Here is a 112,393-nt window from a genome sequence, read left to right on the forward strand (position 1 = left end):
GGTCTACCTGAAGAACGGGGACGTCATCGAGCTGGCCGGCACGCAGATGCAGTTCGTCCAGTCCTGAGCCGCCGCTGGCGGAGGCGTGCGCGCGGCAGGGGCCGTGACGGCCGGGGTTGCGCCAACGTTCCGCCGGGGGTGCCGGCAGCGTCCTTCCGGCCCGAGGAAACCGCGTGAACGTCAAGCAGCACTGGCCACGGTGGATGATCACTGCGGCCCTGCTGCTCCTGCTGCTGTTGCATGCGGCCGGCACGCTGCGGCTGGAATTCGTCGAGCGCCTCGACCATTTCGTCTACGACCACCGGCTGCGGCTCGCCATGCCGCGCACGCTGGACGAGCGCATCGTCATCGTCGACATCGACGAGAAGAGCCTTGCCGAGATCGGCGGCTGGCCCTGGAGCCGTGACCGGCTCGCGCAGCTGGCCGACGAGCTGTTCGAGCGCCAGCAGGTGCGCCTGGTCGGCTTCGACATCGTCTTTCCCGAACCGGACCGCAGCTCGGGCCTGGCCCGGCTGGAGCAGCTGGCCGAGGGCGAACTGCAGCACGTGCCCGCCTTCCGCGAGCGGCTGCGGCAGCTGCGCCCGGCGCTGGACCACGACGCGCGCTTCGCCGACGCGCTGCGCGACCGGCCGGTGGTGCTCGGCTACTACTTCACCAGCGACCGCGGCGGGCTGGCCAGCGGCGTCCTGCCCGCGCCGGTGATGGAGCGCAGCGCGCTGGCCGGCCGGCCGGTGCGCTTCACGCGCTGGGACGGCCATGGCGCCAACCTGCCGGTGCTGGCCGAGGCCGCGCCGCATGCCGGCTTCTTCAACGTGCTGCCCGATGCCGACGGCATCGTGCGCTCGGTGCCGCTGCTGGCCGACTACCAGGGCCGCTACTACGAATCGCTGGCGCTGGCGATGTACCGCGGCCTGCACGGCTGGCCGCCGGTGCAGCCGGGCTTCCCGGCCGAGCGCTGGCTGCCGCGCAGCTACCAGGGGCTGGAGAGCCTGCGCCTGCCGGTGGCCGGGGCGGCGGCCCCGCTGACGATCCCGGTGGACGCGCAGGTCGGCGCGCTGGTGCCCTACCGCGGCCCGGGCGGGCCCGGGGGCGGCTCGTTCCGCTACGTGTCGGCGGCCGACGTGCTGGGCGGGCGGCTCGCGCCGGGCGAGCTGCGCGGGCGCATCGTGCTGGTGGGCACCACGGCGCCGGGCATGTACGACCTGCGCGCCACCCCGGTCGGCGAGGTCTATCCCGGCGTCGAGGCCCATGCCAACCTGCTGGCCGGCCTGCTCGACGCGCGCCTGCCGGTGCGGCCCGACTACGCGCTGGGCTACGAGGTCATGATGCTGCTGCTGGTGGGCCTCTCCCTGACCCTGCTGCTGCCCCGGCTGGGGCCGGTGGCCGCGGTGCTGGCCGCCGCCGGCGCCCTGCTGCTGATCCTGGCGCTGGACACCTGGCTGTACCTGGGCGCGCGGCTGGTCATGCCGGTGGCTTCGCTGCTGCTGCTCGCGGCCGCGCTGCTCGCGGTGCACGTGGCCATCGGCTACTTCTTCGAGAACCGCTCGCGCCGGCAGCTCACGCGCCTGTTCGGCGGCTACGTGCCCCCGGAGCTGCTGGCCGAGATGGCCGACCGGCCCGGCCAGCGCTACGACATGGCCCCCGCCAGCAGGCCGCTGACCGTGATGTGCTGCGACCTGCGCCACTTCACCGCGCTGACGGCCTCGCTGGAGGCGGCGCAGGTGCGCGAGCTGCTGGGCCTGTGCCTTGCGCGCATCACCGAGGTGATCCGCGCGCACCGCGGCACGCTGGACAAGTACGTCGGCGATGCGGTGATCGCCTTCTGGGGGGCACCGCTGGACGAGCCGCGCCACGCCGAGCTGGCCGTGCAGGCCGCGCAGGCGCTGGTGCGCGAGGTGCCGGCGCTCAACGCCGAGCTGAAGGCGCGCGGGCTGCCGGAAGTGAGCCTGGGCATCGGCCTGGCCTCCGGCATGACCTGGGTCGGCGACATGGGCTCCGAACTGCGCCGCAACTACACCGCGATGGGCGAGGCCGTGACGCTCGCCCTGCGCGTGGAGGCGCTGGCGCGCAGCTACGGCCTGGACGTGCTGGCCGCCGAAGGCACGCGCGACGCCGCAAACCACCTGCCGTGGCAGGAGGTCGACCGCGTGCTCGTCAAGGGCCGCGACCGGCCGCTCGCGCTCTACACGCCGTTGCCCGCCTCGCCGGACAGCGACAAGGCGCTGGCCAGCGAGCTCATGGCGTGGCATATGGCACTGAAAGCCTACCGCGCGCAGGATTGGGACCAGGCGGACGTCCAACTGTTGAATTTGCAACGCATGAACCCGGACAAGCGGCTGTACAGTCTGTTTGCCTATCGCGTGGCGCATTTGCGCAAGCACCCGCCGCCTGCAGGCTGGGACGGTGCCTTCGAGGCCCGCTAGATCCGCCATACAGACTCAGAACACAAGCGCGCAGCACATGAAAGTCCGGGTGTTGGGCTGCTCCGGCGCCATCGCGGCGGGGTGCAAGACCACCTCATTCCTGCTCGATGACGACCTGCTCGTCGACGCCGGCACCGGCGTCGGCGACCTGACCCTCGACGAGCTGGCCCGCATCAACCACATCCTCATCACGCACTCGCACCTGGACCACATCGTCTCGATCCCGCTGCTGGTCGACAGCGTGATGAACCGGCGCACTCGGCCCATCGTGGTCCATGCGCTGCCCGAGACGCTCGAGGCGCTGCGCGCACACATCCTCAACTGGGTGATCTGGCCCGACTTCACGCAGCTGCCCTCGCGCGAGCGCCCGGTGCTGAAGATGGAGCCGCTGGCCGCCGGCCAGGTCCTGGACCTGGACGGCAAGCGCATCGAGGTGCTGCCGGCCGAGCACACCGTGCCGGCGGTGGGCTATGCGGTCGAGGGCCGCACCGGCTGGTGGGCCTACACCGGCGACACCGGCCCCAACCCCGCGCTGTGGCCGCTGCTGGCACGCCGGCGCGTCGCGATGCTGGTGATCGAGACCGCCTTCGGCGACGACGAGCGCGAGCTGGCCGCGGCGAGCAAGCATCTGTCGCCCAGCACGCTGGCGCAGGAGCTGCGCAGCCTGGCGCGCGACGTGCCGGTGTTCGTCACCCACGCCAAGCCCGGCGGCATGGGCGCCATCGTGACCCAGGTGCATGCGCTCGATTCCGGTCATCGCATCGAGCACCTCGAGGCGGGCCAGGTGTTCGTGATCTGACGTTTCCTGTCACACCCGCAGGGCAGATGACACGTCCGGTCGCAGAAAAGGTCGACAGCACGTCAGTTTTCCGTGCACTCGGTCACGAACCATGCGGCCTCCAGGGCTGGCACAGCCCCTGCATGAGAGGCAGCGCTTCCTCAAACCCCGAAGGAGAACCCGCATGAAGCAACTTCGTCCCATCCAGCGCGTGCAACAAGGTTTCACGCTGATCGAACTGATGATCGTCGTGGCGATCATCGGTATCCTGGCTGCGATCGCGCTGCCGGCTTACCAGGACTACACCGTCCGCGCCCGCGTGTCGGAAGGCCTGGTGATCGCCTCCGGCGCCAAGGCCACCGTCTCCGAAAACCTGGCTGCCGACACCGATGACGCCTGCGCCGGCGTGAACACAGGTACGATCGGCCGGACCACCCTGAGCTGCAGCGGCGATGGCGTGCTGTCGGTGAGCGTGTCGGCGACCAGCTCCATCGACGTGGACCTGACGCTGACCCCGACCGCCGACAGCTCTGGCGTGACCTGGGCGTGCGCCGTGACGAACCCCGACCAAGCGAAGTACGTTCCTGCCGAGTGCCGTGGTACGGGTGGTGGCTCCACCGGCGGCTGATCGTGATCCAGCCTGGCAGGCCTGAGTTCTGACAGGCCTGGACGCAGAAGCCCTCCATGCGCGAGCATGCAGGGCTTCTTTCATGGGCGAATCACAAACGGATACCGCAAGCGCATGCGCCGCGACCTCAGCTGGACCACGGAATGCCTGTGGTTTGCGCTGTTTGTCCTGCTCTATGAAGCGCCTGTGGGCTGGATGCTGCCCGGCTGGATGCACGGCAATGCAGGTGCGTCGGCCACCGTCCAGGAGGCGCTTGCCACGCCTGCGGTCCAGCGCGAGATCCTGCGCCACCTGCTGGCGCATCTCGCATTGATCGGTGCCTGCTATCTCCCGCTGCGCTCGCTCGCCAACTTTGCCGCCGTGCGGTGGCAGCTCGACGGGCGGCTGGCGCGGCTGGCCTACCTGCTGCTGGGCTGGATGCTGCTGGCCGCCGGCAATGCGGTGTGGTTTCCGCTGTCGAACTATTCCGTGGCGGTCGGGGGGGTCGCCACCCCCTGGGTGCTGGTGGTCGTCGCCGCGCTGCTGGGTGTCACCGCGGCGCTGTGGGCATGGGACAGGGTGCGTGTCCTGACGTTTTCCCGGCGCGCGGCGGCGCCACTGCTCGTGGCGGGCCTGGCGGGGGTGGCGGGCAGCCTGTGGCTCGTGCCGCTGCGCGAGGCGCAGGGCGAGGCGGCCATGGCGGCGCCACGGCGCAACGTCATCCTCATCGGCATCGATTCGCTGTCGGCGGCGCTGCTGGAACGGGAGCAGCATCACCTGCCCCACCTGCAGGCCCTGTTGCGCTCGTCCGTGCGGTACGAGCGGGCCTACACGCCGCTTGCGCGCACCTTCCCGGCCTGGATGAGCGTGCTGTCGGGACAGCCGCCGGCCGTGCATGGCGCGATCTTCAACCTGCGCAACCTGGAACATGTGCAGCGTGAGGGGCTGCTGCCTCACACGTTGAAGGCCCAGGCCTACCGCACGGTGTACGCGATCGACGAGCGCCGCTTCAACCACATTGACGAGGGGTTCGGCTTCGATGCCGTCGTGGGGCCCGAGGCCGGCGTGCTCGATTTCGCGGTGCAGGCGGTCAACGACTCGCCGCTGACCAACCTCCTGCTGCAGACGAGGCTCGCGCACCTGCTGCTGCCCTACTCGCGCGTCAATGTGGCGTCGCATGCCAACTACGACGCGGCCGGCTTCGTCGAGGAGATCGCGGCCGCGACCGCCGGTGCGCCGCGGCTGTTCCTCGCCACGCATTTCCTCGCAGGGCATTTCCCGTTCCAGAGCCGACATGCGCGCATCCGCCACGGCAGCACCAACGGGTTCCTGGCCCGGCATGTCGAGGCGCTGAGCGGCGTCGACGCCCAGGTCGGCCACCTGCTCGCCGAGCTGAGGCGGCAGGGGCACCTCGAGGACGCGCTGGTGGTCGTGTTGTCGGACCACGGGGAACAGCTCGGGGAGCTGGAGGCGCATACCACGCGGGACGGCCACCCCGTGGAGCTGAAGGGCTACGGCCACGGCGTGGACCTGCTCAGCGACCACGCCAACCGCGTCGTGCTGGCCCTGGTGCAGTTTGCCGGCGGGCAGGTGGTGAGCGAACCCGAAGTGCGCCACGAGCAGGTCTCGCTCCTCGACCTGCGCGGTGCCGTCGAACACTACGTGCGCACCGGCGAGGTGGCGCTGCAGCCAGCCCAGGCCTGCATGCCGGTGGAAACCGGCTTGCGCCTCAACGCGATCCGGGACTACCGCAAGCTCAAGGCCGGGGACGTCGTGCGGGAAGCGCAGGGACTGTACGAGATCGACGTGCAGGGTCGGATGCGATTGAAGGAAGAGATGCTGCCGGTTCTGGTGCGCACCAAGGACGTGGGCTGGCGCTGCCCGGACCGGATCACGTACTACCGGGCGGCCCAGGGGCGGTACTACACGTACCGGATCGACGCCGGTCACGGCACGTTGCGGGAAGAGCGCCCCGACCCGCAGGACGTGGCCGCGATCGAGCATTACCGGCGACAGCTCGAGAGGCAGGCGAGCGCGTCGAGGGCTCACTGAAAGTGACGAAAGGGATGGTTCAATGCTGAAGCAGCGGGTGCCGACCGCGCCCCCGATGACGGCGGTCCCGATCCGGACGGTGCTTGCGGGCACCGTGTCCTGCCTCGCCGCGCTCGGCCTGGTGCTGGGGCTGCGGCTGCCAGTGCCGGCAGCGATGGCGCTGCTGATGCTGGCCACGGCGGTCCCCATGTGGTGGCTGGAAGCACGGCGCTGTGCTGCAAATGGGGCCGTGGGACCGGTCGTGCGGGTCTCCAGACGCAAGGCGCTCTGGGTCCGTCGGCTGCGGGTGATTGGCGGGGCCTTGGTGTTTTGCCTCCTCGCAGCGTCCATGCGGATGCAGCTGGAGCTCGGGGGCGCACAGGTCAGTGGTTTGCCCGAGCTGGAAATGGTGATCAACGGCGCCTGCGTGCTCTGGCTGCTGGCCTGGGCACGGTGGCCGGTGCGCTCGCGCCAGCCCGATTCGGTGGCCGCACTGGGCCGGCTGGCCTTGAAGTGTGTGCGGCGACACCGGCCTGCGGCGGCCGAGTGGCAGGGGCTGCTGGGCTGGTGCGTGAAGGTGTTCTTCCTGCCGCTGATGCTGGCCTGGCTGTACAGCTGGTTGTTGCAGATCGACAAGGAGCTGCAGCAAGGGCAGGGCGCGATGGCGTTCTTCGTCGGGGCCATGGCGGCGCTGTATGCCCTGGACACCCTGTTCGGCACCATCGGCTACCTGTCGACCCATCGCGGCATCGATGCGCAGATCCGCTCCACCGATGCCACCTGGCTGGGCTGGGGGGCGGCGCTGGTGTGCTACCCGCCGCTCAATGCGGTGGTGTTGCACCAGTGGCTGAGCTACAGGGACGGGAAGGACTGGTCTGCATGGTTCGGTGATTCGTGGATTGCCTGGCCCTGGGCCGCCGCCATCCTGATCCTCACCGGCATCTACACCAGCGCGACGCTGGTGTTCGGCCCGCGGTTCTCCAACCTGACGCACCGGGGCATCGTCACCGCCGGGCCGTTCCGCTGGACCAAGCACCCGGCCTACATCAGCAAGAACCTCAGCTGGTGGCTGATCGCGGTGCCCTTCCTCTCCGAGCAGGGGCCGCTGGCCGCGGCGGCCAACTGCGCCGGCCTGCTGGGGGTGAACTGCATCTACTGGCTGCGTGCAAAGACCGAGGAGCGCCACCTGATGCGCGACCCGGTGTACCGCGAGTACGCGGCCTGGATCGAGCAGCACGGATGGTTTGCGAAAGTGCGGCGCTTCCTTGCACGGTGGCGCCCGGGGCGCCGGGCGGTGGGCGGCGCATGAGGCCGGGGCTCACGGTCGTGCTGGCGCTGTGCGTGGCCGGGTGCGCCGGCACGGAGGGTCCTTCCGATGCGGATTGCCTGGCAGCGGCCTTGCAGCAGCCGGCCCTACGCAACGGGGCGGTGGCATGGACACGTGCAGATGGCAGCACGGCGGTGACGGCGGCCAACTGGCGTGGCTGGTGGCGGCTGCTTCGCGATCAGGCATACCCCGCAGCGAGCCTGACCAAGCCGCTCGTTGCCCATGCGATCAGGGGCCAGGTCGAGCGCGGGGCCTTGCGACTGGAGGCGAAGGCGGCCGACCTGCTGCCCGGGCTGGCGTGGAGCGGACCCGGCACGCAGGACATCACCCTGCAGCACCTGCTGCAACACACGGCCGGGCTGGGCCGGCGCGATGGACGGGATCCGCTGTGGCATCACGGCGGCACGTCGGACGGGGTGCCCGACTGCGAGGCGGCGGCGCAGTACATCGTGACGCAGCCGACGCTGCGGACCCCGGGCGTGCAGGCCGAGTACAGCAACGTGGGTTACTGCCTGCTCGGCCTGTTGCTGCGACAGCAGGCCGGGGCGGGCGAACTGGAGTTGCCCGCGGCGCTGCTGCAGGCGCTGCACGCTCCTTTGGGTGCGGCAGGGGGCTGGCGCGCGACGCTGCCGGAGATGCACGCGGCGCTGGCGCGCACACTGCCGCTGCGACACCTCGAGGCGCCGCCGCAACCACTGCCCGACGGGTCCTGGTACGCCTGGAGCTGGCGCTACTGGCCGAAGCCGGCAGCGGGTGCTCCCTGGACGCACACCGGCCGGCTGCCCGGTTTTCTGGCCGTGGCGCTCACTGATGGCCGGTCGCGCCTGCTGGTCGCGCATTTCGACGGAGACCCGGCCGACTATCACGCTGCATCCCAACGGTTTGGCCGACAGGCCTGGGGATGCCTGCAGTCCGCCGGGGGAGGCGGATGACGCGAGAGTCCGGCGACGGTGTGCAAACCAGGCCTCGGCCGCCTGTCCCCTTCCAGTAAAGTCAGGCGTCCTGTTCCTGACCCGTCTTCCCGCCCTTGGTGCCCGCACCGCTCCTCGCCGTCCTGCTCGCCGCGCCCTACTGCCTGGCGTACTCGCAGACGCCCGCCACGACGCTGCTCAATTCGCTGCTGGCCTTTGCGGCCTGGGGCGCCTTGCTGGCGTTCGGGCCGTCGGCGTCGTGCGCGACCACCGACCGTGCGGCGGTGCCGCGGCGCTGGGCGGTGCCGGCGCTGGTCGCCGGCGCCTGTGCGTGCCTGGCGCTGCGCACCGGCACGCTGGCCGATGCGCTGGTGCTCGCGGCGGCGGCCGCCTGCGCCTGGGCGGCCGGCGTGGCGCGGGCCCGCATCGTGTGGGCCGGGCTGCTGGTCGCCGGTTGCGCGGGCGTGGCGATCGCGCTGGTGCAGTACTTCGCGCCGTCGCTGGCCGACGGGCGCTGGATCGCGGTGCCGACGGTGCCGGGCCGCGCCTTCGGCAACCTGCGCCAGCCCAACCTGTTCAGCACGCTGCTGCTGCTGGCGCTGTGCGCCGGGGTGTGGCTGCTCGCGCCGATGCGCCTGCCGCGCTGGGTGGTGCCGGCGGTGGTGGCGTGGCTGCTGCTGGGCGTGGCGCTGAGCAGCTCGCGCACCGGGATGGTGGGCACGGGGGTGCTGGTGCTGTGGGGGCTGCTCGACCGCGGCCTGCCGCGCCATGCGCGCGCGAGCCTGCTGGCCTCGGTGGCGATCGTCGCGGCCTGGTGGGCGCTGCTGTGGGCCTGGGGGCACCTGGGCGGCACGACCTTCTACGCCGAGGCGCGCCTGTCCACCGGCAGCGACATCAGCAGCTCGCGCTTCGGCATCTGGCGCAACACCCTGGCGCTGGTCGCCGCCCACCCGTGGACCGGCGTGGGCTGGGGGGACTTCAACTACGCATGGACCTTCAGCGCCTTTCCTGGCCGGCCGGTCGCCTTCTTCGACCACGCGCACAACCTCGTGCTGCAGCTGATGGTCGAGCTGGGCGTGCCCGCGGCGCTGGCGCTGCTGGGGGCGCTCGCGTGGCTGCTGTGGCGCGCGCGCGGCGGGCTGCGGCATCCCGATGCGCAGCGCGCGTCGCTGGCCGCGTGTTGCCTCGCGATGCTGGCGCTGCTCGGCTGGCACAGCCTGCTCGAGTACCCGCTGTGGTACCCGTACTTCCTGTTCCCGGCCGCCTTCGTGCTCGGCACGTACCTTGCGATCGGCGGGGTGTCGCGTGCGGGGGACGCAGCAGCGCGGCCCGCGCGCGAGCCGCGGGCCTGGCGCTTGCGCACCGTCGGGGCGCTGATGGTGGCCGGCGCCGCCTACGCCGCGTGGGACTACCAGTCCGTCGTGCAGATCTTCGCGCCCTACGGCGCGGCCGGCCAGGCGCCCTTGCCGGAGCGCATCGCGACCGGCCAGCGCAGCACCTTCTTCGCGCACCACGCCGACTATGCCGCGGTGACCACCGCCGAGCACCCGTCGCAGGTGTTCGACGCCTTCGAGCGGCCGCTGCATCACCTGGTCGACGCGCGGCTGATGATCGCCTACGCGAAGGCGCTGGAGGAGCTCGGCGAGCGCGACCGCGCGGTGTACGTCGCGCAGCGGCTGCGCGAGTTCCGCCACCCGCTGGGGGAAGCGTTCTTCCAGGCCTGCGACGAGGAGGGGGACGCGCCGCTGCCCTTCCAGTGCGACGAACTGCCGCGCGCCTTCGAGCCGCGCGAGCTGGAGCCGCGCGCGGTGCGGCAGGCGCTGGCGCAGCGGTGAGGGCGCCTCAGCGCGCGACGAACGAGCCGGACTTGCCGCCGTGCTTCTCGAGCAGGCGGATGCCGCCCATGGTCATGCCGCGGTCGATGGCCTTGCACATGTCATAGATGGTCAGCAGCCCGACCTGCACCGCGGTCAGCGCTTCCATCTCGACGCCGGTGCGCCCCAGCGTCTCGACCTGGGCGCGGCAGTGCACGCGCGAGGCCGCTTCATCGGCCTCGAACTCCACCGCGACGCGCGTCAGCGGCAGCGGGTGGCACAGCGGGATCAGGTCGGCGGTGCGCTTGGCGGCCTGGATCGCGGCGATGCGCGCGATGCCCAGCACGTCGCCCTTCTTCGCGGTGCCCGAGAGGATCACCTGCAACGTGCCGGGCTGCATCTCGATGTGGCCGGTCGCGACGGCGACGCGGTGCGTGACGTCCTTGCCGGCGACGTCGACCATGTGCGCCTGGCCCTGGGCGTCGAAATGGGTGAGGCCGGTGCCTGCGGAGGCAAAGTGGTCAGGGGTATTCATGGCTTTGGCATCATAGCGAGCTGCCCTGCCGGGGTGGGCGCTGGCCGCACGGCCCAGTGAACGCCCGGCGCCGAATCGGCTCCAACGGGTCGGCAGGCCGGCTGGCGGCCTGGCACGGATCGACACATTTGAAGACAGTTCACGCCTTTCCCTTTCCGTTCCTGCCCTCGCGCGCACGCCGGCCGGTGTGGCGCGTGCTGGCCTTGAGCCTGGCGCTTGGCCTGCCGGCGGCCCCGGCCTTCGTGCCGCAGGCCGCGGCGCAGAGCCAGCTGCCGGCGCTGGGCGACAGCGTGGCCGGCGAGTTCAGCGTCGCGACCGAACGCCAGCTGGGCGACCGCATCATGGCGCAGATCCGTCGCGACCCGCTGTACCTCGACGACCCGCTGCTGGGCGACTACCTGCAGTCGGTCTGGCAGGCGCTGCTCGGCGCGGCACGCGCGCGCGGCGAGCTGTCGCCGGAGCTGGAGGACCGCTTCGCCTGGCAGGCCTTCCTGGTGCAGGACCGCACGGTCAACGCGTTCGCCCTGCCGGGCGGCTACGTGGGCGTGCACCTGGGGCTGCTGGCGACCACCGCGACGCGCGACGAGTTCGCCTCGGTGCTGGCGCACGAGCTGTCGCACGTCACCCAGCGGCACATCGCGCGCAGCATCGCGCAGAGCAAGCAGCAGTCGATGCTGGCGGTGGCGTCGATGATCATCGGCATGATCGCCGCGAGCCGCAGCCCCGAGGCGGCCAACGCGCTGATGGTCGGCGGCCAGGCCGCCGCGCTGCAGGGGCAGCTGAACTTCTCGCGCGACATGGAGCGCGAGGCCGACCGCATCGGCTACGGGGTGCTCGAGCAGGCGGGTTTCTCGCCGGCCGGCATGGCGAGCATGTTCGAGCGCCTGCAGCAGACCTCGCGCCTGAACGACAGCGGCGCCTACCCCTACCTGCGCACCCACCCGCTGACCAGCGAGCGCATCGGCGAGGCGCGTGCGCGCGCGCAGTCGCGCACCGGCACCGCGCCGCGCCGCGAGCTGGAGCACGTGGTGATGCAGGCGCGCGCGCGCGTGCGCATGGACCTGCGGCCGGACTCGCTGCGCGAATGGCTGCGCACCCCCGAAGCGACGGGCGCCGACCGCGCCGCGCAGCTGCTGGCCGCGGCGACCAGTGCCCAGGCGGCCACCGTCCTGCGCGACTGGCATGCGGCGGAGGCGGCACTGGACCGTGCCGCGCAGCTGGCGCGCGGCGACAGCCGCGCCGAGCGGGCCGTGGCCTTCCTGCGCAGCGAGTCCGCGCTGGCGCGCGGCGATGCGCAGGCGGCCGACGCGGCGCTGGACCCCTGGCGCGGCGACGGCTCGCGCGCCAGCGAGCTGCTGGCGGCACGCATCAGCCTGGCGCTGCCGCCGGCCAGCGGGCGCCTCAAGCGCGCCTCGGAAGACTTGCAGACCTGGCTGGCGATGCACGGCGCGGACGTGCAGGCGTGGGAGCTGCTGGGCCAGGCCTGGGAGAAGCTGGGCCAGCCGCTGCGCGCGGTGCGGGCCCAGGCCGAAGCACGCTACGTGGCCGGCGACCTGCAGGGGGCGCTGGACCGGCTGCGCGCGGCGCAACAGCTGGCGCGCGCGCCGGGGCAGACCGACTTCATCGAGGCCTCGGTGATCGAGGCGCGCGTCAAGCAGGTCGAGGCCGAGTGGCAGCAGCGCGTGCGCGAGGAACTGCGCCGCTGAAGGGCGGCGGCCTCACAGCGAAGGGCCGAACAGGCGATCGAGCGCGGCCTCGATCACGACGCCGCACAGGCTGTACAGCACCGAGCCGATCAGCGCCGCGGTGAAGCCGGGCACGCTCATGCCCTCCAGGATGTTGGCCGCGAAATAGAACAGCAGCGCGTTGATCACGAACAGGAACAGCCCCAGCGTGACCAGCGTGACCGGCAGCGTCAGCACCACCAGGACGGGGCGCACCACGGCGTTGAGCAGGCCCAGCACCAGCGCCGCCACGAGCGCGGCGCCGAAGCCGTGGATCTGGACCGGGGGGTAGACCTGCGTCACCAGCAGCAGCGCCGCGGCGAGCAGGAACCAGCGTGCGAGGATCTTCATGGCGGGCAGGATAGCACCGGGGATGCGGCGTTCAGGCGTCCGCGCTCAGCCACAGGCCGAGTCCGAAGGCCAGCAGCGACGGCAGTTCCCAGTGCACCTCGGGCGTGTCGCCGCCGGGCACGGTCGCCTTGGGCCGGCGCACGTCGATGACCTCGTCGACGGCCAGCTCCTCCAGCACGTCCTTGAGCGGCCCGCGGGCCAGGCGCACCTCGGCGGCGATGCCGTGCGCCGCGAGCCAGGGCTGCATCTGCGCGAAGAGCCGGTTCGCCCACTTGCGCCGCCAGTGTTCGCGCGCGCCGTGCGACAGCCACTTGGAGGCGCGGTGCGTCATGCGCGGCGCGCAGGCGACCAGCACCCACTGCGCGTGGCGGGTATCGTCCAGGCCTGCCGCCAGCCGGGACTGGGCATGGGCGGCGTCGTCGAGCAGTACCGCGATCTTCCTTCCTGTTTGCATCTTCTTCTTCGTACTCGTACGGGACCGATTCGGCGTCCGTCATCCCGCGGGACGACCGGCTCACGCATGCATCAGTCTGCCGCGGGCCCGGCGGGCTGACCAGCGGGGGGATACCCCCGGACTTTGACGGGACTTGTGCGGGCCCTGCACAATGGGCGCCTGTCGAAAGGGGAGTAGCACTCGGTTCCCCGCCGAGGCGGCCACCCGTCAATACGGACGTCCCACGCACGTGGCGGCGCCCGGGTCCCGCACAGGCACGTCGGTGCACGCACCGGCGGCGCTTTCCCCGCAAGACCTTTCGGCGCTTGGGTCAACTCACTGGAGTGTTCATGGACACCATTGCGCCCGATTGGCTGTGGGCTTTCTTCGTCGTTTCCGTACTCGTCGCGCTGTTCGTCGATTTCGTGGTCCTGCGCCAGCAGGGGGCCCATGAAGTCACCGTCAAGGAAGCGCTCAACTGGTCGCTGGTCTGGGTGGCGCTCAGCCTCGCGTTCAACGGGCTGTTCTGGTGGGCGGTGGCGCAGGACCATGGCACCGCGGTGGCCAACACCCGCGCGATGGAGTTCCTCACCGGCTACCTGATCGAGAAGTCGCTGGCGGTCGACAACATCTTCGTGTTCCTGATGATCTTCACCTACTTCGGGGTGCCGGCCGGCTTCCAGAAGCGGGTGCTGATGATCGGCATCATCGGGGCCATCGTGCTGCGCACGGTGATGATCCTGCTGGGCAGCTGGCTGGTCAGCGAGTTCCACTGGCTGTTGTACGTCTTCGGCGCCTTCCTGCTGTTCACCGGGATCAAGATGTGGCGCGCCTCCGGCGAGGAGCCGGACCTGGCCGACAACCCGGCGCTGAAGCTGCTGCGCCGCGTCGTGCCGGTCTCAGGGGGCTTTGCCGGCGAGCGGTTCTTCACCCGCGAGCACGGCCGGCGCGTCGCCACGCCGCTGCTGCTGGTGGTGCTGCTGGTGGGCGTGATCGACGTGATCTTCGCGGTCGACTCGATCCCGGCGATCTTCGCGATCACGACCGACCCGTTCATCGTGCTGACCTCCAACGTCTTCGCGATCCTGGGGCTGCGCGCGATGTACTTCCTGCTGGCGGCGATGGCCACGAAGTTCCACCTGCTGAGCTACGGCCTGGCGGTGATCCTGGGCTTCATCGGCACCAAGATGCTGCTCGTGGACCTGTTCCACGTCCCGGTGCTGGTCTCGCTGGGCGTGGTCGTCGCGATCCTGGCGGTCACGATGGCGCTGAGCCTGAAGACGGCGCCGCGGGTGGCGCCGCGCCCCCGCGCCTGAGCCGGCGTCCGTTCCGCCCGGCCGGATGTCCGTGGTCCTTTTGCGGCGTCCGCGCCACAGGCGGGGCGCTGGCCGCGCGCGGCATCGCCCATTTTTCAGGGCGGGGCTTGGGAATGCAAACAAGAATGGATATCATTTACCGAGTCCCGCCACCGGAGTCCAGCCAGCAGGCGCCTTGCGGCGCTTTCTCTTTTGCCAGCCATGGATCCATGCGGGAGCACGGATTTCTCAAAAGACGCTTTCAGGAGTTCTGACATGGCTCGCAAGAAAACCAAGGCGCGCAGCGCGCGTCCGGTCGTTCCGTCTGCGCCCCGCGTGGCACTGGCCCCGCTGGGCGCGCTGGCTGCCGGCTTCAGCCTGGCCGGCGCCGCGCTGGCCCAGCAGGCCCCGGCCGAGGAGCCCCGCCAGGCCGGCGAACTGCCGGTGATCACGGTCAAGGGGCAGTCCGAGACCGAGGCCAAGGAAACCTACCGTGCCACCCGCAGCGGCATCGGCAAGGGCAACCAGGCGCTGCGCGACATCCCGCAGTCGATGACGGTGCACACCGAGCGCCTGATGGACGACCGCAACCTGGACGACTTCCGCGACGTGCTGCGCACCACCTCGGGCGTGACCTTCCAGGCCGGCGAGACCGGCGAGGAGGACGTGCGCCTGCGCGGCTTCTCGCTGTTCCAGGCCGGTGACATCTACGTGGACGGCATCCGCGACGCCGCGCTGCAGGAGCGCGACACCTTCAACATGGACCGCATCGAGGTGCTGAAGGGCTCGGCCTCCATGCTGTTCGGACGCGGCTCCACCGGCGGCGTCGTCAACCAGGTGACGAAGCAGCCGTTCCTGATGGACCAGCACGAGGTCGAGGCGACCGTCGGCTCGGGCAAGGAGTACCGCCTCACCGGCGACTTCAACCTGAAGACCGGCGACGAGGCCGCGCTGCGCATCAACGCGATGTACCACGACGCCGACAAGTGGGGCGCGCGCGAGCACAAGAAGGGCATCGCGCCGACCTACCGCTTCGGCATCGGCACCCAGAACGAGTTCTCGATCGGCCTGTACCACATGGAGTTCGACAACCGGCCGCTCTACAACCACCCCTGGGTGCTGGACAACGGCAAGCTGAAGGAAACGCTGCCGGCCAAGAACTTCTACGGCCTGGCCAACGACCACAACCGCGGCAAGGCCACCTACGGCACGCTGAGCCACATCTTCCGCTTCGAGGAAGGCGGCGAGCTCAAGACCACGCTGCGCCACGGCCACTACGAGCGCGACCTGCTGGCCAGCGTGATCCGTGGCGGCGGGCAGAACCTGACGCTGGACGACTACCGCAATCCCGACCAGGTGCTCACCCGCACCCGCAAGGGCCGCATCGGCGAGACCGACGTGACCTACCTGGGTTCGGTCTACAGCCGCGACGGCATCGAGTGGCTGGGCCTCACGCACAACGTGATCGCCGGCGTCGAGTGGCTGCACGAGGATGCCAAGCGCAACAACAACACCTTCACGGGCCAGCAGCTCACGCTGCCGACGACCACCGTGGGCACGCCGAACGACGGGGCGACTTACCCGAACACTGGCTCCAGGGAGATGAACGAGTTCGATGCCCGCACGATCAGCGTCTTCGGCCAGGACCTCGTCGAGCTGACCCCGACCGTCAAGCTGCTGGCCGGCCTGCGCTACGACCACTTCAAGTACGACTACAAGGCCGTGACCGGCAACTCGCCGGGCGACTTCGGCCGCACCGATGCGCTGTGGAGCCACCGCATCGGCCTGCTGTACCAGCCGAACGACTGGTCGTCGTACCACGTCTCGTACGGCACCTCGTTCAACACCTCGGGCGACACCTACGCCCTGAGCGCCGCGAACGAGCACATCAAGCCGGAGGAAAGCCGCAACTTCGAGGTCGGCGGCAAGTTCGACCTGTTCGACAACCGCCTGTTCGTCGGCGCGTCGCTCTTCTACACGGAGAAGCACCGCGAGCGCAACACCGACCCGGACACCGCCGAGGTGCTGCTGTCGGGCAAGCGTCACGCCGCGGGCCTCGACGTGGACATCGCCGGCCGCATCACGCCGCAGTGGGAAGCGTTCTTCTCGTACACCTGGATCCCGGAAGCCAGGATCGACAAGAACGCCAACGGCAAGGCCCAGCCCGGCCAGACCGGCGCGCAGGTCGAGGGTGACCGCCCGGGCCTGACGCCCAAGCACATGGCCAGCCTGTGGACGACCTACCGCGTCATGCCGCAGCTGCGCCTGGGCGCGGGCCTGAACTACCGCGGCAAGCAGAACCCCGAAGGGGCTCGCCACGTGACCGCCGACGCGTTCACGACGCTGGACCTGATGGCCGAGTACACGATCAACGAGAACCTGTCGCTGAAGTTCAACGTCAACAACGCGACCGACGAGCTGTACGCCGACACGCTGTACCGCGGCTTCTACGCCCCGGGTGCGCCGCGCACCTACCAGCTCTCGCTCAAGGCCACGTTCTGACGGGCGAGGCCGCTGCCGCGACGGCCTGCCGCACCCGCCCCGGGGCCGGCAGGCCGTTTTCGTTGGCGAGGCCGGCTTGATGCGGCGCATGCCTTGCCGGCCTCGCGTCGATACACTGACCGCTCCGGTCCGGACCTCTGCCACCTTGCCCTGACGCCATGCTGCTGCACCTCCAGAACGTCCTCACCCCTGAAGAAGTGCGTGCCGCCCGCGCCCTGCTCGCCACCGCCCCGTGGATCGACGGGCGCGCCACCGCCGGGCAGCAGGCGCTGCATGCGAAGAACAACCAGCAGGTCAGGCAGGACAGCGAGGCCTCGCGCCAGCTGCAGGCGCTGGTGCTGCAGGCGCTGAACCGCCACGCGCTGTTCTTCTCGGCCGCGCTGCCCAAGAAGATCTTCAACCCGCTGTTCAACCGCTACACGGGCGGCACCAACTACTACGGCAAGCACGTGGACGGCGCGGTGATGCATTCGCGTGCCGACGGCCAGCGGGTGCGTTCGGACGTCAGCTGCACGCTGTTCCTGTCCGGGCCCGACGAGTACGACGGCGGCGAGCTGGTGATCGACGACACCTACGGCAGCCAGCGCATCAAGCTGCCGGCCGGCGACATGGTGCTGTACCCGAGCACCAGCGTGCACGCGGTGGCGCCGGTGACGCGCGGCGAGCGGCTGGCCAGCTTCTTCTGGGTCGAGAGCATGGTGCGCAGCGACGAGCAGCGCCGCCTGCTGTTCGACCTGGACATGAACATCCTCAAGCTGCGCGAGCGCGACGGCGAGTCGTCGGAGCTGGCGCTGGCCTTCAGCGGCACCTACCACAACCTGCTGCGCATGTGGGCGTCGACCTGACGCCAGGCGGGCCGTCCCGTCGGGTCGGCGCACGCGCCGCATCGGCGTGCCGGTACGATGCCGTGCATTCGCAGCCCGATCCATCGCGCCGACCATGAGCCGACCCTCCGCCCCCGCGAACCCGCGCATCCCGCCCGGCGTCGTGGCACCGACCGACTACGAGGCACTGGCGCGCGAGCGCCTCGACCCGGCTGCCTGGGCCTACTTCAGCGGCGGGGCCGCGGACGAGCTCACCCTGCGGCGCAACCGTGCCGCCTGGGAGGCCTGGAGCCTGCAACCGCGCGTGCTGCGCCAGCTCGCCGGCGGCCACACCCGGGTCGAGCTGCTCGGCCGCACCCTCGCGCATCCGCTGCTGCTCGCGCCGATCGCCTACCAGCGCCTGGCCCATGCCGACGGCGAGATCGGCAGCGCCTGCGCCGCCGCGGCGCAGGAGGCCGGCATCGTGCTGAGCGTGCAGGCCAGCACCCGGATGGAGGACGTCGCGCGCGCGGTGCAGCCGGAAGCCGGGCGCGGCCCGTTGTGGCTGCAGCTGTACCTGCAACCCGACCGCGGCCACACGCTGGAGCTGCTGCGGCGCGCCGAGGCGGCCGGCTACGAGGCCATCGTGCTGACGGTCGATGCCCCGACCAGCGGGGCGCGCGACCGCGAACGGCGCGCGGGCTACCGCCTGCCGCCGGGCATCGCCGCGGTCAACCTGGCGGGGATGCCGCAGCCCGCGGCGGTGGCCTCCGTGCCGGGCGGCAGCGCGTTGTTCGACGGCCTGCTGCATGCCGCGCCGACCTGGGACGACGTCGCCTGGCTGCGCAGCCAGACGGCGCTGCCGCTGCTGCTCAAGGGCGTGCTGCACCCGGACGACGCGCGCCAGGCCGCCGCGCTCGGCGTCGCGGGGCTGGTGGTGTCCAACCACGGCGGACGCACGCTGGACACCGCGGTGAGCACCGCCTGGGCGTTGCCGCGCATCCGCGAGGCGGTGGGCGACGCGCTGCCGCTGCTGGTGGACGGCGGCATCCGCCGCGGCACCGACGTGCTGAAGGCGATCGCGCTCGGCGCGCGCGCGGTGCTGGTGGGGCGTCCCTACATCCACGCGCTGGCGGTGGCCGGCGCGCTGGGGGTGGCGCACGTGCTGCGCCTGCTGCGCGACGAGCTGGAGATCGCGATGGCGCTGACCGGCTGCGCGACGCTGGCCGAGGTCACGCCCGAACTGCTGGTGCGCGAGATGCCCGGCGCCTGAGCCTTTTCAGTGCGCGACCGGCTCGGGGCTGGCCCAGCTCTCGGGCAGGCGCTCGAGCACGCGCCGGGCGTCGAGCGAGCGGATCGGCACGGACAGGTCGGTGGGGATGCGGTCGTGCGCCTGCAGGGCCATGTAGCGCAGCGCGCTCACGCGCAGGAAGGAGGCGAAGTTGCCGACCTCGCCGCGCGCCTGCACCAGCTCGTCGTAGAGCCGCTCCAGCAGCTGCGGGACGGTCATCCCGTCGCGCGCGCCGATCTCTTCCAGGATCTCCCAGAACAGGTTCTCGAGCCGGATGCTGGTGACCACGCCGTGCAGCCGCACGGAGCGCGTCCGGGATTCGTAGGACGCCGGGTTGGCGCGGATGAAGATCTCGCACATCGCAGATGCCTCCCTGCGGCGCGTGCCGCTTCCGGCGGGAAGCGACGGCCGCAGGAAGCAAAGATAACGGTTCGGCACGACCGCGCAAGGCGCGCTGTCCCGAAGCCGCGGTGGTGGCTCAGGCCTCGATGCGCGTGCCCAGCACCTTCAGGAACTGCGCGAGCCACGCCGGGTGCGCCGGCCACGCGGGCGCGGTGACCAGCTTGCCGTCGGTGACGGCCTGGTCGACCCCGATCTGCGCATAGCTCGCGCCGGCCAGCTCGACTTCGGCCGCGCAGGCCGGATAGGCCGAGACGCGCTTGCCGCGGATCACGCCGGCGGCGGCCAGCAGCTGGGCGCCGTGGCAGATCGCGGCGATGGGCTTGTCGGCCTGCGCGAAGTGCTGCACGCAGGCGATCACCTTCGGGTTCATGCGCAGGTACTCGGGCGCGCGTCCGCCCGGCACCACCAGCGCGTCGTAGTCCTGCGGCTGCACCTCGTCGAAGGTGGCGTTGAGCGTGAAGCGGTGGCCGGGCTTCTCGGAGTAGGTCTGGTAGCCGTCGAAGTCGTGGATCGCGGTCATCACCCAGTCGCCGGCCTTCTTCTCGGGACACACCGCGTGCACCGTGTGGCCGACCATCGTGAGGGCCTGGAACGGCACCATGGTCTCGTAGTCCTCGCCGAAGTCGCCGACGAGCATGAGGATCTTGCTGGCCATGTCTGTCTCCTGGATCGAAGTGGAATGAGAGGCGGGTGCGGGGTGCACGGCCGCCCCGCAACGGGGCGCCGCACCCCTGGGTGGCATTCTGGGAAGCCTGCCGCCAGTGCGGGTAGTAGCGGGCTACTGCACGGCGCGCTGCAGGCGTTCGCCCGCTGCCGGGAGGCCATGCGCCGGTCCGTGGCCGCGGCAGGACACCGGTGCCGCATGCGCAAGTGATGCCGACGTGCGACAAAACCGCATGAACACTGGGCCGAACGCTTGATTTCCCCTCTGAAACTGCTTCTCAATGCAACACGCTCGCAGTACCATTCGCCTCGCAGGTGTTGGCAGGAACGAGTGCTCATGCGGCCTTCGCCCCGACCCGGCACATCAACCAACCACTTGATGGAGAAATTCGACATGGCAACTGCGAAGAAGGCTCCCGCGAAGAAGGCGGCAGCCAAGAAGGCCCCGGCCGCGAAGAAGGCAGCACCGGCCAAGAAGGCCCCGGCCGCCAAGAAGGCAGCGCCCGCGAAGAAGGCCGCGCCGGCCAAGAAGGTGGCAGTGAAGAAGGCCCCCGCGAAGAAGGCGGCCGCCAAGCCCAAGGTGAAGCGCACGCCCAACGCGGCCTTCATGAAGGCGATGACCCCCAGCCCGGTGCTGGCAGCGGTGGTCGGCGACAAGCCCCTGCCCCGGACCGAAGTGACCAAGCGGGTCTGGGACTACATCAAGAAGAACAAGCTGCAGGACGCGGTCAACAAGCGCATGATCAACGCCGACGCCAAGCTGAAGGAAATCTTCAAGAAGGCCCAGGTGTCGATGTTCGAGATGACCAAGCTGATCAGCAGCCACCTGAAGTAATCGGTCTGGCCCGTCTCGAAAGCCCGGCAGGTCGTCACCGCCGGGCTTTTTCGTTTCCGTTCCCTCGTCGTTCCCTCCCCTGCCTGCCATGCTGCGCTACCGCACCGTCCCCGTCACCCCCTTCCAGCAGAACTGCTCCATCGTCTGGTGCGACGAGACGATGTGCGCCGCGATCGTCGACCCGGGCGGCGAGCTGCCGCGCCTGCTCGACGAGGTGCAGCGCCTGGGCGTGAGGCTGGAGCAGATCTGGGTGACGCACGCGCACATCGACCACGCCGGCGCGGTGGGACAGCTGGCGCGCGAACGGCAGCTGCCGGTCATCGGCCCGCACGAGGGCGACCGCTTCTGGATCGAGGGGCTGCCGCAGCAGGGCGCCATGTTCGGCTTCCCGCCCGCCGAGCCCTTCACCCCGACGCGCTGGCTGCACGACGGCGACACCATCACCCTCGGCCACTGCACCGTGCAGGTGCGGCACTGCCCGGGGCACACGCCGGGGCACGTGGTGTTCCACTCGCCCGAGGCGAAGCGCGCCTTCGTCGGTGACGTGCTGTTCGCCGGCTCGATCGGGCGCACGGACTTTCCCGGCGGCGACTACCAGACGCTGGTCGACTCGATCACGCAGCGCCTGTGGCCGCTGGGCGACGACGTGGTGTTCATCCCCGGCCACGGTCCGGAGAGCAGCTTCGGGCAGGAGCGCCGCAGCAACCCCTTCGTCGGCGGCACCTGAGCCGCCGCGGCGCACGGCCTTCAGCGGTCGAAGCGCCGGTCGGGCTTGGGCGCCCGCTGGTACAGCGGCATGACCTTGGGCATGTTCTTCTGCAGGTCGCGGATGCGGGTGTCGCCCGCCGGGTGGGTGGACAGGAACTGCGGCGGCGCGTTCTTGTTGACCGCCATCATCTTCTGCCACAGCGTCACGCCGGCCTGGGGGTCGTAGCCGGCGCGCGCGGCCAGCTCCATGCCGATCAGGTCGCTCTCGGTCTCGTCCTCGCGCGAGAAGCGCAGCGTCAGCAGCTGGCTGCCCATGTTCAGCAGGGTGTCGCCGGTGCTGCCCAGGCCCAGCAGGCTGGACAGCAGGCCCGCGCCGATGCGGGTCGCGGCCGTCTTGCCCATGCGCGCGCGGGCGTGCTCGCGCAGCGCGTGCGCGATCTCGTGGCCCATGATCTGCGCGACCTCGTCGTCGTCGAGCTTCAGCTGCTCGAGGATGCCGGTGTAGAAGGCGATCTTGCCGCCCGGCATGCAGAACGCGTTGAGCTGCTTGGAGCCGATCAGGTTGACCTCCCACTTCCAGTCCTTGGCGCGCGGGTTCCACGGCAGCGCGAGCGGGATCAGGCGGTTGGCGATGTAGCGCAGGCGGATCACCTGCGGGTGGTTGGCGCCGGCCAGCGCGTTCTGCGCCTTGGCCTGCTGCAGCAGCTGGGCGTACTGCTGGGTGGCGGCGGCCTCGACCTGGTCGGCCGGCACCAGCTTCGCGAACGTGGACTGCTTGCCGACATCGATGCCCTCGCGCGCCCAGGCGGGCAGGGCCGCGGTGGCGCCGGCGGCCAGCAGCGCGCCGGTGAACAGGCGGCGGCCGGCGTGTGGCGTCGTCACGTTGCCCGGGCGGTCATCCGGCGCGGCCCGTCCCGCGCACAGGGCACAGTGGTGGAAGGCGTGGCGTCTCATGGAGGTTCAGATCGGGTTGCGGTCCTGATGTTCCAGCATGCGGCGCACCCGAGGCAACAGCAGGTAGGCCGGGAACGACAGCCAGAAGGTCAGGAAGAAGTAGCCGGCATAGCCCATCTCCTGCGCGCCGATGCCGCCGGCCCAGCCGGCCACGGCGCGCGAGAACGCGAAGATGGACGACAGGATGGCGTACTCGGTGGTCGCCTTGGCGCGGTGCGTGATGGCCATCAGGAAGGCCAGGAACGCGCCGGTGCCCAGGCCGCCGGTGAAGCTCTCCAGGGCGCTGGCGGCGTAGACCGCGGCCTGGTGGTGCAGCGCGACGTCGACCGGGTGCACGATGCCGTCGGCGCCGGGCAGCACGCGCGGCACGTACCAGGCCGCAAGCGCGTAGCCGAGGTTGGACAGCGCCTGCCACAGGCCCAGCACCCACAGCCCCTTGAAGATGCCGGCGCGGTCCACGTACCAGCCGCCCACCAGGCCGCCGGCGATCGACAGCGCGAGGCCGACGTTGACGCTGACCAGGCCGATCTTCTCGCTGGAGAAGCCCGAGTCGACCCAGAACGGCTTGACCATGAAGCCCATCGCCGCGTCGCCGAGCTTGAACAGCAGGATGAACAGCAGCACCGACAGCATGCCGCGGCGCGACAGCAGCTCGACCCAGGCGCCGAACACCGGGCCTTCGCGCATCAGCTCGGCACGCGGCCCGCGCGCGGCCTGCACCATCAGCCCGGCGCCGGCGAACATCAGCCCCACCGGCAGCGCGCCGCGGAACCACCAGGTGCCGGCCACCGCGTTCAGCCCGTCCCAGCCGGCCGCGCGCGCGACCGGAGGCAGCACCGGCCACAGCAGCCCGAGCAGCACCAGCGCGAGCGCCCCGACCCACAGCGGCTGGTCGCGCAGCAGCCGGAACTCGCGCGCCGCGCCGCCTGGCGCCACCCTGGCGCGCGGCTGCTCGCGCGGCGCCAGCAGCACCACGCCCCCGTTGAGCAGGAACACCGCGGCCCCCAGCAGGTAGGCCAGCGTCCAGCCGAACCAGCCCGACAGCATCAGCACCGCGCCGGCGGTCAGCATGCCCACGCGGTAGAAGCCGATGCGGAAGCCGTTGGCCATGCCGTACTCGCGCTTGTCGAGCAGCTCGATCGTGTAGCCGTCGGTGGCGATGTCGTTGGTGGCCGACAGCATCGTGAACGCGCCGATCGCCACCCACACCCACGGCCCCAGTCCCGGCGAGCCGGCGAACAGCGCCATCACCGCGGCCATGCCGAAGTTGGCGCCGGCGATCCACCAGCGGTGGTGGCGGGCCCAGTCGATCGCCGGGGCCCACAGGAACTTCACGGTCCAGGCCAGGCCGAGCAGGCTGAGCAGGCCGATGTCGGCCAGGTTCACTCCCTGCTGGCGGAAGTAGACCGGGAAGATGTCGTAGAAGACGCCGAGCGGCAGGCCTTCGGAGAAATAGAGCAGCGCGACCCAGAAGAGCTTGCGTCGGTACGCGGGAAGCGGCGGTGCCGCAGGGCGGGATGTCATGCGCCGCATTCTAGGGACGGCGCCGGTCGCAGCGCCGCCCGCGCGTCAACGCGGCGTCACGGGCATCGCACGGTCTCGCCGCCCCGGAAGCGCGCCGGCAGGCCGGGGTTGCGCTGCGGCGCGCGCAGCCCGATCCCGCCCCGGGCGGTGCGTTCCCCATGGCCAGGGGCGCCGCGCCCCGGGGGCGGGTCAGCCTTGCTTGCGGTTGACCAGCCAGATGCCGGCGGCCACGCAGGCCAGCGCGACCAGCAGCTGCGGGGTGATGGTCTCGCCGAGGATCACCCAGCCCATCATCAGCCCGAGCAGCGGGGTGAGGAAGGTGAACGAGGCCAGGCGCGTGGCCGGGTAGTGGCGGATCAGCCAGAACCACACCAGGTAGCTGATGAACGCGACGATCACCGACTGGAAGAACATCGAGCCCCACAGCCCCGCGGTCCACTGCGCTGGCCAGCTCTCGCCCCACAGCAGCGAGACCGGGCCGAGCACCAGGGCCGAGATGGCCAGCTGGTAGAACAGCGTCTTCTCCGGCGCGGCGGTGCTCAGGCGCGTGGCGCGGATGGCCAGCGTGGTGGCGCCCCACAGCACCGCGGCCGAGACCGCGAGCGCGTCGCCGATCCAGCGCCGCGGGTCGCTGCCGTTGGCCGACAGCCCCTCGCTGAACGCGATCGCCACGCCGACGAAGCCGAGCACCAGCCCGCCCACCTGCAGCGCGGCGAGCCGCTCGCTGCGCGCGATGAACGGCATGCCGGCGGCGACGACGAAGGGCGAGAGGTACAGCAGCACCACCAGGCGCGAGGCGGCGGTGTAGCCCAGCCCCACGTAGATGCAGATGAACTCGAGCGCGAACAGCACGCCGGCGATGACGCCGCCGGGCAGCGTGCCGTCGCGCTGGAACATCGGGATGCCGCGCGCGGCGGCCCAGGCCCACACCAGCAGTGCGGCGACGGCGGAGCGCAGCGCCGCCTGCATCACGGGCGGCATCAGCGGCAGGGTGGCCTTGGCGACGATCTGCTGCAGGCCCCAGAGCAGGCAGCAGCCGACGAGCAGCGCAACGGCGAGGGAATCGAGATGCGGGCGGCGGTGGTCGGTCATCCGATGAATTTTGCCTGCGCGCCGCGGCGCGTGCAGCGGGGCCGACCCTCGGTGCCGGGACGTCAGCGCAGCCGCCGCGTGGTCTCGCGCACCACCAGCGACAGCTCGGGCAGCTCGTCCAGCGTCGCCGGCTCGCCCTCGACCATCCTCAGCAGCGCCTGCGCGGCGAGCCGGCCGACGTCGAACATCGGCTGGCGCACCGTGGTCAGCGGCGGCGTGGTGTAGAGCGAGCTGGGCAGGTCGTCGAAGCCGATCAGCGAGATGTCGTCGGGCACGCGGATGCCGCGGCGGTACAGCGCCAGGTGCGCGCCATAGGCGGTCTGGTCGTTGGCCGCGAAGATGGCGGTGAACGGCACCCCCGCGTCGAGCAGGCGGTTCGCCGCCATCACGCCGCCGGGTTCCTTGAAGTTGCCCTGCACCACCAGGCGCTCGTCGTACGGCACGCCCGCTTCGGCCAGCGCGCGCCGGTAGCCGGCCAGGCGGTCGACCGCGTCGGCGTGCGCGAGGTCGCCGGTGATGTGGGCGATGTCGCGGTGGCCGAGGTCGAGCAGGTGGCGCGTGGCCATGTAGCCGCCCAGCTCGTTGTCCAGCCGGAACGCCAGCGCGCGGGGGCTGCGCAGCTCGTGCCCGGTGGCCACCACCGGCACGTGCAGCGCGAAGCGTTGCAGTTCGTCGTTGGACAGCTTGCCGAACAGCACGATCAGGCCGTCGACCTGGCGCGCCAGCAGGCGGCGCAGGCGGTCGGCTTCCTCCTGGGGATTCCAGTGCCCGCTGGCGATCAGCGGTTCATAGCCGGTGCCGGCCAGCGCCGCCTCGATGCCCAGCAGCGTCTCGGCGAAGAAGGGACTGTCCACGCTCTGCGTCAGCACGCCGAAGGTCAGCGAGCGGCCGCGCTTGAGGCTTTGCGCCAGCGCGTTGGGCTTGAAGTTGAGCGCGGCGATCGCGGCCTCGACCGCGGCCCGCTTGGCTTCCGAGACGCGCGCGCCGCCGTTGAGGATGCGCGAGACCGTGGCGGCCGAGACGCCGGCGGCCCGCGCCACTTCGAGCAGGGTGGCCGAGCCCCCGGCGTCGCGGGCGGGTTTGCTTTTCGTTTTCACACTCTCTCCAAGGCCGGACGATGGGGTGGAACGGCATTGTAACCAGCGCCTGCTGCGCTCCATTCAGAGGGAAACGGAGGGGAAACAACCTAGGGTCAACCATGAGTTGACAGCCTTTCCGCACCCCGCTCAAATCACGCCCGTTGTGAAAACGATTTCAAACGGCGCCGGGCGCCCTCCCGACGGCCGGCGGGGCGTGCCGGCGGGAGCCCGGCACCGCCTTCTTCCGCGGCCGGCGCGCCGCGGTGGCTGAACTGCACACGAGGAGACGCACAGTGTCGATGCAACGTTCGGATGGCTCATCCGGGCTGGTCCACCTGCGGCCGGACTCGCCGGTCCGGCGCAAGGGATTCCTGATGGGGGTGGCCACCGCCGCGTTCCAGATCGAGGGCGCGAGCGACGCGGACGGCCGCCTGCCGTCGATCTGGGACACGTTCTGCCGCACGCCGGGCAAGGTGCTCAACGGCGACACCGGCGACGTGGCCTGCCGCCATTACGAGAAGTGGGCCGAGGACGTGGACCTGATCGCGGACCTGGGCGTCGACGCCTATCGCCTGTCGATCGCCTGGCCGCGCGTCATGCAGCGCGACGGCAGCCGCAACGAGAAGGGGCTGGACTTCTACAAGCGCCTGCTCGACCGCCTGCGCGAGCGCGGCGTGCAGACCTACGTGACGCTGTACCACTGGGACCTGCCGCAGCACCTGGAGGACCGCGGCGGCTGGCTCAACCGCGAGACCAGCTACCGCTTCGCCGACTATGCCGACCTGGTCAGCCGCGAGCTGGCCGGCCGCGTCACCGCCTGGGCCACGCTGAACGAGCCGTGGTGCTCGGCCTACCTGGGCTACGGCAACGGGCACCATGCCCCGGGCCGCACCGACCGGCGCTACGCGACCCAGGCGCTGCACCACCTGCTGCTCGGGCACGGCCTGGCGCTGCCGGCGCTGCAGGCCAACGACCCGCAGGCGCCGCGCGGCATCGTCGCGAACGTGGGGGCCGCCGCGCCGGCCCGCCCGACGCCGGAGGACCATGACGCGGCGCACCTGTACGAGGTCCAGCACAACGCCTGGATCCTCGATGCGCTGTTGCGGCAGCGCTACCCCGACGACCTGTTCCGCCTGTGGCCGCGCACCGAGCCGCTGGTGCTGCCCGGGGACATGGAGGTCATTGGCCGGCCGATCGACTACCTGGGCATCAACTACTACTACCGCAGCCACGTGCGGAGCGACGGCGCCAACGGTTTCGTCGAGGTGCGCGTCGACGGGCTGGAGCGCACCCAGATGGACTGGGAGGTGCACCCGGACAGCCTGCGCCGACTGCTGACCGGCTTCCGCCAAGCCTACCCCAACCTGCCGCCGATCTACATCACCGAGAACGGCTGTGCCTGCGACGACCGCGTCGAGGACGGCCGGGTGCACGATCCCGAACGCCTGAGCTACATCGACCGCCACCTGGCCGCGGTGGACGAGGCGATCCGCGAAGGCGTGGACGTGCGCGGCTACTTCATCTGGTCGTTGCTGGACAACTTCGAGTGGGCCTTCGGCTATTCGCGCCGCTTCGGGATCGTCCACGTCGACTACCAGACCCAGGCCCGCACGCTGAAGGACAGCGCGCTGGCGATCCGCGATTTCCTGGCCTCGCGCCAGCCCTGAGCCGCATGGTCGTACCCGCCTTTCGCAACTGAAGACCGAGCACGTAAGCTCGCCACGCCCGAGGAGACAGACATGAGGTTTTCGATCCGACAAGTCGCCGCCGCCGCGGCCCTGGTCACGGCCGCCGTCACCGTCCAGGCGCAAGGCCTGAAGGCCGAAGTCATCCACTGGTGGACCTCCGGCGGGGAGTCCGCCGCGATGCGCGAGTTCGCCGAGGCCTTCAAGGCCGCCGGCGGCACCTGGATCGACAACGCGATCGCCGGCAGCGAGGCCGCACGCGCCACGGTGGTCAACCGCATCGTCGGCGGCAACCCCTCGACCGCGGCGCAGTTCAACATCTCCAAGCAGTTCCACGACCTGATCGAGGAAGGGCTGCTGAGCGACCTGGACGAGGTGGCCCGCAAGGAAGGCTGGGACCGCATGCTGCCCGCGCCCATCATCAGCAGCGTCAAGGTCAAGGGCCACTACTACGCGGTGCCGGTCAACATCCACATGATCGGCTGGTTCTGGTACTCCAAGGAGGCGTTCCAGAAGGCCGGCATCCAGCGCGAGCCGCAGGACATCGACGAGTTCTTCGCCGCGCTCGACAAGCTCAAGGCCGCCGGCTACGTGCCGCTCGCGCTGGGCGGCCAGCCCTGGCAGGAGAAGATCACCTTCGACACGCTGCTGGCCAACGTCGGCGGCAAGGACCTGTTCCTCAAGGTCTACCGCGACGCCGACGCCAAGGCGGTGAACTCGCCCGAGTTCAAGCGGGTGCTTTCGCTGTTCAAGCGCATGCGCGACTACGTCGATGCCGGCTCGGCCGGACGCAACTGGAACGACGCGACCGCGATGGTGATCTCCGGCAAGGCGGGCGTGCAGATCATGGGCGACTGGGCCAAGGGCGAGTTCGCCGGCGCCCGGCTGACGCCGGGCAAGGAGTACGGCTGCTTCCCGGGCCTGGGCGAGAAGTCGCCCTACATCATCACCGGCGACGTGTTCGTGTTTCCCAAGAGCAAGGACCCGAACGTCGTGAAGGCGCAGCAGACCCTGGCGACGCTGATGACCTCGCCGGCCACCCAGGTGGCGTTCAACAACAAGAAGGGGTCGATCCCGATTCGCACCGACGTCGATTCGAGCACGATGGACGTCTGCGCGCAGGCCGGCATCCGCATCATGAAGGATCCGTCGCGCCACCTGCCCAATGCCGAGATGCTCGTGACGCCCGACGTCAACGGTGCGCTGCAGGACGTCATCACCAAGTACTGGAACACCAACCAGTCGGTGGATGACGCCGCCAGGGCTTTCGCAGCGGCGCTGCAGGGCTGAGCGGGCACCGGGCGGCCGGTGCGCCGGCCGCCGTCCCGACGATGGAGACGCCATGAGAGCCAGGCTTCCCACCTTGCTGCGCCGATGGACGGTCTACACCGCGCTGCTGCCGCTGGCGGCCACCGTGCTGCTGGCCTACATCGGCACGGTGGGCTGGTCGGTGTGGATCTCGCTGACCAGCTCGCGCACGCTGCCCACCGGCGCCTTCGTCGGCCTGGCGCAGTACGTCCGGCTGTTCGACACCGAGCGCTGGATCATCTCGCTGCACAACGTCGCCATCTTCGGGGTGCTGTTCATCCTCGCCTGCCTTGTCCTCGGCTTCCTGCTGGCGGTGTTCATCGACCAGCAGGTCATGGGCGAGGGCGTGCTGCGCACCGTGTTCCTGTATCCGTACGCGATGTCCTTCGTCGCCACCGGCCTGGCTTGGCAGTGGATCATGAACCCGGAGCTCGGGCTGCAGGCGACGCTGCGCGGCTTCGGCTGGGAGGCCTTCACCTTCGACTGGATCGTCAGCCAGGACAAGGTCATCTACGCGGTCGTGATCGCCGCGGTCTGGCAGGCCTCGGGCCTGGTGATGGCGCTGCTGCTGGCCGGGCTGCGCGGCATCGACGAGAGCCTGTGGAAGGCTGCGCGCATCGACGGCATCCCGCGCTGGCGCTACTACGTCAGCATCGTGCTGCCGATGCTGTGGCCGGCGTTCGCCACCGCCATCGTGCTGCTCGCGGTGGCGGTCGTGAAGGTCTACGACGTGGTCGTCGCGATGACCCAGGGCGGACCGGGCACCGCCAGCGAAGTGCCCGCCAAGTTCATCATGGACAACCTGTTCACCCGGGCCAACATCGGGCTGGCCTCGGCCGCCTCCACCGTCATGCTGCTGACCGTGCTGGCGCTGGCGGCCCCCTACCTGTATGCGCGCAGCCGCGCCGCGGCGCGGCGGGAGGCGGCCCGATGAGCGCCGCGCCTCCCACGGTCATGCGCCCCGCCACCGAGGCCCCTGCGTCCCGCACCGCGGTGCGGCCGGCGGTGCGCCGGCGCACGCGCTGGACCGCCGGGCGTGTCGGGCTGTACGTCTTCCTGCTGTCGGCGGCGGCGTTCTTCCTGCTGCCGCTGTACGTGATGCTGGTCACCTCGTTCAAGCCGATGGACGAGATCAGGCTCGGCAACATCTTCGCGTTGCCGACGCAGCCGACGGTCGAGCCGTGGATCACCGCGTGGTCGGCGGCCTGCACCGGGCTGCAGTGCGAAGGCATCCGCACCGGGTTCTGGAACTCGGTGGCGATCGTCGTGCCGAGCACGGTGCTGTCGATCCTGGCCGGTGCCGTCAACGGCTATGCGCTGTCGTTCTGGCGCCCGCGCGGCGGCGCGTGGCTGTTCGGCGTGCTGATGCTGGGCGCCTTCGTGCCCTACCAGGTGCTGATGTACCCGCTGGTGCGCGCCTTCGCCGGGCTGTCGCTGTACGGCACGCTGCCGGGCATCGTGCTCATCCACGTGATCTTCGGCATGCCGGTGATGACGCTGCTGTTCCGCAACTACTACGCCAGCCTGCCGATGGAGCTGTTCCACGCGGCGCGCGTGGACGGCGGCGGCTTCTGGCGCATCTTCTTCCAGCTGATGCTGCCGATGTCGGTGCCGATCGTCGTCGTGGCCGTGATCATGCAGGTCACCGGCATCTGGAACGACTTCATCCTCGGGCTGGTGTTCGCCGGCCGCGAGAACCTGCCGATGACGGTGCAGCTGAACAACATCATCAACACCACCACCGGCGAGCGCCTCTACAACGTGAACATGGCCGCCACCATCCTCACGTCGCTGGTGCCGCTGGCGGTGTACCTCTTCTCCGGGCGCTGGTTCGTGCGCGGCATCGCGGCCGGGGCGGTCAAGGGTTGAATCCAGCAGTCGGGAACGAAACGTACATGGCCAGCGTCTGCATCGAAGATCTCCAGGTCCGCATGGGCCCCGTGTCCATCCTCGAGAACCTGAACCTCAAGGTCGAGGAAGGCGAGTTCCTGGTGCTGCTCGGGCCCTCGGGCTGCGGCAAGTCCACCCTGCTGCACTCGATCGCGGGGCTGCTGGACGTGCACGCCGGGCGCATCGAGATCGCCGGCGAGGACGTCACCTGGGCCGATCCCAAGGACCGCTCGATCGGCATGGTGTTCCAGTCGTACGCGCTCTATCCGACCATGAGCGTGGAACGCAACATGTCGTTCGGGCTGCGCATCGCGGGCGTGCCCAAGGACGAGATCGCGCGGCGCGTGAAGCGCGCGGCCGAGATGCTGCACCTGGGCGACCTGCTGCACCGCAAGCCTTCGCAGCTGTCGGGCGGCCAGCGCCAGCGCGTGGCGATCGGCCGGGCACTGGTGCGCGAGGCCGCGGTGTTCCTGTTCGACGAGCCGCTGTCCAACCTCGATGCCAAGCTGCGCGCCGAGCTGCGCCGCGAGCTCAAGCAGCTGCACAAGGAGCTGCGCTCGACCATGATCTACGTCACCCACGACCAGGTCGAGGCGATGACGCTGGCCAGCCGCATCGCGGTGATGAAGGATGGCCGCATCCAGCAGATCGGCTCGCCGGCCGACGTCTACCACCAGCCGGCCAACATGTTCGTGGCCGGCTTCCTCGGTGCGCCGGGCATGAACTTCGTCGAAGGGCGGCTGGGCTTCGAAGGCGGGCGCGCCCGCTTCACGTCCGCCTGCGTGGAGGTGGACCTGGGCAGCTACCCGTTCCAGGCCGCGCCCCCTCACGGCGCGCAGGTCGTGCTCGGCATCCGGCCGGAGCACGTGATGCTGAAACCGGTCAACGGTGCGCAGACCGGCACCGCGCGGGTCGCGCTGGTCGAGCCGATGGGCGCGCACCTGGTGACCTGGCTCGATGCCCGTGGCCAGTCGATCGCGGTGCAGTCGGCGGCCGACCTGGACGTGCGGCCCGACCAGGTGGTCGGCTTCGAGATCGACGTGAGCAAGGTGTCCGTGTTCGACGCCGCGACGCAGCGGCGCCTGTAAGACGCAAGGAGGGAGTGCCGTCGGCACGGCAGTGACCGCAAGGGCGGCATCGATCGCCCGGCACGAGGCTGTGCCCGATGTGTAAACGTTTTCATCCGGACCGCCGGATTCGTGGGTGCCGCCTGCCCGGCGGCGCAGTTCTGTAGGAGGAGACCAAAGTGAGACTGTCTGACCTGATGCAGGCGCGCATGCGCGCCCCGAAGCGACGCCTGGTCGCAGGCGCTGCGCTGGCCCTGGCCGCTGCCGGAGCCGCCGCGCAGAACAACGTGTCGATCGAGTTCTCGGGCTATGCCCGCGCCGCCACCGGCGTCAACGCGCGCGGCGGCACCATGGTGTGCTTCCAGCTGCCCGGGGCCGACACCAAGTACCGTCTCGGCAACGAGTGCGACTACGTGATCGAGCCCAGCTTCGCCGCCAAGGTGGCGGAGATCGAGGGCGGCGGGCGCTGGTACGTGCACTTCATGCCCTCGGTCTACCGCGCCTGGGGCGACGAGGAAGCGGGCACCAGCGAGCTGACCGCGCGCTTCGGCCAGGCCTACGCCTACGGCCTGGGCATCCCGCAGCTGTCCAACGGCAAGGTCTGGGCCGGCCGGCGCTTCTACGACCGCGTGCAGCTGGGCATCAACGACCAGTTCCTCGAGAACCACGACGGCGACGGCGCCGGCATCGAGGACATGGAGCTGGGCATCGGCAAGTTCAGCTACGCCTTCCTGATGAACCCGCGCGCGCCGTCGGCGGTGGAGAACCGCTACGAGCACGCGTTCCGCTACACCGGCATCCCGACGCTGGCCAACAGCGAGCTGGCGGTGTACTTTGGCTACGCCAACACCACGTCCAGCAAGGACCAGTCGACCAACCCGCCCACGCCCAAGGCCGAGAAGAACGCCCACACCCGCCTGGGCCTGTACCACGTGACGCAGGGCACGCTGGGCGGCAGCACCTTCGTCGGCGCGAAGATCGAGCGGGCGGACGACTTCCGCCAGTGGCGCGCCGTGCTGCAGCAGACCGGCATGCTCGAGGGCATCCGCACTGGGTGGGACCTGATCGCCGAGTACCGCCTCAAGCGCGTCAACGGCGAGGACGAGAAGTGGTATTCGCTGGGCGGGCGCACCGACACCCACATCAGCGGGCCGTTCCGCGCACTGGTCGAGCTGGGCCATGACGTGATCAAGCCCGAAGGCGGCCCGACCCGCAACCTGACCAAGCTGACGCTGGCCGGGGCGATCTCGGCGGGCAACCTGCCCAGCTCGCGCCCGACGATCCGCCTGTTCTACACCTACGCGCGCTGGAACGACGCGGCGCAGGACGCGATCAACGCCGACACCGGCCTGGGCAGCTCGCGCCTGAGCCAGGTCTATGGCGACCGCAAGAGCGGCTCGTCGATCGGCGTGCAGTTCGAATCCTGGTGGTGAGGCCCCCCGGGGGGGTAGCGGTCAACACGACGGCAACCCGCGCGCGGGCTCCGGCAGGGCGCCGGCAGGGGAGGAGGAGGTGTCAGCGCCCTGGCTGGAGCCAGCGTACGAGGTCGCGGGCCGACATCGCACCGGTGCGGCGGTCGGTTTCCCGGCCGCCGCGCAACAGCAGCACGGTGGGGATGCTGCGGATGCGATGGCGGACCGCGGTCCGCGGGTTGTCGTCGCTGTTGAGCCTGGCGAACAGGGCCTGGCCCTTCAGCTCGCGCGCGGCCTGCTCGAACTGGGGCGCCATCATGCGGCAGGGCCCGCACCAGGGGGCCCACACGTCGACCACCACCGGCAGCTCGGTGGCGCCCACCACCGCGTCGAAGCTGGCGTCGTCGAGGTCGACCGGGTGGTCGGGCAGCAGCGCCTGCTTGCAGCGCCCGCAGACCGGGTCGTCCGCCAGGCGCGCATCGGGCACGCGGTTGACGGTGTGGCAACGGGCGCAGGCAATCAGCATCGGCGGTCCTTCCTGGCAGCACGGCCCCGCACAGCGTGGCCTGGTGCACATGTGCGTGCGCCGGTGGCGGGTTTCAAGGGCCGCGCGTTCAGTGCGCGTCGTCCTGCGCGGACAGCTGCTGCGCCACCGCCTCGCCCACGTGCTGCATGAAGTCGCGGATGCGTGCGGTGCGCCGCAGGTCGGGATGCGTCAGCAGCCACATCGGCGTGGCCAGGCCGGCGAGGTCGTTCGAGACCGCCACCAGCTCGGGTTCCTGCGCGCCGACGAAGGTCGGCAGCGCGCCCACGCCCAGCCCGGTGCGCAGCATCGCAGCCATCGAGTGGAACAGGTCCACGCGCAGGCGCACCCGTTCGGGCGGCACGTGGCCGCGCATCCAGCGCTGGTAGAAGGTGCCCGAGGCGTCGCGCTCGTAGCCGATCCACGGCAGCCCGTCGACCAGGTCCGCCAGCGGCAGCGGCTGCCGGGGCAGGCCGGGGGCACCCCGGCGCGCGTAGACGCGGAAGCGCACCGTGCCGAGCTGGCGTCCGACCAGGTGCTGCGGCACCTGCGTGCTGATGCGCAGCGCCACGTCGGCATCGCGCCGCGACAGGTCCACCAGCGCCATCGCCTCGGCCACCTCGACCTCGATGCCCGGGTGCGCCCGCGCGAAGGCCGCCAGCGGCTCCGGCAGCAGGTAGAGCATCGCGATGTACGAGGTGTTGAGCCGCACCGTGCCGGTCAGCTGCAGGTCGCGCCCGGCGATGCGCCGGGTCATCTCGTCGATCTGCGGCTGCATGCGCCGCGCCTGCGCGGCCAGCAGTTCGCCGGCCTCGGTGGGGGCGTAGCCCTGCCGGTGGCGGTCGAACAGCCGCGCCCCGAGCCGTCGCTCCAGGGCGTCGAGGCGGCGCAGCACGGTCGAGTGCTGCACGCCGAGCCGGCGCGCCGCCCCCGTCAGCGAGCCGGCCTCGGCGATCGCCAGTGCGTAGCGCAGGTCGTCCCAGTTCAGTGCGGAGGCGGGCGGCATTGTGCGTTCCTGCAGACCCGGTATGCCGATGTTCGCCTTGTTCGTGCATCCGCGCAAACCTACAGTGGGATCACCACGACACGGGAGCCTGCAATGCCCTTCGCCCACCTGCGCTACAGCGCCGACCCCGAACGGTCGGTCGCGCCCCACGAACTGGCCGACTGCGTCACCACGCTGACGGCTGCCCTGCTCGGCAAGCAGCCCGAGGTCACCGCGGTGCATCTGGAGCCGGTGCCGCCGGCACAGTGGTTCATCGGACGGCGCGCGCTGGACGCCCAGGCGCGGGCGAGCTACCAGCTGCGCATCTCGGTCACCGAAGGCACCAACACCAAGGACGAGAAGGCGCGCTACGTCGCGGCGGTACACGAGGCGATGCAGGGGCTGCTCGGCCCGCTGCATCCGGCGAGCTACGTGCTGGTCGACGAGGTGCGGGGCGACGCCTACGGCTACGGCGGGCTCACCCAGGAGCGCCGCTACGTCGAGGCGCAGCTCACAGCGGCAGCTCGGTGAAGTAGCGCCCGCCGTGGAACAGCAGCGGCGCCGCGTCCGGGCGGTGCGAGCAGCGCTCGACCTCGCCGACGAAGATGACGTGGTCGCCCTCCTCGTACTGGCTGCGGTTGAAGCACTCGAACACCGCGGCCGCGCCGTCGATGACCGGCACGCCGCAGGCGTTCTCCCGGTAGGCGACGCCGGCGAAGCGGTCGACGTGCTTGCTCGCGAAGCGCTCCGCGAGCGGCATCTGCTCGGCGGCCAGCACGTGGATCGCGTAGTGCGAGCCGCGCGCGAAGGCAGGCATGGAGCCGGCGCGGCGCGCCAGGCTCCACAGCACCAGCGGCGGCTCCAGCGACACCGAGTTGAAGGAATTGGCGGTCAGGCCGACGAGCCGGCCGTCGACGTCGCGCCCGGTCACGATGGTGACGCCGGTGGCGAACATGCCCAGGGCACGGCGGAACTCGAGGGAGGAAAAACTGGGGGCACTGGCCCGGCGCGGCGGATTCACGATCCGCATTATTCCGCGGACGCGATCGGCGTGCCGGCAGCCGGGTCTATGCGCGTGGCCGCCGGCGTGACGGATCAGGCAGGCCGGCCCAGCAGCGCGCCGAAGCGCCCGGCCGGCAGCGGCACGCCAAACAGGAAGCCCTGCGCCTCGTCGCAGCCGCGCTGCTTGAGGAAGTCCACCTGCTCGGGCGTCTCCACCCCTTCGGCGACCACGCGCAGCTGCAGGCTGCGCGCCAGCCCGATGATGGCGCTGACGATGATCGCGTCGTCGTCGTCGGTGCACAGGTCGTGCACGAAGGAGCGGTCGATCTTGAGCATGTCGACCGGGAAGCGCTTCAGGTAGGCCAGGCTCGAGTAGCCGGTGCCGAAGTCGTCGACCGAGATCCGGATGCCCAGCGCGTGCAGCTGGCCGAGGATGGACAGCGTCTCGCCGGTGTTGTGCATCAGCGTGGTCTCGGTGATCTCCAGCTCGAGCAGGTGCGGGGCCACGCCGGTCTCGTCCAGCACCGCGTGGACCATGGACAGCAGCTCCTGGTGGCGGAACTGGCGCGCCGAGAGGTTGACCGACACCGGCCGCACGTCCAGCCCCTGCGCCTGCCAGCGCTGCAGCTGCCGGCAGGCCTCGCGCAGCACCCAGGCGCCGATCGGCGCGATCAGCCCGCTTTCCTCGGCCAGCGGCACGAACTCGGTCGGGCTGACCTCGCCGCGCTGCGGGTGCTGCCAGCGCAGCAGCGCCTCGCAGGCGCACAGCGCGCCGGTGGCCAGCTCGTAGCGCGGCTGGTAGTGCAGCACGAGCTCGCCGCGCTCGATCGCGCGGTGCAGGTCGTTCTCCAGGCGCAGGCGCTGCGACGAGGAGGCGTCGGTGCGACCGCTGAAGAACTGGTAGCCGCGCCGGCCCTCGGCGCGCGCCTGGTACATCGCTGCGGCGGCCTGGGCGAGCAGCAGCTCGGGGGTGTCGCCGTGGTCGGGGTAGAGGCTGATGCCCAGCGTCGGTGTCACGCGCAGCTCCTGCGCGTCGACCTCGTAGGGGCGCGCCACCTCGTCGGCCACCCGCGCGGCCACCGGCGCGACGTCCTCGGCGCCGGCGATGTCCGGCAGCACCAGGACGAACTCGTCGCCGCCCAGGCGGGCCACCGTGTCGCGTGCCGGCACGCACTGGCGGATGCGCCGGGCGACCTGCTGCAGCAGCCGGTCGCCGGCGACGTGGCCGAGCGAGTCGTTGATGGTCTTGAAGCGCTCCAGGTTCATGAACACGACCGCGACCCCGCGCCCGCGTGCGGCCGCCTCGCGCAGCGCCTCGGCCAGGCGCAGCTCCAGCTGCCGCCGGTTGGGCAGCCCGGTCAGCGGGTCGTGCTCGGCCAGGTGCCGGACCTGGCTTTCGGCGCTTTCCCGCTCCTCGATCTCGCGGCGCAGCTGGGCGTAGGCCAGCGACAGCGCCTCGGTGCGCTCCTGCACCCGCTGCTCCAGCTCGCGCTGGGCCCGCTGCAGGGCGTCCAGGGCCTGCCGGTAGGCGCTGATGTCCTCGATGATCCAGACGGTGGGGCCGTCCCTGGGGTGCGCGGGGTCGATCGGCATCGCGCGCACCCGGGCCCAGAAGGTGCTGCCGTCGCGGCGGCGCATCGGGCGCTCGACCTCGAACGGCTGGCCGCGCGCCAGCGTGCGGGCGGCCAGGCGGCCGATCTCGGCGTAGTCCTCGGGGGTGGTCCAGACGGACTCGCCGGTGCGGTCGGTCAGCGCGCCGCGCGGCCAGCCGAACATCTGCTCGAAACGGCGGTTGGCGCGCTGGATGCGGCGGCCGCGGGTCACCGCGACCCCGACCGGAGCGTGGTCGAAGATCGCCTGGTACTCCAGCAGGGTCTGCTGCAAGGCAGCACCGCCCTGCGCCTCGGCAGGCGGGAAGGACTGCGGGAGACGGGGCGGGTCGGTGCTCATCGGCCAGCAGGACTGAGCGCGATTGTGCAACAGCCTCCGCGCCTGCGGCATGCCGGAAACCGGGGGGTGGCAGCGGTCCCGCAGGCCCGGCTCAGAGGATGCGCTGCGGGTGCGACAGGGCCTCGTGCGCGGCGTGCAGCCGGCGCACCAGCACCCCGATGAAGGCCTCGTTGAAGCGGCCACGGCAGGCCAGGCTCAGCTGGCCCAGCGTCTCCGGGGTGAACGAGATGGTCGTGATCGGCTCGATCGCGACCACGTCGGCGGTGCGCAGCCGGGTGTCCTTGCTCGGCGCGAGGTAGGCCATTTCCCCGACCAGCATGCCGGCCTTGAGCGTCTCGACCTTCTTGCCGTCGCGGTACACCTCGATCGCGCCCTGGGCGATGATGTGGAAGTCGCGCCCGCGCTCGCCGCGCTTCATCAGCTTGTGGCCGACCGGGAAGCGCTGCCAGCGCGCCTGGTGCACCACCTCCCACAGCTCGACGTCGTCGAAGTTGCGGAAGAAGTCCAGCTTGCGCAGCAGGTTGAAGCGCTCGGAATCGAGCACCACCTGCATGTTGCCGCGCGGCACGTGGCGGTTGGTGACCAGCGAGGCCAGCGCGTTGGCGAACTCCTCCCAGCTCTCGTAGCGGTGCTCGGGGCGCTTGTTGAGCGCGCGCATGATGACCTCGTCCACCGCCGGGTGCATGCTGTGGCGGCGCTCGCTGGGCGGCACCACCGGCGCGTGCAGGATGCGCTGGATCATCGCCGCCTGGGAGTCGGCCTCGACCGGCGGGTGGCCGGTGATCAGGTGGTACAGCACCGCGCCCAGCGCGTACATGTCCGACTGGGCGTTGAGTTGGCCGCCGTCGAGCTGCTCGGGCGACATGTAGGTCAGCGAGCCGACCCGGTGCACCTGGGTCACGTCGGCGCCCAGGTTCAGCACGCTGCCGAAGTCGCTGACCTTGACATCGGTCACGTGGCCGTTGACCTCCACGGTCAGCAGGTTGGCCGGCTTGATGTCGCGGTGGATCAGCCCCTGGCGGAACACGTAGTCCAGCGCCATCGCGCACTTGAAGCCGAGTTCGACGATCAGCTCCAGCGGCAGCAGCTGGTCGGCGCGGCAGTAGTTGCGCAGCGTGCTGCCGGGCACGTATTCCATCACCAGGTACTGCTCCTCCGGCTTGTCGGAGGCGTCGAAGATCTGCACCACGTGCGGGTGCTGCAGCCGGCCGACCAGGGCTGCCTCGGCGGCGAAGAAGCGCGAGTAGTAGCGCCCGTCGACCGGATCGCGCACCGCCGCATCGCGCACGCGCTTGACCGCGACGTCGCGGGCGCGGAACTCGTCGCGGCAGAGGAAGACCTCGCTGGTGGCGCCTTCGCCCAGCTTGCGCAGCACCCGGTAGTCACCGATGTGCGTGAAGGGGGCGACGGAGGCGTCGGGGGCAGTCATGCAGGAACACGGGGTGCGGGCGAAGCGCCCATCATTTCACCCCTGCCGGATGTCGGCAAGCCAACTAGGACGCGAAAAGTAGAATCGTCGCATGATTCGTGCCAAACAAGAACTCCTGCAGGCGCTCGCCGACGAGCTGGCCGCGCTCGCGCCCGGCCAGGCCCCCGTGGCCGCCTTCGAGAATCCCAAGCAGGCCGCCCACGGCGACCTGGCCTGCACCTCGGCGATGCAGCTCGCCAAGCCGCTGAAGAAGAACCCGCGCGAACTGGCGCAGACGCTGGTCGAGCGGCTCGGCCAGCGCGAGGCCTTCCAGCGCTGGGTCGAGAGCATGGAGATCGCCGGGCCCGGGTTCATCAACCTGCGCCTCAAGCCGGCCGCCAAGCAGCAGGTCGTCGCCGAGGTGCTCGCCGCCGGCGACGGCTTCGGCCGCCAGCCGTCCAACGGCCGGCGCGTGATGGTGGAATTCGTCTCGGCCAACCCGACCGGCCCGCTGCACGTGGGCCACGGCCGCCAGGCGGCGCTGGGGGATGCGATCTGCAACCTGTTCGAGGCGCAGGGCTGGGACGTCACCCGCGAGTTCTACTACAACGACGCGGGCGTGCAGATCGGCAACCTGGCGCTGTCGGTGCAGGCGCGCCTGAAGGGCCTCAAGCCCGGCGACCCCGGCTGGCCCGAGGCGGCCTACAACGGCGAGTACATCGCCGACATCGCCGCCGACTTCGCCGCGAAGAAGACCGTCAAGGCCGACGACCGCGAGTTCACCGCCTCCGGCGACCCGGAGGACCTGGACGGCATCCGCCAGTTCGCCGTCGCCTACCTGCGCCACGAGCAGGACCTGGACCTGCAGGCCTTCGGCGTGAAGTTCGACAACTACTTCCTCGAATCGAGCCTGTACACCAGCGGCCGGGTCGAGCAGACCGTGCAGCGCCTGGTCGACGCCGGCAAGACCTACGAGCAGGACGGCGCGCTGTGGCTGCGCACCACCGAGTACGGCGACGACAAGGACCGCGTGATGCGCAAGTCCGACGGCACCTACACCTACTTCGTGCCGGACGTGGCCTACCACATCAACAAGTGGGAACGCGGCTTCACCAAGGTGGTGAACATCCAGGGCTCCGACCACCACGGCACGATCGCGCGGGTGCGCGCCGGCCTGCAGGCCGCGGGCGTCGGCATCCCGGCCGGGTACCCCGACTACGTGCTGCACAAGATGGTCACCGTGATGAAGGGCGGCCAGGAGGTCAAGATCTCCAAGCGTGCCGGCTCCTACGTCACGCTGCGCGACCTGATCGAGTGGACCAGCCGCGATGCGGTGCGCTTCTTCCTGATCAGCCGCAAGGCCGACACCGAGTTCGTGTTCGACGTCGACCTGGCGCTGGAACAGGACAACGCCAACCCGGTCTATTACGTGCAGTACGCGCACGCGCGCATCTGCTCGGTGATCCGCAACTGGCAGAGCGACCACGGCGGCGATCCGGCGACGCTGGCCTCGGCCGACCTGTCGCACCTGGTGCAGCCGGCCGAGGCGGCGCTGATGCTCAAGCTGGCCGAGTTCCCGGCCGTGCTCAAGAGCGCTGCCGACAGCCTGGCGCCGCACGACGTCGCGTTCTACCTGCGCGAGGTCGCCAGCGCCTACCACACCTACTACGCGGAAGTGCGCTTCCTGGTGGAGGACGCCGAGCTGACGCGCGCGCGCATGGCGCTGCTGACGGCCACCAAGCAGGTGCTGCGCAACGGGCTGGCGATCCTCGGGGTCGGTGCGCCCGAGAAAATGTGAGCACAATCGCGACTCGTGTCATGCGGCCCGTGGCCCGTGAGGCGGCTTCGTTCACAGGAAAGAGCAGATGAAACAGCAACGCGGCGGCTTCTTCCTCGGCATGATCGTCGGCCTGCTCGTCGGGCTGGCGCTGGCGCTGGGGGTTGCGCTTTACGTCACCAAGGTGCCGGTGCCTTTCGTCAACAAGGTGCCCTCGCGCACCGCGGAGCAGGACGCGGCCGAAGCCGAGCGCAACCGCAACTGGGATCCGAACGCCTCCCTGCAGGGCCGTGCCGCCAGCCGGCCCGCCGCCACGCCGCCGGCGCAGCCCGCGCTGCCGGCGGCCTCGGCCGCCCTGCCCCCGGGCCTGCGCTCGGTGCGTCCGGCCGAGCCGCCCGTGGCGACGGCGCCTTCCTCGACGCGCGACCCGGAGGCCATCCTCTCCGGCCGCGCCGACCCGGCGCTGGCCTTCTTCGTGCAGGCCGGCGCCTATGCCCGCATGGAAGAGGCCGAGCAGCAGCGCGCCCGCCTGGCGATGCTGGGGTTCGGCGCGCGCATCACCGAGCGCGAGCAGGGCGGGCGCGTGGTCTACCGCGTGCGCCTGGGCCCGTACAACACCCAGGCCGAGGCCGACGCCGCGCGCGAGAAGCTGACCGACAGCGGCATCGAGGCCGCGCTGGTGCGCGTGCAGCGCTGAGCGCCCGCCGCAGCCCCCGCGTGCCACACTGTGCCGCCTGGCGACATTTCTGCTGAGCGAGGACCGTCCATGAAACGTCGTGAATTCACCGCCGGTCTCGGAGCCTGCCTGGGTGCGCTGCTGGCCGCACCGTCCGTGCGGGCGCAGGTGCCGCAGCCCGGGCGCGAGTACATGGTGCTGAACCCGCCGCTGCGCACGCTGGGCGCCGGGCGGATCGACGTGGTCGAGTTCTTCTGGTACGGCTGCCCGCACTGCAACCGCTTCGAGCCGCTGGTCGACCGGTGGAAGCGGCAGCTGCCCGACGACGTCAGCTTCCGCCGCGTGCCGGTGGCCCTGCGCGACGCCTACGTCGTGCACCAGCGCCTGTACTACGCGCTGGAGGCGCTGGGCCGGGTCGACGACCTGCACCGCAAGGTGTTCGACGCGATCCACCGCGACCGCCGGCCGCTCAACACCGAGGCCGAGCAGGCCGCCTTCGCGGCCGAGCACGGCATCGAGCGCGAGCAGTACGTCGAGGCCTACCGCTCCGACGACGTCGAGACCCGCGCGCGCCATGCCCGCGAACTGTGGTCCCGCTACCGGATCGACGGCGTGCCGGCGATCGGCGTGGCCGGCCGCTACTGGACCTCGGGCGGCCTGACCAACTCGCCCGAGCGCACGCTCGAGGTGGCCGACCACCTGATCGGGCTGGCGCGCCAGCAGCAGTGAAAGGGGCGCAGCGGTGCGGAAGTTGGCACCGCGCGGCCCCATCCCCTTCCTCCTCGCGTTCCACCGGCAGGCCGGCCGGGTAGAATGGGACGCGAACTGCAAGTTTCATGCCTCATGATCCACCTGTTTGAGCGCCCCGGCGCCTCTGTCCTCCGTTGCCTGCCGCAGCCCCGCGCGGCGGCCCTGGGCCTGGCCCTGGGGCTCGCGCTGGCGGTGCCGCAGGCGCTGGCGGAGCGGGCGGATCGCGACATGCCGCTGAACTTCTCCGCCGACGCGCTGCGCTACGACGATGCCCGGCAGATCAACGTGCTGACCGGCAACGTCGAGATCACCAAGGGCACGATGACCATGCGCGCCGCGCGCGTCGAGGTGCGGCAGACGCCCGAGGGGCACCAGTGGGCCGTGGCGATCGGCGCGGCCGGCAAGCCGGCGCACTACCGGCAGAAGCGCGACCGGGTCGACGAATACATCGAGGGCGAGGCCGAGCGCATCGAGTACGACGGCCGCACCGACACGCTCAGGCTGGTCGGTGCCGCGGTGGTGCGCCGCTACGTGGGCACCACGCTGAGCGACGAGATCCGGGGGCAGACCATCACCTACGACAACGTCGCCGAGGTGTTCTCGGTGGCCGGCGGCAGCAGCGCCGACGGGGGCGGGCGCGTCAGCGGCACGCTGTCGCCGCGCGGCTCGGCCGGCACCCCCGCGCCGGCGGCTTCCGACGCGCAGGAGCAGCCATGAGCGCCGTCGTGTCCGAGTCCGGCCCCAGCCGGCTCGAAGCCCGGGGCCTGCAGAAGACCTACGGCGCCCGCAAGGTGGTCAAGAACGTGCACCTGTCGGTGCGCAGCGGCGAGGTCGTCGGGCTGCTCGGTCCCAACGGCGCGGGCAAGACCACCAGCTTCTACATGATCGTCGGCCTGGTGCGCGCCGATGCCGGCGAGATCACGCTGGACGGGCGCAACGTCGAGCGCCTGCCGATCCACGAGCGCTCGCGCCTGGGCCTGAGCTACCTGCCGCAGGAAGCCTCGATCTTCCGCAAGCTGACGGTGGCCGAGAACATCCGCGCGGTGCTGGAGCTGCAGCACGGCCCCGACGGCCGGCCGCTGTCGCGCGAGGCGATCGAGCAGCGCCTCAACGGCCTGCTGCACGACCTGAGCATCGAGAAGCTGCGCCACACGCCCGCCCCGGCGCTGTCCGGCGGCGAGCGCCGGCGCGTCGAGATCGCGCGGGCGCTGGCGACCCAGCCGCGCTTCATCCTGCTCGACGAGCCGTTCGCCGGCGTCGACCCGATCGCGGTCATCGAGATCCAGCGCATCATCAATTTCCTGAAGGCGCGCGGCATCGGCGTGCTGATCACCGACCACAACGTGCGCGAGACGCTGGGCATCTGCGACCACGCCTACATCATCAGCGAGGGCCAGGTGCTGGCCGAAGGCACGCCGGCGGACATCGTCGAGAACCCTGACGTGCGCAAGGTCTACCTCGGCGAGCACTTCCGCATGTAAGGCCGCGTGATGAACACACCATGAGCGGCATGAAACCCTCCCTGCAGGTCCGTCTTTCGCAGCATCTGGCGCTGACGCCGCAGCTGCAGCAGTCGATCCGGCTGCTGCAGCTGTCCACGCTCGAACTCCACCAGGAGGTCGAGCAGATGCTCGAACAGAACCCGTTCCTCGAACCCGACGAGGACTACGCCGCCGAACCCGCGCTGGCCGCGCCCGAGCGTCCGCTGACGCGCGAGGAGCGCGCCGCGGCCGATGCCGAACAGGCCGGCGCCGACAGCTTCGATGCGGCCGAGGCCGCGCCCACGCTGGACACGGTCGAGCTGGGCGCCACCGAGCGCGACGACTGGGAGAACGGCACCGAGCGCGACGACTTCGACGGCATCCGCGAGACGCCCAGCACGCGCAACGGGGCGGTCGACGACGACGACCTCGACCCGATCGACCGCGCCTCGCCCGGCATCACGCTGCAGGACCACCTGCGCCAGCAGCTGCTCGGCATGCGCCTGGCGCCCGAGGACGCCGCGGCGGTGATGGTGCTGATCGAGTCCCTCGACGAGGACGGCTACCTCGCCGACCCGCTGGAGGAGATCGCCGAGCGCCTGCTGGACGGCAACGACGATCCGGAGGCGCGCGAGGACCTGCTCGAGCGCCTGCGCTGCGCGCTCAAGTGGCTGCAGAACATGGAGCCCACCGGCGTGGGCGCGCGCAGCCTGTCCGAGTGCCTGTGCCTGCAGCTGCGCGCGATGGAGCGCAGCGAGGCGCAGATCATCGCGCTGATGATCTGCAAGGACCACCTCGAGGCGCTGGCGCGGCGCGACGTCAAGAAGCTGATGGCCGCCACCGGCGCCGACGAGGAGCTGCTGCGCCAGGCGCAGGCGCTGATCGTCTCGCTGGAACCCAAGCCGGGCCGGCCGTTCACGCGCGCCGAGGCCAACGTGATCGTGCCGGACGTGATCGTGCAGAAGTCCGGGCGCGGCTGGAAGGTGGTGCTCAACCCGGACGTGATGCCTAAGCTGCGCATCAACGACCTGTACGCGCAGGCGCTCAAGCAGCAGCGCAGCAGCGACAGCGGCCAGGCCCTGAGCGCGCGGCTGCAGGAGGCGCGCTGGTTCATGAAGAACATCCAGCAGCGCTTCGAGACCATCCAGCGCGTCTCGCAGGCCATCGTCGAGCGGCAGAAGAACTTCTTCAGCCACGGCGAGATCGCGATGAAGCCGCTGGTGCTGCGCGAGATCGCCGACGAGCTGGGCCTGCACGAATCGACCATCTCGCGCGTGACCACCGCCAAGTACATGGCCACGCCGTTCGGCACCTTCGAGCTGAAGTACTTCTTCGGCTCCTCGCTCAACACCGACGCGGGCGGCAACGCGTCGAGCACCGCGGTGCGCGCGCTGATCAAGCAGCTGGTCAGCGCCGAGGACCCGAAGAAGCCACTGTCGGACAGCCAGATCAGCCAGCTGCTCGAGGAGCAGGGCATCCAGGTGGCGCGCCGCACGGTGGCCAAGTACCGCGAGGCCCTGAAGATCGCGCCGGCCAATCTCCGCAAGAGCATCTGATGGCCCACCCCGTACGGCCCTTCGGTCGCCGCCGGGCCGGCGCAAGCCGCCTGCATCCAGCGCGCCGGCCCGGCAGCCAGGGGGCATGTGCGCCAGGTGCCGCACGGGCAACGATCCCGCGAGTCGGTGACCGGCGCCAGGACATGACGGTTCTTCTGCATGCACGTACCACTCTTTGACTTGTTCCTGCCCTGCGCGGGAGGCGTCGAGGCGCTGCTCGCCGACGAGGCGATGGCCATCCTCGGGCCCGGGACTAGCGGCACGCTGGAGCGCGGCGGCATCGCCCTGCGGGGCGATGCGCGCGCGGTGATGGCGCTCAACCTGGAAAGCCGGCTCGCGCAGCGCGTGCTGGTGCGGGTGGCCCACGGGCGCTACCGCAGCGAGGACGACCTCTACGCGCTGGCGCGCCAGGTGCCGTGGCAGGCCTGGATCAGCCCCCGGGACACCTTCAAGGTCGACGTGACCGCGCAGCGCTCGCCGCTGCGCAGCCTGAACTTCGCGGCGCTGCGCATCAAGGACGCGCTGTGCGACGTGATGCGCGAGGAGGCGGGCGAGCGCCCCGACGTGGACACGCGCCGCCCGCTGCTGCGCGTGATGCTGCACCTGACCGAGGACCACGCGACGCTGTACGCCGACACCTCGGGCGAGCGGCTGTTCAAGCGCGGCTGGCGCGAGGACAAGGGCGAGGCGCCGCTGAAGGAGACGCTGGCCGCCGCGATGCTGGCCGCGGCCGGCTGGAAAGGCCGGCCCGACCAGGGCGGCGCGCTGCTGGACCCCTGCTGCGGCTCCGGCACCATCGCGATCGAGGCGGCGCAGATCGCCTGCGGCATTGCGCCGGGGCTGCGGCGCGCCTTCGCGTTCGAGCGGCTGGCGCCGTTCGCCGGGCCGCAGGTGCGCGCCCAGTGGGCCGAGCTGAAGCGGCAGGCGCGCGAGCGCGTGCATGCCCCCGCGGTGCCGGTGTACGCCAGCGACGTGGCGTTCCGCATGGTCGACTTCGCGCGCCGCAACGCCGAGCGCGCGGGCGTGGCGCACGCGATCGAGCTGCACGGCGGCGACGTGCTGCAGCGGCCGGCGCCCGCGCTGCCGCCGGGCCTGCACGGCACGCTGGTGATGAACCCGCCCTACGGCGAGCGCATCGCCGTGCGCGGCAGCGTGGCGCGCAGCGTCGACGAGACGGGCATGGCCGACGACTTCTTCCCCCGGCTGGCGGCGCACTGGAAGCGCCACTTCGGCGGCTGGACCGCCTGGGTGCTCAGCCCCGACATGAAGCTGCCCTCGCGCATGCGCCTGAAGGAAAGCCGGCGCGTGCCGCTGTGGAACGGGCCGATCGAGTGCCGGCTGTTCCGCTTCGACATCGTCGCCGGCCGCATGCGCGACGACTGAGCGCTCAGCCGCGCAGGTAGCGGCGCACGATGGCCACGCTGTAGCGGCTCGCGATCTCGCGGATGAAGGCGTTGAAGTCCAGGTGCGCGCTGTCGTCGGCGCGGTCCGAGATGGTGCGCATCACCGCGCAGGGCACGCCGAGGTCGTGGCAGACCTGGGCCACCGCGGCGCCTTCCATCTCCACCGCCAGCGCATCGGGCAGCGCCGCGCGCAGCGCGCCGCTTTCCGCCGCGGTGCTGACGAAGCGGTCGCCGCTGATGATCAGCCCGCGGTGCACCGCGGGCGACGCGATGCCGAACCCGGCCAGCGCCTGCGCGCCCAGGTGCGTGTCCGCGTGCGCCAGCACGTCGGCGGCGGCCGCGCGCAGCCGCTCGCTCATCGCGGCGTCGGCCTCGAAGCGCGAGCGGCCGTACAGCGGCACCTCCCAGCGCGGGAAGATCGGCGAGGCGTCCATGTCGTGCTGCAGCAGGGCATCAGCGACCACCACGTCGCCCACGCGTACGCCCGCGCCCAGGCCGCCGGCCACGCCGGTGAACAGCAGCGCGTCCACGCCGTAGCGCTCGACCAGCAGCGTGGCGGTGGTCGCGGCGGCGACCTTGCCGATGCGCGACAGCACCGCGACCACCTCGCGGCCTTCCAGATGCCCGACCCAGAACTCGCGCCCGGCGACGGTGTCCTTCTGCTCGTCCGGCATCGACGCCAGCAGCGCGGCCAGTTCCTCGTGCATGGCCGCCATGATCGCGATGCGACCCATCGGATTCCTTTCCTTTTTCGTGCCTGCCAATGGAAACGGCCCGATGTTGCCATCGGGCCGTGCCGCGCGGTAGGGGGCCGCGCTCAGCCGTTGCGCAGCTCGCGCCGCAGCACCTTGCCCACCGGCGTCTTGGGCAGCTCGGTGCGGAACTCGATGATGCGCGGGCGCTTGTAGCCGGTCAGGTTCTGCTCGCAGAAGGCGCGCACCTCGGCTTCGGTCAGCGCCGGGTTGCTGCGCACGATGACCAGCTTGACCGCCTCGCCGGAGCGCTCGTCGGGCACGCCGATGGCGGCGCACTCCAGCACGCCGGGCATCTGCGTGACCACGTCCTCGACCTCGTTCGGGTACACGTTGAAGCCCGAGACGACGATCATGTCCTTCTTGCGGTCCACCAGCTTGAAGTAGCCGCGCTCGTCCACCGTGCCGACGTCGCCGGTGCGCAGGAAGCCGTCCGGCGTCATGACCTTGGCGGTCTCGTCCGGGCGCTGCCAGTAGCCGGCCATCACCTGCGGCCCGCGGATGCAGATCTCGCCGGGCATGCCGGGCTGCACCTCGTTGCCCTGGTCGTCGAGCAGCTTGAACTCGGTGGACGGCAGCGGCAGGCCGATGGTGCCGGTGTACTCGGTGCTGTTGGTCGGGTTGCAGCTGGCGACCGGCGAGGTCTCCGACAGGCCGTAGCCCTCGACGATCGGGCAGCCGGTCTTCTCCAGCCACAGCCTGGCGGTGACCTGCTGCACGGCGGTGGCGCCGCCCACGCTCAGCAGCAACCCGCTCCAGTCGACGGTGTGGAAGTCGGGATGGCGGGCGATCGCGTTGAACAGCGTGTTGACCGCCGGGAAGCTGTGGAAGCGCTGGCGCGCCAGGTCCTTCAGCACCGAGGGGATGTCGCGCGGGTTCGGGATCAGGATGTTGCTGCCGCCCGTGCGCATCGACAGCATCATGTTCACCGTGAAGCCGAAGATGTGATACAGCGGCAGCGCGCAGACGGTGACGATCTGCTCGCCGGCCGGGATCTTGCGCAGCGCCGGCTGGTACCACGCCTCGCACTGCAGCACGTTGGCGATGATGTTGCGATGCAGGAGCACCGCGCCCTTGCTGACGCCGGTGGTGCCGCCGGTGTACTGCAGCACCGCGATGTCGTCGGGCCGCAGCTCGGGCGTGCGCAGGCTGGCGTTGCGGCCGGCGGCCAGGGCGTCCTTGAAGCGCACCGCGCCGGACAGCTGGAACGGCGGCACCATCTTGCGCACGTGGCGCACGACGAAGTTGACGATCATGCCCTTCAGGCCGATCGACTCGCCCATCGAGGTGACGATGACGTGCTTGGTCGGCGTGTGGGCCTGGCATTCCTGCAGCGTGCGGGCGAAGTTCTCGATGATGACGATGGCCTTCGCGCCGGCGTCCTTGAGCTGGTGCTCCAGTTCGCGCGGCGTGTACAGCGGGTTGACGTTGACCAGCACCATGCCGGCGCGCAGGATGCCGGCCACCGCGATCGGGTACTGTGGCACGTTGGGCATCATCACCGCGACGCGGTCGCCCTTTTCCAGCCCGAGGCTCTGCAGGTAGGCGGCAAAGGCGCGCGACTGGTCGTCGACCTGGCGGAACGTGATGGCCTTGCCCAGGAACCGGTAGGCGACGCGGTCACCGTGCTTGCGGAAGCTTTCTTCGAGCAGTTCGACCAGCGAGCCGTACTGACCGGGATCGATCTCGTGGGGCACGCCCTCCGGGTAATGCTTGAGCCAGACCTTGTTCATCCAGTGGTTCTCCGCGTAAGAGCCGCGATTCTGACGGATGGCTGACGCCACCTCATCAGGTGTTTCGATAGCGTTGACCGCGTGGTGCCATGCGCAGCACGCGGGCCGGGCGCTGCATGCACGGACCGTCCCCGGCAGGGGCGGCGGATGCGTGACCGGACGGGGCGCCGGCCTGTCGGGCCGTGCCGCGTCCTCCTGCGTACCAGGTGCAGCCCCACGGGTCGCGGCAGGCGACGGGGCGATGCGAGGTGCCGGGCCACCGAGGATTGTCGGTCAAGTTACGGCACCTCCCGCGTTACGGATTTCGCGTCCGGAAAGCCCCTGCGGCGCACGACCTTCCGTCCTTGCAGAAGGAACGCGGCGCGCAGGCGCTGCCTGCGCCCGATGGACACGACCGACCCGGGAGACGGACGTGCATCGCCCGACCCGGACGACGCGCCACTGGATCCTCGCCGCCACCGCCGTGGCCGCCTTCGGCGCGAGCAGCGCACGGGCGCCGGCCGGCGCCCGCGTCCTGCCGACCGATCGCAAAGCGGGCGCGATCCGGATCGAAGGCGAGACGGCAGCGGGCAACCCGACCCGGTGAGGCGCTCCCGCCGCCGGCGGATTGATCCGCGCCAGCGTCCGGTCCATACCGGACCGGCACCGCCGGTGCGCTTTGCGTTCCCTCAAGGACGCGCGCCGCAGGCTCACTAGATTCTCAGGTGCAGCCCGACGACTGGACTGACTCACGAAAGGAGCTTTCCATGAGTGCACTGACCCGTTTCGATCCGCGCGACGACCTGATGCGCTTCGACAACTTCAACGACCTGTTCCGTCGCTTCCTGCGCCTGCCCGACTGGCCGGCCGCACGCGTGCCGGGCGAGATCCGCCTGGACATCGTGGAAGACGACAAGGCCTTCCAGGTGAAGGCCGAGCTGCCGGGGGTCAAGCGCGAGGACATCCGTATCTCGGTCGACGGCAACTACGTCTCGATCTCCGCCGAGTCGCGCAGCGAAAGCCGGGAAACGAAGAAGGACGGTGAACGCACGCTGCTGCGCGAGATGTACTACGGCAGCTGGTCGCGCGGCTTCACGCTGCCGTGCGACGTCGACGACGGCGCGGCCACCGCGACCTTCGACAACGGCGTGCTCTCGCTGACGCTGCCCAAGCGCAGCCCGGCGCGCGCGAAGACCATCGAGGTCAAGTGATCCGGCGGCCATGAAGAAAGGGGCGTCCCGCCTGGCGGCGACGCCCCTTTTCCGTTGCCGGCCTCACCCGCCAGGGTGACGCGCCGCGGCTTACTCGATGGCCTTGACCATGTCCTCGACGACCTTCTTCGCGTCGCCGAACACCATCATGGTCTTGTCCATGTAGAACAGCTCGTTGTCCAGGCCCGCGTACCCCGCGGCCATCGAGCGCTTGTTCACGATCACCGTGCGGGCCTTGTAGGCTTCCAGGATCGGCATGCCGTAGATCGGGCTGCCCTTGACCTGCGCGGCCGGGTTCACCACGTCGTTGGCGCCCAGGATGATGGCCACGTCGGTCTGGCCGAACTCGGCGTTGATGTCCTCCATCTCGAACACCTGGTCGTACGGCACCTCGGCCTCGGCCAGCAGCACGTTCATGTGCCCGGGCATGCGGCCGGCCACCGGGTGGATGGCGTAGCGCACGTTGACGCCCTTCTCGGTCAGCTTCTGCGCCAGTTCCTTGACCGCGTGCTGCGCGCGCGCCACCGCCAGGCCATAGCCCGGCACGATGATCACGCTCTCGGCGTTGGACAGGATGAAGGCCGCATCGTCCGCGCTGCCGCTCTTGACGCTGCGCTGCTGCTGCGCGCCGGCACCGCCCGCCGCGGCGTCACCGCCGAAGCCGCCCAGGATCACGTTGAAGAACGAGCGGTTCATCGCCTTGCACATGATGTAGCTCAGGATCGCGCCCGAGGAGCCCACCAGCGAGCCGGCGATGATCAGCATCGAGTTGTTCAGCGAGAAGCCGATGCCGGCGGCCGCCCAGCCCGAATAGCTGTTGAGCATCGACACCACCACCGGCATGTCCGCGCCGCCGATCGGGATGATGATCAGCACGCCCAGCACGAAGGACAGCGCCAGCAGGATGACGAAGTCGACCTTCGCCTCGCTGATCGTGTAGCCGACGATGAAGAAGACGGTCGCCAGGCCCAGCACCAGGTTCAGCAGGTGCTGGCCCTTGAAGACCACCGGCGCGCCCTGGAACAGGCGGAACTTGTACTTGCCCGAGAGCTTGCCGAAGGCGATCACCGAGCCGCTGAACGTGATCGCGCCGATCGCCGCGCCCAGCGCCAGTTCCACGCGGTTGCCGTAGGGGATGGCCTCGCCCGGGGCGGTGATGCCGAAGGCCCAGGGCTCGACGCAGGCCGCGATCGCGATGAACACCGCCGACAGGCCGATCATGCTGTGCATGAAGGCGACCAGCTCGGGCATCTTGGTCATCTCGACGCGTTGCGCCATCACCGCACCGATGCCGCCGCCGACCACCAGGCCCGCAAGCACGTAGCCCATGCCGGGGGCGGCCTGGCCGCTGAGTTTGACGATCAGCGCCGCGGTGGTCAGGATCGCGATGGCCATGCCGACCATGCCGAAGATGTTGCCGCGGATCGACGTGGTGGGGTGGCTCAGGCCCTTGAGCGCTTGGATGAAACAGACCGACGCCACCAGGTACAGCAGCGTCACGAGGTTCAGGCTCAGCTCCATTTACTTGCCCTCCGCGGCGGACTTCTTCTCTTTCTTCTTGAACATCTCCAGCATGCGCCTCGTGACGAGGAAGCCGCCGAAGACGTTGACGGCGGCCAGGGCCACGGCGAGCGTGCCCATGGCCTTGCCCAGGCCGGTCTCGGTGAGCGCGGCGGCCAGCATGGCGCCGACGATCACGATGGCCGAGATGGCGTTGGTCACCGCCATCAGCGGCGTGTGCAGGGCGGGCGTGACGTTCCAGACCACGTGGTAGCCCACGTAGATGGCGAGCACGAAGATGATCAGGTTGATGATCACGGGGCTGATGGATTCCATCGTTCGAGCCTCCTCAGAGCTTGCGGATTTCCTTGATGCGGTTGCCTTCGTCGAGCAGCACCACGCGCGGCTTGTGGTCGCGGGCATGGTCCTCGCTCATCGGCGCGTAGGTGCAGATGATCAGCAGGTCACCGACTTGCGCCTTTCGGGCCGCCGCTCCGTTGAGCGAGATCGCGCCCGAGCCCCGGGGGGCCTTGATGATGTAGGTCGAAAAGCGTTCGCCGTTGTTGATGTTGTAGAGCTCGATCTGTTCGAACTCGCGCATGTCGGCAGCATCGAGCAGGTCCTCGTCGATGCCGCAGGAGCCTTCGTAGTGCAGGTCGGCTTCGGTGACCGTGGCGCGATGCAGCTTCGCGCGCAGCATCATGCGGTTCATTTGCGGGTCACCTGTCCGTCCTGCGTGACGCGGCAAGCCGCGACGATCTCGTCGTCGAGGTCGATCTTCAGCGTACCTTCCTTGGTCAGGATCAGCTTGAGGAAGTCCAGCACGTTGCGCGCGTACAGGCTGCTCGCATCGGCGGCCACCAGCGCCGGCAGGTTGGTCTCGCCGACGATGGTCACGCCGTGCTTCACGACGGTGGCACCCGGCTCGGTGAGCTCGCAGTTGCCGCCCTGCGCCGCGGCCAGGTCGACGATCACCGACCCCGGCTTCATGCTGCGCACCATCTCCTCGCTGACCAGGCGCGGGGCCGGACGGCCCGGGATCAGCGCGGTGGTGATCACCACGTCGGCCTGCGCGACGCGCTTGGCCACCTCGACCTTCTGGCGGTCCAGCCAGCTCTGCGGCATCGGCCGCGCGTAGCCGCCCACGCCTTCGGCCGCCTCGCGTTCCTCGTCGGTCTCGTACGGCACGTCGATGAACTTGGCGCCCAGCGACTCGACCTGTTCCTTCACCGAGGGCCGCACGTCCGAGGCCTCGATCACCGCGCCCAGGCGCTTGGCGGTGGCGATCGCCTGCAGGCCTGCCACGCCCACGCCCAGCACGACCACGCGCGCGGCCTTCACGGTGCCGGCGGCGGTCATCAGCATCGGGAAGAAGCGCTGGTACCTGTCGGCCGCGATGATCACCGCCTTGTAGCCGGCGATGTTGGCCTGCGAGGACAGCACGTCCATGCTCTGCGCGCGCGTGATGCGCGGGGCGGCTTCCAGCGCGAAGCCGGTGATGCCGGCGGCGGCCAGCCGCTGCAGGCCTTCGGCGTCGAAGGGGTTGAGCATGCCCACCAGCACGGTGCCCGGCTTCATCAGCCCGACCTCGTCGGGCTGCGGCGCGCGCACCTTCAGCACCAGGTCGCAGCCGAAGGCGCCGGCGCGGTCGGTGATTTCCGCGCCGGCGGCCACGTAGGCTTCATCCGGCGCGGACGCGGCCACGCCGGCGCCGGACTCCACGCGCACGGTGTGGCCCTGGGCCTTGAGTTTCTTTGCCGTCTCCGGCGTGACAGCCACGCGGGTTTCCCCGTCGAGTGACTCCCTCGGGATGCCGATGAGCATGTAATGCCTCCAAAGCGTCGTTATGGGTGGGGCTCGCCTGATGGGGGATCAGGCAAAGCCTGGGTCAGCGCCGCCTGGCTGACAGGGAGAGGTGGGTCAATTATTGACGACCGATCAGCCCGGCGTTGTCGCGTTTGCGTCTGTGGATGCGGGTCGGGCAGGGGGAGGGTGACCCGCGCCGCGTCTCACGCACCGGGCTCTGGCCTGCACGCACGGGGCGGACGACCGGCACGACCCGTGGCCCTGGCGTTGCAGGGCAGGCAGGTCGGCAGGACGGGCGAGGTGCCCGTGGCTGTCGTCGGGAAAGGAAACGGGTCGAGCCGCATGCGGCGGGGTATCCAGTGTGCGGAAGGCGCGGCAAGGATACTCGAAGCGGCGCGAACGCGCACCAACAGCGTGCGTCCTGCGGCGGTCGCCGCGTCCCGGGCCCTGTGCCGCGCCCGGTGACAGCGGCCCGCGCAGCCCACGGCCCGTGGGCCTGGCGCGGTGCGGGCCGCGGGGAAGGCGGCGCCGGGCCGGTCAGCCCTGCACCAGGTCGCGGTAGTAGTTCGGCAGCGCGAACAGCGCCTGGTGCACGTCGCCGTTGTAGTACTTGAGGTCGCGGACGCCGCGTTCGGCGAGGCGGCGCTCCACCTCGGCCGGCGGCAGCTGGACCGGATCGACGGTGTCCGACGCGCAGGCCATGCCCCAGTAGGTGCCGTACAGCGGCACGTAGGCACCGTAGGGCCGCACGATCGAGAACACGCTGCGCAGCGAGGTGGTCAGCTGGCGCACGCGCTCGGGCGTGAAGATCGGCGAGCTGATGTGCAGCGTGACCGCGCCCTGCGGCGTCAGCAGCTGCTTGACCTGCGCGAAGAACTCGCGGGTGTAGAGTTGGTGCGCCGGGGTGTCCGGGTCGGTCAGGTCGAGCACCACCAGGTCGAAGCGCTCGCCGTCGGCACGCCCGGCCTGCTCGGCCACGTAGGCGGCGCCGTCACCGATGCGTACCTGCAGGCGCGGGTCGTCGAGCGAGCCCCTGTGGATGCTGCCCAGGTACTTGCGCGACATCTCGACCACGTCGGCGTCCAGTTCGGCCAGCACGACGCGCTCGATGGACGGGTGCTTGAACAGCTCCTCGGCCGAGCCGCCGTCGCCACCGCCGATCACCAGCACCGAGCGCGGCTGCTCGATCGCGATCGCGGCCACGTGCACCATGGGCTCGTGGTAGAAGAACTCGTCGCGCTCGGAGGTCATGTAGCGGCCGTCCAGGCGCAGCAGCCGGCCCCACTGGGGCGTCTCGAACACTTCCAGCTGCTGGTAGCGCGTGCGCAGCGTCTCCAGGCGCTGCGTGGCCTTGAAGCCGTAGGCGCCGTGGTCGTTGAGCCATTCCAGCAGCAGCTCGTCGGAGCGGGTTTCCGGATCCTTCGAGCCACGCAGGATGCGGTTGGTGATGCACTGCTGCGGTGCGAACGTCGCCATCAGGTCGTTGAGCAGGTGCTCGGCCTTCGACGAGTTGTCGGTGGAGAAATTGCAGACGTAAACGTCCAGCGTCACGCCGGCGCGTTCCGGCCAGGTGTGCACGGCCAGGTGCGATTCGGCCAGCAGCACGGCGCCGGTGACGCCGCCCGGCTGTCCCTGCCACTCCGGAAACGTGTGGTATTTCTCGTCAACCAGCGTCAGTCCTGACGCTTGCACGGCGCGCCGGCACAGCTCGGCCAGCGTGGTTGCATCAGTCATCAGCGCCGACTCGCACTGACACCCGTACAGATCAGCGGTGAGGTGCAAACCCTGCATAAGACCCCCTTGTCCTTGGTTTCCTCGCCCCGAACTGCGGACGTGACGGCGCACGCCGACGCGGGATCCTGGAAAGGTGGCGGTGCCTCGTGTGGGCACCAAAAAAGGCAAAATTTTAACAAGTTAGGTACAAGGTTTGCAGTGGACGCCCCCTCCGGCGGGGCGAGCTGCGCCCGGCCGCCGCTGCCCGCACGGCCGACGGGGCGGCAACGCGGGCGATACACTGCCCGCCATGGATGAACGGAGCAAGATCAGCGTCACCGTGGCGGCCATCATCGAGCGCGACGGGCGCTACCTGTTGATCGAGGAACACACCTCGGAGGGCCTGCGGCTGAACAACCCGGCCGGCCACCTGGAGCCGGGCGAGTCGCCGCAGCAGGGGGCCGTGCGCGAGGCGCTGGAGGAAACCGGCTGCGTGTTCACGCCGACGCACCTGCTCGGCGTCTACCTGTCGCGCTTCCATCGGCCGGCCACCCACGAGGACGTCACCTACCTGCGCATCGCCTACGCCGGCACCGCCAGCGACCCCGCCCCGGGCTGGGTGCTGGACGACGGCATCGTGCGCACGCTGTGGATGACGCCCGAGGAGATCCGCGCCAGCGTCGACCGCCACCGCAGCCCGCTGGTGCTGCGCTGCATCGAGGACCACCTGGCCGGGCGCAGCTTCCCGCTGGATGCGGTGATGACGCACGACACCGTGTTCGCTCCGGAGATCAAGGCGCCATGACCCGGGTCGTCGTGGGCCTGAGCGGCGGGGTCGATTCCGCCGTGTCCGCCTGGCTGCTCAAGCAGCAGGGCTACGAGGTGGTCGGCATCTTCATGAAGAACTGGGAGGATGACGACGACAGCGAGTACTGCTCCTCGCGCCAGGACTGGCTGGACGCCGCCTCGGTGGCCGACGTGATCGGCATCGAGATCGAGCACGTCAACTTCGCGGCCGAGTACAAGGACCGCGTGTTCGCCGAGTTCCTGCGCGAGTACCAGGCCGGCCGCACGCCCAACCCGGACGTGCTGTGCAACGCGGAGATCAAGTTCAAGGCCTTCCTGGACCATGCGATGCGGCTGGGCGCCGAGAAGATCGCCACCGGCCACTACGCCCGCGTGCGCGAGGTCGGCGGACGCTTCCAGCTGCTCAAGGGGCTGGACCCGGGCAAGGACCAGAGCTACTTCCTGCACCGGCTCAACCAGGCGCAGCTGGCCAGGACGCTGTTTCCGGTGGGCGAGCTGCACAAGACCGAGGTGCGCCGCATCGCCGAGGAGATCGGCCTGCCCAACGCGAAGAAGAAGGACTCCACCGGCATCTGCTTCATCGGCGAGCGGCCGTTCCGCGAGTTCCTGAACCGCTACCTGGCCAACCAGCCCGGCCCGATCAAGGACGACCGCGGCCGCACCATCGGCGAGCACGTGGGCCTGAGCTTCTACACGCTCGGCCAGCGCAAGGGGCTGGGCATCGGCGGCCTGAAGGACAAGGGCGCCCCGCGCGGCGGCGGCGAGCATGCGCCGTGGTTCGTCGCGCGCAAGGACCTGGAACGCAACACGCTGTACGTGGTGCAGGGGCACGACCATCCCTGGCTGCTGTCGCACGTCCTGCGCGCCAGCGACGCGAGCTGGATCGCGGGCGAGCCGCCGCCTGCCGGTGCCTATGCCGCCAAGACCCGCTACCGCCAGCAGGATGCGGCCTGCACGCTCGAGAACGACGGCGAAGGCCGCTTCTCGCTGCGCTTTCCCGAGGCGCAGTGGGCGGTCACGCCGGGGCAGTCCGCGGTGCTGTACGACGGCGAGGTCTGCCTGGGCGGCGGCGTGATCGACGCCAGCGCATGAATCCGCCCCGTCCCCGACGCCGCCGGCGCGGGCCGCGCGCCGGGTCGGGCATGATGCGCATCCGGCGAACCCCGAATCAACTACAAGCAAGGAGCTGAAGCCATGAGCCAGGAGAACTGGAAGTTCGAAACGTTGTCCGTGCACGCGGGGTACGCGCCCGATCCGGTCACGCGCGCCGTGGTGCCGCCGCTGTACCAGACGGTGGCCTACGCGTTCGACAGCGCGCAGCACGGGGCCGACCTGTTCGACCTGAAGGTGCAGGGCAACATCTACACGCGCATCATGAACCCGACCCAGGACATCCTGGAAAAGCGCGTGGCCGCACTCGAAGGCGGCGTCGCGGCGCTGGCCATGGCCTCGGGCATGGCGGCGATCACCGCGGCGATCCAGACCATCGCCGAGACCGGCGACAACGTCGTCTCGTCCAGCACCCTGTACGGCGGCACCTACAACCTGTTCGCCCACACCTTCCCGCAGCAGGGCATCGAGGTGCGCTTTGCCGACCCGAGCGATCCGCAGGGCTTCGCGAAGCTGATCGACGAGAAGACCAAGGCGGTGTTCTGCGAGTCGATCGGCAACCCGCTGGGCAACGTCACCGACATCGCCGCGCTGGCCCAGGTCGCGCATGACCATGGCGTGCCGCTGATCGTCGACAACACCGTGCCCAGCCCCTACCTGCTGCGCCCGATCGAGCACGGCGCGGACATCGTCGTGCACGCGCTGACCAAGTACATCGGCGGCCACGGCAACAGCATCGGCGGCATCATCGTCGACAGCGGCAAGTTCCCGTGGGCGCAGCACAAGGCGCGCTTCCGCCGCCTGAACGAGCCCGACGTCAGCTACCACGGCGTGGTCTATACCGAGGCGCTGGGCCCGGCCGCCTACATCGGCCGCGCGCGCGTCGTGCCGCTGCGCAACATGGGCGCGGCGATCTCGCCGTTCAACGCCTGGCTGGTGCTGCAAGGGCTGGAGACGCTGGCGCTGCGCATGGACCGCATCTGCGACAACGCGCTGGCCATCGCGCAGTTCCTCAAGCAGCAGGACAAGGTCAAGTGGGTCAGCTACGCCGGCCTGCCCGAACACCCGCAGCACGCGCTGGCGCAGAAGTACATGGGGGGCCGCGCCTCCGGCATCCTGACCTTCGGCCTGGCCGGCGGCCGCGAGGCCGGCGCGCGCTTCCTCGACGCGCTCAAGCTCTTCACCCGCCTGGTCAACATCGGCGACGTGCGCTCGCTGGCCACGCACCCGGCCTCGACCACGCACCGCCAGCTGTCGGCCGAGGAGCTGGCCAAGGCCGGCGTGTCGGAAGACACGGTGCGCCTGTCGATCGGCATCGAGCACATCGACGACCTGCGCGCCGACCTGGCCCAAGCGATTGCCGCGGCCTGAGGCCGCGTGTGCGCGGCCCGGCCGCCCGGCCGGGCCGTTGCCCGGCACGCCGCCTCAGCGCGGCGTGGCCAGGTCCAGCGTCCAGTAGGTCCGGTAGGTGCTGCCGTCGCGGGCCGCGCAGGCCAGCCCGACGTGGCGGTGGTCCGGGCGCATCAGGTTGGCGCAGTGGCCGGGGCTCGTCATCCAGCCGGCCACCACCGCCGCCACCGTCGGGTAGCCCGCCGCGATGTTCTCGGCCACCCCCGACCAGCGGTAGCCCGCTGCCGTGACGCGCTGCCCCAGGCTGCTGCCGTCGCTGCCGGTGTGCGAGAAGAAGTCCCCCTCGGCCATGTCGCGCGAGTGCGCGTAGGCCGCCTGCGCGAGGCGCGCGTCCCAGGCCACCGGCGCGGCCGGCGCGAAGCTGCCCGCGCTGCCGCAGCTGGCGCCGGCGGCGCGGTGCTGGTTGATCAGGCGCAGTGCCTCGGCCTGGAAGTCCGGCAGCCCGCAGCCGAGGTCCACGTCGGGCGGCGTGCCGGGGGCGTCGCCTGAAGCATCGTCGCCGCCGTTCCCGTCGGTGCGGCCGTCGCTGCCACCCCGGTGGTCCGTGGCCGCGCCGGTCCCGCTGCCCGGTGCGGCCGCGTCGTCATCCGGGCTGCCACCGCCGCCGCATGCGGCCAGGGCGGCCGCCAGCAGCATCGCCACCCAGGGCGACCGGCGCTTCGATCGTTGCATGGTGCTGACCCTCGTCGTTCGTTCTGGTCCGGCCGCGAGCATGCCGCGGCTGGCGCGGGGCGCGTATCGGTTTGTAAGACGGGGTGGTCAGCGCACGAACGGCGGGTCGGGCAGCACGTCCAGCGCGCGGGCCGCACCCAGCAGCGCCGGCGCCCGGGCCTGCACGACGTAGGTCGGGATGGCGCGCAGGTAGCCGGTGAAGCGCCCCTTGCTCTCGAAGCGCACGCGGAAGGCCGAGCGGTCGAAGGCCTCGCCCAGGCGCGGGACGATGCCGCCGCCGATGTAGACGCCACCGCGCGCGCCCAGCGTCAGCGCCAGGTTGCCGGCCACGCTGCCGAGGAAGGCGCAGAACAGCGCCAGCGCCTCCATGCATTGCGGGTCGCGCCCGGCCTTGGCATCGTCGGCGATGGCCGGTGCATCCAGCGCGCGGGGTGGCACGCCGTCGAGCTGGCACAGCACCTGGTAGAGGTTCTCCAGCCCCTGGCCGGAGACGGCGCGCTCGGCCGAGGCGTGGCCGAAGCGCTCGTGCAGCCGGGCGACCACCGCGGCCTCGCGCGCGTCCTGCGCTGGCAGGGTGACGTGGCCACCCTCGCCGTTGAGGGGCACCCATTCCCGCCCCGAGGGGGCCGGCAGCAGGCCGGAGACGCCCAGGCCCGTGCCGGGGCCGATCACGGCCAGCGCGGCATCGGGCGCCGGCGCGCCGGGGCCGACCTGGCGCAGGTCCTCGCCGGCCAGGGCCGGCAGCGACAGCGCCAGCGCGGTGAAGTCGTTGACCAGCAGCAGGCGTTCCAGGCCCAGCTCGCGCCGCAGCGCCGAGATCGAGAACGACCAGTCGTGGTTGGTCATCCGCACCTGGTCGCCGGTGATCGGGTTGGCGATGCCGATCGCGCACCAGCGCGGCGGCGGCTTGCCCTGGTCGGCCAGGTAGCGCCGGATCGCGTCGGCCAGTGTGGGCAGCGAGCGCACCGGGTAGACGGCCATGTCCGCCGGCGCCTCGCCCGGCTGCGCCACCCAGGCGAAGCGGGCGTTGGTCCCTCCGATGTCGCCGACCAGACGGGGATAGGTGTGCGTGTTCATGGTGATGGCATGCAGCGCGGGCCCCTCCTCCGTCGCGGGCCCTGCAGGGGCGAAGCGCATATCATGCCCGATGCCGGGTACAGGCCGGCATCAACCTGCACGCCGGGCAGCTGCCGGCGCGGGTCGTGCGCCCGGGCCGTGCTGCGCGCAGGCCCCAAGAAAAAGCCCGGCGCTCCGCGGAGGGCCGGGCTGGTGCAGCGAATGACGGGCCGGTCAGAACGGGATGTCGTCGTCCATGTCGTCGAACCCGGTCGACGTCTTGGGCGCGGGCTTGCTGGCCGCGCGCGGCGCCGGGGCGGAACGGCCGCCGCCGCCACCCCCCTCGTACGGCTCGCGGCTGTAGCCGCCGCCTTCGTCGCCGCCACCACTGCTGCCGCCTTCGCGGCCGCCCAGCAACTGCATCTGCTCGGCGATGATCTCGGTGGTGTAGTTGTCCTTGCCGTCCTGGCCTTGCCACTTGCGGGTCTTCAGGCGGCCCTCGATGTAGACCGAGCGGCCCTTGCGCAGGTATTCGCCGGCGATTTCGGCCAGGCGGTCATACAGCACCACCCGGTGCCATTCGGTCTCTTCCTGCCGTTCCCCGGTGTCGCGGCTCTTCCAGTTGCGCGTGGTGGCCAGCGACAGGTTGCACACCGCCGAGCCGCTGGGCGTGTAGCGGACCTCGGGGTCGCGGCCGAGGTTGCCGATCAGGATGACTTTGTTGACAGAGGCCATGGCCCCGCTCCTTGCTGAGATCTACGAAATGCGCCCGCGGCGCGGCGGACGTCCATTGAGCCGGATTGTGCCGCATGGCGAGGGGGCTCCGACCCCCGCCCCTGATCCGGGTGGGTCGACCGCGGCAGCCCCGCTGGCACGCTTCGTGTAGGAACGGGCGCAGTGCTTCCCGATAATGCACGGGCCCCTGCGATGAAACCCGCCGAACCCGACCTCCTCAGCAACCTGCGCCGCGAGCTGGCCGATGCGCGCGCCTGGATCGACCGGGCGGTCGTGCTGGCCCTGGCCGCGGTCGCCGGGCTGTTCGTGGTCGGCTTCACGCTGCTGGCCGAATGGGCGCAGCACCGGTTCCAGGCGGTGTACGGCTGGCAGCCCTGGCTGGCGCTGGTCTGGACGCCGGCCTGGGTGGTCGGGCTGGTGTGGCTGACGCAGCGCTTCTTCCCCGGCGCGGCCGGCTCGGGCATCCCGCAGGTGATGGTGGCCCTGGAGCCGTCCACGCCGGTGGCGCAGCGCGGGCTGTTCGTCTCGTTTCGCCTGAGCTGCGCCAAGGTCGTGCTGACCGCCGGCAGCCTGCTCGCCGGGCTGTCGGTCGGGCGCGAGGGCCCGTCGGTGCAGGTGGCCGCCGGCGTGATGCTGCAGGCGCGGCGCTGGCTGTCGCCGCGCGCCGGGGTGGACGACCACGGGCTGCTGGTGGCCGGCGGTGCGGCCGGGATCGCGGCGGCGTTCAACGCGCCGCTGGCCGGGGTGGTGTTCGCGGTCGAGCAGCTCTCGCGCAGCCTGGATGCGCGCAACAGCGGCCTGATCCTCTCGGCCATCGTGCTGGCCGGCCTGATGGGCGTGTCGGTGTTCGGCAACGTCACCTACTTCGGCGTGATCCACGTGCCCGGACTGGACTGGGGCCTGCTGGGGCCGGGCCTGCTGGTGGTGATCGGCTGCGGGCTGCTGGGCGGGCTGCTGGCGCGCCTGATGGTGGCCAGCGCCGCCGGCCTGCCGGACCGCTTCACCGCCTGGCGCCGCCGCTACCCGCTGCGCTTCGCCGCGGGCTGCGGCCTGGCGGTGGCGCTGATCGGGCTGGCGGGCGGCGGCAGCACCTTCGGCGGCGGCGACGAGACCACGCGGCGCATGCTGGCCGGCGAGGCGGACGTGCCGCCGCTGTACGTGCTGCTCAAGTTCCTGGCGACCTGGATCTCCAGCTGGACGGGCGTGTCCGGCGGCGTGTTCGCGCCGGCGCTCGCGCTGGGCGCGGGCGTGGGCCACGACGTCGCGGCCTGGAGCGGCCACCCGGCCGCGGCGGCGCTGATCGCGATGGGCATGGCCGGCTTCCTTGCAGCGGTCACGCAGGCGCCGATCACCGCCTTCATCATCGTGATGGAGATGGTCGACGGCCACGCGATGGTGCTGAGCCTGATGGCGGTCTCGCTGCTGTCCAGCCTGGTGGCGCGCCTGCTGAGCCGCTCGCTCTACGACGGCATGGCCGAGCTGCAGGCGCTGCGGCTGCGCCCGGCCGGCTCGCCGCCGGCGGCAGCCGACGCTGCTGCGGCGCAGCAACCGGCGCCGGCCGACAAGGCCTGAGCGGCGCTTCCTCCTTCCCCTCGTTCCGGTCGGTGCCTGCGGCGGTGCCGTGCGCGCTGGCAACCGGTTGATCGCTTCGATGCACGGACTGCCAAGTCCGATGCCGGCGCATCTCCTCGGGTTCTCCCGAGGGGGCCGCACGCCCCCCGCGCCGTAACCGGCCTGAAATCAAGCACTTGCGATGCGCGTACAGCGATGCGCGCAGCTGGCTCGCTTCTTGCGCTGGAGGCGGCGCCCCTTACACAAATAAACAAACACACAACACGACTGACAGGAGACCCACGGTGGAAACCTTCTACGAGGTGATGCGTCGCCAGGGCATCTCGCGTCGCAGCTTTCTCAAGTACTGCTCGCTGACGGCCACGTCGCTGGGACTCGGTCCCGCCTTCGTTCCCCAGATCGCGCACGCGATGGAAAACAAGCCGCGCACCCCGGTGCTGTGGCTGCACGGCCTGGAGTGCACCTGCTGCTCCGAGTCCTTCATCCGTTCGGCGCATCCGCTCGTCAAGGACGTGGTGCTGTCGATGATCTCGCTCGACTATGACGACACCCTGATGGCCGCCGCCGGCCACCAGGCCGAGGCCATCCTCGACGAGGTCATGACCAAGTACAAGGGCAACTACATCCTGGCGGTGGAGGGCAACCCGCCGCTGAACCAGGACGGCATGAGCTGCATCGTCGGCGGCCGGCCCTTCATCGAGCAGCTGAAGCGCGTCGCCAAGGACTGCAAGGCGATCATCTCCTGGGGCTCGTGTGCCTCGTGGGGCTGCGTGCAGGCGGCCAAGCCCAACCCCACGCAGGCCGTGCCGGTGCACAAGGTCATCACCGACAAGCCTATCATCAAGGTGCCGGGCTGCCCGCCGATCGCCGAGGTGATGACGGGCGTGATCACCTACATGCTGACCTTCGACCGCATCCCCGAGCTGGACCGCCAGGGCCGGCCGAAGATGTTCTATTCGCAGCGCATCCACGACAAGTGCTACCGGCGCCCGCACTTCGACGCCGGCCAGTTCGTCGAGAGCTGGGACGACGAGTCCGCGCGCAAGGGCTACTGCCTGTACAAGGTCGGCTGCAAGGGGCCGACCACCTACAACGCCTGCTCCACCGTGCGGTGGAACGAGGGCACGAGCTTCCCGATCCAGGCCGGCCACGGCTGCATCGGCTGCTCGGAAGACGGCTTCTGGGACAAGGGTTCGTTCTACGACCGCCTGACCAACATCCACCAGTTCGGCATCGAGGCCAGCGCCGACCGCATCGGCGGCACGGTGGCCGGCGTGGCCGGCGCGGCGGTGGCGGCGCACGCGGCGGTCAGCGCGCTCAAGCGCGCGGCGGACAAGCGGCAGGAGCAGCGCCAGGCCGAGACCTCGCGCTGACGCGGCGCGGGCCTGGCCCGCCCCCCTTCCACGGACGAACGAACAGAGCACTTTCCCCGAACCATGGCTTCCTACGAAACCCAAGGCTTCAAGCTTGACGACAGCGGCCGCCGCGTCGTGGTCGACCCGGTGACCCGCATCGAGGGTCACCTGCGCTGCGAGGTCAACGTCGACAGCAACAACGTGATCCGCAACGCCGTGTCCACCGGCACGATGTGGCGCGGCCTGGAGGTGATCCTGCGCGGGCGCGACCCGCGCGACGCGTGGGCCTTCGTCGAGCGCATCTGCGGGGTGTGCACCGGCTGCCACGCGCTGACCTCGGTGCGCGCGGTGGAGGACGCGCTGGGCATCCGCATCCCGAAGAACGCGCACCTCATCCGCGAGATGATGGCCAAGACGCTGCAGGTGCACGACCACGCGGTGCACTTCTACCACCTGCACGCGCTGGACTGGGTCGACGTGGTCTCGGCGCTGAAGGCCGACCCGAAGCAGACCTCCGAGCTGCAGCACCTCGTCTCGCCGGCGCACCCGCTGTCCTCGCCGGGCTACTTCCGCGACATCCAGAACCGCCTGAAGAAGTTCGTCGAAAGCGGCCAGCTGGGCCCGTTCATGAACGGCTACTGGGGCAGCAAGGCCTACGTGCTGCCGCCCGAGGCCAACCTGATGGCCGTGGCCCACTACCTGGAGGCGCTGGACCTGCAGAAGGAGTGGGTCAAGATCCACACCATCTTCGGCGGCAAGAACCCGCACCCGAACTACCTGGTCGGTGGCGTGCCCTGCGCGATCAACCTCGACGGCGACGGCGCCGTGGGCGCGCCCATCACGATGGAGCGCCTGAACTTCGTCAAGGCCCGCATCGACGAGATCCTGGAGTTCAACAACAACGTCTACATCCCGGACGTGCTGGCCATCGGCACGATCTACAAGCAGGCCGGCTGGCTGTACGGCGGCGGGCTGGCGGCGCTGAACGTGGCCGACTACGGCACCTACGAGAAGGTGGCCTACGACGAGTCCACGCAGCAGCTGCCCGGCGGCGTGATCCTCGACGGCAACTGGGACGAGATCCACCCGATCGACCCGCGCGACCCCGAGCAGGTGCAGGAGTTCGTCGCGCACTCCTGGTACAAGTACGCCGACGAGACCAAGGGGCTGCACCCCTGGGACGGCGTCACCGAGCCGCACTACGAGCCCGGGCCGAAGACCCGCGGCAGCCGCACGCACATCGAGCAGATCGACGAGGGCGCCAAGTACTCGTGGATCAAGGCGCCGCGCTGGCGCGGCCACGCGGTCGAGGTCGGCCCGCTGTCGCGCTACATCCTGTCCTACGCGCATGCGCTCAAGGGCCACCGGTACTGCCAGCGCGTCAAGGAACAGGTCGAGTACTCGGCGCGCATGATCAACCGCGACGTGCCGCGCGCGCTGGGCCTGCCCGAGACCCAGTACGGCGCCAAGCAGCTGCTGCCCACCACCATCGGCCGCACGCTGGCGCGCGCGCTGGAGAGCCAGTACTGCGCCGAGATGCTGCGCGACGACTGGCACGAGCTGGTCGACAACATCCGCAACGGCGACACGGCGACCGCCAACGTCGAGAAGTGGGACCCGTCCACCTGGCCGAAGGAGGCCAAGGGCGTGGGCACGGTGGCCGCGCCGCGCGGCATGCTGGGCCACTGGATCAAGATCCGCGACGGCAAGATCGAGAACTACCAGTGCGTGGTGCCCACCACCTGGAACGGCAGCCCGCGCGACCACAAGGGCCAGATCGGCGCCTTCGAGGCCAGCCTGATGAACACCCCGATGGTCAACCCCGAGCAGCCGGTCGAGATCCTGCGCACGCTGCACTCGTTCGACCCGTGCCTGGCCTGTGCGACGCACGTGATGAGCCCCGACGGCCAGGAACTGGCCTGCGTCACCGTCCGCTGAAAGGAGCCCAGCGATGAGCGCCAGCCATGTCGTCCCGACCCCGGCCGACGAGCAACGCGAGGTCGAGCAGGGCCAGAGCATCAAGTCGGTCTACGTGTACGAGGCGCCGGTGCGCCTGTGGCACTGGATCAACGCGCTGGCCATCACGGTGCTGTGCCTGACCGGCTACTTCATCGGCCAGCCGCTGCCGACCATGCCCGGCGAGGCCAGCGCCAACTACCTGATGGGCTACATCCGCTTCGCGCACTTCACCGCCGGCTACGTGTTCGCGATCGGCCTGGTGGTGCGCGCCTACTGGGCGGTGGTGGGCAACCACCACGCGCGCGAGCTGTTCACGGTGCCGCTGCTGAGCCGCAGCTACTGGGTCGAGCTCGGGCGCATGCTGCGCTGGTACGCCTTCCTCGCCAGGCGCCCGGGCCGCTACGTGGGCCACAACCCGCTGGCGCGGCTGATGATGTTCCTCGTCTTCCTGCTGGGCTCGGTGTTCATGGTGTTCACCGGCTTCGCGCTGTACGGCGAGGGGCTGGGCGCGGGCTCCTGGGCCGACACGCTGTTCGGCTGGGTGATCCCGCTGTTCGGCCAGTCGCTGGACGTGCACAACCTGCACCGCCTGGGCATGTGGGTGATGATCACCTTCGTCGTGCTGCACATCTACGCCGCGGTGCGCGAGGACATCATGGGCCGCCAGAGCATCATCAGCACGATGGTCTCGGGGCACCGCACCTTCAAGGACTGACCCGGGTTGCGCACCATGGCCCGTCCGCCGGCGACGTCCCTGCCTGCCGTCCCGCTGTGCGTGCTGCGCGGCGTGCCGCTGCGCACGCCGGTGCACCCGGGGCGCTTCCTGCAGAAGGTCTTCCTGACGCCGCTGGGCATCAGCCAGTCCGAGGCGGCGCGGCGGCTGGGCATCTCGCGGCGGCGCCTGCACGAGGTGGTGCAGGGCCGTCGTGCCATCTCGCCCGACACCGCGGTGCGCTGCGCGCTGCACTTCGGCGCCGACACCCGCTTCTGGCTCGCCCTCCAGGCCGACCACGACGGCTTCGCCGCGTGGAAGCGGCTGCGTGCCGCCGCACGCTGACGGGGCTTTCCTCACGTCCACGCCATGTCCATGACCCACGATCCCCTGCCCTCGCCCGCCGCCACCTGTCACGATAGCGGTGACAGCCGGGCCGTCACGGTGCTCGGCATCGGCAACCTGCTGTGGGCCGACGAAGGCTTCGGCGTGCGCTGCGCCGAGCTGCTGCAGCAGCGCTACGAGTTCGACGGCCCGGTGCGCATCGTCGACGGCGGCACCCAGGGGCTGTACCTGATCGACCAGGTGAGTTCCGCCACGCACCTGCTGATCTTCGACGCGGTGGACTACGGGCTCGCGCCCGGCACGCTGATGACCGCGCGTGACGACGAGGTGCCGCAGTACCTGGGCGCCAAGAAGATGAGCCTGCACCAGACCGGCTTCCAGGAGGTGCTGGCGCTGGCGCGCCTGGCGGGGCGCTACCCGCAGCGCGTGCTGCTGGTGGGCTGCCAGCCCGAGACGCTGGACGACTACGGCGGCAGCCTGCGCCCGGCGGTGCGCGCCGCGCTGGAGCCGGCGCTGGCGCTGGCCTGCGCCGAGCTGGCCGCCTGGGGCTGCCCGCCGCGCCCGCGCACCACGCCGCTGGCGCCCGAGGAAGCCGTCACGCCGCCGCACCTGGCGCTGGAGCGCTACGAGGCCGGCCGCCCGAGCGAGGCCGAGGCCTGCCGCATCGGCGACGAGCGTTTCCTGCCGCGCGGCCTGCAGGAGGGGGCCTGAGATGTGCATCGGCATTCCCATGCAGGTGATCGAGGCCGCGGACGGGCTGGCACGCTGCACCGGCCGCAAGGGCGAGCAGCAGGTGCGCACCGCGCTGGTCGGCGAGGTCGCGCCCGGCGACTGGGTGCTGGTGTTCCTCGACTCGGCGGTGGAGCGGCTGGACGCCACGCGCGCCGCCGAGATCGAGGCCACGCTGGACCTGGTCGACCAGGCCCTGGCCGGCGGCGACGCGCAGGCGCCCGCGGCCTTCGCCCTGCCCTCGGCGATGAGCGCCGACCTGCTGCAACAGCTGACCGGCGGCGCCCGCGCCGCCGCCCCTGCCACCCGCGAGCCCCGGGACCCATGACCATGACCGCGACCCAAAGCCTGACCCCTCCTGCCGCCGCCCTGGCAATCCCGCCGCTGATCGAGCGCCTGGCGAGCGCGCCCGGGGGCGCCTGGGTGAACGACGCCACGCTCGATGCCTTCCTCGCCGAGCCCGGCGTGGCGGTGATCTTCCTGTGGGGCGACCCGGTGCGCTTCCCCGAATGCCTGGACGTGGCGGTGGTGCTGCCCGAGCTGCTCAAGGCCGTGCGCGCCGCCGGCGGGCCGGGCTGGCGCACCGGCGTGGTCGAGCCGCAGGCCGAGATGGCGGTGGACCGGCGCTACGGCGCGTCGCGCCGGCCGGCGCTGGTGTTCCTGCGCGACGGCGGCTATCTCGGCACGGTCGGCGGCATGCTCGACTGGGACGTCTTCCTCGCCGAGGTGCAGCGCGTGCTGGCCGCGCCGGTCACGCGCGCGCCCAGCATCGGCATTCCCGTGCGCGCGGCCGCGAGCGACGGCGGCTGTCATTGATTCCCTGCCCACCGGATCTGCACCATGGATTTCAACGACCCCCGGTACAAGCCCTTCCCCCTGCCGGTGCGCGCCATCGGCCCTGGCTCGCAGGTGGAGGAAGAAGCGCTGCAATACCTCGAGATGCCCAAGGGCATGTCCACCTACCGGCCGCCGGTGCTGCCCGAGCGCGAGGAGGTCGCCGGCCTGTCGGCCGCCCACGAGGCCCTGCATGCGGTGCAGCGCGCGCTGCACCAGGTGCTCGAGGGCGGCACGCCCGCGCCGGTGTCGCTCGACCACCTCGGCCCGGCCGACCGCCAGCTGCTGAACCAGGTGCTCGGCGAAGGCGAGGTCAGCGCGCGCATCGACACCGGCGACGGGCGCGAGGTGCGCATCCAGGAGTCGGTGTTCACCGGCGTGTGGCGCATCGCGGTGTTCCGGGACGGCGAGCCGGTCGAGGACCGCATCGAGGTCGCCGCGGTGCCCTCGCTGGTCGGCGAGCAGGCGCGGCTGGACGCGACCGACGTGCGTGCCCTGGCCCTGCCCGAGGCCCTGCCGCCGGGCGTGATGAACGCGCCGTCGATCCTCACCGAGCTGTCCGACCAGGTGGCGCGCTGGACCCCGCAGCGGCCCACGCACGTGGTCAACCTGACGCTGCTGCCGCTGTCGCCCGAGGACCTGGCCTTCCTCGGCGAACGCCTGGGGCAGGGGCGCGTGGTGGTGCTGTCGCGCGGCTACGGCAACTGCCGCGTCACCAGCACGCGCGTGCCGCACTGCTGGCGGGTGGTCTACTACAACTCGCAGGACGCGGTGATCCTCGACACCATCGAGGTCACCGCGATGCCCGACGCGGTGCGCGCCGCGCCCGAGGACCTGCAGGACTCGGCCGAGCGCCTCGACGAGGTGCTGGCCTGGCTGACCGGAGCACCGTGATGGCCTGCGCCGACCAACCCCGCTTCGAGGGCAGCTACCTGGGCGACCGCAGCAGGCTGTCGCGCGACGCGCGCCTCGAATGCAAGATCTGCTGGTGGGTCTATGACCCGGCCGAGGGCGACCCGGTGTGGCAGATCCCGCCCGGCACCCCGTTCGCGGAGCTGCCGCCGCACTGGCGCTGCCCGCAGTGCGACGGCGACGCCGACCAGTTCATGGTGCTGGAATGAGCCGCAGCGCGCACGCCGCTCCCGCTGCCGATCCGTCGGGCCTGCTGGTGCAGGCTTACGGCCGCATCGCGCGCACGCGCATGGCCGGGCTGCCGATGTGCCACCCGGGGCTCGGCGTCGAGGCGGTGGGCTTCCACCACCGCACGCTGGACGGTGGCGAGGCCGGCTGGCTGGGCGTGCTGGTCACGCCCTGGTGCATGAACCTGGTCTGGCGGCCGGACGACCCGGCCTGCGTCGCCGCACCCGGCCGCGAGCGCACGCACCGCCTGGGCGAGGCGGACTACGGTTTCATCGGCGCGCAGGAAGACGGCATGGGGCGGTTCGAGGCCTGTTCGCTGTTCTCGCCGATGTTCGAGTTCGAGGACATGGCCGCGGCGCGCGCCGTGGCCGGCGAAGTGATGCGGCTGCTGCAGGCGCGCGAGGCCGCCGTGCCCGAGCAGCCCGCGCGGCGGCGCTTCCTGTTCGGCGGCGCGCGCCCGGGAGCGGCGGCATGACCGCGCCCCGCCTCGACGGCACCCTGCGGCTGCGGCCCGGTCGCGAGCCGCCGCACGGCATCGTCAACGGCCGCGCGCTGGCGCTGGCGCGCGTGTGCGTGGGCCTGGACGCGGCCCAGGTGCCGGCGCTGATGCCCCGCCTGTACGCGCTGTGCGGCGGCGCGCACGAACTCGCCGCGCGGCTGGCGCTGGAAGCCGCCGCCGGCCAGGCGCGCGTCGACGCGAGCGCAGCCCAGCGCCGGCAGCTGGCAGGCGCAGACGCTGCGCGAGCACCTGCGCCGCCTCTGGCTGGACTGGCCGCAGCCGCTGGCCGGGCAGCCGCCGCGACCGCAGGCGCTGGCCGCGCTGCGCGAGCTGTGGCAGGGCGACAGCGGGCATGCGGCCCGGGCCGCGGCCTGGGTCGCCGCGCACGCGCTCGGCATGGCGCCCGAGGCCTGGCTGGGTCGCCTGCAGGCCGAGCCCGGCTGGCTCGACGCCTGGATCGCCGACGCCCCCCAGGAGCCGGCGTGGCTGCTGCGCGAGGCCGCGCGCCTGCCGCTGCCCGAGGTGCCGGCGATGCCGGCCGTCGAGGACGTGCTCGGGCTGCCCGGTGCGCTCGCGGGCCTGGGCGCGCGCCTGCTCGACGAGCCGGGCTTCATGGTCCGCCCGGTGCTGCCCGACGGCCGCTGCGCGCAGACCGGCGCTGCGCCGCGCCTGCAGCGCGCCAGCGGCCGCCCGCGCCCTGCGAGCGTCGTCGCGCGGCTCGCGGCCGGCGTCGAGGAGGTCGCGCGGCTGGCCGCCGGCGAGGACCTGCTGCGCGCCTGGGCCGAGCCGCTGGGCGGGCAGGCCGCGGTGGCGGCGGTCGAGATGGCGCGCGGCGTGCTGCTGCACGCGGTCCGGCTCGACGCCGCGCAACGGGTGGCGGGCTACCATGTCGTCGCCCCCACCGAATGGAACTTCCACCCCGAAGGGGGCGTCGCGCGGGCGCTGGCCCGGCTGCGCGGCGACGAGGCCGGCATCGCGCGGCTGGCCGGCGCGCTGGCGACCGCCTTCGACCCCTGCGTGGCGTTCGAGGTGGCCGCCCGCACGGGTCCTGCGCGACGCGACACCATCCACGACGAGATCCACCATGCATGAACTGAGCCTGGCCGGCGGCATCCTGCGCATCGCCGAGGACGCGGTGGCCCGCGAAGGCGCGGTGCGGGTGCGGCGGCTCGTCGTCGAGGCGGGCGCGCTCAGTGCGGTGGACGTGCGTGCGCTGCGCTTCGCGCTGGAGTCGATCGCCTCGGGCACCTGCCTCGAACAAGCCGCGGTCGAGCTGCGCGAGGTGCCGGGCCAGGCCTGGTGCCTGGGCTGCAGCCGCACGGTGCCGATCCGGTCCCGCCTCGACGACTGTCCCGCCTGCGGCAGCGCCCGCCTGCAGCCGACCTCCGGCACCGAGCTGCGCGTGGTGGAGATGTACGTCGAGGACCTTCCGTCATCCGAGCCGGCCGGCGCGCCGGCGGCTCCCCTTGCCGAGGAGTGAAGCATGTGTGTCGTCTGCGGTTGCGCCAACGGCGCCGGTCCGGCCCCTGATCCCGTCCATGCCGCGGGGCAGGGCCACGACCACCATCACCACCACCACGATCACCACCACCATCATCACGATCCCCGTCACCACGACCACGCGCACGGCAACCTGCACTACGGCACCGGCGCGGCGCGCGTCTCGGTGCCCGGCATGAGCCAGGAGCGCGCGCTGCGCATCGAGCAGGACGTGCTGGGCGCGAACGACCGCATCGCGCGGGAGAACCGCCACCGCTTCGCCCAGCAGGGCGTGCTGGCGCTCAACCTGGTCTCCAGCCCCGGCTCGGGCAAGACGACGCTGCTGTGCGCGACGATCGAGCGCTTGCGCGCGCGCGACGCGCGGCTCTCCGTCGCGGTGATCGAGGGGGACCAGCAGACCACGAACGACGCCGAGCGCATCCGCGCCACCGGCGCGCCGGCGATCCAGGTCAACACCGGCAAGGGCTGCCACCTCGACGCCGAGATGGTGCGCGACGCCTTCGGGCGGTTGCCGATGGCCGGCAGCGGCATCCTGTTCATCGAGAACGTCGGCAACCTCGTGTGCCCCGCGCTGTGGGACCTGGGCGAGGCGGCCAAGGTCGCGGTGCTGTCGGTCACCGAAGGCGAGGACAAGCCGGCCAAGTACCCCGACATGTTCGCCGCGGCCTCGCTGATGATCCTCAACAAGACCGACCTGCTGCCGCACCTGCGCTTCGACGTGGAGCGGGCCATCGCGCACGCGCGCCGCGTCAACCCGCGCATCGAGGTGCTGCAGCTGTCGGCTACCACCGGCGAGGGCATGGACGCCTGGATCGGCTGGCTGCTGCACGCGCTGGACCATGCCGCCGGCCGCCCGCATCACCACCATCATCACCATCACCACGGCCATGCCCACGCGGCGCCCGCCGACGAGGTGGCCGCGCTGCGCGAGCGGCTGGCTGCGGCCGAGGCCGAACTGGCGCGCCTGAAGGCGGCGCAGGCGGCGGGGCGATGAGCGCGCTGGCGGCTTGCCTCGGCGTCGGCGCCTGGCTGAAGAACCGCGCCTGCCTGTGGGACGGGCGCCGGGCGCGCTGGTCGGCGCTGCACGGCGACCTGTCCGAGCCGCAGGCCTGCGAGGCGCTGGAGCGCTCCGCCGAGGCGCTGCTGGCCGAAGCGCGCGCGCAGGGGCTGGCGGTCGCCGCGGTCGCGCACGACCTGCATCCGGACTTCTTCAGCACCCGCCTCGCGCTGGAGCTGGCCGCGCGCCTGGGCGTGCCCGCGATCGGCGTGCAGCACCACCACGCGCACGTGGGCGTGGCGCTCGCGGAGCACGGCGTGGACGGGCCGGCGGTCGGGCTGGCGCTGGACGGCGTGGGCCTGGGCCATGACGGCCAGGCCTGGGGCGGCGAGCTGCTGTACGTCGGGCCCGGGCGGGAGCGGCGCCTCGGCCACCTGCGTCCGCTGGCGCTGCCCGGCGGCGACCGCGCCGCGCGTGAGCCGTGGCGCATGGCCGCGGCCGTGCTGCATGCGGCCGGACGCGGCGACGAGATCGTGCCGCGCCTGGCGCCGCGCGTCGGCGAGGCCGCCGCGGCCGGGGTCGCGCAGCTGCTCGCGCGCGGGCTGCACTGCCCGCCGACCAGCAGCGCCGGGCGCTGGTTCGACGCCGCTGCCGCGGTGCTGGGCCTGTGCGACCGCCAGCAGGACGAGGCCGAGGCGGCGGTCGCGCTGCAGCGCGCGGCCGAGCGGCACCTCGCGGCGCACGGCGCGACGCGCCCGCTCGATGGCGGCTGGCGCATCGACGCGGCCGGCCGGCTCGACCTGCTGCCGCTGCTGCAGCACCTGTGGGCCGCGCACGAGGCCGGCCAGCCCGCCGAGTCCGGCGCGGCGCTGTTCCACGCCACGCTCGGCGAGGCGCTCGTCGACTGGTGCGGCGATGCCGCCACGCGCTGCGGCGTGCGGCTGGCGGTGCTGTCGGGCGGCTGCTTCTACAACGTGCTGCTGCGCGAACAGGTCACGGCGGGCCTCGCGGCGCGGGGCCTGAAGGTGCTGTGGCCGCGCGACAGCGGTCCCGGCGATGCCGGCCTGGCGCTCGGCCAGGCCTGGGTCGCCCGCCATGCCCTGGCCGCCTCGCGCGATGCGCAGGGCGCTTCCTTCCTGAACGACGACAAGACCACGGAGGCCTGTCCATGTGCCTAGCCATACCTGCCCGGGTCGTTGAAACCGACGGCGCCGACGCCGTGGTCGACCTCGACGGCGTGCGCAAGCGCGTCAGCGTCGCGCTGCTCGACGGCGTCGCGCCGGGCGACTACGTCATCGTGCACGTCGGCCACGCGATCGGCCGGATCGACCCCGAAGAGGCCGAGCGCACGCTGGCGCTGTTTGCCGGGCAGTCCGCCGGGAGCACCGCATGAAGTACGTCGACGAGTTCCGCGACGGCGCGCTGGCGCGCCGCATCGCTGCCCAGCTCGAGGCCGAGGCCGACCCCGCGCGCTCCTACAGCTTCATGGAGTTCTGCGGCGGCCACACGCACGCGATCTCGCGCTACGGCGTCACCGACCTGCTGCCGCCCAACGTGCGCATGGTCCACGGACCGGGCTGCCCGGTGTGCGTGCTGCCGATCGGCCGCATCGACATGGCGCTCGCGCTCGCGCTGGAGCACAAGGCGATCGTCTGCACCTACGGCGACACCATGCGCGTGCCGGCCTCGGGGCAGCTGTCGCTGATGAAGGCCAAGGCGCGCGGCGCGGACATCCGCATGGTCTACAGCGCCGCCGACGCCCTGAAGGTGGCAGAGCAGCACCCGCAGCGCGAGGTGGTGTTCTTCGCGATCGGCTTCGAGACCACCACGCCGCCCACCGCGCTGGTGCTGCGCGAGGCCGACCGGCGGGGCCTGAAGAACTTCAGCGTGCTGTGCTGCCACGTGCTCACGCCCGCGGCGATCACGCACATCCTCGAGTCGCCCGAGGTGAAGCAGTACGGCACCGTGCCGCTGGACGGTTTCGTCGGCCCGGCGCACGTGTCCATCATCATCGGTACCGCGGCCTACGAGCCGTTTGCGCAGGCCTACCGCAAGCCGGTGGTGATCGCCGGCTTCGAACCGCTGGACGTGATGCAGGCCGTGCTGATGCTGGTGCGCCAGGTCAACGAGGGCCGGGCCGAGGTCGAGAACGAGTTCGTGCGCGCGGTCGACCGCACCGGCAACCGCATCGCTCAGCAGCTGATGGACGAGTGCTTCGAGCTGCGCCCGAGCTTCGAGTGGCGCGGCCTCGGCGAGGTGCCGCTGAGCGCGCTGCGCATCCGGCCCGCCTATGCGCACCTGGATGCCGAGGTGCGCTTCGGCCTGGACTACCGCGCCGCGCCGGACAACAAGGCCTGCGAGTGCGGCGCGATCCTGCGCGGCGTCAAGAAGCCCACCGACTGCAGGATCTTCGGCACCGTCTGCACGCCCGAGAACCCGGTGGGTGCCTGCATGGTGTCGAGCGAAGGCGCCTGCGCGGCGCACTACACCTACGGGCGCTTCAAGGACATCGCGATCCGCGCCGCCTGAGGAAAAACGAGATGACGAGAAAGTCCTACGTCCGCCCGCTGGACCTCAAGCACGGGCGCATCGACATGAACCACGGCGCGGGTGGCCGCGCCGCCGCGCAGCTGGTCGAGGAGCTGTTCATCGCGGCGTTCGCCGAGGCCGATGCCGGCCGCACGGCGCGCGGCGACGACGGCGCGGTGCTGCCGGCACCCGGCGGGCGCCTGGTGATGGCCACCGACGCGCACGTGGTCTCGCCGCTGTTCTTCCCCGGTGGCGACATCGGGTGCCTGGCGGTGCACGGCACCGTCAACGACGTCGCGATGATGGGTGCGGTGCCGCTGTACCTGAGCGCGAGCTTCATCCTCGAGGAGGGCTTTCCGCTGGCGGACCTCAAGCGCATCGTGCGGTCGATGGCGCACGCCGCGCGCGAGGCGGGCGTGGCCATCGTCACCGGCGACACCAAGGTGGTCGAGCAGGGCAAGGGCGACGGCGTGTTCATCAGCACCACGGGCGTGGGCGTGCTGCCGCCCGGTCGCGACCTCGGCGGCGCGCGTGCCCGCCCGGGCGACGCGGTGCTGCTGTCCGGGCCGATCGGCAGCCATGGCATGGCCATCCTGTCGCAGCGCGAGTCGCTCGGCTTCGAGCACGAGATCGTCTCGGACACCGCCGCGCTGCACGGCCTGGTCGCGCACATGCTGCAGCGCGTGCCCGGGGTGCGCGTGCTGCGCGACCCGACGCGCGGCGGCCTGGGCACCACGCTCAACGAGATCGCGGTGCAGTCCGGCGTGGGCATGCTGATCGACGAGGCGGCGATCGCCGTGCCGCCCCAGGTGGAGGCGGCCTGCGAGCTGCTGGGGCTGGACCCGCTGTACATCGCCAACGAAGGCAAGCTGGTCGCGATCTGCCCGCGCGAGGACGCGCTCGAGCTGCTGGCCGTGATGCGCGAGCACCCGCTCGCGCGCGAGGCCAGCCTGATCGGCGAGGTGATCGAGGACCCGCACCACTTCGTGCAGATGCGCACGCGCCTGGGCGGGCGCCGCGTGGTGGACTGGCTCTCCGGCGAGCCGCTGCCGCGCATCTGCTGAAGCCGCCATGGACGGACCGCGCAGCGCCTGCGCCACCGGTCCGTCGCGCGGCGCCGGCGCGCCCCGGCGCGTATCATCGACCCACCCCCATGCGCAGCCCCGAGGAGACAGTACCAGCATGCACAGCGTCCTCGTTGTAGACGACGAACGCCTGTCCGTCGAGGCCATCCGCCGCACCCTCGACGACGAGTTCGAAGTGCATGTCGCCTGCTCCGCCGACGAGGCGATGCAGGTGCTGCACGACCGCCAGGCGGCCACCGGCAGCGACGTGCCCGTCGACGTGATCCTGTGCGACCAGCGCATGCCGGGCACCACGGGCATCCAGTTCCTCAAGCAGGTGCGCCAGCTCTGGCCCGAGATCGCCCGCATCGTGATCTCCGGGCACACCGATGCCGAGGACATCATCGCCGGCATCAACGAGGCGGGCATCTACCAGTACGTGCTCAAGCCCTGGCTGCCCGACCAGCTGCGCGAGGTGGTCGCCAGCGCCGCCGAGGCACGCCGCCTGCAGCACGACGTGCGCCGCATCGAGCTGGAGATGCGTGCCGGCACCGGCGTGCTGCGCCAGCGCGTGCGCGCACGGCAGGAGCAGGTGGTGCTGCACCACGAGTTCTCGCGCCTGGTGCGCGCGCCGGGCAGCCCGCTGGACGAGGTCTGCCGCATGGCGCAGAAGGTCGCGCGCCACGACCTGCCGGTGCTGATCCAGGGCGAGTCCGGCACCGGCAAGGAGCTGCTCGCGCGCGCCATCCACTACAGCAGCCCGCGCGCCTCGGCCGCCTTCGTGCAGGAGAACTGCGCCGCGGTGCCCGACACGCTGCTCGAGTCCGAGCTGTTCGGCCACAAGCGCGGCGCCTTCACCGGCGCCTACCAGGACCACGTCGGCCTGTTCCAGCGCGCCAACGGCGGCACGATCTTCCTCGACGAGATCGGCGACACCTCGCCCACCTTCCAGGTCAAGCTGCTGCGCGTGTTGCAGGAAGGCGAGGTGCGGCCGGTGGGCGCCACGCAGGCGGTGGCGGTGGACGTGCGCGTGATCGCCGCGACCCACCGCGACCTGGAGGCCGAGGTGCGCGCCGGCCGCTTCCGCGAGGACCTGTACTACCGCCTGGCCGGGGTATCGCTGGCGCTGCCGCCCCTGCGCGAGCGGCCGATGGACCTGAAGCTGCTCGCCGAGACCCTGCTGCGGCAGGCGAGCGAGGACCTCTCCAAGCCCTGCGAGGGCTTCACCGATGAGGCCCTCGCCTGCCTGGTGGACTACCCCTGGCCCGGCAACATCCGCGAGCTGCGCAACGAGATCTACCGCGCGCTCGCGCTCAGCGACGAGCCGGTGATCGGTGCCAGCGTGCTGTCGCCGCGCGTGCTGCGCGGGCGCTCGGGTGCCGAGCTCAACGGCCACGGCACGCAGCCGGTGCGCCTGCCCGAGACCGGCAGCCTGCAGGAGCGGCTCGACGCGCTCGAGGCCGCCATCCTCAAGGAGACCCTGCTGCGCCTGCGCTGGAACAAGACCCACGCGGCGCGCGAGCTGGGCCTGTCGCGCGTCGGCCTGCGCCAGAAGCTGGTGCGCCTGGGCCTCGAGGAGAAATGACGATGGCCGCACCCGAGCCCTTCAACGTGCTGTGGCTGCAGTCGGGCGGCTGCGGCGGCTGCAGCATGTCGCTGCTGTGCGCCGACACGCCGGACTTCGACGCGCTGCTGCGCGATGCCGGCATCCGGCTGCTGTGGCACCCGGCGCTGTCCGAGGCCACCGGCGACGCGCTGCTCGCGCTGCTGGACGATTGCCTGGCCGGGCGCGTGCGGCTGGACGCGCTGTGCGTCGAGGGCTCGCTGCTGCGCGGCCCGCACGGCAGCGGCCGCTACCACCTGCTGGGCGGCACCGACCGGCCCATGCTGCACTGGGTGCAGGACCTGGCGCGCGTGGCACGCTACACCGTCGCGGTGGGCACCTGCGCCACCTACGGCGGCATCACCGCGGGCGGCCCCAACCCCACCGATGCCTGCGGCCTGCAGTACGAAGGCGCGGTGCGCGGCGGCGCGCTCGGGGCCGACTACACCTCGCGCGAGGGCTGGCCGGTCATCAACGTCGCCGGCTGCCCGACGCACCCCGACTGGGTGATCGAGACCCTGATGTCGCTGGCCGCGGGCCTGTGGGGGCCGCAGGCGCTGGACGCGCTCGGCCGGCCGCGCTTCTACGCCGACCACCTGGTGCACCACGGCTGCGCGCGCAACGAGTTCTACGAGTTCAAGGCCAGCGCCGAGAAGCCCTCGGACCTGGGCTGCCTGATGGAGCACATGGGCTGCAAGGGCACGCAGGCGCACGGCGACTGCAACATGCGGCTGTGGAACGGCACGGGCTCGTGCACGCGCGGCGGCTACGCCTGCATCAGCTGCACCGAGCCCGGCTTCGAGGCGCCCGGCCACCCCTTCCACCTGACGCCCAAGATCGCCGGCATCCCGATCGGGCTGCCGACCGACATGCCCAAGGCCTGGTTCGTCGCGCTCGCCTCGCTGTCCAAGTCCGCGACGCCGGCGCGCGTGCGCCAGAATGCGGTGGCCGACCACCAGGTGGTCGCACCGGCCATCCGCAAGACGACGCTGAAGTGAACGACACCCCCGCCCGCCGCCTCGTCGTCGGCCCGTTCAACCGGGTCGAAGGCGACCTCGAAGTGCGCCTGGACGTGGCCGGCGGCGTGGTGCGCCGCGCCGAGGTCAACGCGCCGATGTACCGCGGCTTCGAGCAGATGCTGCCGGGACGCCACCCGATGGACGCGCTGGTGATCGTGCCGCGCATCTGCGGCATCTGCTCGGTGTCGCAGTCGCTTGCGGCCGCGCGCGCGCTGGCCGCGCTGGCGGGGGCGGTGCCGCCGCCCAACGGGCTGCACGCGCTGAACATCCTCGGCGCGGTCGAGAACGTGGCCGACCACCTGACGCACTTCTACGTCTTCTTCATGCCCGACTTCGCGCGCGAGGTCTACGCGAAGGCCCCCTGGCACGAGGCGGTGCGGCGGCGCTTCGCGGCGCAGGCGGGCGAGGGCGCGCGCGCGGCGATCGTGGCACGCCAGCGCTGGTTCACGATCGTCGGCACGCTGGGCGGCAAGTGGCCGCACACGCAGTCGGTGCTGCCGGGCGGCTCGTCGCGCGCGATCGACGCGTCCGAGCGGCTGCGGCTGCTGGCGCGCGTGCGCGAGTTCCGGCAGTTCCTCGAGACCCAGACCTTCGCCAGCCCGCTGGAGGACGTGGCCTCGCTGGACAGCCGTGCCGCGCTGGACGCCTGGCGCGCCCGCGGTGGCGGCGACCTGCGCCTGTTCCTCGACCTCGTCGATGCGCTCGGGCTGGAGCGGCTCGGCCCCGGGCCGGGGCGCTACCTGAGCTACGGCGCCTACCCGCAGCCCGAGGGCGGCCACGCGCTGGCCGGCGGCTACTGGAACGGCAGCGCGGTCGAGCCGGTGGACCTGCAGCGCATCCGCGAGGACGTCAGCCATGCCTGGTACGCGGCGATGGAGCCGGCGCACCCGAGCGCGGGCGCGACGCTGCCGCAGATCGACAAGCCCGGCGCCTACAGCTGGGCCAAGGCGCCGCGCTACGGGGGCGAGGTGCTCGAGACCGGCGCGCTGGCGCGCCAGGTGGTCGCGGGGCATCCGCTCGTGCGCGCCGAGGCGCTGCGCACGGGCGGCAACGTCTACACCCGCGTGCTCGCCCGCCTGCTCGAGATGGCGCGCGTGGTGCCGATGATCGAAGCCTGGCTGCAGGCCATCGTGCCCGGCGAGCCGTTCCACGCGCCCGGCGCCGCCACGCTGCCCGGCGACGGCCAGGCGCTCGGCACCAACGAAGCCGCGCGCGGCAGCCTGCTGCACGCGCTGGCGGTGCGCGACGGCCGCATCACCCGCTACCAGATCGTCGCCCCCACCACCTGGAACTTCTCGCCGCGCGACGCCGCTGGCGTGCCCGGGCCGCTGGAGGCGGCGCTGGCGGGCACGCCGGTGCAGCCCGGCGAGGACACGCCGGTCGCGGTGCAGCACGTGGTGCGCTCGTTCGACCCGTGCATGGTGTGCACCGTCCACTGATCCCGCTTGCCCATGGAACGCTTCACGATCTCCCTGGACCACGAACTGGCCGACGAATTCGACCGGCTCATCGCGCGCCGCGGCTATGCCAACCGCTCCGAGGCGGTGCGCGACCTGATCCGCCGCGAGCTGGAGGCCGACCGGCTCGCGCAGGCGCAGGCGCCCTGGTGCGTCGCCACGGTGAGCTACGTCTACAACCACCACGAGCGCAGCCTGGCCGGGCGGCTGGCGCACCTGCAGCACGAGCACCACGACGTCGCGGTGGCGACCATGCACGCGCACCTCGACCACGAGCACTGCCTGGAGACGATGATGCTCAAGGGGCCGACTGCCGCGGTGCGCGCCTGCGCCGACGCGCTGGTGGCCGAGCGCGGCGTGCGCCACGGGCACGTGCACCTGGTGCCGATCGAGGTCGAGCACGGGCCGCATCCGCACGGCCACGACCACCACGGTGGGCCGGGCCACCAGCACGCGCGGCCGACCACCTGAGGCGCGCGGCGGCTCAGCGCAGCCGCGGCAGCTCGACGCGGAACTCCGCGCCGTCGGGGCGGGGGTGCGCGGTCAGCCGGCCGCCGTGGCGCTCGACGATGCCGTAGCTGATCGACAGCCCGAGCCCGGTGCCCTTGCCGACCGGCTTGGTGGTGAAGAACGGGTCGAAGATCCGGTGCACCAGGTCGGGCGGGATGCCCGGGCCGTTGTCGCGGAAGCTCAGCACCACGCGGTCCTCGCTGCACTGCGCCTCGATGCGCAGCTCGGGCGAGGGCACGCCCGCGGTGGTGACCGCGTCCATCGCGTTCTGGATCAGGTTCATGAACACCTGCAGCAGCTGCCCCGCCGAGCCATGCACGCACACGCCCGGCGCGCCCTGCCAGTGCACGTTGAAGCCGTTGGCCGCGGCCGCGCCCTTGCCGACCCAGTGGATCGCGCGCTGCACCACCGCGTCCAGCTCGACCGGCTGGAACTCCTCGCGGTCCACCGCCGAGAAGCGCTTCAGGCCGTTGACGATCTCGGCGGTGCGCGTCGCGCCTTCGATGGTGCCGTCGATCAGCGAGGGCATGTCGGCCAGCATGTGGTCGATGCGCAGCTGCTGGCGCAGCGCCTGCAGCTGCCGCGCGTCCTGCCCGGCATGCACCGCGTCGATGTAGGCTGCGATGCGCTCGCAATAGCGCTTGAGCGCATGCACGTTGCCGAGCACGAAGCTGATCGGGTTGTTCAGCTCGTGCGCGACGCCGGCCACCAGCAGGCCGAGCGAGGCCATCTTCTCGGAATGCAGCAGCTGCTGCTGGGTGCGCTTGAGCGCCTCGTGCGCTTCCTGCAGCTGCTGGTAGGCGCGGCGCAGCTCACCCACCGGCCGCCCGACGAACACGTGGCCGAGCCGCACGCCGGCGCCGTCGTGCCGCGGCGAGCAGCGCACCTCGACCGGCACGGCCTGGCCGCTGGCATCGCGCAGGTGCAGCTCCACCGGCTCGCGGTCGGACGGCAGCCCCGGGGCGGCGGCACGCGCCATCATCTCGTGCACCCGGTCGGCTTCCGCCTCGGGATGCGCCAGCAGCTCCTGCACCGGGCGGCCGATCAGCTCCTCCTCGCGCTTGCCGCACAGCGTGCGCAGCGCCTCGTTGGTCTCCTGGATCTCGCCGGCCTCGGAGCAGGCCACCACCAGGTCCGACATCGCGCCCAGCACGCTGAAGATGAACTGGTGCGACTGCTCCAGCTCGGCGTTCTTGCGCTCCAGCTCGATCTCGTCCTGGATCAGCTGGGAGTACACCTCATCCATCTTCTGGATGACTTCCAGCCAGGCGGCCTCGTCCATGCCCTCGCCGGAGGCGGGCAGGGGCAGGTCGGGCAGCGACAGCGAAGGCGGGGTCTTGCGGGTCACGGCGTCCAAGAATAGCGCGCGGCGGGAGCCGGCGCCGGCTGCAGCCTGCCGTCGCGCAGTGCCAGCCGCCGGTGGGTCACGGCCTGCAGGAAGGCCGCATCGTGCGAGACCACCAGCATGGCCTGCGGCAGCGCTTGCAGCAGCGCCGCGAGGTGCTCCTGGGCGCGCTCGTCCAGCCCGGTGGTCGGCTCGTCGAGCAGCAGGACCTCGGGTTCCATCGCGAGCAGACCGGCCAGCGCGACCAGGCGCTTCTCGCCACCCGACAGGTGCGGGATCGGGCGCTCGCGCAGGTGTTCCAGCCCCAGGCGCGCCAGCGTGCGCGCGACCACCTCGCGCACCTGCGCGGCCGGCAGCCCCTGGTTGAGCGGACCGAACGCCACGTCCTCCTCGACGGTGGGGCAGAACAGCTGGTCGTCGCTGTCCTGGAACAGCAGCCCGACGCGCCCGCGCAGCGGCGCGAAGTCGCGCTCGTCGCGGCAGCGCGTGCCCAGCAGCTCGATCGTGCCGTCCTGCGCGGGCAGCAGGCCCATCAGCACCTGCAGCAGCGTGGACTTGCCGCTGCCGTTGGCACCGGCCAGGCCCAGGCGCTCGCCGGCGTGCAGCGCCAGCGTCACGTCCTCGAGCAGCGGGCGCCGCGGCGCGTGGCGAAAGCGCAGCGCCTCGACGCGCAGCAGCACCGGCGCGGCTGCGGCGTTCATGGCGCGCCCCACTCCAGCAGCGCGAGCGCCGCGGCGAAGCCGGCCGCGAACGCGGCATCGCGCCAGCCGGCGCGGAAGTGGTGCAGCACCGGGAACTTCCCCTGCCAGCCGCGGCAGCGCATCGCCATCTCGATGCGCCGCGCGCGCTCGACGCTGTGGCCCACCAGCGCGGCGACCAGGTAGCCCGCGCTGCGCAGCGTGTGGCGGTCCAGCCGGGGCCGGTGGCCGCGCGCGCGCATCGCGCGCGCCAGGCGCAGGCGCGTCTCGTGCAGCACGCCGACGTAGCGCAGCGCGAACATCAGCAGGCGCACCAGCTTGTCCGGCACCTTCAGGTGCAGCAGCGCGTGCGCGAGCGTGGCCGGCTCGACCGGCGCGACCAGCGCGGCGAACAGCAGCATCAGGGTGTTGCCGGTCAGCACCACGACGGCGGCGCGCTGCACGCCCTCGGCGCTGGCGCTCCAGCCGCCGAGCTGCCACAGCGGCGCGCCGGCCACGCTGAACGGCAGCGTGACGGCAGCCACCAGCAGGAAGCCGTTGAGCGCCAGCGCGGCGCGCCGCAGCCGGCGCCGCTCCAGCGGCGCCGCCAGCGCCAGCAGCGCGGCGAGCGCGCAGGCCCCGGCCAGCGCGGGCACGCCGGGCGCACGCGCGGTCCACAGGCTCGCGGCGAGCAGCGCCAGCAGCCGCACGCGCGGGTCCAGGCGGTGCAGGAAGGCGGCGGCCCTGCTCATCCGGCCAGGCCCGCGCGCAGCAGCGCCGGCCGCGAGCGCGCCAGCGACGAGACGATGGCCGCGGTCACCGCGGCTTCCACCGCCATCACCGGCAGGTGCGCGACGATCACGGTGCCGATCAGCGGCAGGAACGCGCGGCCGCCGGCCAGCCACAGCGCCAGCGCCATCAGGGCCGTGCCCAGCGCGATCGCCAGCGCGCCGCACAGCGCGCCGCGCCAGGCCGCCGCGCGCACGCCGGCCGGCTCGCCGCCGAGCCGGTACAGCAGCGCGCAGGCCAGCGCCGGGGCGGCCATCACGACGGTGTTGACGCCCAGCGTCGTGAGCCCGCCGTAGCCGAAGAACAGCGACTGCATCAGCAGCGCGACCAGGATCACCGGCACCGCCGCCCAGCCCAGCAGCACGCCGCACAGGCCGTTGAGCACCAGGTGCACGCTGCCCGCGCCCACCGGCAGGTGGATCAGCGAGGCCACGAAGAACATCGCGCACAGCAGGCCCGCCAGCGGGATGCGCTCGTCGGGCAGCCGGCGCAGGCCCACGGCCACGCCCGCGGCCGCCAGCAGCGCGCCGCCGCCGAGCACGGGCAGGGTCAGCACACCTTCGGCCAGATGCATCTCAGGCTCCTTCGCGTCCGTCGCGGCGCGCCGCCTGCGCGCGCCACCAGGCGGCCACGCCGGCCAGCCCGGCGATCAGGCCCAGGCCACCCAGCACCTCGCCCAGGCGCACGCGCTGCTCGTAGCGCTGCACCTCCTCGCGCAGCGCGCGCAGCTCCTCGCGCAAGGCGGCGAGTTCGGGCGGGGCCGCCGCGGGGGCGGTGGCCGCGGCGACCGCGAGTGCCGACTCGACGCGGTGGCCTTCCTCGCCTTCGGCGACCAGCCGCCAGTCGCCGGCGCCCACCCCGGCAAACACGAAGCGGCCGGTGGCGTCGCTGCGCACCCGCTGCACCGTGGTGCCCTCGCGCGTCTGCAGCTCGACCCACTCGCCGGTGGCGGGCGTCTCGTCGGAATAGAACAGGTGGCCGTGGATGCGGCCGTCCGCGGCGGTCGCGGTCAGGCGCAGCGCGTGCGCCCAGGCGGCGGCCGGCAGCAGCGCGGCGGCCAGCAGCGGCAGCAGGGTCCGGGCCAGCGCGGGGATCACGGGGTGCTCAGGCGCAGGTTCGCGGCCAGGTTGTCGCGCTCGGCCTCGGGGCCGGGGTAGGGCACGCTGTGGCCCACCGTCACCAGCTGCACGCCGCGCCGCAGCGTCACCGTGGCACGGCCCTGCGCGTCGGTGGTCGCCGCCGGGCCATCGTGGGGGCGGTCGCCTTCGACGACCACCTTGGCGCCCGGCAGCGGCCGGCCCTCGAACAGCACCTGCACCGGCAGCGCCTGCCCGGCCGCCGGGGCGCGGGTCGCCAGCGGCACGATCTCCAGCCGCTGGCCGACGGGTTTCGCGACCTGCTCGCCCCAGGCCAGCACCGTCTTGCCGAACTTCAGCGCCCGCGACGAGGACTCGACCGGCCCCTGCACCGCGGTGCGCGGCACGTTGCGCGACTTGCCGTCCTGGCGCACCCAGAAGCCGTTGTCGAACTCCACCGCCCACAGCGCGGCGGGGCCGCCCTCGGCCTCGACCTGCACGCCCTGCGCGCCGGCGCGGGTGCGCACCGCCAGCGCCTGGCCGGCGGCGTTCCATGCGCGCACCTGGCGCACCTTGCTCACGTCATAGGGTTCGCCCTGGCCGTCGTGGCCGAACACCACGGCGTGCGGCGGGCCTTGCAGCTCGATCCAGGCGTCGTGGGCCCAGGCCGGGGCCGCGCACAGCAGCAGGGCCAGGGGCAGGGGCAGGGGCAGGCGTCTCATCGCGGGTCTCCGTCGGGCTGGGCGGCAGGCGGGCTGCCGCATTGTGATGAAGTTTTCGAAAAACTTCATACAAGTTCCATGCCACGGCGCCAGCCCGCCCACGGCGCGGCACCGGGGTGCGCGCGCTGCTCACGGCGCTTGCGGCGGCGCCGCGTTGCCGCACAGGAGGTTTGCAGGGGGATACCCGGAGGGACCGGGGGCCGGGTCAGGCGCTCGGGGCGGTGGCGGTGCGCCGCGCCGGCGGGCGCATCGGCCAGGCCAGCACCAGCCAGGCCAGCATCATCACCGCGCAGGCCTGGAACACCGCGGCCGGCCCCCAGTGCGCGGCGATCTGGCCGCCCAGCGCACCGCCGGCGAACAGGCCCAGCGACTGGCAGGTGTTGAACACCCCCAGTGCCAGCCCCTTGGTGGCGGGCGAAGTGACGCGCGAGACCAGCGAGGGCAGGGTTGCTTCCAGCAGGTTGTAGCCGACGAAGAAGGCCAGCAGCGCGCCGATCAGCCAGGCGGGCCGGGTCCAGCCGTAGCCCAGCGCGGCCTCGGTCAGGGCCAGCAGCGCGATCGCGCCGAGGAACACCGCGCGCACGCGGCCGCGCCGCTCGCTCCACAGCATCACCGGCACCATCAGCACGAAAGACACCAGCACCACCGCCAGGTACACCCAGCCGTGCTGCTGCACCGGCAGGCCGACATGCTCGGCCAGCGCCACCGGCACGACCACGAACATCGCCATCTGCGCCATGTGCAGCACGAAGATGCCGCCGCACAGGCGCTGCAGCTCGGTGTCGGCCAGCACGCGCGACCACGGCGGGCGCGCGCCCGGTTGCGGCTGCGCGGCGGCGGGCACCGGCGGCAGCCCGCGCGTGACCACCGCGATCGCGCCCAGCGCCAGCAGCCCGGTCAGCGTGAACAGCCCGCCCATGCCGATGTGCGTGTACAGCCAGGGCGCGAGCGCCAGCGACAGCGCGAACGACAGCCCGATCGAGCCGCCCACCATCGCCATCGCGCGGGTGCGCACCTCGTCGCGGGTGTGGTCGGCGATCAGCGCGGTCACGGCCGCCGAGATCGCCCCGGCGCCCTGCAGCGCGCGGCCGGCCACGACCAGCCACAGGTGGTCGGCCAGCGCCGCGACGAAGGAACCGAGCGCGAACACCAGCAGCCCAGCGACGATCACCGGCCGCCGGCCCAGCCGGTCGGACGCCGCGCCGAAGGGGATCTGCAGCACCGCCTGGGTCAGCCCGTAGATGCCGATGGCCAGGCCCACCAGCCCGGTCTGCTCGCCGCCGGGCATGCCGCGGGCGTGCAGCGCGAACACCGGCAGGATCAGGAACAGCCCGAGCATGCGCAGACCGAACACGCCCGCCAGCCAGAGGCTTGCGCGGCGCTCGGCGGCGGTCATGCGCAGGGACACGGAAGAATCGCTCACGTTCGATCGGGGAAAACCGCTATTGTCGCCGGTTGCACGATCGCGTGCCGGGCCGGGCAGGGCACCCCGCCCGGCGGGGGTGGCATCGCGAAACGGCTACCATCCGTGCCTCGCCATGCCCGCAGACACCGCCACGCCGCCCCGCCCCGCCGCCCCCAGCCGGCACCCGCTCGACATCCTGCGCGAGGTGTTCGGCTACGACAGCTTCCGCGGCCAGCAGGCGGCGATCGTCGAGCACGTCACCGCCGGCGGCGACGCGCTGGTGCTGATGCCCACCGGCGGCGGCAAGTCGCTGTGCTACCAGATCCCGGCGATCGCGCGCCACCGCGGCGGGCGCGGCGTCACGGTGGTGGTCTCGCCGCTGATCGCGCTGATGCACGACCAGGTCGGCGCGCTGGAGGAGGTCGGCGTGCACGCGGCCTTCCTCAACTCCACGCTGTCGCTGGAGGAGGCCCAGCGCGTCGAGCGCGAGATGATGGGCGGGCGCCTGACCCTGCTGTATGCCGCGCCCGAGCGCGTGACCACGCCGCGCTTCCTCGCCCAGCTCGATTCGCTGCACCAGCGCGGGCTGCTGAGCCTGTTCGCGATCGACGAGGCGCACTGCGTCTCGCAGTGGGGGCACGATTTCCGCGCCGAGTACCTGGCGCTCAACGTGCTGCACGAGCGCTACGCCGACGTGCCGCGCATCGCGCTGACCGCCACCGCCGACGAGCACACCCGCGCCGACATCATCGAGCGGCTGCAGCTGCAGGACGCACGCGTCTTCATCAGCAGCTTCGACCGGCCCAACATCCGCTACACCATCGTCGAGAAGGACAACCCGCGCGCCCAGCTGCTGCGCTTCATCCGCGACGAGCACGAGGACGAGGCCGGCATCGTCTACTGCCAGTCGCGCCGCAAGGTCGAGGAGACCGCCGCCTGGCTGACCGCCGAGGGCATCCCGGCGCTGCCCTACCACGCCGGGCTGGACGCCGAGGTGCGCCAGCGCCACCAGGATCGCTTCCTGCGCGAGGACGGGCTGGTGATGGTGGCCACGATCGCGTTCGGCATGGGCATCGACAAGCCCGACGTGCGCTTCGTCGCGCACCTGGACCTGCCCAAGAACATCGAGAGCTACTACCAGGAAACCGGCCGCGCCGGCCGCGACGGCCTGCCCGCCGAGGCCTGGATGGCCTACGGCCTGGCCGACGTGGTCAACCAGCGCCGCATGATCGACGAGAGCCCGGCCAGCGACGAGTTCAAGCGCGTGCAGCGCGGCAAGCTCGACGCGCTGCTGGCGCTGGCGGAAACCCACGAGTGCCGCCGGGTGCGGCTGCTCGGCTACTTCGGCGAGGCCAGCCAGCCCTGCGGCAACTGCGACAACTGCCTGCACCCGCCGGCCACCTGGGATGCCACCGAGGCCGCGCGCAAGCTGCTGTCGTGCATCTACCGCTTCCAGCAGCACGGTGCGCACGTCGGGCCGCGCGCCTTCGGCGCCGGGCACCTGATCGACGTGCTGCGTGGCAAGCGCACCGAGAAGGTCGCGCAGTACCAGCACGAGGCGCTCAGCACCTTCGGCATCGGCGCCGACCTGTCCGAGGCGCAGTGGCGCTCGGTGCTGCGCCAGCTGGTCGCGCTGGGCCACGTGGTCGCCGAAGGCGAGTACAACACGCTGCGCCTGACCGAAAGCGCGCGCACCGTGCTGCGCGGCGAGGTGCGGCTGCAGCTGCGCGAGGCGAGCGAACCCGCGCGGCGCGGCCGGACGGCCCGCTCGCGCGGCGCCGACGGCGGGCGCGCCCGCGCCGTGCCGGCCGACCTGGATGCCGACGCGCTGGCGCGCTTCGAGGCGCTGCGCGCCTGGCGCTCCGAGGTCGCGCGCGAGCACAACCTGCCTGCCTACCTGGTGTTCAACGACGCGACGCTGGCCGAGATGGCGCGCGTGCACCCCGGCACGCTGGGCGAGCTGGCCGGGATCAGCGGCGTCGGCGCGAAGAAGCTGGAAGCCTACGGGCAGGAGATCCTGCGCGTGCTGGCCGGCCGCTGAGCCGCGGGTTCACTGCAGGGGCCGGTCCCACAGCCGGCGCAGCACCTCGGCCGCCCAGGCCGGCAGCGAGTCGCCGAACGGTTCCTCCTGGCCGTAGTCGTCGCCCGCGATCACCGCGCTGTGCGTGAGCGTGCCGCGGCCGGCGACGGTGAACGTGAGCCAGCCGCGCGGGCCGGCCTCCCAGGTCAGCGACACCTGTCCGTCGGGTTCCACCTGCACCTGCGGCGGCGGCCAGCCGGCACCGACCAGCGCGAGCAGCCGCCGGGCCTCGGCGAGCGTGGCCGCGTCGGGCAGCTGCCAGGCGCGCTGCTGCGCGAGGGCACGCACTTCCTCGATCGCGGCGGCCAGCGGGGGCGGGAGGTCGTTCCACATGCGACGGATTGTCCCACCCTCGGGCCCGGCTCCTTCTCCACCCTCGTGGTCGTTCCACATGCGACGGATTGTCCACGCCCCGGCATGGCCCTGGCGCGCCCGGGGCCCTGGCCGCCGGCCGGAACGACACCGGGCCCGGGTGGCGTGAACCCGGCCCCGTGCAGGCGCGCGCGGGCGCTGCGCGGGAGATCAGAAGCGGTAGCTGACGCCGATGCTCAGCTGCGGCACGAAGCGGACCTTGCCGACCCCGTCGCGCAGCTCGTCCAGTTCCTTGCGGAAGTCTTCCTGCGCCGCGGGGTTGTCCAGCGTCGGGCCGGTGGCCTTGCCGCGCACCTTGGCCTTGCCGATCGAGGCGCCCAGGTCGGCCACGAAGCCCCAGCCGGTGCCTTGCGGCTGGTGGCCCCAGCCGATGCCGATGTACGGCGTGACGGTCGGAAACTTGACGCGCACGTCCAGGCGGTCGTCGGCCGACAGCACGTAGTCGGTGTCGCCGATGTGCACGGTCTGGCCGCTGCCCTGGGCGCGCAGGTTGATGCGCATGTCGTTGATGGTGATGCCGCCGGTCAGGCGGAAGCCGCCCGAGCCGAACACGAACCAGTCGGCGAACAGGCCGGCGCGGTTCAGGCGCGCCTTGCCGTCGTACTCGATGCCTTCCTCGCGTCCGTCGGCGCTGATCGAGCCGATGCTGGCCACGTCGGCACGCAGCGTCAGGCGGTCGTTGACCGCGTGGGCATAGCCGATCATCAGGCCGGGCAGGCCGATGTTGCCGTACACCTCACCGGCATGGGAGGCCGTGCTGAACGCCAGGGCGGCGGCCGCCAGGGCCGGGGACAGGACAGTGCGGACGGGCATGGAGGGCTCCGAAAGGCAGGACGAGTTTGTGAATAACGAAACAAAATGTGTCAGAACTTTACAGAGTCCACCGCACTGGCCGCGAGGAAGAAATGAACATTCCCGTGCAGGTGTTGTACGCGGCCGACAGGGGGCGGCCGCGAGGCCTGGGGGCGAATCACGGCGGGGCGGGCGCCGGCGGGCGCACCCGCGCGGGGCGGTGCCGGCTTACGGCTGCACCGTCACGGTGACCGTCGGGCTCTGGCCGCGGTTGCCCCATTCGTCCCAGGCGCGGGCCTGGTACCGCACCGCGGTGGGCTCGGTCACGGTCGGCGCGCGCACGGTCAGGCGAAACGGCCGGTCGAGGTCCGAGCCAAGCAGCACGCGCGCGCCGTTGTCGTCGACCCGGTAGAAGCGCACCTCGACCACGCTGCCGACGCCGCCGCTGGCGCCGGCCTGCAGCTCCAGCGTCTCGCCGGAGCGCACCACCTCGGGCTGCGCGGCGAGCTCGACGTCGGGCTCGTCGTCGCCACCGATGCTCCAGTAGACGCCCCCGCCGCAGCCGGCGAGGATGAGGGCGGCGGCCAGGGCCGCGGCGTGCATGCGACTTGCAGGGAAACGGCGGTCGGTGCGCATGCCCGCGATGCTACGCGGTTCTGCCGCGCTGGATGCGCGCCGGCCATCATCACTATGATGGTGGGTTTTCCCGTTCGATCCCAGGCCGTTCCCGCATGTCCGCGCGACCTACCCCCGACCTGCCGTCCCTCGCCGCCTCGCAGCCCGTGCAGCCCGAGAGCCCGCAGATCCGCGTGCGCGGCGCGCGCACCCACAACCTGAAGAACATCGACATCGACATCCCGCGCCACCAGCTGGTGGTGATCACCGGGCTGTCCGGCTCGGGCAAGTCGTCGCTGGCCTTCGACACGCTCTATGCCGAGGGGCAGAGGCGCTACGTCGAAAGCCTGTCGGCCTACGCGCGGCAGTTCCTCGAGCTGATGGACAAGCCGGACGTGGACGTCATCGAGGGCCTGAGCCCGGCGATCTCGATCGAGCAGAAGGCCACCAGCCACAACCCGCGCTCCACCGTTGGCACGGTCACCGAGATCCACGACTACCTGCGCCTGCTGTACGCGCGCGCCGGCACCCCGTTCTGCCCCGAGCACGACCTGCCGCTGGAAGCGCAGAGCGTCAGCCAGATGGTCGACGCGGTGCTGGCCCTGCCGGCCGAGACGCGGCTGATGATCCTCGCGCCCGTGGTGCGCGACCGCAAGGGCGAGCACGTCGAGCTGTTCCACGACATGCAGGCCAAGGGCTACGTGCGCTTCCGCATCGACGGCACGGTCTACGAGGCGGCCGACGTGCCCGCGCTGAAGAAGACCGAGAAGCACGACATCGACGTGGTGGTCGACCGCCTCAAGGTGCGCCCGGACATGCAGCAGCGCCTGGCCGAGAGCTTCGAGGCGGCGCTGCGCATCGCCGACGGGCGCGCGATCGCGCTGGAGATGGACAGCGGGCGCGAGCACCTGTTCTCCAGCAAGTTCGCCTGTCCGGCGTGCACCTACTCGCTGGCCGAGCTGGAGCCGCGCCTGTTCTCGTTCAACTCGCCGGTGGGCGCCTGCCCGGCCTGTGACGGCCTGGGCGAGGTGACGGTGTTCGACCCCGAGCGCGTGGTCGCCTTCCCGTCGCTGAGCCTGGCCAGCGGCGCGGTCAAGGGCTGGGACCGCCGCAACGCCTACACCTTCTCGATGCTCGAGAGCGTCGCGCGCCACTACGGCTTCGACATCGACCTGCCGTTCGAGGAACTGCCCGAGCAGGCCCGGCAGGTGCTGCTGTACGGCTCCGGCAGCGAGGAGATCGAGTTCGTCTACCAGGCCGAGGGCACCGGCGGGCGCAAGCGCACCGTCAAGCGCTGGCACCCCTTCGAGGGCATCATCCCCAACTTCGAGCGGCGCTTCCGCGAGACCGACTCGGTCGCGGTGCGCGAGGAGCTGGCGCGCTACCAGGCCGCGCGCCCCTGCCCGGAATGCCAGGGCACGCGGCTGCGCCGCGAGGCCCGCTTCGTGAAGCTGGTCGACGGCGACACCCAGCAGGGCACGCCGATCTACGAGATCTCGCGCGCGACCCTGCGCGAGGCGCAGCGCTACTTCGAGCAGCTGCAGCTCAGGGGCGCCAAGGCCGAGATCGCCGACAAGGTGGTGCGCGAGATCCGCGCGCGGCTGAGCTTCCTGAACAACGTCGGGCTCGACTACCTGAGCCTGGACCGCAGCGCCGACACGCTCTCGGGCGGCGAGGCGCAGCGCATCCGGCTGGCCAGCCAGATCGGCTCGGGCCTGACCGGCGTGATGTACGTGCTGGACGAACCCAGCATCGGCCTGCACCAGCGCGACAACGACCGCCTGATCGGCACGCTCAAGCACCTGCGCAACCTGGGCAACTCGGTGCTGGTGGTCGAGCACGACGAGGACATGATCCGTGCCGCCGACCACGTGATCGACATGGGCCCGGGCGCCGGCGCGCACGGCGGCCAGGTGGTCGCGCAGGGCACGCCGGACGAGATCGCGCGCAACGAGGCGTCGCTCACGGGCCGCTACCTCGCGCGCACGCTGAAGATCGCCGTGCCCGGGAAGCGGCACCGCCTGCAGGACACCACCGACCCGCGCACGCTGAAGATCGTCAACGCGCGCGGCAACAACCTCAAGGGCGTCACGGTCGAGATCCCCGTCGGCCTGTTCACCTGCGTGACGGGCGTCTCGGGCTCGGGCAAGTCCACGCTGGTCAACGACACGCTCTACGCGGCGGTGGCGCGCAAGCTCTACCAGAGCCACCTCGAGCCCGCGCCGCACGACGACATCGAGGGACTGGACGCCTTCGACAAGGTCATCAACGTCGACCAGTCACCCATCGGCCGCACGCCGCGCTCCAACCCGGCCACCTACACGGGGCTGTTCACGCCGATCCGCGAGCTGTTTGCCGAGGTGCCCACCGCGCGCGAGCGCGGCTACGGCGCCGGGCGCTTCAGCTTCAACGTCGCGGGCGGCCGCTGCGAGGCCTGCCAGGGCGACGGCGTGCTCAAGGTCGAGATGCACTTCCTGCCCGACGTCTACGTGCCCTGCGACGTCTGCCACGGCAAGCGCTACAACCGCGAGACGCTGGAGGTGCTGTACAAGGGCAAGAACATCAGCGAAGTGCTCGACATGACGGTCGAGGACGCGCGCGAGTTCTTCAGTGCCGTGCCGGCGATCGCGCGCAAGCTGCAGACGCTGATCGACGTGGGCCTGGGCTACATCCGCCTGGGCCAGAGCGCGACCACGCTCTCGGGCGGCGAGGCGCAGCGGGTGAAGCTGGCGCTGGAGCTGTCCAAGCGCGACACCGGCCGCACGCTGTACATCCTCGACGAGCCCACCACCGGCCTGCATTTCCACGACATCGAGCTGCTGCTGCGCGTGCTGCACCAGCTGCGCGACCACGGCAACACCATCGTCGTGATCGAGCACAACCTGGACGTCATCAAGACCGCCGACTGGATCGTCGACATGGGCCCCGAGGGCGGCGCGGGCGGCGGCACGGTGGTGGTCACCGGCACGCCGGAAGAGGTCGCCGCCTGCGAGCGCAGCTACACCGGCCGCTACCTGCGCCCGCTGCTGCAGGAGTGAGCTGCCCGTCCCGGGCAAGCGGGTTTTCCCGGGGGGCCCGGGCAATCCGGCCGCGCCGGCAAGGCGCGCGCAACGGGGCTAGACTGCGCCGCAGCAAGAAGGGAGCCTGCCTGTGAGCCTTGCAGTCGATTACTACTTTGCGCCGCAGTCGCCGTATGCCTACCTGGGCCACGAGCGCTTCTGGAACCTGGTCCGCAAGTACGGCGCGACGCTGCGCGTGCGTCCGGTGGACCTCGGGGGCAAGGTGTTTCCGGTCTCCGGCGGCGTGCCGCTGAACAAGCGCGCGCCGCAGCGCCAGGCCTACCGGCTGCTCGAGCTGCGCCGCTTCGGCGAATATCTCGGCCTGCCGATCAACGTCGAGCCGCGCTTCTTCCCGGTCAACGGCGACGACGCGGCCAAGCTCATCATCGCGGTGGACATGAAGGACGGCACCGAGGCCGCGATGAAGATCGCCGGCGCCGTCATGCGCGCCGTGTGGGTCGAGGAACGCAACATCGCCGACGAGGCGGTGCTGGTCGCGCTGCTGGCCGAGACCGGGCTGCCCGCCTCGCGCATCGAGGACGCGCACAGCCAGGCCGCGCACGAGCGCTACGAACTCGACACCGAACTGGCGATCGAGGCCGGCGTCTTCGGCGCGCCGACCTACGTCATCGAAGGCGAGCTGTTCTGGGGCCAGGACCGGCTGGACTTCGTCGAGCGGCGGCTGGCGAAGGGCTGAGCCTGCTGGGAACCGGCCGTCATCGCCGTCGAAAACCCCCGCCGGCCTGCAGCGCAGCGGCGACCGGAGGGTTCAGCTGTCCCTGCCGAACAGGTCCCGCGTGTAGACCTTGTCGGCCACGTCGTCCAGCTCGGGCGTGCGCCGGTTCGCCACGATCACGTCGGCGAGCTGCTTGAACTCGGCCAGGTCGCGGATGAGCCGTGAGCCGTCGAAGGCGTCTTCCTTCAAGACCGGTTCGTAAACGACCAGTTCCACGCCCCGGGCCTTCAGCCGCTTCATCACGCCCTGGATGCTGCTGGCGCGGAAGTTGTCGCTGCCTGCCTTCATGATCAGGCGGTAGATGCCCACGACCTTCGGTTGCCGGCGCAGCACGTCCTCGGCCACGAAGTCCATGCGCGTGGTGTTGGACTCCACGATGGCCCGGATCAGGTTCTGCGGGACGTCCTTGTAGTTGGCCAGCAGCTGCTTGGTGTCCTTGGGCAGGCAGTAGCCGCCGTAGCCGAACGAGGGGTTGTTGTAGTGGCCGCCGATGCGCGGGTCCAGGCAGACGCCCTCGATGATCTGGCGCGAGTCTAGCCCGTGGATGGCGGCGTAGGTGTCCAGCTCGTTGAAGTAGGCCACCCGCATCGCGAGGTAGGTGTTCGCGAACAGCTTGATCGCCTCGGCCTCGGTGTTGTCCGTCAGCAGGACGGGCACGTCCTTGCGCAGCGCGCCTTCGCGCAGCAGGTCGGCGAAGGCCTGCCCGCGCTCCGAACGCTCGCCCACCACGATGCGCGAGGGGTGCAGGTTGTCGTACAGCGCCTTGCCCTCGCGCAGGAATTCCGGCGAGAAGATCAGGTTGTCGCAGCCCAGCTGCTGCTTGAGCCGCTCCGTGAAGCCCACCGGCACGGTCGACTTGATGATCATCACCGCGCGCGGGTTGATCGCCAGCACGTCGCGCACCACCGCCTCGACCGAACGGGTGTTGAAGTAGTTGGTCTCGGGGTCGTAGTCGGTGGGCGTGGCGATGATGACGAAGTCGGCGCCCTCGTAGGCCTCGCGCTTGTCGAGCGTGGCACGCAGCTGCAGCGAACCGCGCGCGAGGTAGGCCTCGATCTCGGGGTCCGCGATCGGCGAGCGACGCGCGTTGATCGTCTCGACCTTCGCGGCATCGATGTCCAGCGCCACCACGGCGTGATGCTGCGACAGCAGGACGGCATTGGACAGGCCCACGTAGCCTGTGCCGGCGACGGCAATCTTGTACATGTATGACTCAGGCAAACAGTTCGGCTTCGACCAGCCTCGTTCCAGCCAGATCCTTGGCCGACAGCTGCGGTTCGACGTCGATCGGTGGCCAGGCAATGCCGATGTCGGGATCGTCCCAGCGGATGCAGCGGTCCGATTGCGGCACGTAGTATGCCGTGGCCTTGTAGAGGACGTCCGCGTGCTCGCTCAGCACCATGAAACCATGGGCAAAGCCGGGTGGGACCCACAGCTGGCGGCGGTTGGCCTCGCTCAGCTCCGCGCCGACCCACCGGCCGAAGGTCGGGCTGCTGCGGCGGACGTCGACGGCCACGTCGAAGACCCGGCCGCGGGTTACGCGCACCAGCTTGCCCTGGGCATGAGGAGCCAGCTGGTAGTGCAGGCCGCGCACCACGCCCTTGCGGGAACGCGAGTGGTTGTCCTGCACGAACTCGTGGTGCTGCCCCACGGCGTCGTCGAAGATTCGCTGGTTGAAGCTCTCCATGAAGAAGCCGCGGGTGTCCTCGAACACGTGCGGTTCCAGGATCAGCACCCCGGGGATGTCGGTCGGGATGACGTTCATCAGAACAGTCTTTCCTTGAGCAGGCGCTGCAGGTAGTGCCCGTAGCTGCTTTTGTCCAGCGACTGCGCGAGTGCGAGCAGCTGCGCGTCGTCGATCCAGCCTTGGCGCCAGGCGATCTCTTCCGGGCAGCAGATCTTCAGGCCCTGGCGTTTCTCGATCGTGCGGATGAACTGGCTCGCCTCGAGCAACGAGTCGTGCGTGCCCGTGTCCAGCCACGCATCGCCGCGGCCGAGCAGCTGCACGTCCAGCTCGCCGGCGTCCAGGTACAGGCGGTTGAGGTCGGTGATCTCCAGCTCGCCGCGCTCGCTGGGGCGCAGCGTGCGCGCGAAGGCGACGGCGCGCTCGTCGTAGAAGTAGAGGCCGGTCACCGCGTAGCGGCTCTTCGGTTGCGCCGGCTTTTCCTCCAGCGACCGCACGCGGCCCTGGGCGTCGAGCTCGACCACGCCGTAGCGCTGCGGGTCCTGCACCGCATAGGCGAAGATGGTCGCACCCCGCGTCCTGGCGTTGGCCGCCGCCAGCCGGCGCGACAGGTCGTGCCCGTAGAAGAGGTTGTCGCCCAGCACCAGGGCGCTGGGCGCGCCGTCCAGGTAGTCCGCGCCGACGAGAAAGGCCTGCGCCAGCCCGCCCGGTTCGGGCTGCACCGCATAGCGCAGCGACAGGCCCCAGGCGCTGCCGTCGCCCAGCAGCTGCTCGAAGCGCGGCGCATCCTGCGGCGTCGAGATCACCAGGATGTCGCGGATGCCCGCGAGCATCAGCACGCCCAGCGGGTAATAGATCATCGGCTTGTCGTACACCGGCAGCAGCTGCTTGCTGACGGCAAGCGTCGCCGGGTACAGGCGGGAGCCGGTGCCACCGGCGAGGATGATGCCCTTGCGTGTGTGCACGGTCGTCTTCCTTCGTCAGTGCCCGGCATCCTGCGCCGGGCCGAGCCGTTCGTCCAGCAGCCGCTCCACGCCCGCCTCCCAGGGCGGCAGGTGCAGGCCGAACGCAGCGCGAAAGCGCGTCGTGTCCAGCCGCCCGTTGAGCGGCCGCCGCGCGGCGGCCGGCCAGGCGCTGCTCGGGATGGGCTCCACCGCGTCCGGCGTCACGCGCAGCGCGAACCCGCGGCGCCGTGCGCCGTCGAACACCCGCAGCGCATAGCCGTGCCAGCTGGTCCAGCCGCTCGCGGCCGCGTGGTAGGTGCCGGCCAGCGCCGGTTGCTGCATCGCCGCGCGCAGCGCATGGGCGCTCAGGTCCGCGACGAGGTCCGCGCCGGTGGGCGCGCCGACCTGGTCGGCCACCACCTGCAGCCGCTCGCGCTCGGCACCCAGTCGCAGCATGGCCGAGACGAAATTCTCGCCGCGCGCCGCGTGCAGCCAGCCGGTGCGCAGGATCAGGTGCCGGCAACCGCTGGCGCGGATGCGTTCCTCGCCTTCGAGCTTGCTGCGTCCGTAGGTGTTCAGCGGCGCCGGGGGGGCGGTCTCGTCGAACGGGTGCTCGCCCGAGCCGTCGAAGACGTAGTCCGTGCTGTAGTGCAGCAGCCAGGCGCCGAGCTGCGCCGCGGCACGCGCCAGCGCCGCAGGCGCCTCTGCATTGCAGCGCATCGCGAGCCCGGGCTCGCGTTCGGCGCGGTCGACGTCGGTATAGGCCGCGGCGTTGACGATCGCGTCCGGACGCAGCGCCTCCACGGTGCGGGCCAGCGCGACGGGCTGCGTCAGGTCGCCGCACCACCCGCGCACCGGATCGCCGCGGCGGTCCAGCGCGATCACCTCGCCCAGGGGCGCGAGCGCGCGTCGCAGCTCCCAGCCGAGCTGGCCATGGGGACCCAGCAGCAGCAGCTTCATGCCGTCCCCGGGGCGTAGTGGCGCGCAATCCAGGCCTGCCAGGCCTCGTCCTTGGCCCGGGTGATCCAGTCCGGATGGTCCAGGTACCACTGCACGGTCTTGCGCAGGCCGGTGTCCAGCGTTTCCCGGGGCTGCCAGCCGAGCTCGCGGCGCAGCTTGCCTGCATCGACCGCATAGCGCCGGTCGTGGCCCGGGCGGTCGGCCACGAAGCGGATCAGCCGCGCATGCGGGCCGGCCGCATCGGGCCGCAGCTCGTCGAGCAGCGCACAGAGCCGCTGTACCAGCTCGAGGTTGCCGAGCTCGTTGCCGCCGCCGACGTTGTAGGTGGCGCCCGGCTGCCCGGATGCCAGCACGGCGCACAGCGCGCGGCAATGGTCCTCGACGTACAGCCAGTCGCGCACATGGCGGCCGTCGCCGTAGACCGGCAGCGGTTCGCCGGCCAGCGCGTTGACCAGCACCAGCGGGATCAGCTTCTCGGGGTACTGGAACGGCCCGTAGTTGTTCGAGCAATGCACGGTCAGCACCGGCAGCCCGTAGGTGTGGTGCCAGGCGCGCACCAGGTGGTCGCTCGCCGCCTTGCTGGCGGCGTAGGGGCTGTTGGGGCGGCAGGGCGACGCCTCGGTGAACGGCGCGGCGTCGGGCTCCAGCGATCCGTACACCTCGTCGGTCGAGACGTGCAGGAAGCGGAAGGCGCGCCGCTCCGTGTCCGGCAGCCGCTGCCACCAGGCGCGCGTGGCTTCGAGCAGCGTGAAGGTGCCTTCCACATTGGTGCGCAGGAAGGCCTCGGGCCCGTGGATGGAGCGGTCGACGTGGCTTTCGGCCGCGAAGTGCACGATGGCGCGCGGGCGGTGCTGCGCCAGCAGCCGGTCGACGAGGGCGCGGTCGAGGATGTCGCCGTGGACGAAGACGTGGCGCCGGTCGTCGCGGATCGCCGCGAGGTTGTGCGGGCCGCTGGCGTAGGTGAGCGCGTCGAGGTTGACGACGGGCTCGCCATGCTCGGCCAGCCAGTGCAGCACGAAGTTGCTGCCGATGAAGCCGGCGCCCCCGGTCACGAAGATCATGGTTCGTCCGCTCAGGAAAGCGAAACGAACCATGATAGCGCGCGGCCGCCCTGGTGGCGGCCGCGAGTCAGGACGAGTGGGGCGAAACGCCCCTGCGGTGCATCACATCAACCGGTCCGACCAGTCGCGCACCTGCCGGTCCGCCTCGTCGCGGGTGATGCCGTAGGCCTCCTGGATGCGGCCGACCAGCTGTTCGCGCTTGCCTTCCATGCGGTCGAAATCGTCGTCGGTGAGCTTGCCCCACTGTTCGATCGCCTTGCCCTTGAATTGGCGCCAGTTGCCCTCGATGCGGTCCCAGTTCATGACGTGCTCCTTTGCGTTGGGTGAGTGAGCGGCCGGCATGGCCGGCCCGCCTTGGCAGTCCTGCAGGCGCTAGGCCTGTGCTGCTGGGTACAGCCTACGGGGAGCGCACGTCGCTTCCTGCCGGACGGGGAGCCTCATGCGTGTCGGCCCTGTCCTACCAGGGGTGCACCGCGCGCAGCCGCGGGCGCCGGGGTATAACCGCGTGGCCGCCCCCCCGGGGCCGGGCCCAGTTGAACGGAGGCATCCCATGACGCCCCACCTCATCGTCGAGCCGCTGGCCGACCATGCCGGGTTGTGCCCGGTGGTGGCGCAGTGGTTCCGCAACGAATGGCCGCGGTGGTACGGGCCGGGAGGGCCGGGCGACGCCGACGCGGATGCGGCGGCGTATGCCGCATCGCGGACCCGGCTGCCGGTCGGGGTGATCGCGTTCGAGCGCGGGGTCCCGGTGGGGCTGGCGGCCCTCAAGGCCGAAGGCCTGCCGACCCATCCGCACCTGACGCCCTGGGCGGCGGCGGGCTACGTGGTGCCGTCACGGCGCGGGCGGGGCATCGGCGCTGCCTTGCTGCGGGAGCTGGTGCGGCTGGCCGGGACGCTGGGGTTTCCGCGGGTCTACTGCGGCACCGCCACGGCCGTGCGCCTGCTGCAGCGCGAGGGCTGGCAGCAGATCGACACGGTGCGGCACGACGGCGAGGCGCTCGCCATCTTCTGCACCTCGGCCGTGCCGGTTCAGACCGAAAAGCCGTAGTCGACGGTCAGCGGCGCGTGGTCGGAGAAGCGCTCGTCCTTGTAGACGGCCGCCGAGCGGGCCGTTTCGGCCAGCGCGGGCGTGGCGATGTGGTAGTCGATGCGCCACCCCACGTTCTTGGCCCAGGCCTGGCCGCGGTTGCTCCACCACGTGTAGGCCTCGCCGGTGTGGTCCGGGTGCAGGCGGCGGTACACGTCCACCAGCCCGATCTCGTCGAGCATGCGCGTGAACCAGGCGCGTTCCTCGGGCAGGAAGCCGCTGTTCTTCTGGTTGCTCTTCCAGTTCTTGAGGTCGATTTCCTGGTGGGCGATGTTCAGGTCGCCGCACAGGACGAACTCCCGCTCGGCCTTGAGCCGCTGCAGGTGCGGGAAGAACGCGTCGAGGAAGCGGTACTTGGCCTGCTGGCGCTCCTCGCCGCTGGAGCCGCTCGGGAAGTAGCAGCTGATCACCGACAGCTTGCGGCCCGGCCGGTCGTAGCGGGCCTCGAGGTAGCGGCCTTCGCTGTCGAACTCGCCGCCGTCGAAGCCGACGACCAGGTCGCTCGGCTCGCTCTTCAGGTACAGGCCGACGCCGGAATAGCCCTTCTTCTGCGCGCAATGGAAATGGGACTTGAAGCCGTCCACGGTGCGCATCGCCGGGGTGATGTCGCCTTCGTGGGCCTTGATTTCCTGCACGCAGACGAAGTCGGCGGTCTGCTTCTCGAGCCAGGGGAGGAACCCCTTGTTGACGGCGGACCGGATGCCGTTGAGGTTGACGGTGATGATGCGGGTCATGGGGTGCGAGTGTAGTGCGCACCGCCGGCACCGGCCCGCCTCAGGGCATGCGCATCGGCTGGGTCTGGCTCCAGATCTCGCCGGTTGCGGCGGCCGGTGGTTCCAGCGGCTCGAGCAGCTGGCCCTGCACCGGCGACAGCGCGCGCCGCGCCTGGGTCGCATCGACCAGCAGGCCCGGCTGGCTGACCAGGGCGGAGACGTCGTCCTGCCCGGCGGTCACCCTTGCCGGCACCTTCAATGCAGGCGCGTCCGCGTAGAAGCTGGCGTTGATCTGGTTCTGGGTGATCAGGTAGTAGCGGAAGCGCTGGAACAGCGCCATGTCGACGCCCGACGGGCCGCGCCAGAAGCTCTTCAGCGGTTTCTGGCTCACCAGCCCCGGGATGGCGTAGAAGCAGTCGCCCAGCGTCAGCACCGGGGTGCCATGGAACAGCGCCTGCAGCCCGGTGGTGCTGTTGACCGTGACCACGCCGCGCGCGTGCTTGAGCAGCGTCGGCAGGTGCACGTCGTGGATGTACATCACCCGCTTGCCCAGGCCATGGGCCTTGGCCCGTTCCTGGATGAAGCGGGTGTAGTCGCGGTAGGCCCGGTCCATCGGGTGGTGCTTGATGACCAGCCAGTCGCGCGGGTCGGCGTGGCGCGCGAACGAGGACACCACTTCCTCGATCAGCGCCTCGACGCTCGGGTAGGGCGAGTGGTGGACGATCTGGCTGTCGTTGTGCACCTGCAGCGGCAGCAGGAACCACTGCTTCGAGCGACCCGGTGCCGACAGGATGTCCAGCACCTGGCGCTCGGTCCAGGCATGCAGCACCTTGCGGATGCCGCCGCGGGCCCACTTGAACCCCTCGGTCAGCGGGTTGAGCGAGCGGTGGTACTGCTGGTGCGGGTAGCGCCAGCGCATCAGGTTGGCCGCCAGTCCGTAGGCCATGGCGTGCAGCATCATCGACGAGAAACGCTGCCGGGTCGGCGTCGGGCCGGGCAGGCGTTTCAACGGCAGCGAGCGGTAGAACGCCGGGTCCTTGGGGATGGCCGAGTCGCCGTTCACGCCGCCGATCTCCAGCGTGACATAGTCGGGGCGCAGGTAGCCTTCCTCGAACACGTACACCGGCAGGCCCATCCCGGCGGCCACCTTGCGCGCGGCGATGTGCATCGGGCGGGTCTGCCCGAACAGCACCACGGCATCGGCCTGGCAGGCGCTCAGGTGGGCTTCCAGCCAGCGCGGCCAGTCTTCCGGGCGGCCGGTGTAGGCCACCGCGCGGCGACGACGGTAGTAGAGCTCGTCGCCACCGTTGAAGTTGACCTTGTGGACCTCCTGACCGTGCGCTTCCAGGAAGGCGGCAAGCCGCGCAAAGAACGGCCCCATCGGCCCCTGAAGCAGCACGGGGCGACGGTGACGTAGCAGCGACAGGAGTGAAGCAGGATGAGGCATCAAAAAAATCAACGGCACCTGGCTGCGGGCGCCCGGGGGTCGTCTGACCCGAAGCGGTGCACAGGGCTGGGTGCCAAGCCCGCTATTGTGACGCAGACCGACAGCCGCACTTCATATGCCAGAGTGCAGCGAATCCGCAATTGTGTGCTCGCTGCCACAAAACCAGGTGCTACCTGAGTCGGGCGTGCGGGTGGAGGCGGTTGCCGTAGCCGTGAATCCCATCCCCGACAAATCCGTTCAGGTTGAAACTGAAGTGAGTGGTTGCAAATATTTCCTGCGACGCCATTGGCTGGCGATACGCCGAAACAGGCCGGCGAGCCGGCGGGGCCGGCACGGTGCATGTGCCGACTTTCGCTCGCAAGAAGGAACTGCCTTCGGGACGATTCAGGCGTCCCTGCCGAACAGGTCCCGCGTGTAGACCTTGTCGGCCACGTCGTCCAGCTCGGGCGTGCGCCGGTTCGCCACGATCACGTCGGCGAGCTGCTTGAACTCGGCCAGGTCACGGATGACCCGTGAGCCGTCGAAGGCGTCATCCTTCAAGACCGGTTCGTAAACGACCAGTTCCACGCCCCGGGCCTTCAGCCGCTTCATCACGCCCTGGATGCTGCTGGCGCGGAAGTTGTCGCTGCCTGCCTTCATGATCAGGCGGTAGATGCCCACGACCTTCGGTTGCCGGCGCAGCACGTCCTCGGCCACGAAGTCCATGCGCGTGATGTTGGACTCCACGATGGCCCGGATCAGGTTCTGCGGGACGTCCTTGTAGTTGGCCAGCAGCTGCTTGGTGTCCTTGGGCAGGCAGTAGCCGCCGTAGCCGAACGAGGGGTTGTTGTAGTGGCCGCCGATGCGCGGGTCCAGGCAGACGCCCTCGATGATCTGGCGCGAGTCCAGCCCGTGGATGGCGGCGTAGGTGTCCAGCTCGTTGAAGTAGGCCACCCGCATCGCGAGGTAGGTGTTCGCGAACAGCTTGATCGCCTCGGCCTCGGTGTTGTCCGTCAGCAGGACGGGCACGTCCTTGCGCAGCGCGCCTTCGCGCAGCAGATCGGCGAAGGCCTGCCCGCGCTCCGAACGCTCGCCCACCACGATGCGCGACGGGTGCAGGTTGTCGTACAGCGCCTTGCCCTCGCGCAGGAATTCCGGCGAGAAGATCAGGTTGTCGCAGCCCAGCTGCTGCTTGAGCCGCTCCGTGAAGCCCACCGGCACGGTCGACTTGATGATCATCACCGCGCGCGGGTTGATCGCCAGCACGTCGCGCACCACCGCCTCGACCGAACGGGTGTTGAAGTAGTTGGTCTCGGGGTCGTAGTCGGTGGGCGTGGCGATGATGACGAAGTCGGCGCCCTCGTAGGCCTCGCGCTTGTCGAGCGTGGCACGCAGCTGCAGCGAACCGCGCGCGAGGTAGGCCTCGATCTCGGGGTCCGCGATCGGCGAGCGACGCGCGTTGATCGTCTCGACCTTCGCGGCATCGATGTCCAGCGCCACCACGGCGTGATGCTGCGACAGCAGGACGGCATTGGACAGGCCCACGTAGCCTGTGCCGACGACGGCAATCTTCTTCATTCGGTAAAGCCCATGGTCTTGCGCCGCGCATTCATGTCCGTGACCGTTGCTCCTGTGCCGTTTCCTGTGACGACGAGGCTTGTCTGGCATCGGTCGACCGGATGCGCATGCATGCGCAGGCGGGCGGCATCAGTCTAGCAACTGCCTGCCTTGCGGGAGCCCGGCGAGCGTTGGGCATTCCGCAGGGCCGTCGGATCAGGCCATCTCTCCTGGCACGCGGTGCTCCGGTGCACCACTGCTCAGCGTTTGCGCAGGCTCAATACCGCCCGCAGCAGCTTGCGCCACAGCGGCATCGTGCTCGGACCCTGCTCGCGCCAGGCCAGCAGCTCGTCCAGTGCGCGCTCCGGCGTCGTGAACGCCCCGGTGATGCGGCTGACGTACGTGGGATACAGGATCAGTGCCCCCGCCACCAGCTCGTCCAGCGTCAGCCGGCGGGTCCGGCGTTCGCACCGGTGGGCGTCGGTGGTCAGCCCCCAGCCCGCATAGAAAGGCAGCCCCTGGCAGCGCACCGGTTTGCCACGCAGCAGCGCCTCAAAGCCTGCGAGTGAGGTGAGCACGTGCAGTTCATCGACCTCGGCGAGCAGCGCGTGCATCGGCGCGTCGATCACGATCTCGTCGCACAGCTGTGCGGCTTCGGATTCTCCCTGCCCCTGCTTGCGCAGCCCGGCCACCACGTCCGGATGCGGCTTGTAGACGAGGTAGGCGTCAGGCGCGGCCCGGCGGGCGGCGCGCAGCAGGTCGATGTTGGTCCGCACGCCCGGGGCGCCGTAAGCGATCGAGGCATCCGACTCCACCTGCCCGGGCACCAGCACCACCTTGCGGGCTGCCGAAGGGCGGCGCCAGCTGCCCGCGCCGACGTTGTACTTGGTCAGGCCCGCGCCGACGATGCGCTCGCGCAGCGCACGGGCGCGCTCGAGCATGGCGCCGTCGAAGGTCGCGGTCTGCAGCAGCGTCTCCAGGTCCGAAGGGCGCGTGGCGTCGTAGTACATGCCGGTGCGGTCCATCACCCATGACAGCGGCCGCACCAGGTCGGCCCCCAGGCCCACCGAGCGCAGGAAGCCGTCTTCCAGGCGCACGAGCGACGGGGCGGGCGAGGCGGGCAAGGCCGGTTCCTTGCGGCCCCATACCGCCAGGGTCGAGCCCCCCGGCACCTGCGCCGGCTTGCGCACGAAATGCACGTCGCTGCCGGAGAAGAACGCACGCACGATGGGCTTCTTCCAGCGCGAGAACGCGAGGGCATGCACCCGCGGCGGAAAGCGTCCGCGCATGCGACGCTGCAAGGCCATCCAGTCCATCAGTCGTTCCGGCTCGCAGCGCCGCAGGGTCTCCGGATCGATGTAGCGGGGGTACTCGATCAGCGCGCCGTGGACCAGATCGTCCAGCGTCGCCGGGTGCCGGCGCCCGGGCGCCGGCAGCTCGTCGGTGGTCAAGCCCCAGCCTGCATAGAACGGCATCCCGAAGCAGCGCACCGGGCGGCTCCACAGCAGCGCCTCGAAGCCCATCTGTGACGTGACCGTATAAACCGCGTGCGCTGCTTCGAGCAGATTGCACGGGTGCGCGTCGCTGCCCAGCACGTGCACCCGTGCGGCCTGCCCGGGGGTGAGGGCATCGAAGTGCCCGCGCTTGCGGCCGGCGACCACATCGGGGTGCACCTTCAGCAGTACCGGCAGCTGCGGGTGCTCGTCCAACGCCGCTTCCAGCATGCGTGCGAAGCTGGTCGCATCGGCTGCGCCATAGCGGATCGACGCGTCGCCGAAGGTCTGGTCGACGACCAGCACGTACGGGCCTTCCAGGGGCGGCGCCGCTTCTCGCGCATGGTTGTACTTGGACAGGCGCCCGGCACACCACCGCTGGCGCAGCGCGGCGGCGCGTCTACGCTCGTCCTCGCTGTGCTGGCGGGCAATGAGCGCCTCGATGCGCGACGGCCCCGAGGCGTCGTAGTAGATGCCCTGGTCGTCGAGCACGATGGACAGGGGCGGGTCCTGGTTGCCCAGGCCGACCGAACGCAGGAAGCCATCTTCGACGCACCACACGGGCAGACCGTGTCTAGTGGCAAAAGCCTCAGCTATACGAGCGCTGGGCTTGCGGCCCCAAGCAAGCACGGCCCTGCAGTCCCTCGCCTGCTTTCCGCTGGGGCGAACAAGCTGGGCGTCATCTAGCAGCGACGACAGCGTGGAAACTCTTCCGATACCTGCAGTAACGATTGCAAGAAACAAAGTGGAGGCTGAAGAAGGAAGTTGAGTTGATTTCACGGGATGAATCCCCCGCCCGACTTGTGCAGCAGAGCCCTGTCAGGGGAAAGGGTAAACCCCGTGCATCACCCGACTTGTGCTGCAGAGCCGAGCGCATCCGCCAACCTGTCCGACAACGCATCTTCGAACCCCATTCACCGCCGCGGAAAAGCAAAACGCAGTGGCCGGAGGAATTGAACTCTTGAATCTCCAAAGAACGCATGCGGGTCACGAAACAACTTCCGAAGCTTTGCCGCCCACTTATCCTTCCTGCGAGTTACTGCAGTTTCTCGGACTGCAATCTTCTCGCGGTTTCCCTCCTGCTCGAGATCAAGCCTGAACCTCTCAAACAAGGGCGAGCCCGTTGAGATTCTTCTTTCTTCCGGACGCTGGTAGATCACAGGATGCATGCCCGGTATTCTGATTTCATAGAAATCGATGCCCGTTGTGATGTTGCGCAGAGATCCATCTTTCTCCTGCCGGATCTTGGTGCTGGGTCTCCCGAACGAGTAGAAGTCATTTCTCAGATAATGAATGAACTGGTAGACCCGCTCCATATCAACCGTGTATGATGAAGTCACCTGACTGCAGAAGGCTGCCGGATCAACCGCCGACGCGCACTGATTGATGCCCTGAAACGCATAGAACGCGTTTCCGAATACATAGCATGGTTTTCCCATCATCGCGGCATAAACACCAACGCCGGAGTTGATTACAGCGACTGCATCCGCCAATTCGAGCAAGTCTATGAAATGAGTATCATCGGGCACGAGCTGAGCGTGCTGCAAGGTCGGAACTTCTGATTCCAGAGGATGTTTCTTGCAGAGGACGACCCAACCGCGACGATTGAGCTTTTCCGCCGCTTCATCAATGAATTCAAGAAACGCCTCTTGCGACCCTACCCCCCCTGCGAAGTGACGGATGACGGTGTCGCTGGGTCGCTGCAGCGGAACGAACAACACCTTCCGTCCACCGACCCTTAGTTTTGCGGCCAACCCCTCACCACTGATGCGCAATCCTTGCCTTTCAAGGGTATTCGCCCCCGTCAGGACCTCATTGATGTATCGAATGACAGCGCTTCTCTCATCGGAAGTGAGGTCCCTCTGCCAGTTCTGCTCCGCGTAACTGGCCGAATCAAAGTTGAATCCCCTGTTGTCGAAGAACCAGCTATCGGGCAAAGCCCCTCTCTCCCAACAGAGATAGGGGAATCCGGTCCGACGGCACCAGTCGTAAACTTCAAGACGCGCTGGATTGGCATAGGGGTTGGGGAAAAGCATGGCCTGCACTCCGTGCTGCTCGATGAGCGCGGCAAGATCCGCATCCAGCAGGCGCATCTCATCGTCCACGAAATCCTGCTCGTTCACGAAGAGGACTTCGCCGAGAATGGGAAGCACGTCCTTCAAGCAGTCCGCCGGAGCCGTGCGCGGTTTGCCGAACATGATGAACTTCCCGAACCGCGCCCCGGTGGATACCAGAGGCGACGGATGCTGCCTGTTGCTATCGAACTTCCTGAAAAATTCCAGCCAGATCTCCCTGTTGGCTGCCAAGTTGGCGTAGAAGGAATTGGACCTTGGCCTGGGATGCCACAGATGAATCACGAAGATGTTCGCCATCATGGCATGGCGTCCAAGCAAGGAGAGCTGAGAACGGAATCCACGATAGGTCGCCGTATCCCAGGTTTTTGTGTCGTGGTAATAGTCACGCGCCCGCGGAAGCGCCCCTTCCTCAACCATGAGTCTATGGTAAAGCTCGAAATCCTCGTATCCGTGTCCGCGAAACTCCGGTCGGTGCCCGCCCACCGAAAGATAATGCAGCCTGTCAACAACCATCACGGAAGAACAGGGGGCCATATTCTGTATGGCGTGATTGTCTCCATCGAGCCAACGCAGATAGAAATCCAGCATGCGCTGATCTTCGCATGACGCAAGAAACTCGTCAGTGCCCTCCTGCGTCAGGTAGAGACAGGGGACGGTGAAGAATTTCTTCTTTTGCCTCGAAATTCCATAAGACGACATGAACCGCACCAGACGATCGAAGAAATCGTCTGAGAAGCGAAGATCCACATCGAGGAATGTTACCGCACGACCTGTTGCGTGCGTGACACCATAGTCGCGCGCAGCGCCAATTGAAAAGACCTGGCCCGCGGTATCATGATGGATGTATCTCACCCCGTTCTCTTCGCAGATGCTCGAGATGTTCTTGCGAAGTTCGGTTGGCGATCCTGAGTCAATCACGATGAACTCAACTTCTCGAGTATTCTTGAAGCACTTGCACAATCCTTCAAGCCGTTCCACCAGGTAAGGGGAACTCGGGTCAGCCCTGAACGGAACGATGACGCTGAGTTGCGTGCTCGCGGGGGAGTGGACGAGGTCTTTCATTTCTTGGTTCTGGTTTCTATTTGCAGCTGTGTCGCTACATTCTGGTAGTCGGACGTTGGATGTCCAACAATTACGACTTTTTTCATGCGCCTTTGTGACTGGATTGGCGGAGTCAAAAGCTCTCTTGATCAGAGGCCAAGAAGTACTTTGGCGGACACAGCAATCTGGTAAAGAATCTGCGTGATGCCGCGCGTCAGCTCGACGCTCTTGGTCTCGATCTTGGGCAGCACCATGATCTCGTCCCCGGGGTTCAGGCGGGTGCCGTCGGTCGCCGGGACCACCAGCCCGTTCTGACGCACGACGATCAGCCGCGCCTTGTCGGCGCCCTGGTTGTAGCCGCCGGCCTGGGCGATGTAGTCGTCCGGGGTCGCCTGGGGGTGGTAGACCAGCGCGTTGGGGAACAGCACCTCGCCGCTCACGAGCACCAGGTTGCTGGTCTCGGGCACGAAGACGACGTCGCCATCCTCCAGCAGGGTCTCGCCGGCATCGCCCTGCTCGGGCAGCACCACCTGGCCGCGCGGTTGCACGGCGCGGGCGCGGTCGACGAACTTCAGGATCTGCTCGGCTTCCCGGGTACGCAGCGCCGCTTCCTCGCTGGTGGCGCTGCGCGCCGTCAGCGCGTAGGTTTCGAGGCTGCGCAGCGAGGCCTCGAGCATCTCCCGCTGCCGTTGCGCCACCGACTTGCGGAACAGCTGCAGGGCCGCGACGTTGGCCTGCGGGGCGGGCTGCAGGCGCTGGATCACGTCCTTCAGGCGCGCGCCGTAGGGCAGCACCACGCTGCGCGGGCCCAGGTGAGCGCCCTCGATGCGGACCAGGATGGTGCCGGGGTACTTGTCCGCGGTGATCGTGACCTCGTCGCCGTTCTGGATCATCACGTCATCGGCGGCCGACAGCGGGTGGTACTCGCTGCGGCGCTCCGGGCCGACCTTGCGCACGATGCTGATGTGGGTGGCGCCGGGCTTGGGCCGCGCCACGGCCAGCACGGTGCTCGCCGGCACCTGCTGTTCGCCGAACTCGAAAACGTAGGGGTTGAGCACCTCGCCCGAGACCTGCACGGTGTACTTGCGCGGGTAGGCGACGATGGTGTCGCCGTCCTGCAGCTGGATGTGCTCGATCTGGCCGTCCAGCAGGAAGCGGTACAGGTTGAACTTCGCGCGCACCTGCCCGCCGCGCAGCACGTCCACTTCCAGGTAGCTGCCGCGGTCGGGGTCGATGCCGCCGGCCTGGTCCAGGTAGTAGAGGATCGAATCCGACGACAGCCCGCCGTACAGGCCCGGCGCCTTCACGAAGCCCGTCACGTAGACCTTGACCGGCTGTGCCGCGGCCAGCGTGGCGTAGACGCCGACGTTGGAGCGGAACACGCGCTTGATCTGCGCCTCGACCTGGGCGTTCAGGTCGGCGTTGCGCACGCCGAGCACGCGCACCGGCCCGACATTGGGGATGAAGATGTTGCCCTGGGCGTCCACCGGTTGGGCAGCTTCGAAGTTGAACGCGCCCCACATCCGCACGTTGATGCGGTCGCCGACGGCGATCTGGTAGTCGGGGTTGAAGCCGGTGAACGGCACCGCCCCGAAGCGCCCGGTGAAGATCTGCGAGCCGAACACCACCGGCTGGTCGGCCGTGGCCGGGTTGGGGGGCAGCGGCGCCTGCAGCGCCGGTTGTGCAGGGGCGGCGGCATTGGCCGCGTTGCCGGTGACGGACGGTGCCAGGCCGGCCGGGGCGTTGCCGTTCTTCGGCTCGGCGGCGCGCTCCTGGGCGCTGGGCGCGTCCGTGAGGCCACGCGGGCTGGTGCTGATCGGGTCGTTGAAGGCCTGGGCCTGCACGTGGGACGAGAGCAGCGCCCCGCAGCACAGGACGGCGAGGGCGGGCTCGCGCAGGACGGCGAGCAGGCGGCGGAGCAGGGAAAGGCGTGCACGCATGGGCTTCAATCCTGGTGATCACGGATGGTCGCCACGACGAGGCTGACCACTCCATAAATAAGGCAGCACACGACCAGCAGGGTCGCGAGGTTGTACCAGCGGCGGGGGTATTCCGCGATCTCGGGCAGCACCGGGGGCTCCACCACCACCAGGCTCTTGAGCTTGCGGGTGGCCTCGATGCGCGCGCTCTCCACGGCCGCCAGTGCCAGCTTGTACGCGTCCTCCGCAAAGCCGACCTGCAGTTGCAGGTCGTGGAACTCGGCCGCTACCGCGTTGATCCGGTCGCCGTTCTTGCCGGCCGTGGCGCGCAGGCGTTCCTCGTCGATCTGCTGGCGCAGGGCGTTGATCTGGCTGCGCAGTGCCTTGACCTGGTAGGAGTCCTCGTTCAGGTAGGTCAGCGCGTTGCGCAGTTCGGCCTCCTGCCGGGTGAGCGCGGCCTGCAGCTCCGCGGTCAGCGTGCCGGTGGCCTGGGCCTGGGCCAGCGGGTCGAGCAGCTTGTGCTTGGCCTGGAAGGCGATCAGCTGGCGCTTGGCTTCCTGCAGGCGGGCGGTGGCGCGCTCGAGCTCGGCCTCGGCGAACTGACCCTGCTCGCGCGCCATGCGGTGCGACAGCTCGTTCACGAAGCGCTCGCTCTCCTCGAGGATGGCGCGGTTGAGCGCCTGGGCGAACTCGGGCTCGAAGCCCTGTACCCGCACCGTCAGCAGGCCGGAGATGTCGTCCATCAGCACTTCGACGCGGCTGCGGTAGTACTCGAGGAACCACTCCTGGCTGGTGCCGCCCCACAGGCGGAACAGCGGGTCGCGCAAGGGGGTGCCGAAGTGCTCGCGCAGCTTGAGCTGCTGGTCGAGCTTTTGCAGCAGGCCCATCGAGTGGATGTAGGTCTGCAGGTACAGGGTGTCCTCCCGCGAGGCGGGCGTCAGGCCGGCCAGCAACAGGGCCGCGCCGGACATGCCCCCGGTCGGCGCGTTGGAACTGGTCTGCCGGACGGTGATGACGGATTCGCTGACATAGCGGTCGGCGGAAAAGACCAGGAAATACACCGTCGCCACCAGCATGGGCAGGTACACCAGCGCCCACTGCAACCGCTTTGCGGTGAGACGGGAAACGAGCTTCATCATGGTTTTGCCGCCGCCTTCTTGAGACTGCCTTGATAAGCCGCGATACCGGCCTCGACGTCTTCGTACAGCGTCGCCTGGCCTTGGTCGACGAGCACGACGACGTCGCAATATTCCTTGATGTCGTTCATGTTGTGGGAGACGAGGATCATGTTGGCCTGGCCGACCCGGCTGTCGAAGACGGCCCTGCTCTTGGCCCGGAACTGGGCATCGCCCACGGCCATGGCTTCGTCGATCAGGTAGTAGTCGAAATCGAACGCCATGCTGAGCCCGAAGGCCACCCGCGAGCGCATGCCGGAGGAGTAGGTCTTCATCGGCAGGTCGAAGTGCTCGCCGATCTCTGCGAATTCCTCCACGAAGCGCACC

The 112,393-nt window shown here is 70.7% G+C and carries 108 protein-coding genes (2 of these 108 running past the window's edge); 60 read left to right on the forward strand and 48 right to left on the reverse strand.

What is annotated here, in order from left to right:
- From IS481_RS00815 to IS481_RS00850, 8 genes are all read left to right on the forward strand, one after another.
- Positions 1-67 carry the final stretch of an FHA domain-containing protein gene (locus IS481_RS00815; RefSeq protein WP_104357387.1) on the forward strand. It extends 611 nt beyond the left edge of the window, so the window shows 67 of its 678 coding nt (coding positions 612-678); its start codon lies beyond the left edge, outside the window; it ends in the stop codon at positions 65-67.
- 106 nt (positions 68-173) lie between these two features.
- Positions 174-2,423: a CHASE2 domain-containing protein gene (locus tag IS481_RS00820; RefSeq protein WP_232529397.1), complete on the forward strand. Its 2,250-nt coding sequence runs from the start codon at positions 174-176 to the stop codon at positions 2,421-2,423.
- Between the two features lie 37 nt (positions 2,424-2,460).
- Positions 2,461-3,222 carry an MBL fold metallo-hydrolase gene (locus tag IS481_RS00825; protein ID WP_104357388.1) on the forward strand — a complete coding sequence of 254 codons (762 nt, stop codon included), beginning with the start codon at positions 2,461-2,463 and terminating at the stop codon, positions 3,220-3,222.
- 163 nt (positions 3,223-3,385) lie between these two features.
- A complete protein-coding gene (locus tag IS481_RS00830) occupies positions 3,386-3,829 on the forward strand; it encodes a pilin (RefSeq protein WP_104357389.1) in 444 nt (147 codons plus the stop codon).
- Between the two features lie 114 nt (positions 3,830-3,943).
- Complete coding sequence (locus IS481_RS00835; protein ID WP_104357390.1) at positions 3,944-5,860, forward strand: sulfatase-like hydrolase/transferase; 1,917 nt, start codon at positions 3,944-3,946, stop codon at positions 5,858-5,860.
- A 328-nt stretch (positions 5,861-6,188) separates the two neighbouring features.
- Positions 6,189-7,148, forward strand: a complete 960-nt coding sequence (locus tag IS481_RS00840; RefSeq protein ID WP_146079529.1) for a methyltransferase family protein — start codon at positions 6,189-6,191, stop codon at positions 7,146-7,148.
- Positions 7,145-8,098 (forward strand): serine hydrolase domain-containing protein, encoded by a 954-nt coding sequence (locus IS481_RS00845; RefSeq protein WP_170067456.1) that lies wholly within the window; start codon positions 7,145-7,147, stop codon positions 8,096-8,098. Before IS481_RS00840 ends, IS481_RS00845 begins: the two co-directional genes overlap by 4 nt.
- A 98-nt stretch (positions 8,099-8,196) precedes the next feature.
- Positions 8,197-9,912 (forward strand): PglL family O-oligosaccharyltransferase, encoded by a 1,716-nt coding sequence (locus tag IS481_RS00850; protein WP_170067457.1) that lies wholly within the window; start codon positions 8,197-8,199, stop codon positions 9,910-9,912.
- Positions 9,913-9,919: 7 nt separating this feature from the next.
- On the opposite strand, the gene moaC is transcribed toward IS481_RS00850, so the two are convergent.
- Positions 9,920-10,426, reverse strand: a complete 507-nt coding sequence (moaC, locus tag IS481_RS00855; protein ID WP_104357394.1) for a cyclic pyranopterin monophosphate synthase MoaC — start codon at positions 10,424-10,426, stop codon at positions 9,920-9,922.
- A 128-nt stretch (positions 10,427-10,554) separates the two neighbouring features.
- Between moaC and IS481_RS00860 the strand changes: the two genes are divergently transcribed.
- Positions 10,555-12,132 carry a M48 family metalloprotease gene (locus tag IS481_RS00860; RefSeq protein ID WP_232529399.1) on the forward strand — a complete coding sequence of 526 codons (1,578 nt, stop codon included), beginning with the start codon at positions 10,555-10,557 and terminating at the stop codon, positions 12,130-12,132.
- A 12-nt stretch (positions 12,133-12,144) separates the two neighbouring features.
- Here the strand turns inward: IS481_RS00860 and IS481_RS00865 are convergent, their stop codons facing one another.
- Complete coding sequence (locus IS481_RS00865; protein ID WP_104357395.1) at positions 12,145-12,501, reverse strand: phage holin family protein; 357 nt, start codon at positions 12,499-12,501, stop codon at positions 12,145-12,147.
- A gap of 31 nt (positions 12,502-12,532) precedes the next feature.
- Positions 12,533-12,955: a hypothetical protein gene (locus tag IS481_RS00870; RefSeq protein WP_104357396.1), complete on the reverse strand. Its 423-nt coding sequence runs from the start codon at positions 12,953-12,955 to the stop codon at positions 12,533-12,535.
- Between the two features lie 329 nt (positions 12,956-13,284).
- On the opposite strand from IS481_RS00870, the gene IS481_RS00875 reads away from it, so the two are divergent.
- The 4 genes from IS481_RS00875 to IS481_RS00890 all read left to right on the forward strand — a co-directional run bounded on the left by IS481_RS00875 (position 13,285) and on the right by IS481_RS00890 (position 18,807).
- Positions 13,285-14,250 (forward strand): TerC family protein, encoded by a 966-nt coding sequence (locus tag IS481_RS00875; protein ID WP_104357397.1) that lies wholly within the window; start codon positions 13,285-13,287, stop codon positions 14,248-14,250.
- A gap of 255 nt (positions 14,251-14,505) precedes the next feature.
- The gene (locus tag IS481_RS00880) at positions 14,506-16,731 is read left to right on the forward strand and encodes a TonB-dependent receptor (RefSeq protein ID WP_104357398.1); all 2,226 of its coding nucleotides are present in this window, start codon (positions 14,506-14,508) and stop codon (positions 16,729-16,731) included.
- Between the two features lie 158 nt (positions 16,732-16,889).
- On the forward strand, positions 16,890-17,576 hold the full coding sequence (locus IS481_RS00885) for a Fe2+-dependent dioxygenase (RefSeq protein ID WP_104357399.1): 687 nt from the start codon (positions 16,890-16,892) through the stop codon (positions 17,574-17,576).
- A 94-nt stretch (positions 17,577-17,670) separates the two neighbouring features.
- A complete protein-coding gene (locus IS481_RS00890) occupies positions 17,671-18,807 on the forward strand; it encodes an alpha-hydroxy acid oxidase (RefSeq protein WP_104357400.1) in 1,137 nt (378 codons plus the stop codon).
- A gap of 6 nt (positions 18,808-18,813) precedes the next feature.
- Here the strand turns inward: IS481_RS00890 and IS481_RS00895 are convergent, their stop codons facing one another.
- Together IS481_RS00895 and IS481_RS00900 are read right to left on the reverse strand one after the other, a co-directional pair.
- A complete protein-coding gene (locus tag IS481_RS00895) occupies positions 18,814-19,185 on the reverse strand; it encodes a ribbon-helix-helix domain-containing protein (RefSeq protein WP_104357401.1) in 372 nt (123 codons plus the stop codon).
- Positions 19,186-19,303: 118 nt separating this feature from the next.
- Positions 19,304-19,882 carry a DJ-1/PfpI family protein gene (locus tag IS481_RS00900; RefSeq protein WP_104357402.1) on the reverse strand — a complete coding sequence of 193 codons (579 nt, stop codon included), beginning with the start codon at positions 19,880-19,882 and terminating at the stop codon, positions 19,304-19,306.
- A gap of 402 nt (positions 19,883-20,284) precedes the next feature.
- Between IS481_RS00900 and IS481_RS00905 the strand changes: the two genes are divergently transcribed.
- A complete protein-coding gene (locus tag IS481_RS00905; RefSeq protein ID WP_104357403.1) occupies positions 20,285-20,725 on the forward strand; it encodes an SWIB/MDM2 domain-containing protein in 441 nt (146 codons plus the stop codon).
- 88 nt (positions 20,726-20,813) lie between these two features.
- Positions 20,814-21,452, forward strand: coding sequence for an MBL fold metallo-hydrolase (locus tag IS481_RS00910; RefSeq protein WP_104357404.1), 639 nt, complete (start codon positions 20,814-20,816; stop codon positions 21,450-21,452).
- A gap of 20 nt (positions 21,453-21,472) precedes the next feature.
- Here IS481_RS00910 and IS481_RS00915 read toward each other — a convergent pair whose 3' ends face one another.
- From IS481_RS00915 to IS481_RS00930, 4 genes are all read right to left on the reverse strand, one after another.
- Entirely contained in the window at positions 21,473-22,387 is a 915-nt protein-coding gene (locus IS481_RS00915) for a M48 family metallopeptidase (protein WP_104357405.1), read from the reverse strand.
- A gap of 6 nt (positions 22,388-22,393) precedes the next feature.
- A complete protein-coding gene (locus tag IS481_RS00920; protein WP_232529401.1) occupies positions 22,394-23,911 on the reverse strand; it encodes an MFS transporter in 1,518 nt (505 codons plus the stop codon).
- A gap of 189 nt (positions 23,912-24,100) precedes the next feature.
- Positions 24,101-25,003 (reverse strand): DMT family transporter, encoded by a 903-nt coding sequence (locus tag IS481_RS00925; protein ID WP_104357407.1) that lies wholly within the window; start codon positions 25,001-25,003, stop codon positions 24,101-24,103.
- Positions 25,004-25,065: 62 nt separating this feature from the next.
- Positions 25,066-26,100 carry a LacI family DNA-binding transcriptional regulator gene (locus IS481_RS00930; RefSeq protein WP_232529403.1) on the reverse strand — a complete coding sequence of 345 codons (1,035 nt, stop codon included), beginning with the start codon at positions 26,098-26,100 and terminating at the stop codon, positions 25,066-25,068.
- A 281-nt stretch (positions 26,101-26,381) separates the two neighbouring features.
- Between IS481_RS00930 and IS481_RS00935 the strand changes: the two genes are divergently transcribed.
- The 6 genes from IS481_RS00935 (at position 26,382) to IS481_RS00960 (ending at position 33,465) form a co-directional block, all read left to right on the forward strand.
- Positions 26,382-27,749: a GH1 family beta-glucosidase gene (locus IS481_RS00935; RefSeq protein WP_104357409.1), complete on the forward strand. Its 1,368-nt coding sequence runs from the start codon at positions 26,382-26,384 to the stop codon at positions 27,747-27,749.
- A 72-nt stretch (positions 27,750-27,821) separates the two neighbouring features.
- Complete coding sequence (locus IS481_RS00940) at positions 27,822-29,057, forward strand: ABC transporter substrate-binding protein (RefSeq protein ID WP_104357410.1); 1,236 nt, start codon at positions 27,822-27,824, stop codon at positions 29,055-29,057.
- Between the two features lie 52 nt (positions 29,058-29,109).
- Positions 29,110-30,009 carry a carbohydrate ABC transporter permease gene (locus IS481_RS00945; RefSeq protein WP_104357411.1) on the forward strand — a complete coding sequence of 300 codons (900 nt, stop codon included), beginning with the start codon at positions 29,110-29,112 and terminating at the stop codon, positions 30,007-30,009.
- A 20-nt stretch (positions 30,010-30,029) separates the two neighbouring features.
- On the forward strand, positions 30,030-30,944 hold the full coding sequence (locus tag IS481_RS00950) for a carbohydrate ABC transporter permease (RefSeq protein WP_104357412.1): 915 nt from the start codon (positions 30,030-30,032) through the stop codon (positions 30,942-30,944).
- 26 nt (positions 30,945-30,970) lie between these two features.
- Positions 30,971-32,053 (forward strand): ABC transporter ATP-binding protein, encoded by a 1,083-nt coding sequence (locus IS481_RS00955; RefSeq protein ID WP_104357413.1) that lies wholly within the window; start codon positions 30,971-30,973, stop codon positions 32,051-32,053.
- 158 nt (positions 32,054-32,211) lie between these two features.
- Complete coding sequence (locus tag IS481_RS00960) at positions 32,212-33,465, forward strand: carbohydrate porin (RefSeq protein WP_132765804.1); 1,254 nt, start codon at positions 32,212-32,214, stop codon at positions 33,463-33,465.
- A gap of 82 nt (positions 33,466-33,547) precedes the next feature.
- On the opposite strand, the gene trxC is transcribed toward IS481_RS00960, so the two are convergent.
- Together trxC and IS481_RS00970 are read right to left on the reverse strand one after the other, a co-directional pair.
- Positions 33,548-33,970: a thioredoxin TrxC gene (gene trxC, locus IS481_RS00965; protein WP_104357415.1), complete on the reverse strand. Its 423-nt coding sequence runs from the start codon at positions 33,968-33,970 to the stop codon at positions 33,548-33,550.
- A gap of 88 nt (positions 33,971-34,058) precedes the next feature.
- On the reverse strand, positions 34,059-34,973 hold the full coding sequence (locus tag IS481_RS00970; protein ID WP_170067458.1) for a LysR family transcriptional regulator: 915 nt from the start codon (positions 34,971-34,973) through the stop codon (positions 34,059-34,061).
- Positions 34,974-35,066: 93 nt separating this feature from the next.
- On the opposite strand from IS481_RS00970, the gene IS481_RS00975 reads away from it, so the two are divergent.
- Positions 35,067-35,483 carry a tautomerase family protein gene (locus IS481_RS00975; protein ID WP_104357485.1) on the forward strand — a complete coding sequence of 139 codons (417 nt, stop codon included), beginning with the start codon at positions 35,067-35,069 and terminating at the stop codon, positions 35,481-35,483.
- On the opposite strand, the gene IS481_RS00980 is transcribed toward IS481_RS00975, so the two are convergent.
- From IS481_RS00980 to IS481_RS00990, 3 genes are all read right to left on the reverse strand, one after another.
- Positions 35,464-35,982, reverse strand: a complete 519-nt coding sequence (locus IS481_RS00980) for a flavin reductase family protein (RefSeq protein ID WP_194963325.1) — start codon at positions 35,980-35,982, stop codon at positions 35,464-35,466. The two genes, IS481_RS00975 and IS481_RS00980, sit on opposite strands and share 20 nt — an antisense overlap.
- Positions 35,983-36,047: 65 nt before the next feature.
- A complete protein-coding gene (locus tag IS481_RS00985) occupies positions 36,048-37,904 on the reverse strand; it encodes a putative bifunctional diguanylate cyclase/phosphodiesterase (protein ID WP_170067459.1) in 1,857 nt (618 codons plus the stop codon).
- Positions 37,905-37,995: 91 nt separating this feature from the next.
- The gene (locus IS481_RS00990) at positions 37,996-39,333 is read right to left on the reverse strand and encodes a serine/threonine-protein kinase (protein ID WP_104357418.1); all 1,338 of its coding nucleotides are present in this window, start codon (positions 39,331-39,333) and stop codon (positions 37,996-37,998) included.
- Between the two features lie 91 nt (positions 39,334-39,424).
- Here IS481_RS00990 and argS point away from each other — a divergent pair, with 91 nt between their 5' ends.
- The 7 genes from argS to IS481_RS01025 all read left to right on the forward strand — a co-directional run bounded on the left by argS (position 39,425) and on the right by IS481_RS01025 (position 46,935).
- Positions 39,425-41,110: an arginine--tRNA ligase gene (gene argS / locus IS481_RS00995; RefSeq protein WP_104357419.1), complete on the forward strand. Its 1,686-nt coding sequence runs from the start codon at positions 39,425-39,427 to the stop codon at positions 41,108-41,110.
- A 67-nt stretch (positions 41,111-41,177) separates the two neighbouring features.
- Positions 41,178-41,786 carry an SPOR domain-containing protein gene (locus tag IS481_RS01000; RefSeq protein WP_104357420.1) on the forward strand — a complete coding sequence of 203 codons (609 nt, stop codon included), beginning with the start codon at positions 41,178-41,180 and terminating at the stop codon, positions 41,784-41,786.
- 69 nt (positions 41,787-41,855) lie between these two features.
- A complete protein-coding gene (locus IS481_RS01005) occupies positions 41,856-42,494 on the forward strand; it encodes a thiol:disulfide interchange protein DsbA/DsbL (RefSeq protein ID WP_104357421.1) in 639 nt (212 codons plus the stop codon).
- Between the two features lie 114 nt (positions 42,495-42,608).
- Positions 42,609-43,232 (forward strand): lipopolysaccharide transport periplasmic protein LptA, encoded by a 624-nt coding sequence (lptA, locus tag IS481_RS01010; RefSeq protein ID WP_104357422.1) that lies wholly within the window; start codon positions 42,609-42,611, stop codon positions 43,230-43,232.
- Positions 43,229-43,996, forward strand: coding sequence for an LPS export ABC transporter ATP-binding protein (gene lptB, locus IS481_RS01015; RefSeq protein ID WP_104357423.1), 768 nt, complete (start codon positions 43,229-43,231; stop codon positions 43,994-43,996). Before lptA ends, lptB begins: the two co-directional genes overlap by 4 nt.
- 29 nt (positions 43,997-44,025) lie before the next feature.
- Positions 44,026-45,552: an RNA polymerase factor sigma-54 gene (locus IS481_RS01020; RefSeq protein WP_104357487.1), complete on the forward strand. Its 1,527-nt coding sequence runs from the start codon at positions 44,026-44,028 to the stop codon at positions 45,550-45,552.
- 159 nt (positions 45,553-45,711) lie between these two features.
- The gene (locus tag IS481_RS01025) at positions 45,712-46,935 is read left to right on the forward strand and encodes a THUMP domain-containing class I SAM-dependent RNA methyltransferase (RefSeq protein WP_104357424.1); all 1,224 of its coding nucleotides are present in this window, start codon (positions 45,712-45,714) and stop codon (positions 46,933-46,935) included.
- 4 nt (positions 46,936-46,939) lie between these two features.
- On the opposite strand, the gene IS481_RS01030 is transcribed toward IS481_RS01025, so the two are convergent.
- The gene (locus IS481_RS01030; RefSeq protein ID WP_104357425.1) at positions 46,940-47,689 is read right to left on the reverse strand and encodes a 5'-methylthioadenosine/adenosylhomocysteine nucleosidase; all 750 of its coding nucleotides are present in this window, start codon (positions 47,687-47,689) and stop codon (positions 46,940-46,942) included.
- Positions 47,690-47,772: 83 nt separating this feature from the next.
- On the reverse strand, positions 47,773-49,440 hold the full coding sequence (locus IS481_RS01035; RefSeq protein WP_104357426.1) for a long-chain-fatty-acid--CoA ligase: 1,668 nt from the start codon (positions 49,438-49,440) through the stop codon (positions 47,773-47,775).
- A 412-nt stretch (positions 49,441-49,852) separates the two neighbouring features.
- Here IS481_RS01035 and IS481_RS01040 point away from each other — a divergent pair, with 412 nt between their 5' ends.
- Together IS481_RS01040 and IS481_RS01045 are read left to right on the forward strand one after the other, a co-directional pair.
- Positions 49,853-50,026, forward strand: coding sequence for a hypothetical protein (locus tag IS481_RS01040; RefSeq protein WP_170067460.1), 174 nt, complete (start codon positions 49,853-49,855; stop codon positions 50,024-50,026).
- Between the two features lie 160 nt (positions 50,027-50,186).
- Positions 50,187-50,630: an Hsp20/alpha crystallin family protein gene (locus IS481_RS01045; protein ID WP_104357427.1), complete on the forward strand. Its 444-nt coding sequence runs from the start codon at positions 50,187-50,189 to the stop codon at positions 50,628-50,630.
- A gap of 90 nt (positions 50,631-50,720) precedes the next feature.
- Here IS481_RS01045 and IS481_RS01050 read toward each other — a convergent pair whose 3' ends face one another.
- From IS481_RS01050 to speE, 5 genes are all read right to left on the reverse strand, one after another.
- Positions 50,721-52,145, reverse strand: coding sequence for an NAD(P)(+) transhydrogenase (Re/Si-specific) subunit beta (locus IS481_RS01050; RefSeq protein ID WP_104357488.1), 1,425 nt, complete (start codon positions 52,143-52,145; stop codon positions 50,721-50,723).
- Positions 52,146-52,151: 6 nt separating this feature from the next.
- The gene (locus IS481_RS01055; protein ID WP_104357428.1) at positions 52,152-52,466 is read right to left on the reverse strand and encodes an NAD(P) transhydrogenase subunit alpha part 2; all 315 of its coding nucleotides are present in this window, start codon (positions 52,464-52,466) and stop codon (positions 52,152-52,154) included.
- 13 nt (positions 52,467-52,479) lie between these two features.
- Positions 52,480-52,842: an aspartate 1-decarboxylase gene (gene panD / locus IS481_RS01060; RefSeq protein ID WP_104357429.1), complete on the reverse strand. Its 363-nt coding sequence runs from the start codon at positions 52,840-52,842 to the stop codon at positions 52,480-52,482.
- A complete protein-coding gene (locus IS481_RS01065) occupies positions 52,839-53,954 on the reverse strand; it encodes a Re/Si-specific NAD(P)(+) transhydrogenase subunit alpha (protein ID WP_104357430.1) in 1,116 nt (371 codons plus the stop codon). The genes panD and IS481_RS01065 overlap by 4 nt, the downstream gene beginning before the upstream one ends.
- Before the next feature lie 519 nt (positions 53,955-54,473).
- Positions 54,474-55,670: a polyamine aminopropyltransferase gene (speE, locus tag IS481_RS01070; RefSeq protein WP_232529405.1), complete on the reverse strand. Its 1,197-nt coding sequence runs from the start codon at positions 55,668-55,670 to the stop codon at positions 54,474-54,476.
- Between the two features lie 289 nt (positions 55,671-55,959).
- Here speE and IS481_RS01075 point away from each other — a divergent pair, with 289 nt between their 5' ends.
- The 3 genes from IS481_RS01075 (at position 55,960) to IS481_RS01085 (ending at position 58,937) form a co-directional block, all read left to right on the forward strand.
- Positions 55,960-56,454 (forward strand): NUDIX hydrolase, encoded by a 495-nt coding sequence (locus tag IS481_RS01075; protein ID WP_104357432.1) that lies wholly within the window; start codon positions 55,960-55,962, stop codon positions 56,452-56,454.
- Complete coding sequence (gene mnmA / locus IS481_RS01080) at positions 56,451-57,548, forward strand: tRNA 2-thiouridine(34) synthase MnmA (RefSeq protein WP_104357433.1); 1,098 nt, start codon at positions 56,451-56,453, stop codon at positions 57,546-57,548. The genes IS481_RS01075 and mnmA overlap by 4 nt, the downstream gene beginning before the upstream one ends.
- Before the next feature lie 102 nt (positions 57,549-57,650).
- Entirely contained in the window at positions 57,651-58,937 is a 1,287-nt protein-coding gene (locus tag IS481_RS01085; protein ID WP_104357434.1) for an O-acetylhomoserine aminocarboxypropyltransferase/cysteine synthase family protein, read from the forward strand.
- 54 nt (positions 58,938-58,991) lie between these two features.
- On the opposite strand, the gene IS481_RS01090 is transcribed toward IS481_RS01085, so the two are convergent.
- The 3 genes from IS481_RS01090 to ssb all read right to left on the reverse strand — a co-directional run bounded on the left by IS481_RS01090 (position 58,992) and on the right by ssb (position 61,439).
- Complete coding sequence (locus tag IS481_RS01090) at positions 58,992-59,648, reverse strand: CAP domain-containing protein (RefSeq protein WP_232529407.1); 657 nt, start codon at positions 59,646-59,648, stop codon at positions 58,992-58,994.
- An 87-nt stretch (positions 59,649-59,735) separates the two neighbouring features.
- Positions 59,736-60,725 (reverse strand): glucokinase, encoded by a 990-nt coding sequence (locus IS481_RS01095; RefSeq protein WP_104357489.1) that lies wholly within the window; start codon positions 60,723-60,725, stop codon positions 59,736-59,738.
- A gap of 213 nt (positions 60,726-60,938) precedes the next feature.
- Complete coding sequence (gene ssb / locus IS481_RS01100; protein WP_104357436.1) at positions 60,939-61,439, reverse strand: single-stranded DNA-binding protein; 501 nt, start codon at positions 61,437-61,439, stop codon at positions 60,939-60,941.
- Between the two features lie 192 nt (positions 61,440-61,631).
- Between ssb and IS481_RS01105 the strand changes: the two genes are divergently transcribed.
- The 22 genes from IS481_RS01105 to nikR all read left to right on the forward strand — a co-directional run bounded on the left by IS481_RS01105 (position 61,632) and on the right by nikR (position 81,224).
- Entirely contained in the window at positions 61,632-63,011 is a 1,380-nt protein-coding gene (locus IS481_RS01105) for a chloride channel protein (protein ID WP_104357437.1), read from the forward strand.
- A gap of 284 nt (positions 63,012-63,295) precedes the next feature.
- On the forward strand, positions 63,296-64,384 hold the full coding sequence (locus IS481_RS01110) for a hydrogenase small subunit (RefSeq protein WP_104357438.1): 1,089 nt from the start codon (positions 63,296-63,298) through the stop codon (positions 64,382-64,384).
- 63 nt (positions 64,385-64,447) lie between these two features.
- Positions 64,448-66,304 (forward strand): nickel-dependent hydrogenase large subunit, encoded by a 1,857-nt coding sequence (locus IS481_RS01115; RefSeq protein ID WP_104357439.1) that lies wholly within the window; start codon positions 64,448-64,450, stop codon positions 66,302-66,304.
- Between the two features lie 13 nt (positions 66,305-66,317).
- On the forward strand, positions 66,318-67,040 hold the full coding sequence (gene cybH, locus IS481_RS01120) for a Ni/Fe-hydrogenase, b-type cytochrome subunit (RefSeq protein WP_104357440.1): 723 nt from the start codon (positions 66,318-66,320) through the stop codon (positions 67,038-67,040).
- A 15-nt stretch (positions 67,041-67,055) separates the two neighbouring features.
- The gene (locus IS481_RS01125; RefSeq protein ID WP_104357491.1) at positions 67,056-67,382 is read left to right on the forward strand and encodes a HigA family addiction module antitoxin; all 327 of its coding nucleotides are present in this window, start codon (positions 67,056-67,058) and stop codon (positions 67,380-67,382) included.
- A 30-nt stretch (positions 67,383-67,412) separates the two neighbouring features.
- Positions 67,413-68,093, forward strand: a complete 681-nt coding sequence (locus IS481_RS01130) for a HyaD/HybD family hydrogenase maturation endopeptidase (RefSeq protein ID WP_104357490.1) — start codon at positions 67,413-67,415, stop codon at positions 68,091-68,093.
- A 1-nt stretch (position 68,094) separates the two neighbouring features.
- Positions 68,095-68,439 carry a HypC/HybG/HupF family hydrogenase formation chaperone gene (locus tag IS481_RS01135; protein ID WP_104357441.1) on the forward strand — a complete coding sequence of 115 codons (345 nt, stop codon included), beginning with the start codon at positions 68,095-68,097 and terminating at the stop codon, positions 68,437-68,439.
- Between the two features lie 2 nt (positions 68,440-68,441).
- Positions 68,442-68,927 (forward strand): thioredoxin domain-containing protein, encoded by a 486-nt coding sequence (locus tag IS481_RS01140; RefSeq protein ID WP_198425443.1) that lies wholly within the window; start codon positions 68,442-68,444, stop codon positions 68,925-68,927.
- Positions 68,928-68,951: 24 nt separating this feature from the next.
- Positions 68,952-69,839, forward strand: coding sequence for a hydrogenase expression/formation protein (locus IS481_RS01145; protein ID WP_104357443.1), 888 nt, complete (start codon positions 68,952-68,954; stop codon positions 69,837-69,839).
- Complete coding sequence (locus IS481_RS01150; protein WP_104357444.1) at positions 69,839-70,066, forward strand: rubredoxin; 228 nt, start codon at positions 69,839-69,841, stop codon at positions 70,064-70,066. Before IS481_RS01145 ends, IS481_RS01150 begins: the two co-directional genes overlap by 1 nt.
- Positions 70,063-70,560, forward strand: a complete 498-nt coding sequence (hybE, locus tag IS481_RS01155; protein WP_104357445.1) for a [NiFe]-hydrogenase assembly chaperone HybE — start codon at positions 70,063-70,065, stop codon at positions 70,558-70,560. Before IS481_RS01150 ends, hybE begins: the two co-directional genes overlap by 4 nt.
- Positions 70,561-70,980: 420 nt before the next feature.
- A complete protein-coding gene (locus IS481_RS01160; RefSeq protein WP_194963326.1) occupies positions 70,981-71,676 on the forward strand; it encodes a hypothetical protein in 696 nt (231 codons plus the stop codon).
- On the forward strand, positions 71,669-72,064 hold the full coding sequence (locus IS481_RS01165; RefSeq protein WP_104357447.1) for a hydrogenase maturation nickel metallochaperone HypA/HybF: 396 nt from the start codon (positions 71,669-71,671) through the stop codon (positions 72,062-72,064). The genes IS481_RS01160 and IS481_RS01165 overlap by 8 nt, the downstream gene beginning before the upstream one ends.
- A gap of 3 nt (positions 72,065-72,067) precedes the next feature.
- On the forward strand, positions 72,068-73,078 hold the full coding sequence (gene hypB, locus IS481_RS01170) for a hydrogenase nickel incorporation protein HypB (protein ID WP_104357448.1): 1,011 nt from the start codon (positions 72,068-72,070) through the stop codon (positions 73,076-73,078).
- The gene (locus tag IS481_RS01175) at positions 73,075-74,259 is read left to right on the forward strand and encodes a Kae1-like domain-containing protein (RefSeq protein ID WP_170067461.1); all 1,185 of its coding nucleotides are present in this window, start codon (positions 73,075-73,077) and stop codon (positions 74,257-74,259) included. The genes hypB and IS481_RS01175 overlap by 4 nt, the downstream gene beginning before the upstream one ends.
- Positions 74,250-74,474, forward strand: coding sequence for a HypC/HybG/HupF family hydrogenase formation chaperone (locus IS481_RS01180; RefSeq protein WP_104357449.1), 225 nt, complete (start codon positions 74,250-74,252; stop codon positions 74,472-74,474). Before IS481_RS01175 ends, IS481_RS01180 begins: the two co-directional genes overlap by 10 nt.
- Positions 74,471-75,610 carry a hydrogenase formation protein HypD gene (hypD, locus tag IS481_RS01185; protein WP_104357450.1) on the forward strand — a complete coding sequence of 380 codons (1,140 nt, stop codon included), beginning with the start codon at positions 74,471-74,473 and terminating at the stop codon, positions 75,608-75,610. The genes IS481_RS01180 and hypD overlap by 4 nt, the downstream gene beginning before the upstream one ends.
- An 11-nt stretch (positions 75,611-75,621) precedes the next feature.
- Positions 75,622-76,674, forward strand: a complete 1,053-nt coding sequence (gene hypE, locus IS481_RS01190) for a hydrogenase expression/formation protein HypE (protein WP_104357451.1) — start codon at positions 75,622-75,624, stop codon at positions 76,672-76,674.
- Between the two features lie 118 nt (positions 76,675-76,792).
- Positions 76,793-78,259: a sigma-54-dependent transcriptional regulator gene (locus IS481_RS01195; RefSeq protein WP_104357452.1), complete on the forward strand. Its 1,467-nt coding sequence runs from the start codon at positions 76,793-76,795 to the stop codon at positions 78,257-78,259.
- Positions 78,256-79,275, forward strand: a complete 1,020-nt coding sequence (locus IS481_RS01200; RefSeq protein ID WP_104357453.1) for an NADH-quinone oxidoreductase subunit B family protein — start codon at positions 78,256-78,258, stop codon at positions 79,273-79,275. The genes IS481_RS01195 and IS481_RS01200 overlap by 4 nt, the downstream gene beginning before the upstream one ends.
- On the forward strand, positions 79,272-80,735 hold the full coding sequence (locus IS481_RS01205; protein ID WP_104357454.1) for a nickel-dependent hydrogenase large subunit: 1,464 nt from the start codon (positions 79,272-79,274) through the stop codon (positions 80,733-80,735). Before IS481_RS01200 ends, IS481_RS01205 begins: the two co-directional genes overlap by 4 nt.
- Before the next feature lie 12 nt (positions 80,736-80,747).
- Positions 80,748-81,224, forward strand: a complete 477-nt coding sequence (gene nikR / locus IS481_RS01210) for a nickel-responsive transcriptional regulator NikR (RefSeq protein ID WP_104357455.1) — start codon at positions 80,748-80,750, stop codon at positions 81,222-81,224.
- Between the two features lie 13 nt (positions 81,225-81,237).
- Here the strand turns inward: nikR and IS481_RS01215 are convergent, their stop codons facing one another.
- The 7 genes from IS481_RS01215 to IS481_RS01245 form a co-directional block, all read right to left on the reverse strand.
- The gene (locus IS481_RS01215; protein ID WP_336470036.1) at positions 81,238-82,611 is read right to left on the reverse strand and encodes a PAS domain-containing sensor histidine kinase; all 1,374 of its coding nucleotides are present in this window, start codon (positions 82,609-82,611) and stop codon (positions 81,238-81,240) included.
- Complete coding sequence (locus IS481_RS01220; RefSeq protein WP_104357456.1) at positions 82,608-83,309, reverse strand: energy-coupling factor ABC transporter ATP-binding protein; 702 nt, start codon at positions 83,307-83,309, stop codon at positions 82,608-82,610. Before IS481_RS01220 ends, IS481_RS01215 begins: the two co-directional genes overlap by 4 nt.
- Positions 83,306-84,037, reverse strand: a complete 732-nt coding sequence (locus tag IS481_RS01225; protein WP_104357457.1) for an energy-coupling factor transporter transmembrane component T family protein — start codon at positions 84,035-84,037, stop codon at positions 83,306-83,308. The genes IS481_RS01220 and IS481_RS01225 overlap by 4 nt, the downstream gene beginning before the upstream one ends.
- Positions 84,034-84,648 carry a cobalt transporter CbiM gene (cbiM, locus tag IS481_RS01230; protein WP_104357458.1) on the reverse strand — a complete coding sequence of 205 codons (615 nt, stop codon included), beginning with the start codon at positions 84,646-84,648 and terminating at the stop codon, positions 84,034-84,036. Before cbiM ends, IS481_RS01225 begins: the two co-directional genes overlap by 4 nt.
- Before the next feature lies 1 nt (position 84,649).
- On the reverse strand, positions 84,650-85,171 hold the full coding sequence (locus tag IS481_RS01235; protein ID WP_104357459.1) for a carboxypeptidase-like regulatory domain-containing protein: 522 nt from the start codon (positions 85,169-85,171) through the stop codon (positions 84,650-84,652).
- Positions 85,168-85,872: a DUF4198 domain-containing protein gene (locus IS481_RS01240; protein ID WP_170067462.1), complete on the reverse strand. Its 705-nt coding sequence runs from the start codon at positions 85,870-85,872 to the stop codon at positions 85,168-85,170. Before IS481_RS01240 ends, IS481_RS01235 begins: the two co-directional genes overlap by 4 nt.
- Positions 85,873-86,077: 205 nt before the next feature.
- Positions 86,078-87,268, reverse strand: a complete 1,191-nt coding sequence (locus tag IS481_RS01245; RefSeq protein WP_104357461.1) for an MFS transporter — start codon at positions 87,266-87,268, stop codon at positions 86,078-86,080.
- Between the two features lie 142 nt (positions 87,269-87,410).
- Here IS481_RS01245 and recQ point away from each other — a divergent pair, with 142 nt between their 5' ends.
- A complete protein-coding gene (recQ, locus tag IS481_RS01250) occupies positions 87,411-89,318 on the forward strand; it encodes a DNA helicase RecQ (RefSeq protein WP_104357462.1) in 1,908 nt (635 codons plus the stop codon).
- 9 nt (positions 89,319-89,327) lie between these two features.
- On the opposite strand, the gene IS481_RS01255 is transcribed toward recQ, so the two are convergent.
- The 3 genes from IS481_RS01255 to IS481_RS01265 all read right to left on the reverse strand — a co-directional run bounded on the left by IS481_RS01255 (position 89,328) and on the right by IS481_RS01265 (position 91,157).
- Entirely contained in the window at positions 89,328-89,690 is a 363-nt protein-coding gene (locus IS481_RS01255) for a hypothetical protein (RefSeq protein ID WP_104357463.1), read from the reverse strand.
- Between the two features lie 189 nt (positions 89,691-89,879).
- Complete coding sequence (locus tag IS481_RS01260; protein ID WP_232529409.1) at positions 89,880-90,542, reverse strand: hypothetical protein; 663 nt, start codon at positions 90,540-90,542, stop codon at positions 89,880-89,882.
- A 207-nt stretch (positions 90,543-90,749) separates the two neighbouring features.
- A complete protein-coding gene (locus IS481_RS01265) occupies positions 90,750-91,157 on the reverse strand; it encodes a hypothetical protein (RefSeq protein ID WP_146079530.1) in 408 nt (135 codons plus the stop codon).
- Between the two features lie 95 nt (positions 91,158-91,252).
- Here IS481_RS01265 and uvrA point away from each other — a divergent pair, with 95 nt between their 5' ends.
- Both uvrA and IS481_RS01275 read left to right on the forward strand, forming a co-directional pair.
- On the forward strand, positions 91,253-94,174 hold the full coding sequence (uvrA, locus tag IS481_RS01270; RefSeq protein WP_104357465.1) for an excinuclease ABC subunit UvrA: 2,922 nt from the start codon (positions 91,253-91,255) through the stop codon (positions 94,172-94,174).
- 112 nt (positions 94,175-94,286) lie between these two features.
- Positions 94,287-94,892, forward strand: a complete 606-nt coding sequence (locus IS481_RS01275; protein ID WP_104357466.1) for a 2-hydroxychromene-2-carboxylate isomerase — start codon at positions 94,287-94,289, stop codon at positions 94,890-94,892.
- Positions 94,893-94,964: 72 nt separating this feature from the next.
- On the opposite strand, the gene IS481_RS01280 is transcribed toward IS481_RS01275, so the two are convergent.
- The 6 genes from IS481_RS01280 to IS481_RS01305 all read right to left on the reverse strand — a co-directional run bounded on the left by IS481_RS01280 (position 94,965) and on the right by IS481_RS01305 (position 99,883).
- A complete protein-coding gene (locus tag IS481_RS01280; protein WP_194963327.1) occupies positions 94,965-96,137 on the reverse strand; it encodes a nucleotide sugar dehydrogenase in 1,173 nt (390 codons plus the stop codon).
- Positions 96,138-96,144: 7 nt separating this feature from the next.
- The gene (gene rfbC, locus IS481_RS01285) at positions 96,145-96,696 is read right to left on the reverse strand and encodes a dTDP-4-dehydrorhamnose 3,5-epimerase (protein ID WP_104359098.1); all 552 of its coding nucleotides are present in this window, start codon (positions 96,694-96,696) and stop codon (positions 96,145-96,147) included.
- Complete coding sequence (rfbA, locus tag IS481_RS01290; RefSeq protein WP_104359097.1) at positions 96,696-97,580, reverse strand: glucose-1-phosphate thymidylyltransferase RfbA; 885 nt, start codon at positions 97,578-97,580, stop codon at positions 96,696-96,698. The genes rfbC and rfbA overlap by 1 nt, the downstream gene beginning before the upstream one ends.
- A gap of 15 nt (positions 97,581-97,595) precedes the next feature.
- A complete protein-coding gene (gene rfbD / locus IS481_RS01295; protein WP_104359096.1) occupies positions 97,596-98,519 on the reverse strand; it encodes a dTDP-4-dehydrorhamnose reductase in 924 nt (307 codons plus the stop codon).
- Positions 98,516-99,580, reverse strand: a complete 1,065-nt coding sequence (rfbB, locus tag IS481_RS01300; protein ID WP_104359095.1) for a dTDP-glucose 4,6-dehydratase — start codon at positions 99,578-99,580, stop codon at positions 98,516-98,518. Before rfbB ends, rfbD begins: the two co-directional genes overlap by 4 nt.
- Before the next feature lie 102 nt (positions 99,581-99,682).
- Positions 99,683-99,883: a CsbD family protein gene (locus tag IS481_RS01305; protein WP_104359094.1), complete on the reverse strand. Its 201-nt coding sequence runs from the start codon at positions 99,881-99,883 to the stop codon at positions 99,683-99,685.
- A 247-nt stretch (positions 99,884-100,130) separates the two neighbouring features.
- Here IS481_RS01305 and IS481_RS01310 point away from each other — a divergent pair, with 247 nt between their 5' ends.
- On the forward strand, positions 100,131-100,628 hold the full coding sequence (locus tag IS481_RS01310) for a GNAT family N-acetyltransferase (protein WP_132765757.1): 498 nt from the start codon (positions 100,131-100,133) through the stop codon (positions 100,626-100,628).
- Here IS481_RS01310 and IS481_RS01315 read toward each other — a convergent pair.
- From IS481_RS01315 to IS481_RS01350, 8 genes are all read right to left on the reverse strand, one after another.
- Positions 100,610-101,401: an exodeoxyribonuclease III gene (locus IS481_RS01315; protein ID WP_104359092.1), complete on the reverse strand. Its 792-nt coding sequence runs from the start codon at positions 101,399-101,401 to the stop codon at positions 100,610-100,612. The genes IS481_RS01310 and IS481_RS01315 overlap by 19 nt on opposite strands.
- A gap of 40 nt (positions 101,402-101,441) precedes the next feature.
- Entirely contained in the window at positions 101,442-102,761 is a 1,320-nt protein-coding gene (locus IS481_RS01320) for a capsule biosynthesis protein (RefSeq protein WP_232529411.1), read from the reverse strand.
- A 450-nt stretch (positions 102,762-103,211) separates the two neighbouring features.
- Positions 103,212-104,384, reverse strand: a complete 1,173-nt coding sequence (locus IS481_RS01325; protein WP_114699310.1) for a nucleotide sugar dehydrogenase — start codon at positions 104,382-104,384, stop codon at positions 103,212-103,214.
- Between the two features lie 239 nt (positions 104,385-104,623).
- A complete protein-coding gene (locus IS481_RS01330; protein ID WP_232529413.1) occupies positions 104,624-106,636 on the reverse strand; it encodes a capsular polysaccharide biosynthesis protein in 2,013 nt (670 codons plus the stop codon).
- Positions 106,637-106,770: 134 nt separating this feature from the next.
- Positions 106,771-108,993 (reverse strand): glycosyltransferase, encoded by a 2,223-nt coding sequence (locus IS481_RS01335; RefSeq protein WP_104357766.1) that lies wholly within the window; start codon positions 108,991-108,993, stop codon positions 106,771-106,773.
- Positions 108,994-109,121: 128 nt separating this feature from the next.
- Positions 109,122-110,912: a polysaccharide biosynthesis/export family protein gene (locus IS481_RS01340; protein ID WP_104357765.1), complete on the reverse strand. Its 1,791-nt coding sequence runs from the start codon at positions 110,910-110,912 to the stop codon at positions 109,122-109,124.
- Positions 110,913-110,917: 5 nt separating this feature from the next.
- On the reverse strand, positions 110,918-112,030 hold the full coding sequence (locus IS481_RS01345) for a KpsE/RkpR family capsule polysaccharide export protein (protein ID WP_104357764.1): 1,113 nt from the start codon (positions 112,028-112,030) through the stop codon (positions 110,918-110,920).
- Positions 112,027-112,393, reverse strand: the 3' portion of a protein-coding gene (locus IS481_RS01350; protein ID WP_104357763.1) for an ABC transporter ATP-binding protein. 314 nt of this gene lie beyond the right edge of the window; 367 of the gene's 681 nt are visible here — the last part of the coding sequence; its start codon lies beyond the right edge, outside the window; the stop codon is at positions 112,027-112,029. The genes IS481_RS01345 and IS481_RS01350 overlap by 4 nt, the downstream gene beginning before the upstream one ends.

Source organism: Caldimonas thermodepolymerans (assembly GCF_015476235.1).
Taxonomy (GTDB): domain Bacteria; phylum Pseudomonadota; class Gammaproteobacteria; order Burkholderiales; family Burkholderiaceae_C; genus Caldimonas; species Caldimonas thermodepolymerans.

Coding starts and splice junctions, on each gene's coding strand:
- IS481_RS00990 (WP_104357418.1), bottom strand. CDS start 39,333: ATGACTGCCCCCGACGCCTCCGTCGCCCCCTTCACGCACATCGGTGAC.
- IS481_RS01315 (WP_104359092.1), bottom strand. CDS start 101,401: ATGACCCGCATCATCACCGTCAACCTCAACGGCATCCGGTCCGCCGTC.
- IS481_RS00970 (WP_170067458.1), bottom strand. CDS start 34,973: ATGCCGCCCGCCTCCGCACTGAACTGGGACGACCTGCGCTACGCACTG.
- IS481_RS00925 (WP_104357407.1), bottom strand. CDS start 25,003: ATGACCGACCACCGCCGCCCGCATCTCGATTCCCTCGCCGTTGCGCTG.
- IS481_RS00870 (WP_104357396.1), bottom strand. CDS start 12,955: ATGCAAACAGGAAGGAAGATCGCGGTACTGCTCGACGACGCCGCCCAT.
- IS481_RS01240 (WP_170067462.1), bottom strand. CDS start 85,872: ATGAGACGCCTGCCCCTGCCCCTGCCCCTGGCCCTGCTGCTGTGCGCG.
- hybE (WP_104357445.1), top strand. CDS start 70,063: ATGAGCCGCAGCGCGCACGCCGCTCCCGCTGCCGATCCGTCGGGCCTG.
- IS481_RS01280 (WP_194963327.1), bottom strand. CDS start 96,137: ATGTACAAGATTGCCGTCGCCGGCACAGGCTACGTGGGCCTGTCCAAT.
- IS481_RS00885 (WP_104357399.1), top strand. CDS start 16,890: ATGCTGCTGCACCTCCAGAACGTCCTCACCCCTGAAGAAGTGCGTGCC.
- IS481_RS01000 (WP_104357420.1), top strand. CDS start 41,178: ATGAAACAGCAACGCGGCGGCTTCTTCCTCGGCATGATCGTCGGCCTG.
- IS481_RS00900 (WP_104357402.1), bottom strand. CDS start 19,882: ATGGCCAGCAAGATCCTCATGCTCGTCGGCGACTTCGGCGAGGACTAC.
- IS481_RS01030 (WP_104357425.1), bottom strand. CDS start 47,689: ATGGGTCGCATCGCGATCATGGCGGCCATGCACGAGGAACTGGCCGCG.
- IS481_RS01135 (WP_104357441.1), top strand. CDS start 68,095: ATGTGCATCGGCATTCCCATGCAGGTGATCGAGGCCGCGGACGGGCTG.
- uvrA (WP_104357465.1), top strand. CDS start 91,253: ATGTCCGCGCGACCTACCCCCGACCTGCCGTCCCTCGCCGCCTCGCAG.
- IS481_RS01130 (WP_104357490.1), top strand. CDS start 67,413: ATGACCCACGATCCCCTGCCCTCGCCCGCCGCCACCTGTCACGATAGC.
- IS481_RS00890 (WP_104357400.1), top strand. CDS start 17,671: ATGAGCCGACCCTCCGCCCCCGCGAACCCGCGCATCCCGCCCGGCGTC.
- IS481_RS01020 (WP_104357487.1), top strand. CDS start 44,026: ATGAAACCCTCCCTGCAGGTCCGTCTTTCGCAGCATCTGGCGCTGACG.
- IS481_RS01225 (WP_104357457.1), bottom strand. CDS start 84,037: ATGAGCAGGGCCGCCGCCTTCCTGCACCGCCTGGACCCGCGCGTGCGG.
- IS481_RS00980 (WP_194963325.1), bottom strand. CDS start 35,982: ATGCGGATCGTGAATCCGCCGCGCCGGGCCAGTGCCCCCAGTTTTTCC.
- IS481_RS00945 (WP_104357411.1), top strand. CDS start 29,110: ATGAGAGCCAGGCTTCCCACCTTGCTGCGCCGATGGACGGTCTACACC.
- IS481_RS01305 (WP_104359094.1), bottom strand. CDS start 99,883: ATGAACTGGGACCGCATCGAGGGCAACTGGCGCCAATTCAAGGGCAAG.
- IS481_RS01320 (WP_232529411.1), bottom strand. CDS start 102,761: ATGGGGCCGTTCTTTGCGCGGCTTGCCGCCTTCCTGGAAGCGCACGGT.
- IS481_RS01145 (WP_104357443.1), top strand. CDS start 68,952: ATGGATTTCAACGACCCCCGGTACAAGCCCTTCCCCCTGCCGGTGCGC.
- IS481_RS01265 (WP_146079530.1), bottom strand. CDS start 91,157: ATGCGCACCGACCGCCGTTTCCCTGCAAGTCGCATGCACGCCGCGGCC.
- ssb (WP_104357436.1), bottom strand. CDS start 61,439: ATGGCCTCTGTCAACAAAGTCATCCTGATCGGCAACCTCGGCCGCGAC.
- lptB (WP_104357423.1), top strand. CDS start 43,229: ATGAGCGCCGTCGTGTCCGAGTCCGGCCCCAGCCGGCTCGAAGCCCGG.
- IS481_RS00905 (WP_104357403.1), top strand. CDS start 20,285: ATGGCAACTGCGAAGAAGGCTCCCGCGAAGAAGGCGGCAGCCAAGAAG.
- IS481_RS01340 (WP_104357765.1), bottom strand. CDS start 110,912: ATGCGTGCACGCCTTTCCCTGCTCCGCCGCCTGCTCGCCGTCCTGCGC.
- IS481_RS00935 (WP_104357409.1), top strand. CDS start 26,382: ATGCAACGTTCGGATGGCTCATCCGGGCTGGTCCACCTGCGGCCGGAC.
- IS481_RS01345 (WP_104357764.1), bottom strand. CDS start 112,030: ATGATGAAGCTCGTTTCCCGTCTCACCGCAAAGCGGTTGCAGTGGGCG.
- IS481_RS01160 (WP_194963326.1), top strand. CDS start 70,981: ATGGCGCCCGAGGCCTGGCTGGGTCGCCTGCAGGCCGAGCCCGGCTGG.
- cbiM (WP_104357458.1), bottom strand. CDS start 84,648: ATGCATCTGGCCGAAGGTGTGCTGACCCTGCCCGTGCTCGGCGGCGGC.
- IS481_RS01200 (WP_104357453.1), top strand. CDS start 78,256: ATGACGATGGCCGCACCCGAGCCCTTCAACGTGCTGTGGCTGCAGTCG.
- IS481_RS01025 (WP_104357424.1), top strand. CDS start 45,712: ATGCACGTACCACTCTTTGACTTGTTCCTGCCCTGCGCGGGAGGCGTC.
- IS481_RS01125 (WP_104357491.1), top strand. CDS start 67,056: ATGGCCCGTCCGCCGGCGACGTCCCTGCCTGCCGTCCCGCTGTGCGTG.
- IS481_RS01005 (WP_104357421.1), top strand. CDS start 41,856: ATGAAACGTCGTGAATTCACCGCCGGTCTCGGAGCCTGCCTGGGTGCG.
- hypD (WP_104357450.1), top strand. CDS start 74,471: ATGAAGTACGTCGACGAGTTCCGCGACGGCGCGCTGGCGCGCCGCATC.
- IS481_RS00985 (WP_170067459.1), bottom strand. CDS start 37,904: ATGAGCACCGACCCGCCCCGTCTCCCGCAGTCCTTCCCGCCTGCCGAG.
- IS481_RS01045 (WP_104357427.1), top strand. CDS start 50,187: ATGAGTGCACTGACCCGTTTCGATCCGCGCGACGACCTGATGCGCTTC.
- IS481_RS00845 (WP_170067456.1), top strand. CDS start 7,145: ATGAGGCCGGGGCTCACGGTCGTGCTGGCGCTGTGCGTGGCCGGGTGC.
- mnmA (WP_104357433.1), top strand. CDS start 56,451: ATGACCCGGGTCGTCGTGGGCCTGAGCGGCGGGGTCGATTCCGCCGTG.
- panD (WP_104357429.1), bottom strand. CDS start 52,842: ATGAACCGCATGATGCTGCGCGCGAAGCTGCATCGCGCCACGGTCACC.
- IS481_RS01180 (WP_104357449.1), top strand. CDS start 74,250: ATGTGCCTAGCCATACCTGCCCGGGTCGTTGAAACCGACGGCGCCGAC.
- IS481_RS01245 (WP_104357461.1), bottom strand. CDS start 87,268: ATGACCGCCGCCGAGCGCCGCGCAAGCCTCTGGCTGGCGGGCGTGTTC.
- IS481_RS00915 (WP_104357405.1), bottom strand. CDS start 22,387: ATGAGACGCCACGCCTTCCACCACTGTGCCCTGTGCGCGGGACGGGCC.
- IS481_RS01335 (WP_104357766.1), bottom strand. CDS start 108,993: ATGAAAGACCTCGTCCACTCCCCCGCGAGCACGCAACTCAGCGTCATC.
- IS481_RS01090 (WP_232529407.1), bottom strand. CDS start 59,648: ATGCAACGATCGAAGCGCCGGTCGCCCTGGGTGGCGATGCTGCTGGCG.
- IS481_RS00840 (WP_146079529.1), top strand. CDS start 6,189: ATGCGGATGCAGCTGGAGCTCGGGGGCGCACAGGTCAGTGGTTTGCCC.
- IS481_RS00825 (WP_104357388.1), top strand. CDS start 2,461: ATGAAAGTCCGGGTGTTGGGCTGCTCCGGCGCCATCGCGGCGGGGTGC.
- IS481_RS01260 (WP_232529409.1), bottom strand. CDS start 90,542: ATGCCCGTCCGCACTGTCCTGTCCCCGGCCCTGGCGGCCGCCGCCCTG.
- rfbD (WP_104359096.1), bottom strand. CDS start 98,519: ATGAAGCTGCTGCTGCTGGGTCCCCATGGCCAGCTCGGCTGGGAGCTG.
- IS481_RS01175 (WP_170067461.1), top strand. CDS start 73,075: ATGAGCGCGCTGGCGGCTTGCCTCGGCGTCGGCGCCTGGCTGAAGAAC.
- cybH (WP_104357440.1), top strand. CDS start 66,318: ATGAGCGCCAGCCATGTCGTCCCGACCCCGGCCGACGAGCAACGCGAG.
- IS481_RS01035 (WP_104357426.1), bottom strand. CDS start 49,440: ATGAACAAGGTCTGGCTCAAGCATTACCCGGAGGGCGTGCCCCACGAG.
- IS481_RS01095 (WP_104357489.1), bottom strand. CDS start 60,725: ATGAACACGCACACCTATCCCCGTCTGGTCGGCGACATCGGAGGGACC.
- IS481_RS00955 (WP_104357413.1), top strand. CDS start 30,971: ATGGCCAGCGTCTGCATCGAAGATCTCCAGGTCCGCATGGGCCCCGTG.
- speE (WP_232529405.1), bottom strand. CDS start 55,670: ATGACTGATGCAACCACGCTGGCCGAGCTGTGCCGGCGCGCCGTGCAA.
- argS (WP_104357419.1), top strand. CDS start 39,425: ATGATTCGTGCCAAACAAGAACTCCTGCAGGCGCTCGCCGACGAGCTG.
- IS481_RS01075 (WP_104357432.1), top strand. CDS start 55,960: ATGGATGAACGGAGCAAGATCAGCGTCACCGTGGCGGCCATCATCGAG.
- lptA (WP_104357422.1), top strand. CDS start 42,609: ATGATCCACCTGTTTGAGCGCCCCGGCGCCTCTGTCCTCCGTTGCCTG.
- IS481_RS00880 (WP_104357398.1), top strand. CDS start 14,506: ATGGCTCGCAAGAAAACCAAGGCGCGCAGCGCGCGTCCGGTCGTTCCG.
- IS481_RS00875 (WP_104357397.1), top strand. CDS start 13,285: ATGGACACCATTGCGCCCGATTGGCTGTGGGCTTTCTTCGTCGTTTCC.
- IS481_RS00950 (WP_104357412.1), top strand. CDS start 30,030: ATGCGCCCCGCCACCGAGGCCCCTGCGTCCCGCACCGCGGTGCGGCCG.
- IS481_RS01150 (WP_104357444.1), top strand. CDS start 69,839: ATGGCCTGCGCCGACCAACCCCGCTTCGAGGGCAGCTACCTGGGCGAC.
- IS481_RS01085 (WP_104357434.1), top strand. CDS start 57,651: ATGAGCCAGGAGAACTGGAAGTTCGAAACGTTGTCCGTGCACGCGGGG.
- IS481_RS01325 (WP_114699310.1), bottom strand. CDS start 104,384: ATGAAGAAGATTGCCGTCGTCGGCACAGGCTACGTGGGCCTGTCCAAT.
- IS481_RS00940 (WP_104357410.1), top strand. CDS start 27,822: ATGAGGTTTTCGATCCGACAAGTCGCCGCCGCCGCGGCCCTGGTCACG.
- IS481_RS01310 (WP_132765757.1), top strand. CDS start 100,131: ATGACGCCCCACCTCATCGTCGAGCCGCTGGCCGACCATGCCGGGTTG.
- rfbB (WP_104359095.1), bottom strand. CDS start 99,580: ATGATCTTCGTGACCGGGGGCGCCGGCTTCATCGGCAGCAACTTCGTG.
- recQ (WP_104357462.1), top strand. CDS start 87,411: ATGCCCGCAGACACCGCCACGCCGCCCCGCCCCGCCGCCCCCAGCCGG.
- IS481_RS00835 (WP_104357390.1), top strand. CDS start 3,944: ATGCGCCGCGACCTCAGCTGGACCACGGAATGCCTGTGGTTTGCGCTG.
- IS481_RS01115 (WP_104357439.1), top strand. CDS start 64,448: ATGGCTTCCTACGAAACCCAAGGCTTCAAGCTTGACGACAGCGGCCGC.
- IS481_RS01195 (WP_104357452.1), top strand. CDS start 76,793: ATGCACAGCGTCCTCGTTGTAGACGACGAACGCCTGTCCGTCGAGGCC.
- IS481_RS01140 (WP_198425443.1), top strand. CDS start 68,442: ATGACCGCGACCCAAAGCCTGACCCCTCCTGCCGCCGCCCTGGCAATC.
- IS481_RS01105 (WP_104357437.1), top strand. CDS start 61,632: ATGAAACCCGCCGAACCCGACCTCCTCAGCAACCTGCGCCGCGAGCTG.
- rfbC (WP_104359098.1), bottom strand. CDS start 96,696: ATGAACGTCATCCCGACCGACATCCCCGGGGTGCTGATCCTGGAACCG.
- IS481_RS00830 (WP_104357389.1), top strand. CDS start 3,386: ATGAAGCAACTTCGTCCCATCCAGCGCGTGCAACAAGGTTTCACGCTG.
- IS481_RS00865 (WP_104357395.1), bottom strand. CDS start 12,501: ATGAAGATCCTCGCACGCTGGTTCCTGCTCGCCGCGGCGCTGCTGCTG.
- IS481_RS01220 (WP_104357456.1), bottom strand. CDS start 83,309: ATGAACGCCGCAGCCGCGCCGGTGCTGCTGCGCGTCGAGGCGCTGCGC.
- moaC (WP_104357394.1), bottom strand. CDS start 10,426: ATGAATACCCCTGACCACTTTGCCTCCGCAGGCACCGGCCTCACCCAT.
- nikR (WP_104357455.1), top strand. CDS start 80,748: ATGGAACGCTTCACGATCTCCCTGGACCACGAACTGGCCGACGAATTC.
- IS481_RS00920 (WP_232529401.1), bottom strand. CDS start 23,911: ATGACATCCCGCCCTGCGGCACCGCCGCTTCCCGCGTACCGACGCAAG.
- IS481_RS01255 (WP_104357463.1), bottom strand. CDS start 89,690: ATGTGGAACGACCTCCCGCCCCCGCTGGCCGCCGCGATCGAGGAAGTG.
- IS481_RS00910 (WP_104357404.1), top strand. CDS start 20,814: ATGCTGCGCTACCGCACCGTCCCCGTCACCCCCTTCCAGCAGAACTGC.
- IS481_RS01165 (WP_104357447.1), top strand. CDS start 71,669: ATGCATGAACTGAGCCTGGCCGGCGGCATCCTGCGCATCGCCGAGGAC.
- hypB (WP_104357448.1), top strand. CDS start 72,068: ATGTGTGTCGTCTGCGGTTGCGCCAACGGCGCCGGTCCGGCCCCTGAT.
- hypE (WP_104357451.1), top strand. CDS start 75,622: ATGACGAGAAAGTCCTACGTCCGCCCGCTGGACCTCAAGCACGGGCGC.
- IS481_RS01065 (WP_104357430.1), bottom strand. CDS start 53,954: ATGCTCATCGGCATCCCGAGGGAGTCACTCGACGGGGAAACCCGCGTG.
- trxC (WP_104357415.1), bottom strand. CDS start 33,970: ATGCTGATTGCCTGCGCCCGTTGCCACACCGTCAACCGCGTGCCCGAT.
- IS481_RS01055 (WP_104357428.1), bottom strand. CDS start 52,466: ATGGAATCCATCAGCCCCGTGATCATCAACCTGATCATCTTCGTGCTC.
- IS481_RS00895 (WP_104357401.1), bottom strand. CDS start 19,185: ATGTGCGAGATCTTCATCCGCGCCAACCCGGCGTCCTACGAATCCCGG.
- IS481_RS00975 (WP_104357485.1), top strand. CDS start 35,067: ATGCCCTTCGCCCACCTGCGCTACAGCGCCGACCCCGAACGGTCGGTC.